A 96008-nucleotide genomic window follows, 5' to 3' on the forward strand; every position below is an offset into this window, starting at 1 on the left:
TACGCCGACCCAGATGAAGGTCCTGGCAGGCGTCAATTCAGGACTGCTCAACAAGCAGATCGCCTTTGACCTCGGCATCGCCGAGGCCACGGTCAAGGCTCACATGACCGCCTTGATGCGCAAGCTCAACGTTCACAACCGCACTCAGGCCGCGATTGCGGCCCAAGCCATGACGCATGGACTGCGATCCGCCGCCCGATAACCTACCCGCAGGCGAAGATATCCGATCTGGCGAGATCTATCCCCTCACCGCGAGCGCCGCCCCGGCAATTTACATGACCGAACGACTACGGTTGGATCGACCTTCCGGCCAACCGTGCGAGGCTGACCCGTGCGGTCGCCCACCGCGCGCTCCCAACTTTCCGTGCGCGCCCGCCCAACCAACGACCTCCCTGTCCAACACCGCGTCGCAATGATACCGCTGTTATACGAGCCGCGCATCGGACGTGCGCGCTCTGGCCGACCACTTCGGCCTGCGGGGGGCGCCATGGTTCTACATGACTTCCGAGTGGGGCTTTTGGCCCTCATAATGATCTCTTCCGCCGGCATTGCGAACGCCCAGGTGCTCTATCGCTTTGCGGAGAAGGGGCTGTTTGACGGCCGCTACGGGCCGGTCAGCCAGGCGCAGGAGAAGGCCAAGGCCGGTTTGGTCGCTTGCGGTCGCGCCGCGACGATCACGGTCGATGGGCAATTTGGTTCTGGTACGCGGACCGCGCTGGCCCGTCTGGCCACCTGCCCCGCCTTCGCCACCGTCCTGGCCGGAGACGCCGATGCGCGGTCTGGCGCGCTGACCCTCCCCTACTGGAACGCCCTGGTCGGTGGCGCGCCACCCAACGTCGATGCGCGCGCCCGCACCTTGATGCTGACCTACGAGGACACCGACTATACCCGGATGGAATGGAACTTCTGCCAGTCCAAGCCACGCTATAATCCGGCGGCTGGCGCCAATCTTTGCTTCTCCAACGACCCGCGATCCTACCTGACCTGGGGGCCAAACGGCGCCACGGGCGGTGGCGGGCGCGAGGTGCAATTGATCTTGCAGGCCGTGGACACCGCGGATCCTGTCGTGCTGGCGTCAAGCTTTGGCGTCGAGGCGGACGCCGTGCGGCGCATGTTCCGCATGCCTGATCGCACCGTCGATCGCACGCTGGAGACCTATCTTTGCGGCGTGTGGGCAGATCCGGCGCGCCGGGCGGCTTGGAAGGCTGGGTTTGACACGATCGGTCGCGTGCCCGCCGTGCGGGCCACCTTCGATGGTCTCTACAAGAGCGCAAGCCTCGATGGCGGCAAGATCCGCACCTTCATGAGCGCCTACGCCGCCAACGGCCGCGTGCCCACGGAGATCGACTACGCCTTCTTCAAGGACCGGTCCGCGCACACCAGCCCCGAACTCGGCCCCATTCGCAACGCGATCGCGACCTTGCTCGCGAGCGATCCCCTGGCTCAGGCGTGGAAGGTTCGGCGCGCCATCGCGCTGAAGGTCCGCCCCAGCGCCCAGAGGGTCGATCGCCTGGGTCGCGACGTCACCTTCTATATCGACGGCGCCACGCTGGGCGGCCTGAGCGCCGAAGAGCGCCAGGCCTGGACTGGCCGGGGTCGACTGCACGCTTCGGATGCGGGGCTGTCCGACGCCCCGTCCTTCGCGACCTTCACGCCCGGTCCTCCCTTGGTCACGACGATCGCCAATCCGGCCAGCCTGACACCAGCCGAGCGCGCGGCTTGCCCCGCTGCTGTTCTCGCCACCCGGCGGCCTTGAGTCTTTTGATCCTAGGTCACGCGGCGCCTCATCCTATATGTCGAATCTCCCCACGACTGGACCCGCCATGGCCACGCCCCTGAAGATCGACTTCGTCTCCGACATATCCTGCCCCTGGTGCATCGTCGGCCTGGGTGGACTGGAGTCCGCGCTCGAGCGGGTCGGCGATCTCGTCGAGGCCGAGATTCACTTTCAGCCGTTCGAACTCAATCCAAACATGCCGCCCGAGGGGCAGAACATCGTCGAGCATGTCGCCGAGAAGTACGGCGCGACCCGTGAGCAATCGGCAGCCAACCGCCAGGCGATCCACGACCGGGCCGCCGCCGTCGGCTTCACCATGGTGACCGATGAGAATAGCCGAATCTACAATACCTTCGACGCCCATCGTCTGCTGTACTGGGCGGGGATCGTCGGCCACCAACCGGCCCTGAAGCGTGCCCTCTTCGACGCCTATTTCACGGACGGTCGAAGCCCTGCCGACCACGAGGTGCTGGTGGCGGCCGCGCTGCAGGTTGGCCTCGACCCGCATGCCGCGCATGAGGTGCTGACCTCGGGCCGCTACGCCCAGGAGGTCCGCGAGGCCGAGCGCGCCTGGCAGGCCGCCGGGATCAGCTCGGTGCCCGCCGTGGTGATCAACGACCGCTACCTGATCTCCGGCGGACAGCCCGCGGACTATTTCGAGCAGGCCTTGCGCCAGATCGCCGCCGAGGCCTAGGACGGCGCGAGCGCCAATTCTGCGTCGGCGACCACATATCGGACATGGCGATAGTCCTGAATGATGGCAATCTGGCCCTCACGCCAAGCTAGCCACATGATGTAGCTGGGCGCTGGCCCCAGGCCGTTCTCGAAAACGGCTACGACCTCGCGGTTCTCCAGGCAGGAACCAGGTGAACCGTTGGGCTCTGGGCGTAGATCGTGAAGAACATCCCCACATCCGCCGCGCCGACACGGAGCGGATGGGCGGACTGACTGAGCCGGACGTCGTCGGCAAGTAGCGCCCGTAGGGCCTCCCAGTTTCGCTGGTTGAACAGCGTCACATAACGCGCGACGGCCGCTGAAGTCGGACGGCTGACGGGCTGGGGCGGCGCCTCGGCGTTGATGGCCTTCAGCCGCGCGCGGCCTCGCGCGCTGCCACCGGTGACCACCACACATTTGTTCTTCAGGCTCATCGTTTGCTCCATCGCTACTGAAGCTAGGACGGATGAGCCTGCGAAAAAGAGCCACGATGAGCACTCCCGCCGCTCTACAGGGCGAGGCTATGCTTGGCTTTGAGCCATTCTCGCGACCTGCGGCTGGACCAGCCGGTCCGCGCCGCGACGGACGCTAGGCGAGCGCGCGCTTGTACAACACCAGAAGTTCGGCCCAAGCCTTCTCGGCGGCCGCTTCGTCATAGACCTGGCTACCCTTGACGGTCCAGCCGTGCGCAGCGCCGGTATAGACCTCGACCTTGGCGGGCCGCTTGGCCGTGTCGAAGGCCGCCTTCAGCTTGTCTTTCACGGTCGGGTCCGACTTGTCGTCGTTGTCAGCCACCGCGATCAGGAATTCGGCGTGAGTCTTGGGGATCAGTAGATGCGGGCTGGTCGGCTGGTCGGTGACCAGACCGCCGCCGTGGAAGCTGGCCACCGCGGCGATGCGACCCGGCGCCGCCGCGGCCGTGCGGAAGGCCAGCGGCCCGCCCATGCAATAGCCCTGCACGCCAATCTTCCTGGCCTTGCTGGTCTGCTTCTGGGCGTCCAGGAAGGACACATAGGCGGCAGCGTCGCGGTCAGTGCCCTCGGGGGTCACGGTGGCGCGCAGCGGGGTCAGCTTGGCCCGGTCCTCGGGATTGGCGAAATTGAACGCGCCCTCGATCACCGGCGCCTTCTTGGCGCGGTAGTAGAGGTTGGGCACCAGCACCACATAGCCGGCCGCCGCCAGCCGGCGGCCCATGTCGCGGAACACCGGCCGCAGGCTCATCACGTCGGGCCACACCAGAACGGCCGGCCAGGCGCCCTTGCCCTTGGGATAGTAAAGGGCGGCGTCGGCCACGCCGTCCGGCGTCTTGATCTGGACGTCCTGCTCGACGACCGTGTCCTGCGCGTGGGCGGCTGTCGCGGCCAGGCCGCCGATCGCAACGGTCATCAGGCCAAAGCCGCGGCGGGAAAGGCGGGGATCGTGCACCAGGCCCTGATGGATATCGTCGTCGCACATGTCGCTTTCCTTCGCTGTCTCAGCCGCCGCGCAAACTCAAGCACCGAGACCTTGATCAATCAATGGGCCTTGCGGCGCGGCACGAGATGCAGCACGCCCACCACGACACTGCCGACGATCGATCCAACCACCGCAGAGCCCGCCGCCATCGCCATCCAACCTGTCACCGCGCCGACCACCGGTGCGGACCCCGCCCAATGCGAGCCCGTTTCGACCAGTTTGGGAATGGCGTGGAGGCCGAAGTGCTCCAGGCCATGGACAATGATCCCGCCGCCGACCCACAGCATGGCCCCTGTCCCGATCACGGTCAGCGCCTCCATGGTCACAGGCATGGCCTTGACCAGCCCGCGTCCGAAGCCGCGCAGCGGGGCCGAAGCCCCCTTGGCCAGATGCAAGCCGATGTCGTCCATCTTCACGATCAACCCGACCACGCCATAGACCACGACGGTCAGCGCGATCCCGATAACCGCCAGCGCGGCGGCCTGGATGGCCAGGGGGCGGTCGGCGACGTCGGCCAAGGCGATGGCCATGATCTCGCCCGACAGGATCAGGTCGGTGCGAATGGCGCCGGCCACCTTCTGGGCCTCGAGCTCGGCGCTGCTCTGGGCCAGTTCCTCGACCTCGTCTCCCGCCTCGTGGTGACCAAAGGACTCGATGATCTTCTCGGTGGCCTCGAAACACAGGTAGGCCCCGCCGCACATCAGGATCGGCGTCACGGCCCAAGGGGCGAAGGCGCTGAGGATCAGCGCACCGGGCAGGAGGAACAGCAGCTTGTTGCGGAACGAGCCCACCGCGATCTTCCAGACGATCGGCAGTTCGCGCTCGGGCGTGAAGCCCATGGCGTAACCCGGCGTCACGGCGGTGTCATCGATCACCACGCCGACCGCCTTGGTTCCCGCCTTGCCGGCGGCGGCGCCGACGTCGTCCAAAGAAGCGGCGGCCAGCTTGGTGATGCCGGCTATGTCGTCGAGCAGGGCGGCGAGGCCGGAGGGCATGGGGATTCTCTGGGCGGCGAGTGGAACGGTCCTTCGCGAATAGACCGGACCACCCGCCGAGGTCGAGCCTGATCAGTCCTTCTTGAGGACGGCGTCGGCCTTCTTGTCGATCTTCGTCGCCTCGGCCTTCGACATTCGGCCCGCCTTCGCGGCCTGGCTGGCGCGAGCCTTGGCGTTGCGGGCGTGGGCCTTGTCCTCGATCGGATAGGCCCGCTTGTCCGGCTCGGCGAACGCCTTGTCGGGAAGCTTGTCACGCTTTTTGGCGTCGAGTTCGGCCATGGGGGTCAGTCTTTGGGATGGGCGAGCCCGAGCGACTCGACCGGCGCGTCGTCGTCGCTGTCGCCGCCGTCGGGCGTGACAATCTCGGCGGGCTCGTCCTGGCGGGCTAGGTCGCGCGCGCCGACTCCGCCGCCCTGCTGGATGTTGCGGTTGGCTTCGACCGTCGAGGGATCGTAGCTGTCGTCGGCGTCGTCGCCGTTGGTCACGTCAAGATCGGCCATGAGAAGTCTCCACTCGTGTTCAGAGCCAACGATCGGACGCCGCGAGACGTTCCGCATGGCCCGTTCAGATTCCCTGCGGCGACCCGCAGAATAAAATCAGCCCCTGTGACAGTTGCGATCCCATCGTGACGCTCCAGATAAGCTGGACGCCGACGCGGTCGTTGGCGACCCCTTCAGGGACTGCTTCCATGCCCACACTGTTCGACCCGCTTCGCCTCGGCGACCTCGACCTGCCCAATCGTATCGTGATGGCCCCGCTCACCCGGCTAAGGGCCGGCGACAGCCAGATCCCCAACACCCTGATGGCTGAATATTACGCCCAGCGCGCCTCCGCCGGCCTGCTGATCAGCGAGGGCGTGCCGGTTTCGCCCCAAGGCGTTGGCTACCAAGGCGTGCCCGGCATCTGGTCCAAGGAACAGGTTGAGGGCTGGAAGCTGATCACCAAGGCCGTGCATGACAAGGGTGGTCGGATCTTCATGCAGATTTGGCACGTCGGCCGGGTCTCCGATCCCTCGTTCCACGACGGCGCCGCGCCGGTCGGCCCTAGCGCCCTGCCCGCCAACGGTCATGTCAGCCTACTGCGCCCCGAGCGTCCCTATCCCACGCCGCGCGCCCTCGAAACCGAGGAAGTCGCCGGCGTGGTCGAGGCCTTCCGCCTCGGCGCCCAGAACGCCAAGGACGCTGGTTTTGACGGCGTGGAACTGCACGGCGCCAATGGCTATCTGCTCGACCAATTCCTGCAGGACGGCTCCAACAAGCGCACCGACCAATACGGCGGCTCGATCGAAAACCGCGCGCGCCTGCTGCTAGACGCCACCGACGCCGCCGTCTCGGTCTTTGGCCCGGGTCGCGTGGGCGTCCACCTGGCCCCTCGCGCCGACGCCCATTCGATGGGCGACAGCGATCTCGCCGCTACATTCGGTTACATCGCCACCGAACTGGGCAAGCGCGGCATCGCCTTCCTCTGCGCCCGCGAATATTCGGGCCCAGACAGCCTGGGCGTAGATCTGCGGGCCAAGTTCGGCGGCGTCTATATCGCCAACGAGCAGTTCACCGCCGAGACCGCCCAGACGGCTCTGGATACCGGCGCGGCCGACGCCGTGGCCTTCGGCAAGGCCTATATCGCCAATCCGGACCTGGTCGAGCGCCTCAAGGCCGGCGCCGCGCTCAATGCGCCGGACCCTACGACCTTCTATGGCCCTGGCGCCAAGGGGTACACCGACTACCCGGCCCTGACGGCTCGCGAGACGGTGGCGGCGGAGTAGCGACAAGCGCTCCGAAGATTTCCGACTGAGTCCGTATCCGCTGTGCCATTTGCCGCGTTGGGCCTTCACCGCGCGGCGCACAGCGGATACAGGCTTAACCATGAGTGAGTCCAACGATCATTGGAAGACCGTCCTGCAACGGGGCGGAGCGGCGCTGGCTTTCAAGATCATCGACCCCGCCAGCGCCAAGCCGACCATGATCGCCGAGCCGGCGCCGCAGAAACGCGCCCTTCCCGTCATGGTCTATTACGCCGTGGCCGCGTCGGCGGTGGTCGATAGCTGGGTCGCCGGAGGTGACGGTCAGGTACTGATCGACCGCCCGGCCATCCTCGCCCGCCAGCGCCTGCTGAACGCCAAGGCCGCTGAACCGCCTGGCAGCACGCCGTCACCATTCTCGACCGGCTATGCGACGACCTACAAGCTGGAACTGGCGCGCTTGGCCTGGCTGGCGATCATCGACGATCCTGCTCAGCGACTGGAAGCCCTGGCCGCGACGTTCGCGCCGCCAGAATTGCGCACCAAACTCGTTTAAGCCGCCTACCAAGCCCCGGTATTAGGCATCGAGGCCCAGGGTTCGACGGCATCCAGATTGCCATCCTGCAGCAGCTCCACCGAGATATTGTCGGGCGAGCGGACGAAAGCCATGTGGCCGTCACGCGGCGGACGGTTGATCGTCACGCCCATGTCCATCAGCCGCTGGCAAGTTTCGTAGATGTCATCGACGCGGTAGGCCAGGTGGCCGAAATTGCGGCCGCCGTCATAATCTTCGGGATCCCAATTATAGGTCAACTCGACCAGAGGCGCGCGGCGCTCCTTGGCCAGTTCGACGTCCTCAGGCGCGACGAGGAACACCAGGGTAAAGCGGCCCTTGTCATTCTCCATCCGGTACATTTCGGTCAGGCCCAGGCCGTCGACATAGAAGCGCAGCGAGGCGTCGAGGTCTTTCACGCGGACCATGGTGTGAAGATAGCGCAAGGGCGGCTCCTAAGCTCGAATGGGGCTAAGTTTGAGACTACAGCGGGCGGCGCCGGTCTCGCACCCCACAATTGTGACCCGTTAGAGCTCCCGACCTGACTGCGTCAGGTCGGGAGCTCTAACCTTTTGTTTTGACGCATTTTTCTTCACGCGAACCGAAACCGCTTCGCTCGAAAAATGCTCTAGCCCGCCGTCGAGGCTGTGTCGCCCTGCAGGACACGTTGGGCGCGCTCCACGGCCTCCAGCAGGCTGGCCAGCGCCAAGCTCTCCGGGCTGTCGGCGCGATAAATTTCGCGCAGGGCGGGCACGCGATCCTGACACGCGGCCATGGCGTCGAGAGCCCGATCGATCTTGCGCGTCAGCATCACAGTAACCGCCATTTTTGTTCTACATTCGTTCTAGCTTGGCGGCCGGCCGAGTCAATGACGCGGCTACTCCGCCGCAACCGGTTTCTCTCGGGTCTGCCTGCGCCACAACGCCGCGTATTCGCCGCCAGCGTCTAGCAGAGTTGCGTGCGCGCCGCGCTCGACCACCCTGCCTCGGCGTAGGACGATGATCTCGTCGGCGTCGGCGATGGTTGATAGGCGGTGGGCCACCACCAAGGTCGTGCGCCCGGCCCTGGCTTTGCGAAGCGTGGCCTGAATCGCCGCCTCGGTGCGGCTGTCCAGGGCGCTGGTCGCCTCATCGAGGATCAATACCCGCGGGTCGGCCAGCAGGGCCCGGGCGATCCCGACCCGCTGCCGCTCGCCGCCCGACAGCTTCAGGCCGCGCTCGCCGACCTTGGTCTCCATGCCTTCGGGTAGACCTCGAATGAACTCGCCCAGCTCGGCCGCCTCGGCGGCGGCCCAGACGTCGGCCTCAGACGCCTCGGGACGGGCAAAGGCGATGTTGGCCATCAGGGTGTCGTTGAACAGGGCCACATCCTGCGGCACCAGGGCGACGGCGCGGCGCAGGGAGGTTTGTTTCAGCGCTTTCAAGTCATGGCCATCCAGGGTGACGCGCCCAGCCTGGGGGTCGATCATCCGCAGGGCCAGACGCACCATGGTGGTCTTGCCTGCCCCCGATGGACCGACGATAGCCACCGTCGTGCCGGGTTCGGCGGCGAAGGTCACGGTCTGCAGCCCCTCGGAGCGCTGTCCATGGCGGAAGGACACGCCTTCGAAGGCCACCGCCCCGCCCCGTCTGTCGGCGGGCGGCGGCAGGTCGATGGCGTCGGCGGCATCGGCCACGTCCGGCTGGGCGCGGCGCAGCTCGAGCATGGCTTCCATATCAATGAACGACTGGCGGATCTCGCGGTAGGCGAAACCCAGGATGTTCAGCGGGCCATACAGATTGACCAGGATCAGCACTGCGGCTGTGACGTCGCCCGGGCCGATGTCGCCATGTGCGGCCTCGCTGCCAGCCAGGATGGCCATGACGCCCAGACCCAGGCTCATCACCGCCGACTGGATGACGTTCAGCAGGGTCAGCGAGTTGGTCGCCTTGATATTGGCCTCGCCGTAGGTGCGCAGGGCGTTGTCATAGCCGGCCACCGCCCGGTCCTCAGCCCCGAAGGCCTTGACCGTCTCGTAGTTCAGCAAGGCGTCGACAGCCCGGCCGGCGGCCTCGGCGTCGGCCTCGTTCATCACGCGGCGATGACCGATGCGCCAGTCGGAGATCGAGAAGGTGATCACGCCATAGATCACCACAGTGACCACCGCCGTCAGGGCGAAGCGCCAGTCATAGGCCTTGGCCAGCACGACGGCAGCCATGATCAGTTCGACGGCGGTGGGCGCGATGTTGAACACCAGGCCGCGCAGCAGGAAGTCCATCGACCGCGCCCCGCGATCGATCACCCGCGACAGCGAGCCCGTGCGCTTGGTCTGGTGGAAGTCGATCGACAGCGACAGGGCGTGGGCGAAGGTCTCGACCGCCGCCCGAGTCTGGGCCGCCTGGGCGACTGGCGTGAACACTGCATCACGGGCCTGGGGCGCGGCGGCGGCGATGAACCGGATCAAGGCCCAGCCGCCAGCCAGGCCCGCGAAGGCGAAGCTGACCTGCGCGGCGGCGGTCTTGCCCTGGCTCAGCTCATTGACGGCCTTGCCCAGCAGCAAGGGGGCGATCACGCCCAGGAACTTGCCGACGAAAGTGAAGGCCAGGGCGACGGACACGCGCCAGCGCAGCCCAGGCGCCTCGGAGCGCATGACGAGGCGGGCGAGGTCGGTGAGGGCCTTCCAGCCGTTGGGCTTGACGTCCGGGGCCGAGACCGCGCCAGAGACGGCCGCGCCGCCGCGCGCCATGCCTCTCACTGGGCGCCTTCTAGCAATTGCGTGGTCTGCACGCCGCCGCCCGGCGTGATCCAATCGACACGCCAGCCTCGCGGCGTGAGGGTCGACCGCACGGGACCGCCCGACGGCGGCTGGGGTGGGCTCACCTCGAGCACGATCTGTTGCTCCCCCCCCTCGCCGGCGACCTGAATCGTACGGGCGCCAGCCCCCAAGGCCTGGTTGAGCGATAGGGCGAACCGGCCTGCCTCGTCAGCCTTGCCCTCACCACGCGTGGTGCGATCAACGCGGACGCCCAGCCCTGCGCCGGGCATGGCGACACCGGAGATCACGCCTCCGCCGCTGCGGTCGTAGTCGACGGCCAGAATGCGTGGCGACGGCGAGGTCTGGGCCAGGACCTCCGCCCCCGCCCCGGCCCGCAGCAGCACGGCCAAGCCGCCGGGGGTCACCATCAGATAGCCCTGGGCCTGCACTGTGCGCCCCTGCAGGGTCATCGACAGGCCGTAGAGCCTAGGCTCTGCGGCCTGAGGGGCCAGCAAGCGCCAATGGCCGGCCTCGTCAGCCTGACCCAACAGGGCTTCACCAGTCGGCGCGCCCAGCCGTACGCTGGACCCTGGGGCCGCCTGACCCGACAGCACCACGCCGTCGGCCTGACGGGCCGCAGAAAGAACCTCCGGCGGCTTGAGATAGTCGGCCTGGGGCGAGGCTTGCTCGGCGTCAGTCGCGGCCGGAGCGTGCCGCCAGCCTTCGCCGCCATCACAGGCTCCCAAAGCCAGGGCCGCGGCCACAGCCAGGAGCATGGCCGACTTGAAACCGATCTTCCGAATCCTGATCATGGCGTATCCAACGACCGACGACGCCCCGCCGGCCAATTTCCTGGGTGTTCACGTGCGGCGCGCCGCGCTTGTCCACAAGAACCGGCCCGCTGTTTATTTTTCCTGGAGTGGACGACGATGCCCGACCTGTCCAGCGAGCAAACCAGCCCCGGCGCCAGCGCGCTGACGTCCGTCTGCGTCTACTGCGGGTCGTCGAACACGGCCGATCCCGCTTTTCTGAACGCGGCCTTCGAAATTGGCGGCGATTTCGCCAAGGCCGGGCTGAAGCTGGTCTATGGCGGCGGCGGCGTGGGCCTGATGGGCGCCACGGCGCGCGGGGCTCATGCTGCGGGGGGCAAGGTCCTTGGCATCATCCCGGACTTTCTGCGCGGCCGTGAGCAGCCGTTCGACGACGTCGAGACCGTGATCGTCACCTCGATGCACGAGCGCAAGATGATGATGTTCGAGCGTTCCGACGCCTTCGTGGTGCTGCCCGGCGGGATCGGCACGCTGGAGGAAATCATCGAGCTCCTGTCATGGCGACGGCTAGACCTGCACGCCAAGCCGATTATGTTTCACAACCCACGCGGCTTCTGGGACCCCTTGTTCGCCCTGCTACAGCACACCATCGACGAGGGTTTGACCCCGCCCAGCCTGGCCGATTGCTGGCGGTCCGTTGAAAAGGCCAGCGATATAACGCCAACCCTACTGGCCTGGAGCTTGGAAACCAGGCAAACAAACGCTTCGGACACGCTCCGCTTCTTGACTTAGTAGCGAAAAGAAACGAACCTGAGATGGGCCGACCTCCCCTTGTCGGCCCGGGGATATAGGAAACCATCATGCGTCTTTTTGTCGCCGCGCTTGTCGCGGCTTCCGCCATGTCGTCCGCCGCCTTGGCGGCCGAGGGAGCGGTCCTCAAGCTCAAGGCCCCATCCAAGGCTCCGACCTTGATCCTGGACGGCGCCGCCTGGCGCTGCACCGGTGACGTCTGCGCCGCGCCCGCAGTCAAGTCGCTTCCGATCGGTCGCGCCTGCCGCAAGGTCGCGGCGGAACTTGGCGCGATCACGACCTTCAACTATCGCGGCGAAGAGCTGGACGCCGCCGGCCTCGCCGACTGCAACACGGCCGCCAAGTCCTAGGATTTGGACATTGACGACAGGAAGGGGCGGCCCGCACGGCGGACCGCCCCTTTTTTTTCCTATTTCCGCTCCGACGCCTTTGACGGCTGAGCCGTCGGCTTGAGCGCGGGTCTCCCGCCGACGAGCATCCCGCCCAGCAGGGCGAAGGACAGCATGGCGTGGTTCATCTTCGATACGTTCATGGCGGCGTCTCCCAGACTTCGCTTGAAAAACAAGACAGGCCGTTGGACCAGGAGACGCGCGCGGCTCACAGGGGCTTGCCCCCTCCCAGTCGTCAGCGCGTCATCGTCAAGCATGCCCCAGACTGGCCGAGACGCAAGAAAAATCGTCCGAACCCTGATGAATTCCGCCTACGGACGATGGGCGTTTTCCTTGTTCAAGCAAGGCCTTGCGTCGCAAAGAAAAACCGCCCGCGACGGCATGTCGCGGGCGGTTTCGGCTTCAATCGACAGTTGTCCGTGAACGGCGGTCAGGCCGCCTTGCCGAACGACAGTGATTCATAGCGCTTCAGGTGGTGATCGACCGAGCCGAACAGGCCCTCGATGATCGAGGCGCGCTTGAAATAGTGGCCGATGGCCAGCTCGTCGGTCATGCCCATGCCGCCGTGGATCTGGATGGCGTTCTGGCCGACGAACTTGCAGGCCCGGCCGATCCGGACCTTGGCGGCCGAGACGGCCTTGGCCCGCTCGTCGTCGCCTTCGTCCAGCTTGATGGTGGCCATATAGGTCATCGAAACGGCCTGCTCGACCTCGATGAACATGTCGACCATGCGGTGTTGAAGCACCTGGAAGTTGCTGATCGCGGTGCCGAACTGCTTGCGCTGCTTGGCGTAGTCCAGCGTACCCTCGTGCAGCTTGCGCAGCAGGCCCACGGCCTCGGCGCCGACAGCGGCCGTGGCCTCGTCCAGCACCTTGTTGACGAGCGGAAGGCCGTTACCCTCTTCACCGATCAAGGCGTCCGCGGGGATCGAGACATTCTCGAAGAACACTTCGGAGGCGCGGCCGCCGTCCACCGTCGGATAGTCGCGTGTGACGATGCCCGGCAGGGTCTTGTCGACCAGGAACACCGACACGCCGCCGGTGTCGCGCTGGCCGCCGCCGGTGCGGGCGGTGACCAACAGGTGGCTGGCGAATGGCGCGCCCACCACCACGGCCTTGTGGCCGTTCAGCACATAGCCCGCGCCGTCCTTCTTGGCCGTAGTCTTGAGGTCCTGCCAGGTGTAGCGCCCCTGCGGCTCGGCATAGGCGAAGGCAATGGTCGTCGTGCCGGCGATGATGCCTTCGATGACACTGGTCGCGCCGGCATATCCCGAGTGCTTCATGAAGCCGCCGCCGATCACCACCGTGCCCACATAGGGCTCGATGACCAGGGCTTTGCCGAACTCTTCCATGATGATCATGTTGTCGATGGCGCCCCCACCCAGGCCGCCCAGCTCTTCGCTGAACGAGGCGCCCAAGATGCCCAGTTCCTCGGCGAAGGCCTGCCAGTAGTCGGCGCGCCAGCCGCTCTCCGAGGCCACGATCTTGCGGCGGGTCTCGAAGTTGTACTTGTCCTGCAGGAAGCTCGCGACGGTGTCGCGGACCATCGACTGCTCTTCGGTGAAGTTGAAGTCCATCCCTGGGTTTCCTCTGAAGACTATTCGTCTACGATCTGTTCGTTTCTGAGCACCGCTTCCAGATGGTATTTCAGACCATCTGGCTCAACGGCTTCGACTATTAGGAAGACGTCGGCATCCTTAAACGGAAGGATCACGCGTCCAGGCGTCTTCGCCAGGAAGCCGATCCTCGGCGAGGGTTCCCCATTCGCGGAAAATTGGGTCGCCTCGAACCGCGACGGGCCCTGCTCATCGCCGAGATAGCGGACATCGCCGCGCCAACCGGCTTGAGCGCCCTCGCCTGAGCTCCAGAGAACATCTCCAGGGCGGCCGAGGAAGGTCACGAGCACCGGCGTTTGACCAGGGGCCAGCCGTGTATGGGTCACGACGCCAGGGCCGATCGCCCTCGCGGCGGCTTCCAGAACCTCGCCCCCAATGGCGTCGCGAGCCGCTCCGAACGGAGCGACCGCGATCATGGCGGCCAGGACCGGCCCATGCGGGTTCATCGACCTGTTCCGCGCCGGCCGCCTTAGAGTCCCAGCACCATCTTGGCGATGATGTTGCGTTGGATTTCGTTGGAGCCACCGTAGATCGACGTCTTGCGGACGTTGAAATAGGTCGGGGCGGCGCGATGAGCGAAGTCCGGGCCGATCGGATGGGCGTTGTCGCCGTCCTTCGGGAAGCCGCGGAAATAGGGCGCGCTGTAATGGCCGGCCGCTTCAAGCACCAGCTCGGTGATCCGTTGCTGAATCTCGGTCCCCTTGATCTTCAGCACCGAGGACTCCGGACCTGGGCCCTTGCCAGCCGCTTCACCGGCCAGGGTGCGCAACTCGGTATATTCCAGGGCCGTCAGGTCGATCTCCAGGTCGGCGACCTTGCGCTTGAACGCCGGGTCGGTCAGCAGTGGCAGGCCGTCATCGCCCAGTTCAGTCTGAGCCAACTGGCGAATTCGCTCGATGCCGCGCTTGGAGCGCGCCACGCCGGCAATGCCAGAACGCTCGTGGGCCAGCAGGAACTTGGCGCAGGTCCAGCCCTTGTTCTCGTCGAAAATGCGGTTTTCGACCGGCACCTTGACGTTCTCGAGCCAGACCTCGTTGACCTCGTGCTCGCCGCCCAGGGTAATGATCGGACGGACGGTCACGCCCGGCGACTTCATGTCGATCAGCAGGAACGAGATGCCCTCCTGGATCTTGGCCACCGGGTCGGTGCGGACAAGGCAGAAGATCCAGTCGCCGTGCTGGGCCAGGGTGGTCCAGGTCTTCTGGCCGTTGACCAGGTAGTATTCCTTGCCGTCGTCGCCAGTGAAACGCTCGGCCTTGGTCTTCAGGCTGGCCAGATCCGAACCCGCGCCCGGCTCCGAATAGCCTTGAGCCCACCAGATGTCGCCCGACAGGGTCGGCGGCAGAAAGCGTTCCTGCTGCTCGGGGGTGGCGAAGGTGTAGATCACCGGGCCGACCATGTTGATTCCGAACGGCAGGATCGGCACGCAGTCGGCGCGAGCGGTCTCTTCCGACCAGATGTATCGCTGCACCGAGGTCCAGCCCGGGCCGCCGAATTTTTCCGGCCAGGCCGGGGCGACCCAGCCTTTCTTGGCCAGGATGCGGTGCCACGAGAGAAAATCGTCTTTGGCCATCTCTTCGCCCTCCTCCTGCTTCTCGCGCAGGCCAGCGGGGTAGTTCTCGGCGATGAACGCCCGGACTTCGTCGCGGAAGGCGACGTCTTCAGGCGAGAAATCGAGGTTCATGGCGGGCTCCCGGGAAATCGGCCTCTCAAGGGGCCGTCTTGACTGTCGGGAGTCACAATAGGGTTCGAACGCGCGTTTGGAAAGATGACCTTAGCGTCAACGTAAACAACGATCAGTTTTGAGCGGAAATGGCTACCGGACCTCGCAGGCCAGCCGCACCAAGGCCAGGGCGGTGACACCGCCGACCCCCTCCTCCTCGACGATGTCCAGGTCGATCAGGGGCCGCTTGTCCAAGACCTGGAGCAGCCGCGCATGGCCCTTTGCCGTCCCGACGTGGGCGGCCTGGCAGTGGGCGATCAACGCCGGATCGATCATATGCAACACGGCGGCCGCGGCGCAGGCGGCGTAACCATCGAGCAGAACCGGAATCTTCTGCACCCGGGCCGCCAGGATCGCGCCGACCAGGGCGGCGGTCTCGCGTCCACCGAGCTGACGCAGGACTTGCAGAGGATCGGACAGATCGTCCTCAGCGGCGGCGCGGGCCACGGCGGCGGCCACCGGCTCGGGCGCCTCGGTCCAGTCGGCGGCGTCTCCGCCGAACAGGGCCAAGGCGATAGTCGCGGCGGTACGCACGGTCTCGGCGGCGATGACGCCTGGGATCAGCAGATCTGGCTGCTTGGCCAGGGCCTCCATACCGAACGCCATCGTCGCGGCGCACTCCTTCTCGCTCATCGAGGCTTTTGAGGCCGCATCTGGCGTCGGACGATCGACGGCCAGGTCGAAGGCTTCCAGTCCCGCCCCCTGAGCGCCAGCGATACGGCATACATTGGCCCCGCCCGAGGCCACGGCCTCCAGGCGAGCTCGGGCGTAACCCCTCGGCCCCACGCCCTGAACCGCGCCGGCATACAGGGCGACCACGGGACGCAGCACGACAGGCGGCGTCTTGCCGGTCCAGGCCGTCAGCCAGGTCGAGAGCTCGGCCAGGCGATCGCCGCCGGGGGGAGCGCAGGCGATTGGCGCGGACGGCGCGTCGGCCGCCAGCTTGCGGATGTCGTCGAATGGAGAAGTGGTCATGGGCGCGGACTTAAGCCAGCCCGCGCCCGATGCAAGGGCGTTCGCCGGGTCGCCTCTTGCGCCGACCGGCAGGAGGGGCGAACTTTGACCATGACCTTGGCCGCTCCATCCTCTCCACCCCGCCCCATCGCGACACCCTGCGTGAAGGTGTGCGCGGTGGACGGGCGGACCGGGGTCTGCCTGGGATGCAGACGAACCCTTCCGGAGATCGCCGGGTGGGCGCGCCTGAGCGACGAGGAGCGGGCGGCGATCATGACCGCCCTGCCCCTGCGCCCTGACCCCGTGGCCAGCCTGACGGCCGACCTGGGTTCGCCTTGAACGTCCTAGTTCGCGGCGGAGGCGTTGAGCCAGGCCGAGCAGGCGCCCGAGCGTTCAGCCAGCAATTTTTCCTTCTTGGAGCCTTGGGCCTTGTCGCCTTCCTTCTGGGCGGCGGTGATCTTGTTGCCGGCCGAGACGCGAACCGGCAGTTCGCGAGCGCTGCCTTCCTGCTTCAGGAAGGTGTCGATGTTGCTGGTGTCCAACTTGCCGAGCCCTTCCGACGCGGCCAGGCCGCGGCAGCGAGCGGCTTGCAGGAATTCATAGTTGCTGGTTCCGGCCTGGGCGGCGCCCGCCAGAGCGGAAACGACGACGGTCGCGACGATGATCTTATGCATGGCGGTGTTCCTCGATAAACATTTACTTGCCGCGAGGCATTTGCCGCGAATTGCGCAAGAACTTAAGTTAAATCGAAGTCATATTGCACATTACCTAAGTGTAATCTCACACAACAACAGTATTACGGTTTTTTAACTTGCAGTAAGATTATTGTTTAATTAACTACAATGGGTCGCGTATCTGTCGATTCACGGGTTGAAAACCCATTCGCGACTATTCTCCCCTCAACGGCCGTAGAAACGGTCAGCAAGCCTGTATGGCGGGGTGACTTCGATGCTCAAGTTCGTGACCATCGCGATCGTAGGCGCGCTCTCTGCGGTCGGGGCGGCGAAAGCCGTCGTATCGCTGGATGATCTGCGCCAGCCGGACCTGCGCGGCTCGGCCCCTGCTACCGCCTCCATCGACGACGGCGCGGCCCAGATCGTCAAGGGTCCAGACGGCCACTTCTGGGCCGAGGCCAAGGTCGATGGCCGCGCTATTCGCTTCCTGATCGACACGGGCGCCACCACGGTCGCCCTGAGCCAGACCGACGCCCAGCGCCTGGGCATCGACGTCCGCAAGCTCGATTATCGTTACACGGTGATGACCGCGTCCGGCCAAGCCCGGGCCGCTTCGGTCAAGCTGGCCAGCGTGGCGGTGGCCGGCGCGCAGGTTCACGACGTCGACGCCATGGTCATCGAGCACGGCCTGGACACGTCGCTGCTGGGCATGAGCTATCTGGGCCGCCTCTCCAGTTTCCAAGCCACGCCGCGCGCGCTGGTCCTGCGGTCGTAGGGCTTAGCTCGCGATCCTCTCGGCGAAGCGCGCCTCGCGGGCGTCCATCGCCTGGCGGACAGCGGCCGCCGCCCGATCGACGACGTTCAGCCCCGCGTCGGGGCCGACCCCCTCGACCGTGAGTATCCGGCGCCAGGCCCGCGCGCCCGGCAGGCCGTGGAACAGACCCAGCATGTGCCGGCTCATGGCCGCCAAATGCACGCCCGTCGCCAATTGCTTGGCCATATAAGGTTTGTAAAGCTCGACGGCCTCGAAGGCGTCGATAACTCGCCCTTCGCCGAACACCCGCCGGTCGACCTGACCCAACAGGCCCGGCTCGTGATAGGCCGCGCGGCCCAGCATCACCCCGTCCACGAGCTCAAGCTGCGCCAATGCAACATCCACATCGGGGACCCCGCCATTGATGATGATCGTGAGGTCCGGGCGCTGGGCCTTCAGGCGATGGACCAATGGATAGTCCAAAGGCGGTACGTCGCGGTTTTCCTTGGGTGACAGCCCCTTCAACCAGGCTTTGCGAGCATGGACCACGAAGGTCGAAACGCCAGCCTTCGCCGACAAATCGACAAGTTCGAACAGGCTCTGTTCCGGATCCTGGTCATCGACGCCGATCCGACACTTGACCGTCACCGGCACGGACACCGCCGCCGCCATCGCCGCCATGCAGTCGGCCACCAGCGCCGGCTCGCGCATCAGGCAAGCGCCGAACCGGCCACTCTGCACGCGGTCAGATGGGCAGCCTACATTCAAATTGATCTCGTCATAGCCGAAGTCCTCGCCAATCTTGGCCGCGGCCGCCAGGTCGGCGGGGTCGGAACCACCCAACTGCAGGGCCACCGGATGCTGGCCATCGTCGAAGCCGAGGAGCTTTTCGCGATCGCCGTTCAGCACGGCGCCGCTGGTGACCATTTCCGAATAGAGCAGCATCCGGCGAGACAGCACGCGATGCAACGACCGACAGTGACGGTCGCTCCAGTCCATCATAGGCGCACAAGAGAATCTATGTGATTGAAATTGCTGCATTTTTAACGTACATTCAAAGAGTTAGATAGGCGGCGTGTACACCTAAAATACGCTGAAACACGCCACTTTTCGCCACGGTACGACGCCTCACTGTACACAGGGAGTACACGAAAATTGGCCACGTTCGTGAAGCTCCCGTCCGGGTCCTGGCGCGCCGTTGTCCGCCGCAAGGGGCGCTATATAAGCGAGACCTTCCACCGGCGCGAGGACGCGCGGCGTTGGGCCACGGCGGCCGAGAGCACCATCGATCGGGGCGGCAAGCCCAAGTCCACCCGTATCGCGGACAAGCGGACCCTGGTTGACCTGATCGATCTGCATATCGAAGACCTCAAGTCGGTCGGCAAGAAGATCGGTCGAACCAAGCTCGACATGCTTAAGATGTTGAAGGCCGATCCGGTCGGGAAGTCGAAGTTCGCCGAACTGGACCGCCTTCCGCTCATCGCTTTTGGCAAGCGCCGCGCCAAGGGCGGCGCGGGTCCCGTGACGGTGGGCATGTATATCGGCACGATCAAGACCGTCCTGATCAGCGTCGCTGCGCTACATGACATTGAGACCAAGCCCGACCAGGTGGATGTGGCGCGTGTCGCCCTCACCCACCTCGGCCTGATCGGCAAGAGCAACGAGCGTGATCGACGTCCCACCGACGAGGAACTCGAGCGGCTGTTCCTCTACTTCGACACCATGAACCGCCTGAGCTTGCCGATGTCGCGGATCATGAAGTTCGCCATCGCCACAGCCATGCGCCAAGACGAGATCTGTCGCATCGTTTGGGACGACTATCTGGCCCGCACAAAGATGCTGATCATTCGGGACCGAAAGGACCCTCGAAACAAGGCCGGCAACGACCAGAGGATCCCACTCCTGGCCGCGTCTGGTTTCGACGCGGTGGCCTTGATCGAGGTGCAGCGCGAGCTTCGGCGCAACGCCGAACAACGCATCTTCCCGTATAACGGCAAGTCGATCAGCGCCGCCTTCACACGGGCCTGCGCCAAGCTGGCGATCAACGACCTCCGCTTCCACGATCTCCGCCACGAGGGCACCAGCCGTTTGTTCGAGCTGGGCCTGCGCATCGAACAGGCCGCTCTGGTCAGCGGCCACAAGGATTGGAAGATGCTCAAGCGCTACACCCACCTCCGCCCGGAATCGATTCACGACGTCCTAGCTGGCAGAACGGCGGCCTGATCCCCACTCGACTGTCGCATCGCGGGCGGCGGTCTGACGACAGGCGAGCCTAGCGCTTCCGCAAGCCGACCTTGCCGTATCCGCCGGCGATAACCCGCCATTGTGGTCTCAGGTCTCTCCGGCGACGCGCGAACACACGCGGGCGGTGATGATCTCGAGAATCCTGGCCGCAGCCCGGTCCAGCGCGGCAGGATCCAGCCGATCGAGAGCGAGGCTGGCTAAGATTGCGTGTTGGGACTTTCGACGCTCTTGCGCATAGGCCAGATCATAATGGGCGGCCATCAAGGCTTCGGCGAGATCCGCCAGGGCTCCCGCCTCGACCATCTCGCGCCAAGCCGCGAGCCGCTTCTGGCTGGGATGGATCGGCAGGCGCTCGAGGATCGCCAACAGCGCCTCGCGCTGGTGGCCGATATCGCCATAGGCCTCGACCAGGTAGCGCGCCCGTTCCGGCAGGGGCGCGGTGACCTCGATCCGCGGCGCCCGGCGCATCGCCTCCCATAGCATCGGCGGCACGACGCGGTTGCCGATCTTGCTGGACTCGGCCTCCACGACCACCGGCCGCGCTGGATCGAGCCCGTCGAGCGCCGCGATCAGTTGGCTCTCGAACAGCTTCTGACCCGGTTGCGGCTGGCCGGCCACCGCCCCGAACAGCGAGCCGCGATGACAGGCCAGGCCTTCCAAGTCGATGGTCTGCACGCCAAGGCGGGCCAGATCGTTGAGGATCGCCGTCTTGGCCGAGCCGGTGTCACCGTCCAGCAGGACCAGGTCCAGATCGCAGGGCGCGTCATAGAGTCTGGCCTGCACCCAGCGACGATAGGTCTTGTAGCCGCCCTCCAGCACCGCCGTCCGCCAGCCAACCCGCTGAAGGATGGTGGCCATGGCGTTGGACCGCTGCCCACCGCGCCAGCAATAGACCAGGGGTTTGAAGTCCTCGGGTCGGTCGGCGAGACTGGTCTCCAGGTGATGGGCGATGTTGCGCGCCACATGGGCCGCGCCGATCCGGTTGGCGCGCAGCCGCGATTTTTGGACGTAGATCGTTCCGACCTCTGCGCGCTGGGCGTCGTCGAGCACCGGCAGGTTGATCGCCCCGGGCAGATGGTCCTGGGCGAACTCGCCGGGACTGCGCACATCGATGATCTGGTCATAGGCCGCGAGCGCGGCGGGATCGGCGGATTTCAGGACCTGAAGCGGCTTCATGTCCGCCTGAGGGTCCGCCACGGGTCGATCATCATCCTGTCGGGTCTCGTCATCATCGCTTTTCTCAGCGGCGACTATGCGCGACGCGCCGGGGAATCGTAAGGTCCCCGCGAGAAGACTCGCCCGGATCGTGGTGGCGATGTTGCAGGAGCCGTCCGCTTGCCCGATCCCGTTCGACTGACCTCCCTGGCCCACGGCGGCGGCTGCGGCTGCAAGCTGTCGCCCGCCGTGCTGCGCGAGATTCTGGCCCAATCGCCGGCCGCCGGCCTGTTTCCCAACCTGATGGTGGGAACCGAAACCTCGGACGACGCCGCGGTCTGGCGGCTGAACGACCAGCAGGCCCTGGTCGCCACCACCGACTTCTTCATGCCCGTCGTCGACGATCCCCATGACTTTGGGCGCATCGCCGCGACCAACGCGCTATCGGACGTCTATGCGATGGGGGCGACGCCGATCTTCGCCCTGGCAATCGTCGGCATGCCCATCGACAAGCTGCCGTTGGAGACCATCGGCGCGATCCTGGCCGGCGGGGCCTCGGTCTGCGCGGCGGCCGGCGTACCGATCGCCGGCGGCCACTCCATCGACAGCGTCGAGCCGATCTACGGCCTGGTCGCCCTGGGTCTGGTCCATCCCGACCGCGTGCTGTCCAACCGCGGCGCGCGGGCCGGCGACGTTCTGATCCTGACCAAGGCCTTGGGCGTCGGCGTGCTGAGCGCGGCGTTCAAGCAGCAGCGCCTGTCGGCCGAGGGCTACGCGGCCCTGATCGCCACCACCACCCAGTTGAACACCGTCGGCTCGGTGCTGGGGGAGATCGCCGGGGTCCATGCCGTTACCGATGTGACCGGGTTTGGCCTGCTGGGCCATCTACTCGAGATGTGCCGCGGCGCTGGGCTCGCCGCCGAACTCGACGCCGACGCGCCGGTCCTGCTTCCCGAGGTCGCGGCCCTGGCCCAGGCGGGGGTCCGCACAGGAGCCGCCGTTCGCAACTGGGCCAGCTATGGCGCGGCAGTCCAGATTCCCCCCGCCGCGCCGGACTGGCGGCGGGATTTGCTCGCCGATCCGCAGACTAGCGGCGGCCTGCTGATCGCGGTCGCCCCCGAGGACGCCGACGCCGTTCTACGCACGGTCGTGGACGCGGGTTTCAACGCCGCCAGGGTGGTCGGGCGGATGACGGCTGGACCGCCGGAGGTGAGGGTCGACGCCTTCCTCACCTGAGGGGGCCGAAACCCCGCCCTCGCCTTTTCTTGTCCCTATCCTCTCCCTTGGTGCATCCCGGCAGCAGCAGGGCCGCGCCGGCGGCGAGACCGACGGTGGCAGCGAAGGCGGCGCGGCGGGACGGCGAACGAGTTGGGGAAGGTGTGGCTGGTCTCATCGCGCGCTTGTCCTGTAAGGTGCGCGAGGGGGCTCGAACGGCTTGAACAAGCCGTGACAAGGGTCTCGACCGCGCCTATTACGGCCCTCGTTATCGATATCCGATTTCGTGGATCTGTCAACGGAATGACCTTGCGTGCTGGAACACCACGATCTCCTCGCCGGCCTGATCCGGCTGCACGTCTTGCATCACGCCGCCGACGGCGAGATCTACGGGCAATGGATGATCGAGGAGCTTGGCCACCACGGCTACAAGCTCAGCCCCGGCACGCTCTACCCGATGCTGCACGGCATGGAACGCAAGGGCTACCTGGCCTCGCGCAAGGAACAGATCGGCAAGACCTTCCGGCGGCTCTATCGGGCCACGCCCTTGGGCTTGGAGGCGCTCGCCATCGCCAAGCTGCGCGTGCGCGAACTGGTGCGCGAGGTCCACGACCAGGCCCCGGCCTGACGGCGGAAGGCCGGGCATGACGACGGCGGAGCCCGTGGCGTCGCCCGCGCCGCGACGATCGGCCTTCGAGGTCCTGGCGGTGTCGCTGGGCCTGGGCCTGACCTCGTTCGGCGGACCGATCGCCCACCTGGCCTATTTCGAACGCGCCTATGTCCAGCGCCGCCAATGGCTGTCGGCCGACGAGTATGCGGGCCTGGTGGCGCTGTGCCAGATGTTGCCCGGCCCGGCCAGCAGCCAGGTCGGCGCCCTGATCAGCCTAAAGCGGGCCGGCTGGCTGGGCGCCCTGGCCGCCTGGATCGGCTTCACCCTGCCCTCGGCCCTGGCGCTCTACCTGTTCGCCCTGGTCGCCCCCGCCCTGAAGGATCCGCTGACGCTGGCGGGATTGCATGGCCTCAAGCTCGTGGCTGTCGCTGTCGTCGCCCAGGCGGTGTGGAGCATGGCCCGCAAGCTCTGCCCGGACCTGCCGCGCGCCGGCCTGGCCCTGGTCGCCGCCGCCCTTCTGCTGGTGGTCGGCGGCGCGGCGCTGCAACTGGTCGCCCTGGCGCTGGGAGCCATCGGCGGCGTGATCCTCTGCCGCGGTGTGGACCTGCCGCCGTCGCCGCCGGCCCTGCCCGTGCGCCGGCGCGTCGGCGTCGCCGCCTTCGCGGTCTTCATCGCGCTGCTCGTCGGCCTGCCCTGGCTGGGCAGCCTCGCCCCGGGTTCGACGACGGACCTGATGGGGGTGTTCTATCGCGCCGGCGCCCTGGTGTTCGGCGGCGGCCACGTGGTCCTGCCGCTGCTGCACGACAGCCTCGTTCCGCAAGGCTGGCTGAGCGAGGACAGGTTCCTGGCCGGCTATGGCGCGACCCAGGCCGTCCCGGGCCCGCTGTTCACCTTCGCCACCTATCTCGGCGCGGCGGCCGGGTCCCCGCACGGCGCCATGACGACCGCCCTCTGGGCCCTGGTCGCCACCGTCTTCATCTTCCTCCCGGGCATGCTGCTCGTACTGGCGGGCGTGCCGCTGTGGAGCTGGACCAGCCGACACCCGGCGGCCAAGGGAGGATTGGCCGGGGTCAACGCCGCCGTGGTCGGCGTGCTGGCGGCGGCGCTCTATGACCCCATCTGGACGAGCGCCATCCGCGACGGACGCGACGTCGCCATCGCGGCGACCGGGTTCCTGCTCCTGGAGCGCTGGAAGGCGCCGCCGCTGGCCGTCGTGATCTTGTGCGTCGCCGGCGCCATGCTCATCAAGATGACGACCTAGCCGGCCGGCGAGAGACCCATCGCACCAACCTGCCCGTCACTCCTTGGGCGCGGCCATCGGCCGGGCCGAAACGGCCGCGGCCCTCACTGCCTGATGTTGCGCTGGTGGAAGCGGCACCAGTCCGCGCTGCTGGAGGTATCCGCCGCGCCCCACCGCCGAATCCGACACGAACTCGGCGATGAAGGCTTCAATCCGGGCGTATCGCCGAGATTGGCCGTCTTGACGTAGATGTAGAGGGCCCGCGACAGCGGATAGCTGCCGTTGGTGATCGTCTGCGGGGTCGGCTTGACGCCGTTGATGCTAGCCGCCTTGATCAGATGGTCGTTCTGAGCCAGGAACGAGTAGCCAAAGACGCCCAGCACGCCAGGGCGGCGCTCGATGGTCTCGACGATGTCGTTGTCGTTTTCGCCGGCGTCGGTCCAGGCTCCGTCCGGCCGGGGCGGATCGACCTTGGCCCGGAAAGCGGCCGGATCCTTCGCCCGTAGCGCCTGCCCGGCCGGCAGCTTCCCTGCCCCCGCCTCGATGGCCAGTTCGACGAAGGCGTCGCGCGTCCCTGAGCCGGGCGGCGGTCCATAGACGCGGATCGGCGCGCCGGCAGGCTTGGCGACACCTCCTTCCAGGTCTGGAAGGGATTGGCGACGAACTGGCCGCCGCGAAGGCTGTTGGCGGCCAGGCCAAGATAGAGTTGCTCGACGGTGAAGCCATAGTCCGGGGCCTTGTCGTCAACCGCGACCACCACGCCGTCGAAACCGATCTTCAGCTTGACGACGCCGGTGACCCCGTTGGCGTTGCAGGCTTCGAACTCCGCCTTCTTCATCGGTCGCGACGCGTTGGCGATGTCGGGGAAGCGCTCGCCCGTTCCGCCGCAGAACGACTTGAAGCCGCCGCCGGTGCCGGTGCTCTCGATCTTGGCGATCTTGCCGCCGGTCTTGCGCGTGGTGTTCTCGGCGACGCGGAGCGCGAACGGATGGACTGTCGACGAGCCCGTCGCCCAGACGAAGTCTCGCGCGGCCTGGGCGCTCGAAGCGCCGGAGAGCAGCGCCACGCCCGCAACGACACCGATCAGACTCTTCATGGCTATCTTCCCTTGCGATGCGCCGCACTGCGGCGGCTTCCTCATCTTCGAGACCTGCCCTAAGGGCGTGCTTCATCAGAATCGAAGTTCGATATCGAATGTCGATTTCAATAGCAGCGGCATGTGTCAGAGATGCGAAGCTGAAGTTGGGCGTTGCGCCGCGCCGGCCTGCTCGCGGGAATTTGATCACGTGATCGCCAAGAGCCTCACCGGCGGGCTAAACGGTCCGACGACGCGTCGGATAGGATCGCCAATGACCAAGACCGCCTTCCTCTACATCGCCGCCGCCGTGGCCGAGATCGCCGGCTGCTTCAGCTTCTGGGCTTGGCTGCGGGAGGGGAAGTCGATCTGGTGGCTGGCGCCGGGCATGGCGTGCCTGGCCCTGTTCGCCTGGCTGCTGACCCAGGTCGACAGCAGCGCCGCGGGCCGCGCCTACGCCGCCTATGGCGGGGTCTATATCTGCGCGTCCCTGGCCTGGCTGTGGTCAGTGGAAGGCCTGCGTCCGGATCGCTGGGACGCGATCGGAGCGCTGATCTGCCTGGTCGGCGCCGGCGTCATCCTGCTGGGGCCGCGCGGCGCGTGAAGCAATTGCGCGGCTGGTCGCGCCTAGAGTTTGGTTATGAACACCGGATTGGAATAGAATCAGAGGTCGGCCCAGGGGTCTTCGCCAGCGACGTCCGCGACCGGCTCCAACTCATCGGTGCTGGTTCCGCGGACCCGCAGGTACAGGCTGGCGTCGAGGCGCGGCAGGGTGTGGGTCACGACGATATATTCCCCATCCCGCACCCAGGTCTCTGGCGTGAACCGCTGCTCGACGCGTGTGGTCGGGTTGGTGTCGGCTGAACGGTCCGCCGCCGGCCCGGTGACCCGGCCCACGATCAGGTCGATGCGCCTGACCTCGGGCCGCCGGCCGGCATGGTTGGCGCCGGCTGGATCGCGCACACGGATCTTGACCTCGACCGCTTCACCGGGCTTGCCGCGGACTTCGCCGCCAATCATCGCCTCGTGGCCGCCGATCGTCCTCACCGTCAAGTCAAGCTCGGAGATCAGGTCGCCGGTCGTGACGAACACGCGGCCGCCGCGAAGACCCTCCAGGATGTCGGCGTGATCGCGCGTCGCGAGCACATAGGTCTTCGAGTATTCGCCTGGCCAGAAATCATCGCCGCCGTCGCGCCAGTTGTGGTGGGAATCCGAGGTGGAGGTGATCCAACAGCCACGCCCCTCGCCCAACATCGCGTCCCAGAACCCGCCCAGTCGGGCGGTCATCTGATCGAAACCGCCAAGCGTCGGGGATTTGCCGTAGCCACCCCTGACGCCTAGCCGATTGCTGGACCCGTCAGCGCGAAGGGCGGACGCCTGGTGCCCCGGCGCGCCCTCCATGCCGATGGCGACATTGGGCGCCGTGTCGTTCCAGTTTCGAAACTCCTGGGGCGTGTAGGCGCCCCAGGCGCCGACGCCGGTGGCCGAACGAGACGGGTGGTTGGCGATGACGATCGGCGGCGACTTCAGCGCCTTCATGTGCGTCAAGGCGTCGATCATCCTTGGCTCGGTGTCCCGGGAGGGATCGCGCGGCCAGGTATCCCGCTTGGAGAAGCCATGCTCGATGCCGTGGAGCGCCTCGCGCTCGTCACGCGTGTTGGGCACGATGAGGCTGCTGTGATCGCCGGCCGGGGTGTCAAATTCCATGCCGTAGAACTGCAAGACCTCCGGCACCAGCAGGCGCGAGCGCATCAGCTCAGGATAGGCCAGATCATGATCGATCTTGGAATGGTTGGGGCCGCCGTGATCGGTCGAGACCATCCAGGCCAGACCGTGGGTCTTGGCCATCTCGGCGTTTGTCGGGATGGGATAGCGACCATCAGCGCCGAGCACCGAGGTCGGCGGCTGGGCTGGATCGGCGGCGTTCTCGGTGTAGTCGGCGCTGAACTGGCTATGGATGTGGTGATCGCCCGCCAGCCAGCGTCGCTCGCCCGACGCCGGCGTCGCGATCGACGCCGAAGGATGCGCGCGATGGACGGCAGGGGGCGAACGGCGATGCCCCGGCTGGTGGCCAAAGGCGGGGGCGGCGATCATCGCGATGCCTACCGCCGCCGAGCTCACCTTCAACCAGTTCTTCAAGGGATCTCTCCGAGGTCGGGAAAAAGCAGCGATGGAATCGCGATCAACGTCGAGCGGTCGGCGGCCGATACCCCCATTGGATGACAAGTCGTCGGGCGGCGCGACTAGGCTACCCCGCGGGTTCGCCGAGGCTTTCAAGGACGTGACATTCGGCGACCTGACCCAGGCAACCCGCATGGGCGAGACGGTGGAGTTCGCGCCTTAGCGTCTGCAGCTGGGCGATCTTCTCATCGACGGCGGCGAGTTGTTGCGCCGCCAGCTGGTTGGCCTGTTCACAGGAGCGATCGGGATGGTCGGAAAGCTCAAGCAGCGAACGGATCGCTTCCACGGGGAAGCCCAGTTGGCGCGCGTGCCGGATGAAGGTGAGCCGTCGAACGGCGTCGGCGTCATACTGCCGCCGGGCGCTCGATGTCCGCGACGGTTCGGGCAGCAGACCGATCTGCTCGTAGAAGCGGATGGTCGGGACCTTAACGCCCGTGAGGGCGGCGAGTTGGCCGATCGCGCGCGGCGCATCCGGCGAGGATCTGAGATTTTCCATCGTGGGCGCATGATAGACCCTTGCTCCTCTAGTCACTAGAGGAAGCAGAGTGTCCTCCTGATTCAAGGGACGCCATGACCGTAGAGACCGACACCAAACCCTGCGCGACCAGTTGCTGCGGCCAGTCCGTCGTCTTCGACGGCGCCTCGCCCGCCTATCGCCGCATCCTGATGGCGGTGATCGCCATCAACGTGGCGGCCTTCATCGCTGTCGCGTTTGGCAGCCTGGCGCAGGGGTCCGCGGCCCTGGCGGCCAACGCCCTGGACTTCCTGGCCGATAGCGCCACCTACGCCATCAGCCTCTGGGTCATCGGCCGGTCGGCGCGAACCCGCGCCGGCGCCGCGCTGCTCAAGGGCGCCAGCCTCGCCGTCGTTGCGGCCGCGGTCCTGAGCTTCGCGATCTGGCGGGCGATGACCGGCGCGCCGCCGCAGGGCAATGTCATCACTGGCCTTGGCGTCCTGGGCTTTCTGGCCAACCTCCTGGCCGCCCTGCTGCTGGTGCGGTTTCGCGATGGCGACGCCAATGTGCGATCCGTCTGGCTCTGCACCCGCAACGACCTGATCGAAAGCCTTGCCGTGGTTGTCGCGGGAGGGTTGGTCTGGTTGACCGGATCGCGCTGGCCCGATCTGATCACCGGTGTCTTCCTGGCTGGGGTCTTCCTGCAATCGGCCTATGTCATCGTGCGCCAGTCGCAGGCTGAACTCAGGGCCGCGGCGTGAGGCGCCCACCGGGCTCGCGGAGGATCGACCACGCGAATGCGACCTTGCGCGTCTTGCATCAGGAACGCTCCGGGCGCATCACCGTCGGCATGGGCTTGGCGCTGTTTCGGCAAACGAGCGGGTGGGTCGCCATGCTGTGCGTGGCGATCGCGCTGTCGCTCGCCGGTCAGACGGCGGCGCAGGCCTTCGAGATGGCCGACCACGCCGGACATCATGCGACCCAGGCCGCCGGCGATGTCGGGGATGACCATCACCATTGCGACGACCCGGCGATCGACGATCCCGCCAGCCCCGCCGATCCCGCTGGCGAGCCGCATCAGCACCACGTGGATCACCACGCCGTTGGCCTGGGCGTTGATCTGGCCATGCCCCTCGCGGCCCCCGCCCACCGCCAGAGCGTCGCGCCGGCGCGGAGCGTTCATCATGCGGGCCTGGCCGGTTGCGGCCTGAAGCGTCCGCCAAAGGCCTGATCCAGACCTCGACCTGTCTGTAGCCGCGCCGGCCGTTCGGCCGCGCTGATCCCTGCCTTGGAGATTTCCCATGCCCCCGACCTCGCCGGGCCGCGCGCCCGCGCGTCGCCTCGCGGCCTACGCGCGCGCGCTCATCATGAGCACGGCCCTGATCGTCGCCACGCCCGCCTTCACCCAAACGTCGTCCGCGCCTCTGTCGCTGGACGAGGCGCTGCGGCGAACCCTTTCGGCCGACCCGTCGCTGGCCGGCGTCAAGGCCCGCCTCGACGCCTCGAAAGCCAATGTCCGCCAGGCCAATGTCCGGCCCAATCCCAGCCTTGGAATGGAGGTCGAGAACTTCACCGGCAGCGGGCCGTTCTCGACGTTGGGCCGCACCGAAGCCACGCTGTCCTACCAGCAGACCTATGAGCGTGGCGGCAAGCGCCAAGCGCGCACCGCCCTGGCGCAGCGCGAGATCGGCCTGGTGGAAGCCCGTGCCCAGGTCCGGCGCCTCGACCTGGCCAAGGCCGTGCAACTGGCCTTCGTCGATGTCCTGGCCGCGCAGGCCGAGGTCGCCGTGGCTGAAGAGCGCCTGGCCGTGGCCCTGCGCGCCGAGCGGGAAGTCAGCCGCCGCGTGGCCGGCGCGCGTGACCCGCTGTTCGCCGGGGCCCGCGCCGAGGCCGAACTGGCCCAGGCCAGGGTCAGCCTGGATCGGGCCCAGACCAACGGGCGCGACGCGCGCGCTGCCCTGGCCGCCTATTGGAGCGGCTCGGCCGAGTTCTCGGTCCCGGAAGACCTGTTCGAAGACACCCGCCGCCCAGAGGGCGCGACCGCCGCGGTCGATACGCCAGACCTGAAGCTGCTGGCCGTCGAGCAGGACGTCGCCGCCGCCCGCATCGCCGTCGAGCAGACCCGGGCCGTGCAGGACCCCACCGTCAGCCTCGGCGTCCGCCACCTTCAGGACGAAGGCGCGGTGGCCCTGGTGGTCGGCGCGAGCATCCCCTTGGGCCGCTACGACACCAACCGCGGCGCCATCGACCGGGCCCGTGCCGAACGGGCGGTGATCGCGGCCGATCTGGGCGCCTTCCAGATCGAACGCGAGCGCGAGATCGCCCGCCTGATCGCTCGCCGCGCGGCCGCCGCCGCCGAGGTCAAGCGGACCGACGCGGAGGTGCTGCCCAATGCCGAGCGCGCCGTGACCCTGGTTCGCGACGGCTTCAATCGCGGCGGCTTCAGCTATCTCGACGTCATCGCCGCCCAACGCGCCCTGATCGACGCCAGGACCCGCCGGGTCGAGATCCTCAAATCCTTCCATCAAGACGGGGCGGCCCTGGATCGCCTGACCGGCGCGCACGCGATGCTCGCCCGCACGGAGCTTCAACCATGAACCCGACCCTGACCCGCCGCCCCCTGTGGGCGCTGCTTCTCGGCACGGCCGCCCTGGGCCTGACCGCCTGCGGGGCCGGCGACAAGGCCGCCAAGCCCGATGACCATGGCGAGGCCGAAGCCGAGTTCGAGCGCGGCCCCCACAACGGCCGCCTGCTGCGCGACGGCGACTTCAGCCTGGAGGTGACGGTCTTCGAGACCGGCGTCGAGCCGGAGTTCCGCTTCTATCCCTACCGCAAGGACAAGCCGATCGATCCGCGACAGGTGACCGTTGAGGTGGCCCTGACCAGGCTTGGCGGCCAAGTGGATCGCTTCACCTTCAATCCGCGGGAAGACTATCTGCGCGGCGCGGGCGTGGTGGCCGAGCCGCACTCGTTCGACGTGGCGGTCAGCGCCGGCGAGGGCGGTAGGACGCACGCCTGGCGCTATGCCTCCTATGAGGGCCGCACGACCATGACCGCCCAGGCCGCCCAGGCCGGCGGCGTCAAGATCGAGACGGCCGGCCCCATGGCGATCGGCGAGACCGTGACGCTCAACGGTCGGATCGAAGTAACGCCGGAAGGCAAGGGCGAGGTCCGCGCCTGGTATCCCGGCCGGATCATGAGCCTGCGCGGCGAGTTGGGCCAGATGGTCCGCAAGGGCCAGATCGTGGCCCGCGTCGAGTCGTCTGAGAGCCTGCAGACCTATTCGATCCCGGCCCCGATCTCGGGCCAGATCATCGAGAAGAACAGCAATGTCGGCGACGTGGCCCATGACCGGCCGATCTTCGTGATCGCCGATCCGACCAAGCTTCACGCCGAGCTGTTCGTCTATCCGCGCGACTCCGAGCGGGTCCGGGTCGGCCAGAGCGTCGAGGTGCGCAGCCTGTCGGGGACCGACCGCATCCTGGCCACGGTGGAGTCGATCCTGCCCTCGGCCGACATGGCCAGCCAAACCCAGCTGGCCCACGTCCATCTGCCCGATGGGGCCGGCCCCGCCTGGCGGCCGGGCCTGGGCGTCGAGGGCGCCGTCACCGTCGGCTCGCGACCGGCGGCCCTGGCGGTGCGGACCAAGGCCATCCAGCGCTTCCGGGACTTCGAGGTAGTGTTCGCCAAGGTCGGCGACACCTACGAGGTGCGGATGCTGGAGCTTGGCGTCCGCACGCCCGAATGGACGCAAGTCCTGGGCGGCCTGGAGCCTGGAACCCAGTACGTCACCGACGGCGCCTTCCTCATTCGCGCGGACATCGAGAAGTCCGGCGCGAGCCACGATCATTAGGGGCGCGTCATGCTGAACCGCATCATCGCCGCCTCGATCGTCCATCGCTGGGCGGTCATGGCTTTCGTCGTCGTACTGGCGGGCTTGGGGATCTGGAGTTTCCAGCGCCTGCCGATCGACGCCACCCCCGACATCACCAACGTCCAAGTCCAGATCAACACCGAGGCCGCAGGCTACTCGCCGCTCGAATCCGAACAACGGGTCACCTTCCCGGTCGAGACGGTCATCGCCGGGGTTCCGGGCCTGGAATACACCCGCTCGATCTCGCGCTATGGCCTCAGCCAGGTCACCGCCGTGTTCCGCGACGGGACCGACATCTACTTCGCCCGCCAGCTGATCAACGAGCGCCTGCAGACCGTTCGCGGCCAGCTGCCCAAGGGCGTCGAACCCGAGCTTGGCCCGATCGCAACGGGGCTGGGCGAGATCTTCATGTACACGGTCGAGGCCAGCCCGGGGGCCCGCAAGCCCGGTGGCGAGGCCTACAGCCCCGAGGACCTGCGCACCCTGCAGGACTGGGTGGTCCGGCCACAGCTGCGCAACACGCCGGGCGTCACCGAGGTCAACACCATCGGCGGCTATGTCCGCCAGTACCATGTCACCCCCTGGCCGCAGCGGCTGGCGGCCTATGGCGTGACGATGGACGAGGTGATCGCCGCACTTGAGAACAACAACGCCAATGTCGGCGCCGGCTATGTCGAGCGCTACGGCGAACAATATCTGGTCCGCACGCCGGGCCAGGCCGCCGGCATCGCGGACCTAAATCGCATCGTGGTCGCCAATCGCGGCGGCGCGCCGATCCGCATCGCCGATATCGCCGACGTGGTGATGGGCGAGGAGCTGCGCACCGGCGCGGCCACCGAGAACGGCCGCGAGGTCGTGCTGGGCACGGTGATGATGCTGGTCGGCGAGAACAGCCGCACGGTGTCGCGCGCCGTGGCCGCCAAGCTGGAGGTCGCCGCCAAGGCCCTGCCGGCCGGGGTCACCGCCAAGCCGATCTACGACCGCACCGACCTCGTCGATCGCACCATCGCCACGGTCGAGACCAACCTGGTCGAAGGCGCCCTGCTGGTGATCGTCGTGCTGTTCCTGCTGCTCGGAAACATCCGCGCCGCCCTGATCACCGCAGCGGTCATCCCCCTGGCCATGCTGATGACCATCACCGGCATGGTGCAGACCAAAACCTCGGGCAATCTGATGAGCCTGGGGGCGCTGGACTTTGGCCTGATCGTCGACGGCGCGGTGATCATCGTCGAGAACTGCCTGAGGCGGTTTGGCATGGCCCAGCACCAGCTGGGCCGGCTGCTGTCACGGCAGGAGCGCTTCGACCTGGCCGCGGAGGCCACCGGCGAGGTCATCAAGCCGTCCTTGTTCGGCGTGCTGATCATCACCCTGGTCTATGTGCCGATCTTCGCCCTGACCGGGGTCGAGGGGAAGATGTTCCACCCGATGGCCATCACGGTCGTCATCGCCCTGACCTCGGCCCTGCTGCTGTCCCTGACCTTCGTCCCCGCCGCCGTCGCGCTGTTCGTGACCGGCAGGGTCGAGGAGAAGGAGAGCAAGCTGATGGGCCTGGCCCGGCGCGCCTATGAGCCAGCCCTGGCCACGGCCTTGCGGTTCAAGACCGCCTTCGTGGCCGGGGCGATCGTCCTGGTGCTGATCGCCGGCCTGGCCGCCTCGCGCATGGGCTCGGAGTTCATTCCCAGTCTCGACGAAGGCGACATCGCCCTGCACGCCCTGCGCATTCCTGGGACCAGCCTGACCCAGGCGGTGAAGATGCAGACGGCTTTGGAGGCGCGGATCAAGCAATTCCCCGAGGTCGACAAGGTCGTGGCCAAGATGGGCACCGCCGAGGTGGCCACCGATCCGATGCCGCCCAGCGTCGCCGACACCTTCGTGCTGCTGAAGGATCGCAAGGACTGGCCCGATCCGCGCAAGCCCAAGGCCCAGCTGGTCGCCGAACTGCAGGAGGCCGTCGAGACCGTGCCGGGTAATAATTACGAGTTCACTCAGCCGATCCAGATGCGCTTCAACGAGCTGATCTCCGGGGTGCGCTCGGACGTGGCGATCAATGTCTATGGCGACGACCTCGACGTCCTGCTGCAAACCGGCAAGGCCATCGAGGAGGTGGTCGGCAAAATCGAGGGCGCCCAGGACGTCAAGGTCGAGCAGACCACCGGCTTGCCGGTGCTGCAGATCACCCCCGACCGCGACGCCCTGGCGCGGTTTGGCCTCAACATCGCCGATGTCCAGGACGTGGTCTCCGCCTCGATCGGCGGCGCGACCGCGGGCCAGATCTTCGAGGGTGACCGGCGCTTCGACATCGTCGTGCGCCTGCCGGAGGTGCTGCGACGAGACGTCGACGAGATCGGTCGGCTGCAGATCCCCCTGCCCGCTTCCGACGGCGCGCGGGGCTTCGTGCCCCTGGCCGACGTCGCCAAGGTCGAGGTGGTGATCGGTCCCAACCAGATCGGCCGCAGCGATGGCAAGCGCAAGGTCGTGGTCACGGCCAATATCCGCGGCCGCGACCTCGGCTCGTTCGTCACCGCCCTGCGGAAGGCGGTCGATGATCGAGTCGAGGTTCCGACCGGCTATTGGGTCGACTATGGCGGCACCTTCGAGCAACTGACCTCGGCCGCGCGCCGCCTGCAACTGGTCGTGCCGGCCGCCCTGTTGGTGATCTTCGGCTTGCTGTTCCTGCTCTTTCGCTCCTGGAAGGACGCCGGGGTGGTGTTCTCCGGCGTGCCCCTGGCCCTGACCGGCGGGGTCGCGGCCTTGATGATGCGGGGTCTGCCGCTGTCGATCTCGGCGGCGGTCGGGTTCATCGCCTTGTCGGGCGTCGCGGTGCTGAACGGCGTGGTGATGGTCACCTTCATTCGGAGCCTGCTCGACGAAGGCCGAAATCTCGAGGACGCGATCCGCGAAGGCGCCCTTGGGCGTCTTCGCCCCGTGCTGATGACCGCCCTGGTCGCCAGCCTCGGCTTCGTGCCGATGGCGTTCAATGTCGGGGCCGGCTCGGAGGTGCAGCGTCCGCTGGCCACCGTGGTGATCGGCGGCATCGTCTCCTCGACGATCCTGACCCTGCTGGTGCTGCCGGCGCTCTATGCCCTGGCCTCTCGGCGGCGCAAGCCCGGGGAGGTCGCGGCCTGATCCTCCTGAGGAGCGCTCCCGCCCGCCGGCCCCTGGCCGAACGGCGGGAGCGTCTCCATCTTCGGCAGTAGGGATCAGCCCGACGACGCCTCAAGGATACAGGATGCCGGACCGCGCCGAGCACTGGGAAACCCTCTACGTCACCAAGCACGCCGACACCGTCAGCTGGTATCAACTCGCGCCCGCGCCTTCGCTGGACGCCCAGGCGCGGATCACGCCCGCCAAATCCACAGGATTGATTGATGTCGGCGGTGGCGCCTCCAACCTCGTCGACGCCCTGCTCGAACGCGGCTGGCGTGACCTGGCCGTGCTCGACATCGCCCAACCGGCCCTGGACGTGGCGCGAGCCCGACTTGGGGAAAGGGCTGACGATGTCGAATGGATCGCTACGGACATCACGACCTGGCGGCCAGGGCGCCGCTACGCGATCTGGCATGACCGGGCGGTGTTCCATTTCTTGACGTAAGCCGCAGACCGGGCCGGTCACCGCCCAGCGCTGGAACAGGGCCTGGCGCCCGGCGGCGCGCTGTTGATGGCCACCTTCGCCCTGGGCGGCCCCGAACGCTGCAGCGGCCTGTCGATCGTCCAATACGGCCCCGAAAGCCTGGCGGCCGAACTGGGCGAGGCCTTCAGCCTGCAAGACAGCTGGCGCGAGGACCACGTCACGCCGGGCGGCGGCGTGCAGGCCTTCAACCGGTGCCTGTTTCGCAAGACGGGCTGAACGGCCGGCCGGTCGTCATCCCCTGAAAGCCGTTGGACGCTATCCCCTCCAGGAGGATAGGTTCTAGCCATGGTCCACGTCGTCCACGAACCCCACCCCGAGATCGTCAACCGCCTCAAGCGCGCCGAAGGGCATTTGCGCAAGACGATCGCCATGATCGAAGCGGGCCGCACCTGCCTGGACCTCGCCCAACAGCTTCACGCCATCGAAAAGGCGGTCGCCGCCGCCAAGAAGACCCTGATCCGCGACCATATCGATCACTGCTTGGCCCACGCGGCCGAGGACGATCCCAAGGGCGCGGCGCTGGGCGGTCCGCGCACCGTGAACCTGCACAGCTATTGGGGCAGTGTCGTGGTCGATGGCCTGGGGCCGGACGCCGAGACGATCGCAAAGGCGCTCAGCGCCCAGATCACCCCGGCGCAACGCAAGGCCTGGGCCAAGGACGGGCCCAAGGCCTGGGCGCTGGAAAGCTATGCGGTGGCCAAGGCGAGCGCCTACACCCTGGGCTCGGCGCCGGGCTGCGCTTCGGACACCGCGCCGATCGCGCTGCCCGACGGCTACGAGGCCAAGGCGCGGGCCGCCGCCGCGCTGCAACTCCAACGGGCCGGGGTGCGACTGGCCTATGAGCTCAATCGCGCCCTCGGCTAGGTGGGTGAAACCACGACGTCAGCGGTTCCAGAACACATGGACCTCGTCATGGGCGGTCTTGATCGTGAAGATGTCGCCATTGAGCTCAGCGTCGCGGCCCATGGCCTCCCAATCGATGTAGTAGCGCAAGCGCTCGGGGATGACCGTGGCCTCCTCGGTCACCTCCTGGATACAGTCGGCAAGGCTGTCGAAGACGCCGTGATAGTCCTCGACCAGGGCCGTTTGCGCCGCCTCCAGGTCGTCGCCGAAATGCTCCAGCACCAAGGCGCCCAAGCCGCCGTACACACGCAGGAAGGCGGCGATCTCAACCACCTTGTCGATCCCGGCATATTCGGCGATCTCGACCCCGCCAAAACCCTCATGGTCGTGAATGGCGTACTCCTCGGCGCCGGGCATGGGCGAGGCCTTCAGCATGGCGTTGATGGCGTCGCGAACCGTGTCGGCGTCGTCCTCGACATCAATCCAGACGCCATGCAGGCGCCCGTTGTTGTAGGCGGCCAGACAAGCGATATAGATCCGAGGCTCAAGTTTTTCAGTGACTTCTCCCATCTTCCTCATCCTCAAAGCAGGGGTTCAACATGAACCCTTGCCCGTCGGCGAGGCCGGGTGTGCAAGCGGAGGGGCGGCTTCGCGGGGACCCGGCTGGCAGGCCGGCAAAGCCGGCCGAAGCTGGGCGGAAGACGATCCGAAGCGCGCCGGGGGCGGCGCCCCAAGCCAAGCGCCCGCAGACGCGGGCGAAAAGAACCTGCTAGATCATCATGCCCAAGGGACCTGAACTGCCGGGCCTTGCTAACCTGATCGCTTGAACCTCACGCGGTCCTTGCCGACCAGAAGGAAGGCGTCATAGCCGGCCTCGCGCCAAGCCTTCCGCTGGACATGGGCCGTGTCGGGGTCGGTCACGTTCGCCCACCATTGCGGCCGAGTGGCGCTCTTGGGGACCATGACGCCAAGGATGCGCTCGATCTCGGGGAAGGTTAGTTCGAACTCGGCGTGCCGTTGGCGACGCAAATGTCCGCACAGGGGATCGTACTTGGCCATCCAACCAGCATGACGGAACGATCCGGACCCGTCCAATCCGCCGTAATACAGCTTCATTGGAGAACGGGCTTGAAATGGAGCATCGCAAGCCGTTCTTCCGCTGAACCGCCGCCCTGTGATCGCGCGGCCCTTTCCGAGCTGAAACCGACGGAGCTGACACTTGACCTCTATCCCCGAAGCTCGAACCCCCAATCTGGTCGATCTCCATGTCGGCGGTCGCGTTCGCATGCGCCGCAAGATGCTCGGCGTCAGCCAGGAACATCTTGCCGACGCGCTCAAGCTGACCTTTCAGCAAGTCCAGAAGTACGAGCGCGGCGCCAATCGGGTCAGCGCATCGAAGCTGTACGAGATCGCCAAGACGCTCCAGGTCCCGGTGTCATATTTCTTCGACGGCCTTGCCGATCCTGTCACCGATGAGAGCGACGATGTCGGCGAGGCGGCCAATCGGGTCATCACGGACTTTCTGAATACGCCCGAGGGCCTGGAACTGGCGGCGATCTTCCCGAAAATTGGAAAGGGTCGTGTCCGCCGCCAGATCCTGGATCTGGTTCGCGCCATGGCGGACGACGATGGTCAGCAGAAGTCGTCGTAGGGATTAGCGAGGCTTGGCGGTCAGTCAGGCGTGTTGCCGGGGCGACGATGGCAAGGGGTGCATCAACGGCCCGATGAAGAGATTGCATCCCGCAGGACCCCATCCTGGGCTGTCCGATGAGGATGACAGTACGTTCCCGGCTGCACCCAGTGCTCTCGACCAACCACCTACTCTCCCGCCGGTTCGATAGAGGCATGCGTAACGTCGCCGAAAACGCCGGATTGATCGGTCGCCCAACCAGATTCCGCCGCATCCCCCTGCCGATCATGGCTTTCCGACCCGCCTTCCACGAACAAACCCCCGGTCCGTCTCAATGAACCGCGACAGCATCGGCCCGATCAGCTTGGCCGGCTCGACGGCCTTGCCGCCGGTCTCCGCGCCCAAGGCCTGGCCATAGGCCACCAGGTCCCGGTGCAAGACGGCCGGCAGGTCCAAGGTGACCTTGACCGGGGTGTCGTCCTCGATCGGTCCCAACTTCAACTTGGTCATGGGCGGCGTCCTTCGTCATAGGGCTCAAGCACAAGATCCCGGGTCAACAGCACGCGCAGCGGCGCGCCGGGCCGAATGGTCAGGGTCGGGGCGCGAGCCAGACTGGAGCCGGCCATCTGGCGGCCGACATCGCCCGCCGCGTCCGAGGCGCCCCGGCGCACCGCTCGCGCCAGATCGGACTCGTCCGACGCGCCCGCCTCGGCTCCGACCGCGAGCAAGGTGCTCAAGGCCGCCGCCGCCAGAACCTCCCGGCCATTGCGATCGACGCCGTCCTGCAGTCCGGTCATGCCCAGCACATCGGCCGCCGGCAGCGCCCCCTGGGCCTGCCGCAGTCGTGCCCGCGACAGGTCCAGCTTGACCATAGTAAAAACTAACCTATTGGCAGATATGAGTTTTCATGGGTTGTGCGAGCCGAAGGAGCACCATAATCAGCCCTATTAACCGTCACCGCTATCATAGGGTGACAAAGCGCGTTTCCCCCGGCAGGCTTGGCTCTCTTTTGATTCCCAGCAGATGAGCTGACTTATGAACGTTTCGGATCTGATCGACGCCACCGTGGCCGCCGACGACAAGCTGACCAAGGCCCAAGCCAAGGCCATCATCGACGGCGTCTTTAAGTCGCTAACCGATGCGGCCGTGAAGGGCGAAGAAGTTTCAATCCCGGGCTTTGGAAAATTCAAGGTGCAGGCCAAGCCGGCCCGCACCGGCCGCAACCCCTCGACGGGCGCGGCGATCGAAATCGCCGCCAGCAAGAAGGTCGCGTTCACGCCGGCCAAGCAGCTGAAAGACGCCGTCAACGCCTAATTCCACGGCGAGCGGTCGGTCTCCTGCCCAGGGCGCCCGACCGCTCATCCTGGCCCGCCGTCCGCCAGAGACAATACCGGACCGCGCGCCCGCGTCCGATGAAGGGGTACGCCCCCACGTCTGACAGTAGCCTCCTGAATGCTTAAGGCGTTCCGACGACGTTTCGGGGCTCGCCCGCCGCGAACGCTTCGATATTGCTCAGTGTGATTTCCATGATCCGCCGCACCGCCTCGTCGGTGTCATAAGCGATGTGCGGCGTCACGATGACATTGGAAAATTTCAGAAGGGCGTGATTGGCCACCAAGGTCCGCATCCCGTCCGCCCCAAGGCCTGAGCCGGCCCGGAAGATATTGGCCTCGTCACGCAGCCAGGGCTCTTCGCTCAGCACGTCCAGCGCCGCCCCGGCCAGCCGTCCCTCGGTCAGGGCGTGGATCAGAGCCTCGACATTGACCACCCCGCCGCGCGCGGTGTTGACCAGCACCGCGCTCGGCTTCATCCGCGCCAGCGCCTCCGCCCCAATCAGGTCGCGCGTGCCCTCGCCGCCCGGAATGTGGAGAGTGAGGACATCGCAGGTGGCGAGGAGTTCGGGCAGCGCCACGTAGCGCATCCCCAGCGTCGCCTCCAGGCCGGGATCCGGATAGGCGTCGAAGGCGATTACGGTCATGCAGAACCCCTTGGCGATCTGGATCACCCGTCGGCCGATCCGGCCGGTCCCGACCACCCCGAGAGTCTTGCCGGCCAGGTCGAAACCGCGCAGTCCCGTCTGGCTGAAGTCACCACGCCGGGTTCGCGCTACCGCTTCCGCCACCTTGCGGGCCAAGGCCAGCAACAGGCCGAAGGTATGCTCGGCCACAGTGGGGTCGCCATAGTCGGGAACGTTGCAGACAACGATCCCAGCCGCACGGCAGTAGTCCAGGTCAATATGGTCGTAACCGGTGGAGCGGGTGGCGATCAACTTCAGCTGGCAAAACGGTCGAAGCGCCTCGGCGGTGAGCTTGGAATCAATGAAGGTCGAAAGGACCTCGACCTTCGCCACATCATCCAGCCCCGCGACGTCCAACGGCCCCGACATGCAGCGGACGGAATGGGCGGGCGCCAGCCGCTGGGCCGCGTCGCGTTCCCAGTCCTGGGCCTCGGAGATCAGCACGTCCATCAATCAGCGCTCCCGCGCCTACTGACGCGGAGCGACGAGAGCACGGGCGGGAGCCTGACGCCATTCCGGACCGCCACCTAGGTCAGGAGGAACGGCTCGAGCCGGTTGGTGGAGTCTGGCCAGCGAGGCAGAATGGCGACGTAAACGGTGTAGTCCGCCACGCCGAAGATCAGCGCGCAATCAACGACATCCCCGCCGCCAGGCCCAGGCGTCGAACGATGGGCCAGGACGCCGAGCGATCCAGCGCTGGCCCCGTCGCCTGACACATCAGCGCCCCTATGCAGCAGATGATCGGCCGCCGCACGGACCCGTCCCAGAAGTGCGACGCCTGGGCGCTGATCCAACTCAGGGTCATGGCGGCATAGGCCAACAGCCAGACACCCACCGTGGCGATCAGGATCGTCGGGGTTGGCGTAGGACGGGCGGGGATGTCATCGGCCCATTGTCGCCGCTGACGGCGGCCGCGCAAAGCGTCGTTCGCAGATGTCAGGGGACTGGCAAGACGCCAACGGCGACGGAGCCAACTCGCGATTCTGTGGCGGCCAAGTTGTTAATCGAGGGACTTCATTTCACCGCGATCGGATCACCCGCTTCGACCTTTCGGTCCGATACACTGTGCCGTCCCGGTTCGTGCCGCTCGTGCCCCTGGTGGGCAACGAGGACAGCAGCGGGCTCGTATTTCGAGCCGATATCTTCCATGTCTTCAACTTTCAGGGTGGCGCCGACTACGACGAGTTCGGTTAGACGGCCGGCGGTCATCCCAGCGCCACCTACGGCAAGGTCCGGTCCTATCAGACGCCGCGCTCTCGACGTCTGGGCTTCGGCTGGCAATTCTAAAGCGAACACGGCTGCGGGACCTTCGCGGCCCGGACCACTAATCTCGAAGCAAAGGGCGCCGACTCCGTTGGCGTTCTTTGCGCGTCCGGGCCACAGCCACAGCCACAGCCAAGCGCCGCTCGCGCAAAACGACGTCTTGATATCCATCCACGTTTGGATGACACCGGTTTCCTAGAAGACTCGAAAATGAGCGGAATTCAGGGAGGGCGTCGTGTCCCGGAAAACCAAGATCACCCTCAAGGCCTCGCTGCTGCTGTCTGCGGCCTTGACCGCCAGCGCGGGGTCGGTCCATGCGGCGGAAGCCGGGCCTGGCGGTCTGCTGTTTCATTTGTCGGGCGATAAGGGCCTCACCGCCGATCTCGCCGGCGGTGTCGCGACCCCCAACTTCGCTGACAAGGTCAAGATCAAGGCCGATCCGGTGCGCGGGGCCTATATCGAGGCGGCGGGTGATCAGACACTCAGCTGGATGGCGCCGGGCAATATCTACGCCCAGCGCGGGACCCTGAGCTTCTGGTGGCGCGCCCGCGATCCGGTGGGCACAACGCCCTTTCCGCTGTTTCGGGTAGGCTATGCCGATCACACCAGCTGGGACATGACCTGGCTGCGCATCGACTGGAACGGCAAGGGCTTCGACGCCTTCGTCACCGACGACAACCTCTCCAGGGTACGGGTCAGTACGGTGGCGGTTCCCCCCCGGCCCGACCAGTGGATCCTGGTGACCTTCAGCTGGGACGAAGCCAAGGGAATCGCCCTCTATATCGACGGCAAGAGCGTGGCCTCCAAGGCCCAGGCTGCGGCGCTGGATGCGGGGCTCGATCAGTTCGGACCCCATAGCCGGGTGATCTCGCCTCACCAGGTGCAGAGCGCTTACCAGTTCATCCGCGGCGGCGATGTCGACGACATCCGGGTCTATGACCATGCCTTGGGCGGCGCCGATGTCGCCGGGCTGGCGGCGGGCAGGGATCCGGCGTCGGCGGCCGCGCCGGCCGTGGCTGACGCCAAGACCTGGCTTTACCGCTATGGCTGGGACCGCCCTGGCGCCCTGCCGCCCTATTTGGCCGATCCCGCGACCCGCATCCGCAAGGTCGAGTTCACCGACCAGTTCGACCTGAAGCAACGCATGTCCCAGGGCTCGGACGGCATCGCCGAAACCACCTGGCCAGGGGTCTATAATCGATCCAAGCTTCCGGGCCGCCACGACTATTTCGAGCTCCCCGACTGGAACACCTATGTCGAGGGCGGCAAGGCGATCACCTTCACCCTGCCTCAGGAGCCCTGGAACCGGCTGGAGGTCCAGGGGGCGGCCTATGGCTCACTGACCGCTATCAATGGCGCGGGCGCCGAGACGCTGCTGGCCAAGCGCGCCCAAGGCCCCTTGCGGACCTTCAACAGCTTCGCGGCCTTGACCGGCGGCAAGCTGCGGTTCGACAATACCGTCCAGGAGACCCCGATCCAGGAGTTGGCGGCCTACAATGTCGCCGCCGGGGCCGAGCCGGGCGGTTTCACCCTGAGCTATGTGGTGCGCCCGCAGGCCGACCCGGCCGTCTATCCGAGCCTGGATGATCTCACCGCCTTCGTGAAGGGCCGCTACCCGGCTGGCGAAAGAACCATCCTGGCCGCCCTGCCCGCCTCGGCCCCGGTCAAGCCGGAGGCCGCCGCATCGGCGTCGGCTCTGACCAGCCCCATCCTCCACATCCTGATTCCCGCCGACTTCCGCCTGGGCCGCCCTGGCGGCGCGGTCGGCAAGTTTCAATACGGTTGGCAGGGCCTGGACATGGGCCTGGACGGCGTGGCGCTGGACATCCCGGCCCTCAAGGTCGCGGCCAGTGCAGGCGGACTGGTCCCCCTGAACATCAAGGTCAAGGACCCCCTGTGGCCGGGCCGCGACCTGATCGACATCAATGTCTCGGTCAAGCCGGGCGAGGCGCGCACGATCTTTCTCGATACTCGCGACCGCATGCTACCGGCGGGCGCTAGCCTCTATCTGTCGATCGCCAGCGCCGCGCCCGATTTCGACGCCAGGGCCCTGGACGCCATGGCTGTGCGCCTGAAGTTCAAGCCTGCGGCCGACAGCAAGGCCGAACACGTCGCCGACCGCCTGGCCCAGGCGCGCGACAACCTGGCCTTCCTGGTCGAGGAGCACGACGTCTCCAAGCGCCTGGCCCGCTACGCGCGGCTGGACCTGGAGCTGTCGGACCTGCTGAAGGTCGATCCCACCAACAAGCACGGCCGCGAGATGTGGGCCGAGCTCAATCCCGAGCAACCCGGCGTTCCGGTCACACTGCCGGTCGCGCCGGCCGGAATCCCCAAATGGGCCTTCCTGCAGGTCGAGGATCTGAAGCGCGTTCGCCACTTCATCGAGTGGTGGATCGACAAGCGCCAGGACGCCTTTGGCGACTTCGGCGGCGGCATCTCCGACGACGATGACCTGACCCAGCAATGGCCGCCGCTGGCCCTGATGGGCGACATCCCCGACAAGACCACCGCCTCGCTCAACGCTCTTCTCGACGCGGCCTACCGGAACGACATGCTTCCGCTGGGCTTGTCGAAGATCAAGACCGACGAGCTGCACTCCTACGAGGAGGCCATCAATTTGAAGGCCGAGGCGATGTACACATCGTATGGCGACCCCAAGGTCGTCGAACGCCTGATGGAGACCGCCCGGGCCTATCCGACCATCGCCAAGGCCGGGGCCGATGGTCACACCCACATCATCAGCCGGTTCTTCTCGGCGACCGACGTCTCGACCGACGGCCCATGGGGTTGGTCGCATCCCTATTCCTACCTCATCCTCCACCCGGCGATCGCGCTCGCCGACTTCAACGGCGACCCGACGATGCGCAAGCTAGTCGTCGACCTGGCCGACGGTCACCTGGCGCACGGCAAGCAGGATCCGGACGGGACCTGGCGCTATCCCGAGGAAATCCAGGCCGCCACCGGCGCCTCTCGCGGCGAACTGGCCGGCAAGAGCCGCGGCAATGTCGCGCCCATGCAGATGTTCTGGGCCGCCTGGCGATGGACTGGCGATGACAAGTACTTGCTGCCCCTGAAGGGCGAGATCGCTCGCCAGGCAGGCCGGGGCTTGGACGAGCTCAACAGCGACGTCATCGACATGCTGGGCTTGCGCGCCCAGGCCACGCCGATGATCAAGGCCCAGATCGAGAAGGGAAGCGACGATCCGTTCCTGTTGTATCAGGCTTGGCGTTCGACAGGCGACACCTCCTATCTTGAGCGCGTCTATACGGACGAGATCACCACTGCCGAGCAGCGGATGTGGATGATGACAGACGCCCACTGGTGGAGCGACCGGGTGGAGCTGTTTAGCGACACGCTGCAGCGCTCGCGCCTCGGCGGCATGGCCCTGCGGCGCAACCAGATGGCGCCAGGCCATATCGTTGGCTGGCGGTTCGACACGCCGACAGCGGCCGAAGATGTCGGCATCGTGGTCACCGGCGGACCCAAGGGGTTCAAGATTACCGGCTATAACCTGACCGGGAAGCCGATCCATGCGGTGATGACCGGTTGGGATGTCACCGCTGGTCAGTGGACCTTGGCCCGGTCAGTCGATGGCGCGGCCGCCGAGCCGGCCTCTTCCGTCGCCTTTGAGCGCACCATTGGGCTCGATGTGGTTTTTGCCCCTGGCCAAACCACGACGTTCGACCTTGCCTTGGTAATCCCCGCCGCGCCGGTCATCGACCGGCCCGACCTCGGTGTCGGCCTAGACGACGTCAAGGCCGGCAAGGGCCGGCTCACCGTCACGGTCCACAGCCTGGGCGCCAAGCCCGCGCAGGCCAGCGTCGTGGTGCTGGAGGATGCGACCGGCCGCGAACTGGCGCGCGCCACCGCCCCCGCCCTCTCCGCGCCCCTCGACCTCAAGCCCAAGACCGCCCAGATCATCCTGGCGTCGACGGCCGGCTGGAAGGCGGGCTATCGGGTGCGCATTCTCACCCCGGCCGGCGCGCCGGAAATCACCCAGCTCAACAACACTGTCATCGCCCCTTGATCAAAAATCGGAGACCCGGAGCCTCACCGCTTCGGAGACGTTGCTTGCCCATGGCCGAAACCCTCACCGTTCCCCGCGATCTCGTCGCGCGTCTGCGCGCCCGGCTGCCCGCCGTCACGCGCGAGCACCTGTTCGACTGCTACGCCATATCCGAAACCACCTGGACCAAGCTGCGCGACGGCAAGCCCGTCAAGCGTTCCACGCTCGAGCGCATCCTGCAACGCTATGAAAGGCTGATGGCTCATGCCGCCTAAGGCGTTCGCCGTCGTCCTGGCCGGCGCGCTGGCTGTCGGCTTGACGGCGTCCAACGGTCTGGCCGCCGAAGTCAGCCGCGCGCCTTACGGTGTCACCGCCGCCGGCCTCGCGGTGGAGATCTTCACCCTGAGGAACGACCACGGCATGAGCGTCAAGGTGCTGTCCTATGGCGGAATCATTACTCAGATCAACACACCGGACCGCCAAGGCGTGGTCAAGAACGTGGTGCTGGAGCTGGCCGACCTGAAGGCCTACGAAGCCAAACCCTTCTTCAGCTCGTTGTTGGGCCGCTACGCCAACCGCATTTCCGGCGGCGGCTTCACGCTCGATGGCGTGCGTCACGACTTGCCAAGCGGCCCTGACGGCGTTTCCTCGCACGGCGGCCCGACCAGCATGGCCAAACAGGTGTGGACGGGCGCCCCGTTTCAGCATCATGGCCACGCGGGGGTCACCCTGACCTATGTCGCCACCGACGGCGAAGGCGGCTATCCGGGAACGCTCAAGGTGGCGGTGACCTACACCGTCACCAGCAAGAACGCTCTGCGCATCGACTACCGGGCGACCACCGACAAGCCGACGGTGTTGAACCTTAGCCACCATGTGTATTTCAACTTGGCGGGCGGAGGCACGATCTACGACCAGACCATCCAGGTGTTCGCCAAGGCCTTCACGCCCATCGACGCCCGAAAGCTGGCGGTGGGCACGGTCGCGCCGGTGGCGGGGACGGGGATGGATTTGCGCCAGCCCGGCAAGCTGGGCGCGCGGGTGGCGTCCGACGATCCGCAGATCAAGTTCGCCAATGGCCTGGACAACAACTTCGTCATCGACGGCGGCGGGCGGGGCAGGCTGGTCCCCGCCGTGCGCATGACCGATCCCGCCAGCGGCCGCACTCTGAATCTGCGCACTAGCCAGCCCGGCGTTCAGTTGTTCAGCGCCAACAGCTTCAACGGTTCGCTGGAGACCCCCGACGGTTGTCCCCTGGGAAAGGGCGCGGGCCTGGCGCTGGAAACCCAGCATTTCGCCGATAGCCCGAACCACGCCAACTTCCCCACCACCGTGCTGCGACCGGGCCAGGTGTTCAAGGAAAACGCCGAGTTCCGGTTCGGGGTCATGAAATAGGCTCGCAGTGCAACCCCCGGCGTCCGCCGACGCTACTCATGCTTACAAGGAGATCGTCATGGCCGACCCGAACACCCCAGACACGCTCGCCAGCTTGAACAAGGCGCTGAGCGATCAGCCGAACCCGAACCTCGACGATCAAGGCGACATCGCCGCCGATGACGCCGGAGCCACGGCCTTGGCCGAAAGGGTCACAAAGGACGCGGGCGTGCAGGGTGAGGAACAGCCCGAGACCTAGACGGTCAGGCGTGCGACGGCCTCAAGCCGCCGCGCTCTGCCGGAACTCGCGGGGCGACTGGCCGTACTGATCCCGAAAGGCCCGACTGAAATGGGCCGAGCCGTTGAAGCCCCAGCGGAAGCAGATTTCCGAGATCGACAGCCGGGCGTGCTGCGGGCTGGCCAGGTCGGTGCCGCAGCGCTCGAGCCGCCGCGTGCGCAGATAGTGGCTGAAGGTCTCGTCGGCGCTGGCGAACAGCTTCTGGACATAGCGGGGCGAGACCCCCTCCTCGTCGGCCACGCGGCGAAGCGACAGGTCCGGATCGGGCAACAGGGTCTCTATGGTCTGGCACAAGCGCTGCAGGTGAGCGGTCGGCGCGCCGGATCCCACGCCGTTCCCAAAGGCGTCGGCCTCGGCGCCGCCTTCGACCAGGCAGATGGCCAGAAATTCGGTCAGAGCCAATTCGACCGGCCGAAGCTGATCGATGGTCAGGTCTTCGAGGCCATCGGCCGTCGCGCGCAGCAAACCCGACAGGATGTGAGCCACGCCGGTCGCGCCCTGCAGCCGGCCGACCCGCAGGCTGACTGGAGCGATCAGCCGGTGATCCAGCGCCACGCGCGGCGCGCGGACGAACATCAACCGGCAGCGGGTCTCCAGCCGCAACGCCGCAGCCTGGCCGGTGGGGCCATAGGCGATGTCGCCCGGGACCATGGTCTCGGCCAGATCGTCGGTGACCAGGGTACCCTCGCCGCTCAGCAGCACCGCCAGCCAGACGGCCGCGGGCTGGCCAGTACGCCGGCCCGAGATTGCCTGGGCCCCGGCCTCGACCAGGGCGAATTCCAGGCCCAGGGGCGAGGTCTGGCAGATCACCGAAGCGCTGGCCGGCTCGGCGTCCGACAGACCCTCGATCGGCAGGCCCAGGCGGCTCATCGCCTCTCGCCAGGCCGCGGCCCGTTCGGCGCGGGGGTGGCTATCGGTGCTGAACGACCAGGCCTTCATGGCGCGTCCTTGCCCGTCTTCTTGGGAAAGATGTCGCGCGGGATGCGCACGTGGCAGCCTTGCTTGCCGTCGACCACCTGGGTGACGCCGAAGTCGGACGCTACGCTCATCAGCGAATAGGCGTCGTTTCTGGACAGGCCCACATGGTCGCTGAGCAAGGTCAGCATATTCAACGAAGCGTCACGCATGGCCACATTAAGATCTTCGTGGAAACCATGGACGATCCACCACTTTGGGGTCTCCAGGAGCGGTCCGGGGGATTCGAAATCCTTGCGCAGCACGATCTGCATCAGCACGTTCAGCGAGCTCTCGATCGCCGTGCCGGAAATCTCGCCGTCGCCCTGCGAAACATGGGGGTCGCCGATCGAGAACAGCCCGCCCTCGACCTGGACGGGGTAATACATCGTCGCCCCCGCCCCGATCCGCCAGTTGTCGATATTGCCGCCATGGGCGCCGGGCGGGATGGTGCTCACCCGGCCGTCGACGGCCGGCGCCACCCCGGCGGTGCCCAGGTGCGGCCGAGCCGCCACGCGCACCCCGTTTAGGGCCGGCCGGCGGTCGCATTCCGGGCAGCTGGTGATCGTGCCGGGGATCAGGTACGTGCCCGGAAAGTCGTATGCATAGAGGGCGCTGGCGGTGTTGGTGTTTTGATCGAGCTCATAGATCGTCACCCGCTCCTTCTCGCCGAATTCCTTGTAGAGGTAGCCCCAGTTGGCGGCGAGGTTTGAGCCGTAATTGTTGCGCGGGACCATGCGGAGGTAGCGCACCTCCAGCACATCACCGGGCTTGGCGTCCTCGACATGGATCGGGCCGGTCATGATGTGGACACCGGGATTGCGATCGGCCTCGGGAATCTCGGTGAAGATCCGCGTGACCGCTTCGTCCATCATCAGATGGGGCGCGTCGCCGGCGTGGTGAGTGATCGCCTCGGCGCTGACCAGGTCACCGCTCCTGATGCGCAGGGACGGCGCGATCGACGGATCGAAATAGCCCCAATGTACGCTCGAAGGCGTGGCGAGCAGCGTGTGCAGCGCCCCGGGCAGGACATCGGGGCGGGACTGACCGGGTTCGCAGATGAAGGGCATCGGGATATCTCCGGTCCTAGGCGGCGGGCGCCAGCGTGACCGAGGTCATGCTCAGCGAGCCATGCTCGATGTGGTCGGGGGCGAAGGTGGCGGTGTCGCCCGGCAGGCGCGCGCCCAGCACGTAGAGCAGCGGCCAGTAGTGGTCGGGGCTGGGCACGGACTTGGCCGCGTCCTGGCCCTGGGAGTCGTAGTTCACCGCCCGCTCGGGCGCGTCGTCGGCGACGGACTGCTTGATGTAGTCGTTGAACCGCCGCGACCAGTCATAGGGCGCGCAGTGGCGGTCGCCCCAGTTCATGGCCGGCAGGTTGTGAACGATATTGCCCGTGCCGATGATCAGCACGCCCTCGTCGCGCAGGGGGGCGAGGCGCTTGGCCAGCTCGAAGTGCCATTCCGGCGGCTTGCTGGCGTCCATGCTGAGCTGCACCACGGGCACGTCGGCGTCCGGGTAGACCTTGCTCAGCACCGACCATGTGCCGTGGTCCAGGCCCCAGGCCTGCTGATCCAGCACCACCGGCTGCGGGGCCAGAAGCTGCGCCACCCGCGCCGCCAGGTCCGGCGAACCCGGAGCCGGATACTGCACGTCAAACAAGGCCTTAGGAAAGGAAGCTCCGAAATCGTGGATGGTGCGCGGGGCGGTCATGCCCGTGACGCCGACACCTTGAGTCAGCCAATGGGCTGAGATGCAGAGGACAGCCTTGGGCTTGCCGAACGCCTCGCCCATGGCCTTCCAGGCCTGGGTAGTGTCGTTGGTCTCAAGCGCGATCATCGGGCTGCCGTGACCGAAGAACACGACGGGCATCCGGCTCATGCGGCCACCTCCGGCTGGGCGGCTCGCATCGCGGCCCAGGCCTTCTGGTAGCGGGGCGTCAGCCAGCGATTGAACTGCACCTGGGCGCCCTCCTGCCAGCTGTAGCGGCCCCGCACCGCGAACCGCGAGCGCAGGCCCTGCTGGACGAGGGCGTCGACATGCATGTCCTGGGCGATGATCTTCCCCGCCGAGGTCATGATCATCTCCAGCCGCTCCGCGAAGCCGGGACTCTCCATTGCGCCGGGAGCCACAAGGATGCCGGTGTCCTGCTCCATGGTCTCTGGACCGGTAGGCCGCAGGATCAGGTAGATGACCATGTCGCTGGTCATCACCAGCGACAGGGTGGGCGGAACGTTGGCGAAGGTGGCGCGGTTGCGGTCCTCGTCGGTCAGCTTGGGGAAGACCGGCAGCACCGCCTTCTGGGTCGGGTTGAAGCTGGCGTCGGCATGGGTGGTGCCGTTGTAACGCAGGAAGCCGGCGTCGCCCTCACCCGCTTCCGGAAAGCTGCACAGCTCGCTGGGAATGAAGTCGTGCAGCGGGCCGCGATGCAGCTTGTTGGCGTGGTACCCGTCGTTGTTGTTCTCGAACATCACCTTCCAGTTCCAGGCGAACTGGCCGGTCATCGGCGGGGTCAGGCCCTCGGCGTTGGCGAGATCAAAATTGGCGATTGCTGTCTCGACGGCGGTCAGACGCGGGGCCAGCGCCGGCGCTTCAGCGTCGAAATTAATGAAGATGAAGCCCAGCCAGATCTCGACCTTGAAGGTCGGCAACTGCACCGACCCCTTATCGAAATCGCAGGTGCGCTCCATAGCCGGGGCGTTCACCAGCTCGCCGTTCAGCGAATAGACCCAGTGATGATAGGGGCAGACGAAACCGCGGGTATTGCCCCGGCCTTCGGCCACCAGCATGGCGCGGTGCTGGCACACGGCCGACATCGCCCTGATCTCATCGGAGCGGTTGCGGGTCACGATGATCGGCTCGCCGATAATCGTGGTCGTGAAGTAGTCGCCCTGCGCCTTGACCCAGTCGACCCGGCCCACGCACAGCCATTCGTGATTGAACAACGCGTCCTTTTCGAACTCATAGAAGGCGGCGTCGGTATAGCAGGCCGGCGGCAGGGTCTCGGCCGAACCAACGTCGAGCATCGAACGCGACAGGCCGTTGAAAAAGCCGTCGTCCAGGTGTGTGGAGGCGGGCGGACTGGTGCCCATGATGCAAGCGCTCCCTTCGAGAGATTGTTACGAAGGCTAGGCCCGGCGCGCCCCAGGGTCTTGCACCAGCGCGCACGATAACTTGGCCGTCGCCTGACGCGCGGGCGGGTTCGCCGTCTTCCGGAGCGGAAATGAGCAAAACACGCGCAGCTTTCAGCGAAGAGAAATTGCCTGAGCGCGCACGGAAAGGGATCGGGCGCACTCAGGCAAGACGCGCCCTAGGACGACGCCTAGTGTCTGATCACGACACCCGCTCTAAGGATCGCCCCGTGGACATGACGCTCGCCGACGACCTCGTCTTTTCGGAACTGAAGCCTGGGTTTGGGGCCCAGATCCTCGGCGTCGACTTACCCACGGCCACGGACGAGAAGATCGACGCGGTGGTCGCCGCCTTCCACCGCCACGGCGCCATCGTGCTGCGCGATCAGACGATGACGCCAGACGATCTGATGCGATTCATCGGCCGGTTCGGCGAGGCCGAAGACCATACTCAGACCCGGTTCACCCTGCCCGGCTATCCGAAGATCTTCATCCTCAGCAACCGGCTCGTCGACGGCCAGCCGATCGGCGCCCACAATGACGGCGTCGGCTGGCACACCGACTACAGCTACAAGCCCGAGCCGGTGATGCTGACCATGCTGTATGCGGTGGAAGTGCCCGACGAAGGTTCCGACACCCTGCTAGCCGATGGCTGCGCGGCCTGGAACGCGCTGTCGGCGGAGAAGCAGGCCGAGCTGCTGCCGCTGAGCCTGCACCACAGCTACAAGCACTTCATGGCCACCCGGCAGTTTGGCCAGCAGCAGACCTTGTCGCAGGAGCTTGAGGCGGCCAATCCCGACGTCGAGCACCCGCTGATCCGCACCCACCCCGCCGACGGCCGCAAGGCGCTGTGGCCGTCGACCGGAACCGTCACCGAGGTTATCGGCAAACCCGGTTCCGAGGGCCTGGCCCTTATCGACGAGTTGGTGGAGTTCATGACCGGCGACGACTTTGTCTACCGCCACAAGTGGCGGGCTGGCGACCTATTGATGTGGGACAACCGCTGCACCCTGCATACCGGCACGCTCTATGACGACACCCAGTACTTCCGGACCATGCACCGCCTGTGGGTGAAGGGCGACAAGCCAGTCTAGGCTCCAGATCACTTTCGGATTCAACTAAAAATCCGCTTCCCCGGCGAAGGCCGGGGCCCAGATGAAACCCACGAGCCGCTCTGGGTGAACCTGCGTCCCGACCTTGGCCGGGAAGACGGATGCGAGTGATGCTTGATTGGAACGACACATGACCAAAACCTGGTTGATCACCGGCGTCTCCGGAGGCCTCGGGCGCGAGATCGCCCTGGCGGCGCTGGCGCGCGGCGACACCGTGGTCGGCACGGTGCGCAAGGCCAGGGACGCCGACGCTTTCGAGCTGCTGGGCGGCCACGCCCTGGTGCTCGACGTCACCGACGAGGCCGCCGTGAAGGCCGGCGTCGCGCAAGCTGCGGCGCTCACGGGCCAGATCGACATCCTGGTCAACAACGCCGGCTACGGCCTGGTCGGGGCGGTGGAAGAGGCCTCGCTGGACGAGGTTCGCGCCCAGTTTGAAACCAACCTCATCGGGCCCTTGGCGATGCTGAAGGCCGTGCTACCGGCCATGCGGGCCCGTCGCGCAGGGCGGATTATCAACATCACCTCTGTGTCAGGGCTGGCGGTCTGGGCCGGCACTGGCGTCTATTGCGCCAGCAAGTGGGCGCTGGAGGGCCTGACCCAGACCCTGGCCGCCGAGGTTTCCGAGTTGGGGATCAAGGTCACCAACGTCGCCCCGGGCGGCCTGCGCACTCGCTTCTCGACGGGCTCCAAGGCGATCGTCGCGATCAAGCTCGCCGACTATGACGGCCTGGCCCGCGACGCCGAGCGGATCATGGCCGACCATGCCGGCCACGAACCGGGCGACCCGGCCAAGGCGGCCCAGGCCGTCCTGACCATCGCCGACGCCGACGCTCCGCCCCTGCACTTGCTGCTGGGCGGGGATGCGCTGACCTATGCCGGCTACGCCGCCGCCGACCTGCAGGCCGATATCGACGCCTGGAAAAACCTCACCCTGTCGATCGGCTTTGACGACGCCCCCGCCTGACGGAACCGACCATGACCAATACCCTGATCTTCGTCGACCTTGCCTCCGAAGACCCCGACGCCGCTGGCAAGTTCTACGCCGAGGTGTTCGGCTGGGAGAACGACGCCCGGCCCCAGGGCGAATACCACCGCATGGTGCCCGGCGGCTTCTTCAAGAAGCCCGATGGGACCGACAGCGAGATCGGCAACCTGCACCTGGGAATCTTCAAGTCCGCCAACGCCCGGCCCCATCCCGAGCCCGCAGGCGTCGCGCCGCGCCACCTGGCGACCGACGGCCGCAAGCCGCGCATCTGGGTGCTGATCGGCGACGACGACACGCCCGAGCGCATCCTCGACACCGCCGTCAAGCTGGGCGCGACCGAGCTGTGGCGCGACCACTACTGGTCGGAGTTCAACGGCTACAACCACGCCTTCCGCGACCCTTGGGGCAACGAGATCCTGCTGTGGGGCAAGGCGGGTCCCAGCCCGGTCATCCCGGAAAGCGTCACGCGGGAATAAGGGTCACGGCTCCAAATCGGCTTCGAACAAGCCCTCGATTTCCTGCGCGCCGTGAACGACCCGAACGATCTGGGCGCCGTCGCCTCGAAGGCGGTAGAGGGCGAGATAGCCGCCAATCACGAGCATGCGGGCGTCCGGAGCGATCTCCGGGCGCGCGGGACCTAGACGAGGATGGTCGCCCAGGGCGTTGCATCGATCGACGATCCTATCGATCAGCAGGTCGGCGGCCGCCGGACTGTCCAGAGCAATCTGCAACCAGATGTCGTCGAGATCGATCTTGGCCCGATGTGTCTGCGTGACCCGCCCCATGGCTAGGCCTTGCGAACTTCCAGCGTCGCCAAGCGCGCGCGGCCGCGTTGCTTGATGTCCTCAGCGTGGAGCGCCGCATCCTCGTTACCGTCAACACCTTCCACCCAAAGGCGGCGCAGACCCTCGACAGCCGCCGCACGGCTCTGGCGAACCTGTTTCCAGGCGCGCAGGGCGTCGCGGATCACTTCGCTGGTCGAGGCATATTCGCCGGTGGAGACCGCCTGCCGAATATCGGCTGTCAGCTCGGGCGTCAGAGCGATGCTGAGCTTTTCGACAGCGGCCATCTGGCGCTCCCATTTTGGTACGACCCAGTCGTACCACAGGCAGGCCTACGCGTCATCGCGATCTTTCAGAACGGCTTGTCGCCCGCCACCGTCACCCGGTACCCCGTGCGCGTATCCGGAAAATAGTCCCAGATCGCCTGGTGCCAAGTGCAGCGATTGTCCCAGAAGGCCACCGAGTTCTTCTTCCAACGGAAGCGCACCTGGAAGTCGGGGTTGCCGGCGTGCTGGTACAGATAGGCCAGGATCGCGGTGCTCTCGGCCTTGGGCAGGCCTATGATCTTGGTCGTGTAGGATGGATTGACGAACAGGCTCTTGCGACCGCTCACCGGGTGGGTGCGCACGATCGGGTGCACCGAGCAATTATATTTGCGGTCGATGTCCGGGAAGATCGCCTTGTAGACCAGATTGGCGTCGTGCTCGGCCGACAGCCCTTCCAGATAGGCCTTCATCTTGTCCGACAGGGTCTCATAGGCCGCGTACATGCTGGCGAAACAGGTGTCGCCGCCTTCGTCGGGCAGGACCTTGATATGCAAGATGCTGCCTAACGGTGGTTCGGGGTCGCAGGTCAGGTCGGAATGCCAGCTCTCGCCAGCCACGAATTTGGAATCAGCGTCAGCGTGGATGGCGACGATCTCGGGGTGGTCGGGCAGGCCCGGCACGCCCGAATGGATGGCCAGGTTTCCGAACTTGCGGCCGAACGCCTTGTGGGCCTCGTGATCCATCTCCTGGTCACGAAAGAAGATCACCTGATACTGGGTCAGGGCCTGGTGCACCTCCTCGAACTGGCGGTTCGACAGGGGTTGGCTGAGGTCGACGCCGAAGATTTCCGCGCCGATCCGGCGGGTCATCGGCTTCACGTCGAGGACGTCGTAGGTCATGAGCCGGGCTCCCTAAGCGTTAAGAAAGCCGCCGCGCACATAGACGAGCGGGGCCTTGGTTTCGTCGGCTATGACGCGCAGGACGCGGCCGACCAGGATTACGTGATCACCGCCGTCATGGGCGTCGTGCAGATCGCATTCGATGACCGCCGCGCAGCCGGCCAGCACCGGCGCGCCGCAGACCCCCGCCTCGACAGCGGTCAGGGCAAAGCGGTCGTCGCAGCCGAACTTGGCGAAGGCGTAGGCCAAAGGCCCCTGGTCGGCGGCTAGGATGTTGACGCAGAACACCTCCGTCGCGCTGACCGCCGCCAGGGTGCGGCTGTCGCGCTTCAGACAGACCAGCACCAGGGGCGGGTTCAGCGACAGGGCGCTGAAGGCGCTGACCGTGGTGCCGACCAGCCGCTCGTCCTGGCAGGTGGTGACCACCGTCACCCCGGCCGCGAAACTGCCCATCGCCTTGCGGAAATCGGCGAGTTCCGGCGGCGGGATCTCTTGCAAGGCGCCCTTTTTCCTCAAGACGCCCATCAGTCGTTTCCGAACGGGTTGTCGGGATAGACCGCCGAGGCCGGACGCTTCGCGCCCTCAGCGGGGCTGGCCCGGCCGCACACCGCCAGAGCGGTCAGGGCATAGACCAAAGCGCTGTCGACCAGATCCTGCGGCGTCGGCCGCCAGCGGCGAAAGCCCGTGGTGATGGCCGGAATGCGGTGCATGTTGAAGACGTTGTGATCGCGCCACATGCTCGAATAGACCGGATTGGCCAGGGCGACAGGATGGCCGAGGCTGAGCTTGGTGGCGTCGTCCACGGCGGCGACCAGGGGCGCCACCTCGCGGGCGTCGGCCTCGAATCCGTGGCGCACGACCACCGGCTCGATGTCGATGCGGCCCAGGCCGTTGTCGCGGACCATGGCCTCCAGCGAATGCTGGATGTCGGCCACGCGCTGCTTCGGGTTCAAACCCACCTCCAGATAGAGGTTCACCAGCTCGGTGCCTGCCCCGAAGGCGAACGGGATGCCGCCGCGGATCGCCGCGATCTGCGACTTGGGATTGGCCACGCCGCCGGGGCTGACATACTGGCTCGCCCTCTCCCATTCGCCGCTCCAGGCGTGGATGGCGTCGGTCAGCTTGCCGATCTTGTAGATCGGGTTGGGGTGCTGGGCCGAGGTCTCCGGATGGTCGAGCAGCGGGGTGAAGACGCCGTCGCCCCAGACCTGGAACCGGAAGACGGCATAGCCGCAACCCACCCAGGTCAGGCCAAAGTCGCAGCCCTCGGCGGCGATGGCGTAGTCGGGGGCGACGCCCCCGTGGTGGAACAGGTAGTGGGCCCCGATGTCCTTGCCCATATAGGCGACACCGCGGTGCTCCTCGATCGGCTCGGGGCCGATCTCGCCGGGACAGGCCGTAAGATAAAGTTTGCCGGCCAGCTCGTAGCCGGCGGTCTTCAGCGCCTTGGCGGCGATCATGAAGCAGCTCATCGGGCCGCGGTCATTGGCGATCGGGTATCCATAGAGCTTGCCGTCCTCCAGCCAGCACTTTTCCCATTCGGGATTGGCCAGGGTCTCGGGGCTGTACTTGTAGGCGTCCAGATCGGGGTTCCAGGTCGGCGCCTCGGTGTCGAGGTGGGCGGTAAACAGCAGGTTCTTGCCCCCCACGGTATTGGGACCCTTGCCGCCATACGTGCCGATGATGTTGGGCCGCTCCGGCGTGGCCCCGACCTTGCGCGGCGAAAAGCCCTCGCGCGCCATCCAGTCGTAGACGTAGTTGGCGACCTCCAGCTCCTTGCCCGACGGCGCGGGAATGTTGCCCAGGGTCAGGGCCAACTCGACGATCTCGTCCTGGCTGATCGCGGCGGCGATCGCGACGCGGTCGGCTTCGGTGACTTGGTAGGGCGCGCTGGCGCCCATCTGCGAAAATCCGTCAGCCATGCTCAAGCAGCCCCTTTCCAGGCGAGCTCGATCGCCGCCGTATCGGTCAGGATCGCGCTGTTCAGCTCCATCACCTTCAACGACGCCTCATGGATGTCCGCCTCGTAGGCGGCGCAGGCGTCGGTGGCGACGAAGACGTGGTAGTCGAGGCTGAAGGCGTCGCGCACGGTGCTGTCGATGCAGCACTCGGTGGTCAGGCCGGCCACCACCAACGTATCAACATCAAGCTTGGTCAGCTGGACGTCGAGATCTGTGCCGGCGAAGCCGCTGTATCGGGTCTTGGGCACCACCAATTCGCCCGGCAGCGGCTTGGGACCGTAGAACTCCGACCCCACCTCGCCGGCCCGGCAAAGGGCCGCGTCGATGTTCGGATCGCCCCCGCGCCGGCGCATGCGCTCGTTCCAGGCGGCGGAGTCGGTCTCCGGCGTGGTGTGCAGGCCGATGAACACCACCGGCACGCCGGCCGCGCGGGCGTCAGTCGCCAGCTTCTCGGCGGCCGCCAAGGCGGGCTCTACCACGCTCATGTCAATGAAGCCGCCCAGCGCGCCCTCGGGCGAGGCGAAGTCCACCTGCATGTCGATGATCAGCACCGCCGTGCGGCCCGGGGCGATCCAGCCCGCCAGGTCGTCGCCTTCTTTCGCGTTGGGCGTCTCGGTCACGGCGCTCACGGCGTTCACGAATACACCGACCGCAGGCTCGGTAGGATGTCGGCGCCGAACATCGTCAGGCCCTCGACATAGTCGGGGAAGATCAGCATCAGCCCGTCGAGCTCGCAGTAGGTAACAAACTCCTCGACCTGTGCCGCGCAGGAGGCCGGCGTGCCGACCACGGTCTGGGTCATGAAAGCGCCCTGCTGGGCGGCCACCGAATCCAGCTTCTCGGCCGGCACGCCCCAACTGGCCAGCATGGCCAGGATCGCGCCCAAGTCGGCGCCGTCCTTGTAGTGGTCGACCAGGCCTTGCGCCTTGGCGTCGGTTTCGCCGTGGACGATGGTGCACATGGCGTAGGTCTTGATGGTCTTGCCCATCTCTTCGGCCGCCCGCTTGGCGCGCAGCGAGGCGTCGCGGCGCTCGTCGGGCGTGCGGCCGCCGATGAAGCAGGCGTCGGCCTCGCGCACCGAGAACTGGAAGCCCCGATCGGACATGCCTGCGCAGATGATCTCCGGGCGCGGCTTGGACAGCGGCTTGGGCTTGGACTGGCAGTCCTTCATCGTGAAGAATTTGCCGGCGAAATCGACGCTGTCCTCGGCCCACAGGCGCTTAACCACCGTGGTCCATTCCTCGGTCAGGGCGTAGCGGTCGTCGTGGGACAGGCTATCGTCCCAAGCGCCCATCTGGTCGAACTCGCCCTTGTAGGCGCCCGCCACGATGTTGAGGCCCGCCCGGCCGCCGCTGATGTGATCGAGGGTCGCGATCATCTTGGCTGCGACCGCCGGGTTCTGCAGCAGCGGATGGATGGTGGCCCAGATGCGGACGTTCTTGGTGGCCTCGGCGATGCCGGCCATCATGGTGACGGACTCCAGGGCCGTGCCCCAATGGTCGGTCTCGCCGCCAAAGCCGCGGAACTTGCCCATCGACATCACGAAGTCCATGCCGACCTGATCGGCGGTCACCGCTGCGGCCTTGTTCTGCTGGTAGAGGCCGTCGAGGGTCGGCGTGGTCTTGGAGATGATCCAGCCGCCATTGGCGACCGGCAGGAAGACCCCGAAGTCCTTGTGCTTGGATGGGCTGTGGAACATGGGTTCCTCCTTAGGCGGCGTCTTGAAGCATACTGGGGACCGGTTCGGCGACCAGCTCTTGGGCGATGGCCTTGCGCGGTGGCCGCATGAACAGCGCCGCGATGAAGATTACGCCGATTATCGCCGCGCACACCTGGAAGGTTGGGACGAAGCTGCCCAGGCGGTCGCGCATCACGCCGCCGACCACCGGCCCCAGGGCGGAGACCGCGCCGATCAGGCAGACTAGGGAGAAGATCTCCAGGTTGTTCTTGCGACCATAATAGTTGAGCAGAAGGATGCTGACCGCCAGCACCGTCAGGCCAAACCCGACCCCAACCCCGACGGCGAACAGCATCATCAGCGGCCAGGTGGTGGCGTGGGCCAGGGCCAGCAGGCCGACGGCCATCATCCCTTGGGCGCCGGCCAGCAGCCAGCGCGGATCGACCCGGTCGCCCAGCAAGCCGCCGCCCATCCGGGCCACCACCTGCATCAGGGATTCCAGGCTGATGGCGGCCACCGCCACGGCCGAGACCACGCCCAGTTCGCTGAAATGGGTCGGCGCCAGGCTGACGGCGGTCACCCCACCCAGCAGGTGGGCGAAATAGGCGGCCAGGATCACGTAGAACTGCGGTGTGGCGATCGCCTCCTTCACCGACCAGTCCGTGGCGGTGCGGTAGACCTTGGCGTTGACGGGGGCGGCCTGGATGTCTTCGGCCACGGCCTTGTCGGTGACGACCGCCGCGGCCTCGAGCCAGGCCTGGCCACCGACCAAGGCCGCGCACAGGGCGCCGACCACCACCGAAGCGACGGCCTGGGCCCACCAGTAGGGACGCCAGCCGCCATGGGCCAGGTTCATGCCTTCCACCGCCATCCAAGGGCCGACGACGCCGCCCAGCGAACCGATGGTGAAATAGATTCCGAATGGCAGGGCGCGCTTCTTGAACAGCATCGACAGCACGTGGGTACCGGGGATCAGGGCCATCATCTGGTAGCCCACGCCCAACAGCGCCGTGCCGACAAGATAAACGGTCAGGCCCGGTGAGGCGGCGAGGCAGGCAAATCCCGCCACCATTACCGCCGAGCCGGCGATGATGGTGCCACGCACCCCGATCTTGCGGATCAGCATGGCCGGCAGCTTGGACGAGGCCCCGCAGAACGCGCCGAGGAAGGTGAATCCCAGGAAGGCGGGACCAAAGCCCCAGCCCTGCTCCTTGATCATCGCCGGCAGCACGACCCCCAGCGACGAAAAGGTCGAGGCGGTGATCAGGAACAGCAGCAGGCTCAGCGCGCCGAGCAGCAGCCAGGACCTCCACGGGATCGTCGTCGACATGGGCGTGCGAGCCTCCATGCTTAAGCGAGTCCCCGCCGCCCGATCGAGGCGGCGGGGAAAGTGGGAACTAGAACTTGCGGGCCAGGGTCACGCGCCACTCTCGGCCCTTGCTGGGCAGCGCGCCGAGGTTGGCGTAGCTGTCGGCGTCGGGCGTGAAGTAGAGCTTGTCGAACAGGTTATCGATGTTGCCTGTCACCGTGTACGGACCATATTCGTAATAGGCCGAGGCGCTGGCGACGTAATAGGCCGGATAGGTCACGGCGTTCCGCACTGTGCCGGCCGTCTTGGTCACATGGGTGACGCCCAACGTGCCGCCGACCTTGCCCCAGTCGTAGTCGTCGCTGGTATAGGCGCCGTACAGGCTGACCACCGATTTCGGGATCAGGGTGTAGTCATAGTCCCCGCCCCGGCCGGGCAGACCGCTCGGCCCGCCAAAGCTCCAGACCACATAGGTACCGCCGAACGCCTGCGACCCTGGGACACCGGCGGTATAGGCCGGGATATACTGGAACGAGGTGTCCGGCCCCTTTACCGTGGTGTGCTGGCTGTTGCCCGAGAAGGTGAAGCTGAAGTTCTCGCTGGCCAGCCAGCGGACTTCCAGCTCGACGCCCTTGGCGCGGGTGCCGGTCGGAGTGCCGCTGATGCCGGTCAGTTGGGTGCGGTTCTGGCGATAGCCGGCCAGCGACCCGACCAGGGTGCCCTGGAACCACTGGAACTTCACGCCGGCCTCGGCGAGGTCGCTATCCGACAGCCAGGCGTCGCTGGGATCGGCCACCAGGCTTGCGGCCACGTCGCCCGCCTGGCTCATCTCCAGGGCCGAGGCCTTGGCGTAGGTGATGTAGGGCATCAGGCCGGCCGGCAGCTTGTAGGTGGCGCTGGCGGTATAGGTGCCCTTGCCCTTGCTGGCCTTCTGCTCGCCCGACGCCTGGTAGCTAAGCACGCCAGTGTCGTGCGAGGTGACGTCGTAGTCGTCATAGCGACCACCCAGCATCAGGTTCAGCTTGTCGCCGATCAGGATGTCGGTGGTGAAGAACACGCCCTGCTGGGTCCAGTCGGTCTTGTTGTCGTTCTCCCAGGCCAAGCCCAGCACGCCCGCGCCGGTCTCGGTGGTGAACGGGCTGTCGATGATGTCGGCGGCCGTGGCGCCGTGGGCGATGTCGCGACGATCGAGGGCGATCACGCCGCTGTTGTAGCTCTCGCGCCGACGGCCCGAGAAGTCGCGGTATGAGGCGCCGATGAACGACTTGGCCTTCACCAGGCCGTCCATGAAGTCGTTGGCGAAGTTGTAGGTCAGGCGAGCTTCCCAGACCTGGCTGTCGACCCAGGAAGGGTAGCCATAGGAAACGAAGCGTTTGTTCTCTTGGTCGTCATAGAACAGCTGCGCCTTGATCGCGCTGGTCGGCGATAGGTCCTTGGCGAGGTCGAAATATAGGGTGTTGGTGTCAGTCTTCGAAAAGTCAGCCGGGCTGATATAGACCGTGCGCGGTGACAGCTTGGTCGTGCCCAGGCCGGTGTCCAGGATATGCGCGGCGTTGGTGTTATAGAAGTTGTAATAGGGGATGTAGAGCGGGTTGAAGGTGGGGTCGTAATAGTAGGGGTTGGCGCTGTTGCAGCTGATTTCGTTCAGGGTCATTCGGCCGTTGCCGTCGCTATCCTTCAGCGTGGTGTCGCGGCCCGTCGTGTAGGTCTGATTGTTGATCAGGTTCTGGGTCAGGCGGTTCCAGCCAGCGGTCTGCACGTCGCCGTCGGAATGGTACTTCATGCCGCCAAAGGCCGTGCTCCAGCCGTTACCCAGCTCGAAGTCGGCCGAGATTTCGCCGGTCTGGCGGCGCGGATAGATGCCCTTGTAGAAGCTGTGGCTGTCCTCGACCTCGCCATAAGCATAGACGCCGCCGGTCACCGGGCCGAAGTTCACCGGCAGGCCAAGCTGGGCGGTGGCGTTCTTCTTGTTGTACGAGCCGTAGGTCGCCGTGACCTCGGCGGTCGGTTCGCTCAGATAGCCGCCCTCATTCTTCCCGGACTTTGGGATGAAGTTGAGCATGCCGCCCACCTTGCCCGAGCCATAGATCGGGGTGGGCGGACCGCGGACGATCTGGATCTGGTCGGCCGCGCCGATCGGTGTCGAATAGGTGCCGCGGTTTTCGATGCGCTTGAAGCCGCGGAAATAGTTCTCGGCCAGAGTGCCGCGGATGTTGAGTGCGCCCGGCACGCCGTAGAAGCTGGCGGTGTAGGCGCCGGGCGAGACCTTGGTCAGGCCGTCGATGGTCTGGATGCCATAGCGCTGCAGCGTGGTGTCGCTGACGAAGCTGGCCGAGCGCGGGGTCTCCAGCAACGGCTTGTCCAGACCAAAGACCGTATTGTTGGGTCTGGTTTCCAGCAGACCGGCCTTGTCGCGCGCCTTGACGATGATCTCATCGACCGAGGTCGAGGGATCAGCCGGAGCGGTGTCCGCTGCGAAGGCATGGCTCGACGCGGCCACGGTCGAGAGGGCGAGCAGCACAGCGGCGGAAGATCCCGCCATCAAAAGCCGTTGGTTCGACATGACGTCCTCGTTCAAGGCGGTCGCGCCCATCACCCGCGGTGATATCCCCAGGACGACGCCTCTTGAGACCCAGCATCATCCCTCCTCGCCGTTCTGGCCGGATCGTCCTCTGACATTTTGAAGGAAATGTCCTTGTCGCTCGGTTCTTGCCCAGTCGATGGGGTGTTGCGCACGGCGAAGGTCAAGATACTTGATCCTCCGCGCACAAGGGGCCGCCAAAAGCGATCGCTGACTTACCCGCTTTAGCAAGAGGGCGATGTCGCCGCACACGGAACGTTCGGCCGACAATGATGCGTGGCGCCACACCGTCGCGAAACTTTGACAAAAATAGACGGCACTTGATCGTCACGGCCGCGTTCTGGTTAAGACGGGGTGTGTGGTTCGCCGCCAAGTTCTTCAGACCCCAAGCAACAGGATCTCGCCCATGAAAACCCTGCTCGGCGCCACTGCGGCGCTCGCCTTGCTCACTGGGGCGACAAGCGCCCACGCCGCTCGCGACTATGTCTGGGCCGCCGGCTCATCGACCGTGTTCCCGTTCTCCACCCGCACCGCCGAGAACTTCGCCAAGAAGACCGGCAAAAAAGCGCCCAAGGTCGAAAGCCTGGGCACCGGCGGCGGCATCAAGATGTTCTGCGGCGGCATGGGCGAAAAGTTCCCCGACATCGCCAACGCCTCGCGCCCGATGAAGAAGTCCGAATTCGCCGCCTGCAAGGCCGCCGGCGTCAACAACATCGTCGAGCTCAAGATCGGTTTCGACGGCATCGTCGTGGCCATGGACAAGCAAGCCCCCGACTACAATTTCAAGGTCGAGCACCTGTATCTGGGCCTGGCCCAAAACGCCCTGCGCGGCGGCCAATTCGTGGCCAATCCCTACAAGTCCTGGAAAGACATCGGCGCGGGCCTGCCGGCCAACCGCATCTTGGTCTACGGCCCGCCGCCCACCTCGGGCACCCGCGACGCCTTCGTGGAACTAGCCATCGAAAACGGCGCCAAGGCGTTCCCGACCGCCAAGAAACTGCATGACGCCGACGAAAAGGCCTTCAAGGCCAAGGTCGACCCGCTGCGCACCGACGGCCCCTGGGTGGATGCCGGCGAGAACGACAACGCCATTGTCGGCACCATCGAGAAGACCCCGGGCGCGCTAGGCGTCTTCGGCTACAGCTTCCTCGAAGAAAACGCCAACCGCATCAAGGCCGCCAGCGTCAACGGCGTGAAGCCCTCGGCACAGACGATCGCCAGCGGCCAGTACCCGCTGGCGCGCTCGCTCTACGTCTACGTCAAGAAGGACCAGGTGGGCGTGACCCCAGGCCTGAAGGAATTCATCGCTGAATTGGTCTCCGACTCCGCCAGTGGCCGGGGCGGCTACCTGCAGGGCCGCGGTCTGATCCCCCTACCCCCGGCCCAGCACGAAGCCCAGAAAGCCGCCGCCGGCAAGCTGACGCCGATGGCCGCGCCGAGGTCGTAAGGCTTTCGTTCAAGAACACGGAAACGGCCCCGGAGCGATCCGGGGCCGTTTTTCATTGCGCATGACCAGCGCGAATTAGTTCGTAGGCTGCTCGGAAGGCGCCCGCGACGTCATACCTGCGGCGGCGGCGTCATCAGCCATCTGGGCGTCGACCGGGGCGGCGGGAAGACCGGCGGTCGCCTGGGCCGGAACGGTCGCCACCGGCGGCGGCTCAGCGTGCGGAGCGGTGGTCACCGGCAGGGGGCGAGCGGCCGCTGCAGCAGCATCGCCGGCCTCCGTGCGGATTTCGGTCGGCCCATCTTCATAGCCGCCATCCATATTCATGGAACTGGCCATCAGCAGTACGCCGGCCGTGGCCACGGCCCCGACCAAGGCTCCCAGAAGAATCCATCCGAACGGGTTGCTCTTGCGTTCGGTCTTGGCCATCCGGGTCTTTCCTCTGATCTGCGGCCCCGCCTAGGAGCCGACCCAACGCCGGACAGGTCCGACGTCGAGGTGGACGAATTTACTGTCGGGGTAATAACCCACACCGCCCCGTCCGAGATCCAAGGCCGCGGCCCGAACGCGATCCAAAGCGACGTCCTCCAGATAGATATCAATCGCCTTGCCGTCCATGTGCAGGCTGCGTTTGGCGACCTCACCGCTGCGTTCATGCAACATGGCGTTGGTCTTGGGGGACCGGTAACCCGAGATGACCTGGTAGTGGGCCTTGGTATTGGTCTTCTGGGCGACATCGGCCAGGGTGTCGAACAGGCGGGGGTTCATCGGGTGGACGTCGCCGGTGCGATAGTCGCGCAGCACCTTGTCCAGGGCCTCGACGGCGTCGGGCACGTACTCGCCCTTTTCGAAATAGACCGCCTCGAGTTTTTCCTCAGTGTGAATGTTGCGCAACTTCAGCCAGCGTTGCGCATTTGAAGGAGGACCATAGGACGCGGCCGGAGCCGGCGCGACGTCAGCCAGACCCTCGGGCGGCAAGCCCTCGGACATTTGCGACTGGCGCATCAGCAAGTCGCCGATCAAATCAGCGGCAGAAAGTTTGGCTTGGGCGAACGCCGCCATTGGCCCGACCGCGCTCGCGCCGAGCACACCGAAACCAAGCCCCAAAAGCTTGCGTCGATCGATCATGGTACGCTTCCCCGGACTGACCCTGCGAGATTGCCGGAAGGCTGGATCCCCGCACTTGGCGATCCTCAAGCAGACATTAGAACGCACGAGTCCTTTCGGAACTGAAAAGGCTCGTGACGGGGAAGAGGCCCTAAGCGCGCCCTGGGGTCAAGCTGAGCCGGTTCCGGATGCGGCAATACGCTGCACCAGCACCCTATCCCAGCCATAGGGATCATCGCGGAAGTTTACTTGCCCGTCTGGCGTCACATAGGCCGTCCAGTAGAGCAGAAATACGGCGATTGGTTGAGCTAGGGGCGCGCGGACGGTCTTGCCGGCCGCGATAGTCGCGTCGACCACCTCAGGACTCCAGGCCGGATCACTGCCCAGCAGCTGTTTGGCCAGAGGGATCGGCTTCTCCAGACGCACGCACCCGTGGCTGGCCAAACGGCTGAAGCTTGAGAACCGCGCGCGGCTGGGGGTGTCGTGCAGGTAGACGCCGTAAGGGTTGGCGAAGTCGAATTTTACCAGGCCCAAAGCCGCCTTGGGGCCGGCCTTCTGCTGCAGGCGCGAGCCGCCGTCGCCGGTGGGAATGACAATGAAGTCGTTGTTGGCGAAATAGCTCGGGTTGGCCCGCTGCTTGGGCCATAGCTCCTTAGTGGCGATCGAGGACGGCACGTTCCAGGGCGGGTTCAGCACGATGGAGGTGACGGTCGAGGACAGCATTGGCGTCTCGTCGCCTGGACGGCCGGTCACCGCGCGCATGGTCAGGGTCGGGGCGTCGTCATGGAAGACGCTCATCACCGCAGCTGCGATATTGACCTGGATCCGGTCGGCCGGCAGTTGCTGCGGCAGCCAGCGCCAGCGTTCCATATTGGCCAGGATCTGATCGATCCGGCGCTCAACGGGTAGGTTCAGCGCCGCCAGCGTTGCAGGGCCGAGGCCGCCATCGGGGTTGAGGCCAAAGCGCTTCTGGGCGCGCATCAGCGCCTGTTGCAAAGCCTCGTCGAACACCGGGGCCGAGTCGACGGCTATGGTCGAGTCTTCAACGGCCAGCCGGGCCTCCAGCGCGGCGATGCGCGGATCGTTGGTCGCCCCCAGCTTCAGCGGCGCGCCCCCGGGAACCATCCCCCAACCGCCTCGCATGGCGATCTCGCGATAGGTCACCAGGCCTTTACGCAGGGTCTGATAGCCAGTGTAGGGCGGCGGCAGGCCATCGAGCCACGGACCCAGGCGATCCTGCGCGGCGGCCAGGACGAAGTCCGCACCGGGATCGTACGGCAAGGGACGCAGGCCCCAGTTATTCAGGAACGCCTCGGGCGCCAACCGGCCGGAGTGCACGGCGCGGGCATAGCGCAGGGTCAGAGCGATCAACTGGGTCTGGCCGACCTGGCGCGTGCCGGTATCCCGCGCGCCCAGCATCGGCACGATGGAGTCCGACGAGAAGGCGGTGGGTTCGAAACCATGGCTTGGCGCCTGGGCCAGGGTCCGCACCAGCATATCGGCTTGATCGGGCCGTAAGACCACGCTGGTCGGAACAGGCGCGAAGCTCAACGGCTGTGGCGGCCCTAGAACGAGCGGCGCGTTCTGAACCTGGGCGCCGACCGCGCCAAGCGTCATGAAGGAAAGCGCGCCGCCAAGCAGTGCGTCACGTTTGGTCCAGGTCTTGATCACCGTCAAAAGGTCTCGCCGCACGCTCGTACGCGGCCAGTCCGCGTACACTCAAATGGCCGTCACGTCGCTCGCGCGTCAACGCAAGTAGCGCGGAAGGCGAACGGTTCAAACCGCTTAAGGTTCTTTATTTTCGTTGCGGAACCTAACGGCCACACTGGCGGTTTCTTCCGGCGTCGGGGCGCGCGAACGCGCCCTTCGAGTTTCAGGACTTCAACCCATGAAGATCGCCCAGGTGCCCCCCCTGTACGAAGCTGTTCCGCCGCGCTTCTATGGCGGCACGGAACGCGTCGTGGCGCATCTGACCGACGCCCTGGTCGATCTGGGCCACGAGGTCACCCTGTTCGCCTCCAGCGACGCCAAGACCAAGGCAGAATTGGTGGCCGTGCGCGATCAGGCCATCCGCCTCGACCCCGCGCCGCTGAAGTCAGATCTGGCCGCCCACATGTCCATGCTGGCGGAGGTCAAGCGCCAGGCGCACCGCTTCGACGTCATCCACTTCCACACCGACATGGTGCAGTTCCCGATGTTCGAGGAGATGGCGGCCAAGACCCTGACCACCCTGCACGGCCGCCTGGATCTGAAGGATCTGCCTGGCGTCTATCGCCGCTGGACCCAATATCCGCTGATCTCCATCTCCGACGACCAGCGCCGCCCGCTGCCCTTTGCGAATTGGGCCGGGACGGTGCTGCACGGCATGGCCGCCGAGGTCTACGACTTCAACGCTAAGCCTGACGGCTACCTGGCGTTCCTCGGGCGCATTTCGCCCGAGAAGGGTCCCGACCGCGCCATCGCCATCGCCAAGCGCCTCGGCAAGAAACTGAAGATCGCCGCCAAGATCGACGCGGCCGATCGCGCCTATTTCCACGCCGAAATCGAGCACCTGCTCGATGATCCGCTGATCGAGTTCGTGGGAGAGATCGGCGATCATCAAAAATCGGAATTCCTCGGCAAGGCTGACGCTTTGCTGTTCCCCATCGCCTGGCCCGAACCCTTCGGCCTGGTGATGATCGAGGCCATGGCCTGCGGCACCCCAGTCATCGCCTACGACTGCGGCTCGGTTCCAGAGGTGATCGAGAATGGCCGGACCGGTTTCATCGTCACAGATGAGGACGGTGCCGTTGAAGCCGTGCGACGCGTGGGTGAAATCGATCGTTTCGGCGTTCGCCAGCGCTTTGAAGAGCGGTTCTCGGCCATCGCGATGGCGAACCGCTATCTGGACATCTACGATCATCTCGAAAAAGCGACCGCGCCGAAGCGCCTGACGCTGGCTCAAAGCGCCTGAGCATCGCGGCTCCGGGAACGCCCCGTCCGCGACACGATCAGGTTTTAGGACTCGCCAACCCGCCCGCCGCATCATCGCGGCGCGGCGGGCTTTCGAGGGACCTCAGCGCAAGAGGCCAAGTTCATGGATGATATGACGCCGGACGCCCCCACGGGCTCGGTTGAACAGGGCGAGACGGGCGAACCCCGGTCGCCCTCCAACCTTTTCGCCTTAAAGGACAAGGACACCTTCTTGGTGGCCGACGCCTTCGGCGACGTTATGGGCGCGGCCGACGGACTCTTTCATGACGACACGCGCCTGCTGTCCAAGCTGCGCCTGCTGCTGGGCAACCGTTCGCCGGCCCTGCTGAGCGCGTCCGTTTCGCAGGACAATGTGTTCTTCACCTCGCACTCGACCAACGAGCCCCTGCCCGCCTTGGGCGGCGCGGCGGCGCCGCATGGCGCCATCCATGTCGAGCGCAAGCGGTTCCTGTGGGACCAACGGCTCTATGAGCGCCTGCGCTTCGTCAACTACAGCCGCGACATGGTGATCCTGCCCGTCGGCCTCGAGTACGACGCCGACTTCCACGACATGTTCGAAGTGCGCGGGTCCAAGCGCCCCGCGGGCCGTGGCCGCGTTTTGCCAGCGGAGATGGACGGGCGCAGCGTCACCTACGCTTATGATGGGCTGGACGGGGTGCGTCGCACCAGCGTGGTTTCATTTTCCGATCCGCCGGGCCGCCTGGGTCCGCAACGCGCCGACTTCATGTTCATGCTGACGCCGGAAACCCATTTCGATCTCCATATCGAGGTCGGGGTGAAGCCGGACCACCCGCCGACCCGCGAGCGTTGGCGCGACGCCGCCGCTCGGGCCCGGGTCGATATGCGCAAGCGCCGGCGGCGGGGGGCGCGGCTGCACAGCTCGGGCCGGCTCTTCAACGACTGGCTGGAAAAGTCTCGGGCGGATCTGGCCCTGTTGACCACCGAGTTCGCGACCGGCCCCTATCCCTATGCCGGCATTCCCTGGTTCTCGACGCCGTTCGGCCGCGACGCAATCATCACCGCCTGGCAGGTGCTGTGGATCGAGCCGGGCCTGGCCAAGGGCGTGTTGGGCTATCTGGCCGAACACCAGGCCTTGGAGGTCAGCGCCTTCCGCGACAGCGCACCGGGCAAGATAATGCACGAGACCCGCAAGGGCGAGATGACCGCGCTCGGCGAGTTGCCGTTCGGCCGCTATTACGGCGGGGTCGACACCACGCCGCTGTTCGTGGCCCTGGCCTGCGCCTATGCCGAACGTACGGGCGACCTGACCTTCATCGAGAATTTGTGGACGCCACTGACGGCGGCCATCGCCTGGATCGAGCACTTCGGCGACAGCGACGGCGACGGCCTGATCGACTACGCCAGGGGCCTGGACTCCGGTCTGTCCAACCAGAACTGGAAGGACAGCGAGGACAGCGTCTTCCACGAGGACGGCAAATTTCCCGACGGCCCGATCGCCGTCGTCGAGGTCCAGGGCTACGCCTTCGCCGCTTTCAAGGGCATGGCGGACTTGGCCGAGCGGCGCGGCGATCCGCAGAACGCCGAACGTTGGCGAGCCAAGGCCGAGCATCTGCGCCAACAGGTCGAGGACAAGTTCTGGATGGAGGACAAGGGCTTCTACGCCATGGCCATCGACGGTCACGGCAAGCCCTGCCGGGTCAAGGGCTCCAACCCCGGCCACCTGCTGTTCTGCGGCCTGCCCTCGCCCGACCGCGCCAAGAAGGTGGCCGACACTCTGCTGTCGGCGGCCTTCCACAACGGTTTCGGCGTGCGGACCCTGGCCCAAGGCGAACCGCGATTTAACCCGATGAGCTACCACAACGGTTCGGTCTGGCCGCACGATACCGCGATTTGCGCCATGGGCCTGGCGCGCTACGGCCATCGCGACGGGGTGGTGCAGATGACCTCGGGCCTGTTCGAAACAGCAGCCCACTATGAAATGCGGCTGCCCGAGCTGTTCTGCGGTTTCCCACGCCAGCCGGGCGAGCCGCCCGTGGCCTATCCGGTGGCCTGCCTGCCCCAGGCTTGGGCGGCTGGCTCGGCCTTCATGATGCTGCAGGCGTGCCTGGGGATCACCGTAGACGGCTGGAAAAATGAGGTGCACCTCACCGATCCGCGCCTGCCCATCGGCATCGATCACCTGACCATCGGCGGCCTTGGCGTCGGCGACGCCCTGACCGATATCAGTTTCGAACACAACGGACCGCGCGTCGCGGCCCATGTCGGCAAGGGTTCGACCGTACCACTGCTCATCCGGCGATGACCCGAAGTCAGTATCCTCCGGAAAAAGCCGGGTGCAGGAAAGCCCGCGAGAGACTCCTGACGAGTCTGGGTCCCGACCATTTTCGTCGGGAAAACGGAAACAAGAAACCAGCATAACGAGGCCCCCATGCCCCAAACCCTCGACCTTTTCCCGATCGGCAACTGCGCGGTCAACGCCCTGATCGACCGCGGCGGCCGCTTCGTCTGGACCTGCATGCCGCGCGTCGATTCCGATCCGGTGTTCAGTAGCCTGCTGGGCGGTCTGGAGCCTGAAGATCCCGCCGCGCAGGGGACGTGGGAGGTCGCGGTCGAGGGCAAGCAAACCATCGACCAGGCCTATCTGCGCAACACCCCGATCCTGCGCACGGTGATCACCGACGCCGACGGCGCCAGCCTGGAGATCCTCGACTTCGCACCCCGTTATCGCCAATTCGGTCGAATCTTCCGCCCTACCGCGTTCATCCGTCTGGTCCGGCCAATCAGTGGCGTCTGCCGCATTACTTTGCGGGCCCGCCCGACCGCCGAGTGGGGCGCCAAGCTCGCCGAGCATACGAACGGCTCCAACCACATTCGCTACCTCGGCTCGGACATGACCCTGCGTCTGACCACCGACGCGCCGGTGTCGCACATTCTGGAAGAGCGCACCTTCCGTCTGGAACAGCCGATCGCCATGTTCCTGGGCGCTGACGAGGGGTTCAACGCCGATATCGGGGCCACCTGCACCCGCATGCTGCAACAGACCGAAGAATATTGGCTGGAATGGGTGCGTGGCCTCGCCGTGCCGCTCGACTACCAGAGCGCGGTGATCCGCGCGGCCATCACCTTGAAGCTCTGCACCCACGAGGAGACCGGCGCGATCGTCGCGGCCATGACCACCTCGATCCCCGAACATGCCAACAGTGGTCGCAATTGGGACTACCGCTACTGCTGGATGCGCGACGCCTATTACGTGGTTCAGGCCCTGAACCGCCTGGGCGCGGTCGACATTCTGGAGAACTATCTGGGCTATCTGCGCAACATCGTAGACCGCGCCGACGGCGGCCATATCCAGCCGCTGTTCGGCGTGGGCTTCGAGCCGCAACTGACCGAGCGCTTCGCCCCCGACCTGCCCGGCTATCGCGGCATGGGGCCGGTGCGCATCGGCAACCAGGCCTTCGAGCACCAGCAGCACGACGTCTATGGCCAGATCATCCTGTCCTCCACCCAGGCCTTCTTCGACGAGCGCCTTTTGCGACCCGGAACGGTCGAGGACTTCAAGAACCTGGAGCCGGTGGGCGAACGGGCTTTCCAGCTTCACGACCAGCCGGACGCCAGCCTGTGGGAGTTCCGCGGCCGGGCCAATGTCCACACCTATTCGGCGGTGATGTGCTGGGCGGCCTGCGACAGGCTGGGCAACGCCGCCGCCAAGCTCGGCCTGGCCGACCGGGCCGACTTCTGGAATGCCCGCGCCGCCCAGGTCCGCGCCACCATCGACAAACGCGCCTGGAATGAGGAACTCGGTCGCTTCGCCGCCACCTTCGAGGGCGACGAACTGGACGCCAGCCTGCTGCAGTTGGTAGATCTGCGCTTTCTCGAGGCCAATGACCCGCGCAATGTCGCCACCGTCGAGGCCGTCGAGGCGGGCCTGCGCAAGGGCTCCTACCTGCTGCGCTACGCCATCCCCGACGACTTCGGCGCCCCGCAGACTGCGTTCAACATCTGCACCTTCTGGCTGGTCGAGGCCCTGTATCTGGCCGGTCGCATCGAGGAGGCGCGGGCGCTGTTCGAGGAGATGCTGGCGCGCCGCACCACCGCCGGCCTGCTGTCGGAGGACATCGGCTTCGCGGACGGCGAGCTGTGGGGCAACTATCCGCAAACCTACAGCTTGGTCGGCCTGATCAACTGCGCGGTGCTGCTAAGCCGGCCTTGGACGTCGGTGCGGTGAGAGGCAAGACCGCTCGAAAATTAGCGGTCGCTAGCGCCATCTTGCCGTCAGAAAAATATGGCTATCTTGATAGCCATACGGAGGTCCCATGAGCACCTGCAGCCTAGCGGACGCCAAGAATGGCGCCCTCCAAGTGGATGTGGACGGCCTGGGTGTTGCGGCCGTCGATCGAGGCCGGACTGCGATGCCTCTCGGTCCACTCGGTCCCAATCATCACCAAGCTGTCGCCGAATTTCATCTCCGAATAGGCGAGGTCGCCCTCGGCGTCCTCAATCAGCGTCACCAGGTCGGAGCCGAACGCCGCCTCCAGGAATTTGAGCGCGGAATTGGGATCTCGATAGCACAGGGCCGAGGTGAGACCGTTGCGGATCAGGCGAGGCTCCATTGCGAATATCCGCAATATTTAACAGATATCGCAACTATGTGAGTAAGGGGGTTTATCGACAGGTCGGCTGGCGCGCCTAGAGCATTTACCGACCTGACTGCGTCAGGCCGTGAGCTCTAATATTTTGTTTTGACGCATTTTTCTTCACGCGAACCGGAACCACTTCGCTCGAAAAATGCTCTAGCGCAGCGCCGGCCCGATCGGCAAGATCCGCCCATCGCCCTTCTCGCCCCGAACGCCGATCAAGCGCGTCAGCAACGGATAGACAGCGACATTGTCGAACACCGGCAGGACAACGCCGGGCCGAAAGGCTGGGCCGTGGGCGACGAACACCGCGCGCATGTCGGAGTCGGCAGGATCGTAACCATGCGCGCCGCCGTCGCGCGGATGCTCATCCCAGCGTTTCTTGATCGAGGTCGCGGTGGTGAAGTACCAGCCCTTTTCGGCCAGGCAGACGATCGGTTGAACACGGGGATTGGCGCCGTAACCAAAACGGGCCGGGATCTTGGCCTTCTCCCAGCAGGTCAGGTGGGGGATGGGCTTGAGCAGCGCCGCGCGCACCTCGGCCTCGTGCCCGACCAGCGGCCGAACGCCGACGACCGATCCCGTGCCGACCAGGCGCACCTTGGGGGGATCAACGATCGTCGCCAGATCAATCAACTTGCTCAGCGGTTGGGGCGCCATGCCGTGGTCGGCGACGACGACGATATTGGTGGTGTCGTAGAGTCCCCTCACCTTCAGGCCCGCCACCAGGCGCGCCACGGCCGTGTCCACCTCGACGATCGCGGTGTTCACCTCCGGCGAGACTGGGCCGTAATGGTGGCCCTGGGTATCGACGACATCGAAATAGAGGGTGGTGAAGCCCAGCTCGGGTGCGTCGGAATCGATCCAGGACAGCAGGGTGTCGACCCTGTCGTTCGAGGCGAGCTTCTCGTCGAACACCTGCCAGCGGCTGGGCCGAACGCCCTCGATCTCCGACTCCGAGCCAGGCCAGAACAGCGTGCCAGCGTGAACGCCCTGGCGTTCGGCGGTCACCCAGAGCGGCGTTGCCTGGCTCCACCAACGCCCGTCACTGACCGCCTGGTGGTTCGACATCTTGAAGGCGACGCCGGGAATTTCGGCGTCCTCCATGGTGTTGTCGACCACGCCATTGTGGTCCGGGCGCTTGCCGGTGATCAGGGTGTAGTGGTTCGGATAGGTCAGGCTGGGAAACGACGGCCGCATCGCGCCGCGCACGCCGTCGGCGGCCAGGGCGCTCAGGGTCGGGGTCTCGCCCCGGTCCAGATAGTCGGGCCGAAAGCCGTCGAGTGACACCAGGATGGTCAGGGCTGACTTGGGTGGCGACGGCGCGGACGTCGCGCATGCGCCCAGCGTCAGCGCCAGAACCAGGGCGAACCAACGACGAGCAGCGAACATCAAGCGCCTCCAACTCAAGCCCCTTGGTCTATAGCTCAGTCATGTGACGGCGCTACGCATGACCGCGACTTAACTTGGCGGGCCCGCTTCGCCCGGCCATAGTCCCCGCGTGTCGCAGGGAGTCGCCGCCATGACCAACGCCGAAATCGGCTGTCCATGAGTTTCGCCCTGGAGGCCGAGGGCCTGACCAAGACCTATGGCGCGGTGCGCGCCCTGGACGGGCTGTCGCTGAGCATCCCGGCCGGGGGCGTGTTCGGCGTGCTGGGTCCCAACGGCGCGGGCAAGAGCACCTTGTTTCGCATCGCCTTGGGCCTGGTGCGACCCACCAGTGGCTCGGCGAAGCTGTTCGGCGCCAGCGCCGGCGGCACGGCCTCGCTGCGCCGGGTCGGCGCGATGATCGAGACCCCGCGCTATCCGCCCTATCTGACCGCCCGCGACACCCTCAAGATGCTGGCGCTGGAAAGCGGCGCGGCGGGCGCCGACATCGAGTATTGGCTTGAGCGGGTGGGCCTAGGCGGCGCGGCCGACCGCAAGACCGGCGGCTTCTCGGTCGGCATGAAGCAGCGGCTGGGCCTGGCGGCGGCCTTCTTCACCCGCCCTGAACTCGTGATCCTGGACGAGCCGACCAGCGGCATGGACCCTGCCGGCATCCAGGAGATCCGGGCCCTGATCCGCGATCTGGCCGACAGGGAGGGCGTGACCATTATACTGGCCAGCCACCAGTTGGACGAGGTGCGCCGGGTCTGTGACCGGGTGGCGATCCTGTCCAAGGGTAGGCTGGCCTCGGAGGGCTCGGTCGAAAGCCTAACGGGCGGCCGCGCGCGGCTGCGGCTATCGGTGACGCCGATCGACAAGGCCTTGGCCGTGCTCGGCGATCGTGGCGCGCCCGACGGTTCCGACGCCGTGTTGGCCGACCTGCCCCGCGCCGAGACCCCCGCCCTGATCCGCGCCCTGGTCGAGGCCGGCGTCGAGATCACCGAGGCCCGCTGGCGCGAGGCCGATCTGGAGAGCGCCTATCTGGGCGCGCTGGAAGACTCTGACCTCAAGACCGGGAACGCCGCCGATGCTCGCTGACGCCATCGCCGCCGAGCGTTTCCGGCTGATCCGCGACCGAACCGGCGTGTTCTGGGGCTTCCTGTTCGTGCCCCTGGCTTCGCTGTTGTTTAGCCTGGCCACCGACATCTTCGTGCGCGCCGCTTTCCCTGGCGCGACCACCGACCTGGCCAACCGGACCCTGGGCGCGGTGGCGGGCGCGGCGGGGCCCGTCACCGCCCTATTCCTGCTGATCGGCGCGGCGGCCATCGTCGCCGGCGACTATCGCTGGGAGACCTGGCGCCTGGTGACCCCGCGCAACGGCCGCCTCAACCTGCTGACCGCCAAGTTGATCGTCTTCGCCGAAGCCGCCGCCTGGAGCTTGCTGCTCACCGCAGTCGTGGCCGTTCTGGCTGGAGTGTTCAGCAGCGCGGTCAACGCCGCGCCGCTGGTCGGCCCGCCGGCAGGCTCAAACGTCCTGGGCCAGTTCGCAGGCGTGTTCCTGATCACGTGGCTGCAAATGATCCTGGTCGGCGCCTTGGCGGCCATGATCGGCGTGGTGACGCGTTCGACCATGGGCGCGGTCGTGGCGGGCCTGGTGGTGGTGGTGGTCCAGTCCACCCTGGCGACCATGGCTCAGGAAACCACTTGGAAGACCCTGGCGATCCCAGCCTACGCCGCTCGCACCCTGAAGACCTTTGTCGCCGCTCCGGCAGGTATGCGGCCCGAGGCTGGTCCGGCGGGTTTGGGACTGTTGCTGCTGCTGGTCTGGCTGGTGATCTTGGCTGGCGCCGCCGTGATGCTGTTCAAGTGGCAGGATCTGACGAAGGAATAGCAATGGTGCTTGGACGCATCTCGGTTATCGCGCGGTGGCAGCAGGCCCTGGTTGTCGCTGGGTGTGGCCTATGGCTCTCGGCCTGCGCAACGCCGAAAGCGTCCGTAACGCTTTCTGTCGAGGATCAGCGCACGGCCGACCGGATCGCGCTCGGTCAGGAAGTAGCGGCGCTGGAGAAGCAGGGCATCGACAGCCCGCTGATCCTCGCGGGTCCAGCCGCGCGACAGCCGGCGCGCCCCGCGCGGCTTCCACGCCAGCGTTCAGGGCCAGCAGGCTGGTCTCGAAAGCGATCTCGTCCATGACGCCCAGAATCTCCGAAACCTTGGCCGACTAGGTTTCGATCTGAACCAGGGCCTCGGCGGCCCGGCCGACGACCTGGCTGGAGCGGTGGGCCACGGACCGGCTGTCGATCACCGCCGCATTGGCCTCGTTGGCCCCCTCGGCGGTGCGCTTGACGCTGGCGCTGACCTCGCCCAGGGCCGAGGCCGTCTCGGCCAGGCTGGCGGCCTGCCGCTCTGTGCGCGCCGACAGGTTCTCGATGGCGTCGCTAATTTCGCCCACTCCAGACCGCTGCACGCTGGCCACACCGATCACCTCGCCCAACGCCCCCTCCAGAGTCGCCATCGCCCGGTTGAAATCGCCGCGTAGACCTTCATAGGCTTGCGGGAACGCGGTCTGCAGCCGCGCCGTCAGGTCGCCGGCCGAGAGCCGGGCCACGGCAGCGCCCAAGGCTTCGACGACCTGAAGGCGGCCTGCTTCCTCGGCCTGACGTTCGGCGTCGCGCTGGGCCTTGGTGGACTGGGTTTGCGCCTGTTCGGCGGCGATTCGCGCTTCGGCGGCCTGGCGTTCGACGATCGCCTCGCGGAACACCGCCACCGAGGTGGCCATACCGCCGATCTCGTCGCCCCGTCCCGCGAACGGCACGGCGCTTTCATAGTCCCCGGCCGCCAGCCGGACCACGAAGCCGGTCATGGCCTCGATGGGTTGGACAATGCGGCGGCTCATAAGTGCGACGCCGCCGCCGACCCCGGCCAGCACCAACACGCCGGCCCCGCCCAGCAGCATGAAGGCCAGACGGGTCTGGCGAGCGGCGGCCGCTCGACGGCCTGAGCGTCTCGATTGGCCATCACCACGACCTTGGCGATCACGGCCCGATGGGCCTCGTAGGCGGCGTCGGCGCGGGCCAGGCCCTGGCGGGCGCAGTCCAGGTCGCCGGACCGCACGGCCGGCAGGATCTCCTGGTCGATCACGCGCCAGAAGTCGGCGGCGGGGGCGGCGGACTGGTTGACCAGCATGTCGCGCATGTCCGCGTCGATCGACGCTTTCGTCCAGTAATCGCGGCGGCTGCCGTAATCCTTGCGCAGTTCGCCAGCTTGTCGGTGGCTGCCTGCACGGTCTCGGAATGGGCCACCAGCTTGGTCGCCACTAGAGCATTTTTCGAGCGAAGCGGTTCCGGTTCGCGTGAAGAAAAATGCGTCAAAACAGAAGATTAGAGCTCACGGCCTGACGCAGTCAGGTCCGGAAATGCTCTAGGTCGGCCTCGACAACATAGAGCGGCGGCGGCAAGATGTCGGCGACGATGTCCTTGTTGTTGACGATCTGCTTGAACAAGGACCCGCCGACCCGCAGGCCCTCGATCGCGAACAGGGCGACGCCGCCCGCCAGGCCTACGCCGAAAGCCAATGCGCAGCCAAAAGCTCGCATGCACCGGAGATTTTCATCCCCTACCTTCCCCAGATCACCCCGGCGAAGGTTGCTCCAGCCAAGTGAATAAAATCTCAACCACGACGCTAAGCGTGCAGGGCCAAACGTCGCGTTGAAGCGGGGAGGATACGAAAAAGGCCCTGGATCGCTCCGGGGCCTTTTCCGTCCAGCTCGCGCTGGAATTTAGTCGTCGGAGTCGTTGGAGAACACCGGGCCGGAGTCCTTGCCCTTGGCCGAGACGTCGCGGTCGACGAATTCGATGACGGCCAGCGGCGCGTTGTCGCCGTAGCGGAAGCCGGCCCTCAGGACGCGGATATAGCCGCCCTGGCGTTCCTGGTAACGCGGGCCGATGGCGGCGAACAGCTTGTGGACCTGCTCGACGTCGCGAACGATGCTGATGGCCTGACGACGGGCGTGCAGGTCGCCGCGCTTGGCCAGGGTGACCAGCTTTTCGACGAAGGGACGCAGTTCCTTGGCCTTGGGCAGGGTGGTGACGATCTGCTCGTGCTTGATCAGCGAGGCCGACATGTTGGCGAACATGGCGGTGCGGTGAGCGGACGTACGACCGAGCTTACGGTGAGCCTTACCGTGACGCATTGTAGTGTCTCCTGGGCCGTGGCCCGCTGTTGCGCATCAAGAGCGCTGATTGTCACCAATCCCAGCTGTGTCCCTGCCAGGGTCAGAACGAAGCGCCGGGACCCTCCACCGCTGTTGCGGCTTCAAAAGGCCCAGGCCGCCCGCCATCCCGAAAGGATGACGAGCGGCCCGGATTAGGCGCGATACGCGTACTTGGTCTTAGATCTGGTCTTCGAACTTCTTGGCCAGGTCTTCGATGTTTTCGGGCGGCCAGTTTGGCACGTCCATGCCCAGGTGCAGACCCATGCCGGCCAGCACTTCCTTGATTTCGTTCAAGGACTTGCGGCCGAAGTTCGGGGTGCGGAGCATCTCGGCTTCGGTCTTCTGGATCAGGTCGCCGATGTAGACGATGTTGTCGTTCTTCAGGCAGTTGGCCGAACGAACCGACAGTTCCAGCTCATCGACCTTCTTCAGGAGCGCCGGGTTAAACGGCAGTTCCGGCTTGGCCTCGTCGGCGGTCTTGGCCTTGGGCTCTTCGAAGGTGATGAAGATCTGCAGCTGGTCTTGCAGGATGCGGGCGGCGTAGGCCACCGCGTCCACCGGCGTAACGGCGCCGTTGGTTTCCACTTCCAGGATCAGCTTGTCATAGTCGAGCGACTGGCCTTGACGGGTGGGCTCGACACGGTAGGCGACGCGCTTGACCGGCGAGTACAGGGCGTCGACGGCGATCAGGCCGATCGGCGCATCTTCCGGACGGTTCTTCTCGGCGGGGACATAGCCCTTGCCGGTGTTGACCGTGAACTCCATGCGTACCGAAGCGCCGTCGTCCAGAGTGCAGAGGACGTGGTCGGGGTTCAGAATTTCGATGTCCGAAGGCGTTTCGATTTGACCAGCGGTCACCGGGCCGGGGCCGGTGGCGCGCAGCGTCATGCGCTTCGGGCCCTCGGCGTGCATGCGCACGGCCAGTTGCTTGATGTTCAGAACGATATCGACGACGTCCTCGCGGACGCCTTCGAGCGAGGAGAATTCGTGCACGACACCATCAATCTGAATGGCGGTGACGGCGGCGCCCTGCAGCGAGGAGAGCAGGACACGGCGGAGAGCGTTGCCGAGCGTCACGCCAAAGCCGCGTTCGAGCGGCTCAGCCACGATACGAGCCTTGCGGGTCGCGTCGGCGCCAGTCTCGATTTGCGGCTTCTCAGGACGGATCAGCTCGTTCCAGTTTCTTTCGATCACGTGGTCGATCCCTTGAACGCGGCTCGCCGGCCGCGAATCTCGCAGCCGGCGATGGAGAATAGGATAGTAAAAATACTAGACGCGTCGACGCTTGGGCGGACGGCAGCCGTTGTGCGGAATCGGCGTCACGTCGCGGATCGTCGTAATGGTCATGCCGGCGGCCTGAAGGGCGCGCAGGGCGGACTCACGGCCCGAACCCGGACCCGACACGTTGACCTCGAGGGTCTTCACACCGTGTTCAGCGGCCTTCTTGCCAGCGTCTTCCGCAGCCATTTGAGCGGCATACGGGGTCGACTTGCGCGAGCCCTTGAAGCCCATCGCGCCGGCGCTCGACCAGGAAATAGTGTTTCCCTGAGCGTCGGTGATGGTGATCATGGTGTTGTTGAACGAGGCGTTCACGTGCGCCACGCCCGAGGTGATGTTCTTGCGTTCGCGCTTTTTAACGCGTGCCGGTTCCTTGGCCATCGTTCAGGCTGCCTTACTTCTTCTTGCCGGCGATCGGCTTGGCCGGGCCCTTGCGGGTGCGGGCATTGGTGTGGGTGCGCTGACCGCGGACCGGCAGGCCCTTACGGTGACGCAGGCCGCGATAGCAGGCCAGGTCCATCAAGCGCTTGATGTTCATCGAATTTTCGCGGCGCAGGTCGCCTTCGACGGTGAAGTCCTTGTCGATCGTTTCACGGATCGAAAGCACTTCGGCGTCGGTCAGCTGGTTGACCCGGCGGGCGTCATCGATGCCCACCTTCGTGACGATGTCACGAGCGGACTTCTGGCCAATGCCATGAATATACTGAAGCGCGATCAAAACGCGCTTGTTCGTCGGAATGTTGACGCCTGCAATACGGGCCACGTCTAATGTTCTCCTAGTCACGCACTAAAGACGCGAACGGCGCGCCCGGCCCGGTCTTACGACCCAGTCCGGCGCGCACAGATCGCGCCCTTTCGCGGAAGCGCCCCGTTATAGGGATAGTTGCGCATCCGTCAATGGCGGAATCCGATCGAATGAAAGGATTCCAACGAAGTCTTAAGCCACGACCGAAAGCGCGGCGTCGATGGAGCCGGCGACCGTTTCCACGGAAGCCATGCCATCCAGTTCCGTGAGCTTTCCTTGCTCGCGATAGTAGGGAAGTAGCGGCGCAGTCTGGGCGTTGTAGGCCGCCAGGCGCGTCACAAACACTTCCGGATTGTCATCGGGGCGACTCTGCTCGGCGAATCGCTTGCTGATCCGCGCGATGAGCGCCGGCTCGTCTACCTTGAGTCGGAGAACGGAGTCGATCTTCTGGCCCCGCTTGGCCAGCATGGCGTCCAGAGCCTGCGCCTGAGGCACGGTGCGGGGGAAACCGTCGAAGATGGCGCCACCGGCGGCTTCCGCCTCTGGCAGGCGCTGCTCGATCAGGGCAATCACGATGTCGTCGGGAACCAGGGCGCCCCGGGCCAGTACGTCCTTGACCGCCAGGCCCAGCTCCGAGCCCGAGGCGATGGCGGCGCGCAGCATGTCGCCGGTTGAGAGCTGAACCATGCCACGCTCCTCGACCAAGCGCTTGGCCTGTGTGCCCTTCCCCGCCGCAGGCGGCCCGAACAGGATCAAGTTCATCAATGCATTTCCCGCGTGTCCACGAGTCTGCCGCCCGTGTCCGTCAGACCTAGAGTGGGTTCAGCAAAAACGGAAGCCGGTTTGTGACAAACCGGCTTCCGCCTTCTGGCCTTCCGTCGCGTCGGCCCCGTTTTAGGGGTGGGGCTTAGCGCCCCTTGCCGCCGCGCAACTTCGACTTCTTGATCAGACCTTCGTACTGGTGGGCCAGCAGATGCGACTGAATCTGGGCGACCGTGTCCATGGTCACGGTCACGACGATCAGGATCGAGGTGCCGCCCAGGGTGAACTTGGTCGGGCCCATGCTGTTCATCATCAGCTCCGGCAGCACGCAGACGGCGGTGATGTAGGCCGCGCCGATCACGGTCAGGCGGGTCAGGACGTAGTCCAGATATTCCGCCGTGCGCTTGCCTGGACGGATGCCCGGCATGAAGCCGCCGTACTTGCGCAGGTTCTCGGCCGTCTCCTCGGGGTTGAACACCACGGAGGTGTAGAAGAACGAGAAGAAGATGATCAGGGTGGCGTAGAGCACCATGAATAGCGGCTGGCCGTGCTGCAGGGCGCCGACCGCGGTCGGCAGCCACTGGGCCCAGCTCGGCAGGTTGGCGGTGGCCAGGAAGCCCATGGCCGTGGTCGGCAGCAGCAACAGGCTGGAGGCGAAGATCGGCGGGATCACCCCGGCGGTGTTCAGCTTCAGCGGGATAAACGAGGTGTCGCCACCGATCATCCGGTTACCCTGCTGACGCTTGGGGTAATGGATCAGGATCCGGCGCTGAGAGCGTTCGACGAAGACGATGAAGAAGATCACCGCCACGGCCAGGATGGCGACGGCGAGCAAGGCGAAGCCCGACATCGACCCGGTCTGAACCTGGGTGAACATCTGGATCACGGCGCGCGGCAGGGCCGAGACAATGCCAGTGAAAATGATCAGCGAGACGCCGTTGCCGACGCCGCGGCTGGTGATCTGCTCGCCCAGCCACATCAGGAACAGAGTGCCGCCGGTCAGGGCGACAACGGTGGAGACGACGAAGAACGCCGGGGCGATGCCGCCCACCACCATGCCAGCCTGGCTCTGCAAGCCGATAGCGATCGAGAACGACTGCACCACGGCCAGCACGACCGCCAGGTAGCGAGTGTACTGGTTGAGGGTCTTGCGGCCGGCTTCGCCGCCTTCCTTTTTCAGCTTTTCCCACGGCGGGTACACCGAGCCCATCAGCTGCACGATGATCGAGGCGCTGATGTAGGGCATAACATTCAGCGAGAACACGGCCATGCGCTGAACCGCGCCGCCCGAGAACATGTTGAACATCCCCAAGATGCCCTTCGACTGGCCGGCGAAAGCCGCGGCGAAGGCTTCCGGATTGATCCCCGGGATCGGCACATAGGTGCCGAGCCGATAGACGATCAAGGCGATGAGCGTGAACCAGATGCGCTTGTGAAGTTCGGTGGCCTTCTGGAAGGACCCGAAGTTCATGTTGGCTGCGAGTTGTTCGGCGGCCGAGGCCATTCATATCCCCACGTCGAGAGCGCGCGCCGCTTCCGCGGTCATGTGCGCTCCAAGCATAATTCAGAGCCGGACAGCGGATCGGAATGAATCATTCGATCCGGGCCAAACCCAAGTACGGAGCCGTACATAGGTGAGGCTCGCCGTGATGTCACGGCGAGCCTCGTTATTCTGTCATCCCGATGGGAAACCGAGGAAATTATGCAAGGCGTCCGCCCTGCCCTCCCCGCGATCCCAGGCGCCCGGAAAGGACGTCCAGGATGACCATACGGTTCTAGGCCTCGGCTTGAACCTTGACCTTCTTGGTCACGGTCACCGAACCGCCAGCGGCTTCGACGGCCTTGATGGCCGCTTCGGTCGCCGAATAGACGGTCAGCTTGAGGGCGGTCTTGATCTCGCCCTTGCCCAGCAACTTCACGCCGTCCAGTTCGCGACGGATCACGCCGGCCGCGACCAGTTCAGCGACGCCAAGCTCGGCGCCGGCCTTAAACTTGCCAGCTTCCACGGCCTGTTCCAGGCGCCACAGGTTCACTTCGGCGAAGTCGAGGCGGAAAGGGTTGTTGAAGCCGCGCTTAGGCATACGCATGTGCAGCGGCATCTGGCCGCCTTCGAAGCCGGCGATGGCGACGCCCGAGCGGGCCTTCTGGCCCTTGACGCCGCGACCGGCGGTCTTGCCCTTGCCCGAACCCGGGCCGCGGCCGACGCGCATGCGGCCCTTGGTCGAACCTGGGGCCGGAGCCAGTTCATTAAGCTTGGTCATGTGTGCCTCTCCTTGGAGATCTGCGCCCGGCCAGCGGCCGGACTCGGCTTTCAAACGATAGAATCTTCAAACGAAAACCACCCCGGCTTTCACCGGGGTGGCGATTTCGACGTCTCGTAGCAGAACTACTCGACGATTTCCAGCAGGTGCGCGACCTTGCGGATCATGCCGCGAACCGAAGGGGTGTCTTCCAACTCGGACTCGCGTCCCAGCTTGTTGAGACCCAAGCCGGTCAGCGTGGCGCGCTGAACGGCGTTGCGACGGATCGGGCTGCCGGTTTGGCGAACCTTGACGGTTTTTGCTTCAGCCATGTCTTAGCCCTCGATGGCGTCCGGAGCCGAGGCTCCGTCGGCGCGGCGGCCGAGAATGTCGCCAACCTTCTTGCCGCGCTTGGCGGCGATCTGGCGAGGCGACGATTGAACCTTCAGGGCCTCGAACGTGGCGCGAACCATGTTGTACGGGTTGCTGGAACCCGTCGACTTGGCCACGACGTCCTGGACGCCCAGGGTCTCGAGAACCGCGCGCATCGGACCACCGGCGATGACGCCCGTGCCGGGAGGGGCGGCGCGCATCATGATCTTGCCAGCGCCCCAACGGCCGTAGCCGTCGTGGTGCAGGGTGCGCGATTCCCGCAGGGGAACGCGAACCATGGTCTTCTTGGCTTCCTCGGTCGCCTTGCGGATGGCTTCCGGCACTTCACGCGCCTTGCCATGACCGAACCCGACGCGACCCTTTTGGTCGCCAACGACCATAAGAGCAGCGAAGCTGAAGCGACGGCCGCCCTTAACGGTGGCGGCGACGCGGTTGATGTGGACGAGCTTTTCGACGATGTCGCTGTCGGCCCGCTCTTCCGGGGCGTTGCGGTCGCGACGGCCACGATTGGGGCCGCCGTCTCCACGCTGTTGATCACCACGAGCCATGCTGTGATTTCCCTTAGAAATTCAGGCCGGCTTCGCGCGCGGCGTCGGCCAGGGCTTTCACCCGACCGTGGAATATATAGCCGCCGCGATCGAAGACGACGTCCTTGACGCCTTTTTCGATGGCGCGTTCGGCGACGAGCTTGCCGACCAGGGCGGCCGCGTCCCTGTCCGCCCCCTTGGTCGCGGCTTCCCCCTCGAGGGTGGAAGCCGAGGCCAAGGTCACGCCGCGTTCATCATCGATGACCTGGGCGTAGATGTTCTTGGACGAACGGAAGACCGACAGACGCGGTCGACCATTGGACAGGGCCTTGAGGCGGGTGCGGGTGCGTTGGGCACGACGCACGGCGGATTCGCGAGGTGAGAGCGCCATGGCTTACTTCTTCTTGCCTTCCTTGCGGCGAACCTTTTCGCCAGCATACCGCACGCCTTTACCCTTGTAGGGCTCGGGCGGACGAATGCGGCGAATTTTCGCGGCAATCTCGCCGACCGCCTGCTTGTCAGCGCCGGCGATCTTGATTTCGGTCTGCTTGGGCACCGCGAAGGTGACGCCAGCCGGAGGCTCGACGTTCACATCGTGGGAGAAACCGAGCTGGATGGAGAGCGCGTCGCCCTTCATCGCGGCGCGGTAACCAACGCCCACCAGTTCGAGGGTTTCCTCGAAGCCAGTGGTGACGCCCTGCACCATGTTGGCGACCAGCGTGCGGGACAGACCCCACATCGACTTGGCGCGCTTGCTGTCATCGCGGGCCACCAGCAGAAGGTCGGAACCTTCCTGGCTGATGGTGATCTCTTCCGCGATGGTCCAGGAGAGCTGACCCTTGGGGCCCTTGACCGTGACGGTCTGCCCGTCGAGCGTGATATTCACGCCCGAGGGGACCGCGACGGCTTTCTTACCGATCCGTGACATGTTTTTTCCCTCCCGCGCCTAGTAGACGCGGCAGAGGACTTCGCCACCGACATTAGCGTCGCGGGCGGCGGAGTCCGACATGACGCCTTTCGGCGTCGAAAGGATCGAGATACCAAGGCCGTTCTTGATCGGCTTCAGGTCCTTGATCGACGAATAGACGCGGCGGCCCGGCTTGGACACGCGTGCGATTTCGGCGATCACGGGCTCACCGTCAAAATACTTGAGCTCGATCTCGAATTCGGGGAACGCGCCGGGCTTTTCCACGAGCGAATAACCGCGGATGTAGCCTTCGTCGGCCAGCACGTCCAGGACGCGGGCGCGCAGCTTCGAAGCTGGCGTCGCGACCTTGGCGCGCTTGCGCGTGGCGGCGTTCTTGATGCGAGCGATCATATCGCTCAGGGGATCGTTCATCGACATCTGATCGTCCTCACCAGCTCGACTTGACGAGGCCGGGGATCTGGCCCGACGAGCCAAGCTCGCGGAGCGCAATCCGGCTCATCTTCAGCTTGCGATAATAGGCGCGCGGGCGGCCCGTCACTTCGCATCGGTTACGAATGCGAACGGCGGACGAGCTGCGCGGAAGCTTCGCGAGCTTCAGGCGGGCTTCGAAGCGTTCTTCGAGCGGCAGGCTTTCGTCATTGGCGATCGCCTTCAGCGCGACGCGCTTGCTGGCATACTGCTTGACGAGGGCCTTGACCGCGAGGTTGCGATTTACAGCGCTTTTCTTTGCCATGGTGCTTTTCCCTGCCCGCTCTTAATTCGTGAACGGGAACTGGAATTCCTTCAGGAGAGCCTTGGCTTCCTGATCGGTCTTCGCAGTGGTGCAGACGATGATGTCCATGCCCCAGATCTGTTCAATCTGGTCATAGTTGATTTCCGGGAACACCAGGTGCTCCTTCAGGCCCATGGCGTAGTTGCCACGACCGTCGAAGCTCTTGCCGTTCAGACCGCGGAAGTCCTTCACGCGCGGCAGCGCGATCGTGACCAGACGGTCGAGGAACTCGTACATCTTGTCCTTGCGGAGGGTCACCTTCGCGCCGACCACCATGCCTTCGCGCAGCTTGAAGCCGGCGATCGACTTGCGGGCCTTCGTGGGGACCGGCTTCTGGCCAGCGATGGCCATCAGATCCTTCAGCGCGGTCTGGGCCTTCTTGGAGTCGGCCACAGCTTCGCCGATGCCCATGTTCAGGACGATCTTGTCCAGCTTGGGGATCTGCATTTCGTTGGTGTACGCGAACTGTTCCTTCAAAGCGGCGCGGATGCGCGCGCGATATTCGGACTTCAGCCGCGGCTCGTAAGCTTGATCAACCATTGATCACCTCGCCCGTGGTCTTGGCGAAACGCACCTTCTTGTCGCCTTCAACCTTGAAGCCGACGCGGGTGGGTTTGCCGTTGGAATCCACGATGGCGACGTTCGAGACGTGCAGCGCGGCTTCCTTGCTCTTGATGCCGCCTTGCGGATCGGCTTGGGTGGCCTTGGTGTGGCGTTGAACGAGGTTCACGCCTTGCACCAGGACCCGGTTCGCCTTGACGATGACCTGGGTCACAGCGCCTTGCTTGCCCTTGTCCTTGCCGGCCAGGACAACAACGCGGTCGCCCTTTTTGATCTTGGCAGCCATTACAGCACCTCGGGGGCGAGGGAGATGATCTTCATGTGGTTCTTCGCGCGCAGTTCACGAGGAACCGGGCCGAAAATCCGCGTGCCGACCGGCTCGCTCTGCTTGTTGACGATGACCGCGGCGTTCTTGTCAAAACGGATCAGCGACCCGTCCTTACGCTTCATGCCTTGGTTGACCCGAACGACGACGGCGCGAAGCACGTCACCCTTCTTCACGCGGCCACGAGGAATGGCTTCCTTCACGGACACGACGATCACGTCACCGACGCTGGCGTAGCGGCGACCCGCCCCACCCAGCACCTTGATGCACATGACCCGGCGAGCGCCGGAGTTGTCGGCGACTTCCAGGTTAGTTTGCATCTGGATCATGGTTCAAACCTTCCAGATTAAGCCGAGACCTTGGGAAGGACTTCCCAGGTCTTCAGCTTGGACTTCGGAGCACATTCGACGATGCGGGCGACTTCACCAGCCTTGTACGAGTTGCTCTCATCATGTGCGTGGTACTTCTTGGACCGACGCACGATCTTCTTCAGCAGCGGGTGAACGATGGTCCGTTCAACCTTGACCACTACGGTCTTGTCGCCCTTATCGGAGACGACAACCCCTTCGAGGATACGCTTGGGCATATCGTTCTCCTTAAGCCGCGGCCTTGGCGCGCAGCACGGTCTTGATGCGGGCGATATCCTTGCGGATCTCGCCAACGCGGTGGGTCTTTTCCACCTGACCGGTCGCGGCCTGAAAGCGCAGGTTGAACTGCTCCTTCTTGAGGCTGAGCAGCTGCTCGGCGAGTTGGTCAGGCGTCATGCCCCGGATATCAGCAATCTTGGTCATGCCGCTTCGGCCTCCAGAGCCGCACCAGCGTCGATGCGGGTGACGACACGGGTACGGATCGGCAGCTTGGCCGCGCCGAGGCGCAGCGCTTCGCGGGCGACATCGTCCGGCACGCCGTCGATTTCGAACATGATGCGACCCGGAGCCACGCGAGCGGCCCAGTGGTCGACGGCGCCCTTGCCCTTACCCATCCGGACTTCGGCCGGCTTGCCGGTGACCGGCACGTCGGGGAAGATACGGATCCAGACACGGCCTTGACGCTTCATCTGGCGAGTGATCGCGCGGCGAGCCGCTTCGATCTGACGCGCCGTGATGCGCTCCGGCTCAACGGCCTTGAGGCCGTAGGAGCCGAAATTCAGCAGGGTGCCGCCCTTCGAAGTGCCGTGGATACGGCCCTTGAACTGCTTGCGGAACTTGGTTTTTTTCGGTGACAGCATAGCGCTCTATCCTTAGCCCCGATCGCGACGGCCGCGATCACCCCGGTCGGGACGATCGCCGCGCTCGCGTCCGCCACCTTCGCCGGCCGGGCCGGATTCAGTGGCGAGACGCTTGTCGAGCGCCATCGGGTCGTGGTCCAGCACTTCGCCTTTGAAGATCCAGGTCTTCACGCCGATGATGCCGTAGGTGGTCTTGGCTTCCGCGAAACCGTAGTCGATGTCGGCGCGCAGGGTGTGGAGCGGCACGCGACCTTCGCGATACCATTCCATCCGCGCGATTTCAGCGCCGCCGAGGCGACCCGACACGTTGATGCGGATGCCCTTGGCGCCAAGACGAACGGCCGATTGGATCGACCGCTTCATGGCGCGACGGAAGGCGATACGGCGCTCAAGCTGCTGGGCGATGGACTCGGCCACCAGCTGGGCGTCGGTTTCGGGCTTGCGGATCTCGACGATGTTCAGGTGAACCTCGCCTTCGGTCATCACCGACAGGTCCTTGCGGAGCTTGTCGATGTCGGCGCCCTTCTTGCCGATGATCACGCCGGGACGCGCCGCATAGATCGTGACGCGGCACTTCTTGTGCGGACGCTCGATGATGATGCGCGACACGCCGGCCAGATACAGGCGCTTCTTCAGCATCGTGCGGACCGCGAGGTCCTGATGAAGAAGCTTGCCGTACTGGGCGCCGTCGGCGAACCAACGGCTGTCCCAGGTACGATTGATGCCGAGCCGCAGCCCGACTGGATTGACTTTCTGACCCATTAGGCGGCCTCACCCAGTTCGCGGACCACGATGGTGATCTCGGAGAACGGCTTTTCAACGCGCGTCGCACGGCCGCGGGCGCGGGGCGAGAAGCGCTTCATAACCAGATTCTTGCCCACATAGGCCTCGGCGACGACCAGCGAGTCGATGTCGAGGTTGTGGTTGTTCTCGGCGTTGGAAATGGCCGAGTACAGCGCCTTGCGGACATCCTGAGCGATACGCTTGTGGCTGAATTCGAGCTCGTTCAGAGCGCGCTGGACGTTCAGACCACGAATGGACTGGGCGACCAGGTTCAGCTTGCGAGCGCTGGTGCGCAGGGTACGAACCTTGCACATCGCCTCGTTGGCCGGCAGGCGGCGAGCTTGTTTAGCTTGGCTCATGGCCTACTTCCTCTTCGCCTTCTTGTCGGCGGCGTGGCCGGGGAAGCTGCGGGTGGGTGCGAACTCACCGAACTTCATGCCGACCATGTCTTCCGACACGGAGACGGGGATGTGCTTGTGACCGTTGTGCACGCCAAACACCAGGCCGACGAACTGCGGCATGATGGTCGAGCGACGCGACCAGGTCTTGATCACATCCTTGCGGCCCGACGCCAGGGCGACATCGGCTTTCTTCAGGAGGTACCCGTCGACAAACGGGCCTTTCCAGACGGAGCGGGTCATGGCTTAGCGGCCCTTTTTCGCTTTGTGGCGCGAACGGATGATATATTTGTCCGTGGCCTTGTTGACGCGGGTCTTGGCGCCCTTGGTCGGCTTACCGGCCGGGGTCACCGGGTTACGACCGCCGGAGGTACGGCCTTCGCCGCCGCCGTGGGGGTGATCGACCGGGTTCATGGCGACGCCACGAACGTGAGGACGACGGCCCATGTGGCGAACGCGACCGGCCTTGCCGAGGTTCTGGTTCGAGTGGTCCGGGTTCGACACGGCGCCCACGGTGGCCAGGCAGGTGTCGAGCACCATGCGCAGCTCGCCCGAGTTCAGACGGATCTGGGCGTAACCGGCGTCACGACCGACCAGCTGGGCATAGGCGCCAGCCGAACGCGCGATCTGGCCACCCTTGGCGGGCTTGAGCTCGACATTGTGGATGATCGTGCCGATCGGCATCGTCCGCAGCGGCGAGCTGTTACCCGGCTTCACGTCGACCTTGTCGGCGGTGACGACTTCGTCACCGGCCTTGAGGCGCTGCGGGGCCAGGATGTAGGAGAGCTCACCATCTTCCTGATACTTGATCAGGGCGATGAAGGCGGTGCGGTTCGGATCATATTCAAGGCGAACGACGGTGGCCGTGCCTTGCTTGCGACGCTTGAAGTCGACCAGACGGTAAAGACGCTTGGCGCCGCCGCCGCGGAAGCGAACCGCGATGCGGCCATTGCCGCCACGGCCGCCCGACTTGGTCAGACCTTCAACCAGCTTCTTTTCCGGGCGGCCCTTGTGGAGCTCGCTGCGGTCGATCAGCACCAGGCCGCGTTGGCCCGGGCTAGTCGGATTATAATGCTTCAAGGCCATCTGGTTAGAGCCCCGTCGTGATGTCGATCGACTGGCCTTCGGCCAGGGTCACGATGGCTTTTTTGACATCGGAACGGCGTCCGATGATGCCGCGGAAGCGCTTGGTCTTGCCCTTGGTGACCATGGTGTTGACCTTGGTGACCTTGACCTTGAACAGCTCTTCGACTGCGGCGGCGATTTCGTCCTTCGACGCATCGGCGGACACCCGGAAGACAACCTTGTTCTGCTCGCTGAGCAGGGTGGCCTTCTCGGTGATCACCGGCGACAGGATCGTGTCGTAGTGGCGGGCGGTAGCGGCCATTACGCGGCTTCCTTCTCAGCGAAGCGCGCCGAGATCGCTTCCACCGCGTCCTTGGTGAGGACCAGGGTATGGCGACGCAGCACGTCATAGACGTTCAGGCCGGCGTTCGGCAGCACGTCGATGTTCGGAATGTTGCGGGCGGCGAGCTTGAAGTTACCGTCCACTTCCGGACCCGCGATGACCAGGGCGTTCTTCAGGCCCATCTTGTCGAAGTTGGCGCGCAGGGCGGCCGTCTTCGGATCGGTCAGAGCCACGTTATCCAGCACGATGATCGAGCCGGCCTTGGCCTTTGACGACAGAGCGTGGCGCAGAGCCATGGCGCGGATCTTCTTGGGAAGATCGAACGCGTGACTGCGCACGACGGGGCCGTGAGCCTTGGCGCCGCCGACGAATTGAGCCGCACGGCGCGAACCGTGACGAGCCGAGCCGGTGCCCTTTTGCTTGTACATCTTCTTGCCCGTACGAGAGACCTCGTTACGAACCTGAATCTTGTGGTTCCCGGAGCGGCGCTTGGCCAGCTGCCAGGTGACGACGCGTTGCAGGATGTCACTGCGGATGTCGGCGATGCCAAAGATGGCGTCGTCGAGATCAACGGAGCCAGCGCTGCCGCCGTCCAGATTGATGACGTCGAGTTTCATTAGCCTTCGCCCTCTTCGGTCGTCGCCGCGGAGGTTTCTTCAGCGGGGGTTTCAGCAGCGGCCTCGGCCGGAGCTGCGCCAGCCGAACGGAAGGCGCCCGGACGCGGCAGATCGGCCGGAGCGGCCTTCTTGATCGCGTCGCGAACCTTGACGTACGAGCCTTCCGAGCCAGGGACGGCGCCCTTGACCAGGATAAGGCCGCGCTCAACGTCCACTTTCCAGACGGTGACGTTCAGGGTGGTGACGGTTTCCTGACCCAGGTGACCGGCCATCTTCTTGCCCTTGAACGTACGACCCGGATCCTGGCGTTGGCCAGTCGAGCCGTGCGAACGGTGCGAGACCGAGACGCCGTGGGTAGCGCGCAGACCGCCGAAGTTCCAACGCTTCATGGCGCCGGCGAAACCCTTACCGACGGTGACGCCTTGGATATCGACCTTCTGGCCAGCGACGTAGTGGTCGGCGGTGAATTCCGCGCCCACTTCGATCAGGGCGGCTTCATCAACGCGGAATTCGGCGACGACCCGCTTGGGCTCGACCGAGTTCTTGGCGAAGTGACCGCGCATGGCGTTCGGGGTGTTCTTCGGCTTCCTGGCGCCGGCGCCGAGTTGCAGGGCGGTGTAACCGTCCTTCTCGACCGTGCGCTGGGCCGTCACCTGGCAGCCGTCCAGCGAAAGGACGGTGACGGGGATGTGCTGTCCGGCTTCGTCAAAGAACCGGGTCATGCCCAGCTTCTTGGCGAGAACGCCTGTGCGTTGTGCGGGGAGAGTCATCTGTTCGGCTCTCCTTACAGCTTGATTTCGACGTCGACGCCAGCCGAGAGGTCGAGCTTCATCAGCGCGTCCACGGTCTGCGGAGTCGGATCAACGATGTCGAGGACGCGCTTGTGCGTACGGATCTCGAACTGCTCGCGCGACTTCTTGTCGACGTGCGGCGAGCGGTTGACGGTGAATTTCTCGATAAGCGTGGGCAGGGGGATAGGACCCCGTACCGTCGCACCCGTGCGCTTGGCCGTATTGACGATCTCGCGCGTGGAATGATCCAACACGCGGTGATCGAAGGCCTTGAGCCGGATGCGGATGTTCTGACGATCCATATCGCTCGGTTTCCTAGTGGGCTGCGCCCGCGTCTCGAACCATTTCAAAGACCAACCCGGAACCCCTCCAAAGAGAGAACTCCGCACGCAGCGTCCGCAAAACAAATAGGCCCCGGCGGTCACCCGCTAGGGCCGGTGACTGAAAACTGCGCCCCAAAAGGCGCTGCCCGAAGTCGTTCGCGGACCGCGTTTGAACCCGAAAGTTCACAGCCGATCCAACAGAGTGGGGCTTTTACGTGCCAGAATCGGTTTCGTCAAGCGGTTCGGGGCCGGTTTTGGGCGACGTTGGGGAGACAGGCCAAGGGCCCCTCTCCTCCCCTCATCCCCGGCGAAGGCCGAGACCAAAGCTGAGTTTGATCGCTCGCTCGCAAGAAGGCCAGCGCCACGGCTTGGGTCCCGGATTTCGCCAGGATGGAGGGAGTTTGGGAACGCGAGGCGACAATTAGCGCTGTCGGACGAAACGTGCGTCCTGCTTGAGAAGAGGAGGCATGAACGTGCGCGCTTAGGCGTAGGGTACGCCAGCCCGTCACCGCAAGTGTCACAAAACTGCATCAATTCGCCGCTCACCCACTGGGCGCGGGTTGTGAACCCAGCCAAAGCTCCATAAATCCGCCCCTCCTCGACGGACGGGCGGCCCTCCCCAAAACGACCGCCCGCCGATCGAGGCCACACAGTAAGGGGATTACCCACTATGAAGACCCAACTCTTTGCCGCCGCCGCCGTCCTGGCGCTGGCCGTCTCCGCCCCAGCCTTCGCCCAGAACATCGGCTCGGTCGGCGCCGCCGTGAACTATACCGACATCGACACCGGCTTTGGCGACGCCAACGGCACCTCGGTCAAGGTCGACGGCAACGTCGCCATCCCGACCGGCGCCTGGACCGTGACCCTGAACGGCGCCGTCACGGTCAACGACAACGACATCAGCGACGAGACCGTCGCCTCCACCGCCGCTCACCTGACCACCAAGGTCGGCGACACCGTTCGCGTCGGCGGCTTCGCGGCCCTGTCGCGTCCGTCGAACGACACCCTCTGGGCCGTCGGCGCTGAAGCCAGCAAGTACTTTACCAACGTCACGCTGAACGGCCTCGTCGCCTATGGCCAGTCGAACGACCTGGACGCCGACCTGTACGCCGTGCGCGGTGAAGCCCGCTACTTCGCCTCGGACGACTTCCGTCTGGACGTGGGCGCCGGCTATTCCAAGCTCGACGCCGACGCCGGCTTCAACGCCGACATCTGGGACGTCAATGCCGGCGGGGAATACAAGTTCGCCAACACCGGCTGGTCGACCTTCGGCAAGTACACCCACACCGAATCCGAAGACCTGGCCGACCTGAAGGCAGACGCCGTGAAGGTGGGCTTCCGCTACACCTTCGGCGGCAGCCTGAAGGCCCGCGACGCGGCCGGCGCCGACCTGATCGACGCCGACAGCCTGTTTGGCTTCGGCGTCCGCTAACACGGACACCGTTGGCCACCAGCGGACAAAGGGACGCCCCGGAGCTCAGGCTCCGGGGCGTTTCGCTCTCTCTATATATAGAGCGTCGTCTAGCGACCGATGATCACGTCGCCAGAGCCGGCGACCGACTTGCTGACCGGACCCTCGGCCTTGGCGATGCGCACGTCGCCCGAACCGGCCACCGACACATCGACCTTGCCGGCCACCCCGCCGAAGTCGACGTCGCCCGAGCCCATTATGCTGACATCCACCGACCGCGCGCGGCCGCCCAGGATGGTCACGTCGCCGGAGCCGGCGATGTTGGCGTCGATGGCCCCCGCGACGCTAGCAGTGTTCACCCCGCCCGAGCCGGCGATATTGACCTCCAGATCGCCGCCGATCTCCTGAGTCTTCACGTCGCCCGAGCCGGCGATATTGATCTCGGCCGAGCCGGCGCTACCGGCCTTGGTGTCGCCCGAGCCCGCCTGGCTCAGTTCCAGTTTGCCCTTGACGTTGGCGACCGTCCAATCGCCGCAGCCGGCGTTGGCCAGTTCCAGCTTGTCGGTGCGACCGACGCTGCCGAACACCGCGCCGGCGGCGGCGATCTCGGCGTTCATCGGCGTGCGGATGACGATCTGCGGCATGTCTTCCCACTTCACGTCGCCGACCCCGCGCACGTGGACCGTCAGACTGCCCATCACCGAGTTGCAGCCATTGATGCGGTTCATCCTCAGGCCTCCGTCGACGATGGTCTCCGAGCCGTTCTGGCGAACGGTGAGCGGCAGGTTCTGGTTGGTGGTCAGAAATTCGACCTTCACGTCTCCGCGGGCTTCGGGGATCACCACCACCCGGGCGACGGCGTCTTTGATCTTCACGGACGGGTCGGCTTGGGCGGCTCCGGCAAAGCCAAGAGCAGCGGCGCCGGCGGCCAGGATCAGAAGTGCGCGCATGGAAGTCCCTCGAACGAATGGTTTGTTGAGGGAAAGTTAGCCGGGCCCTTATCGAGAAACGACTTAATTCGAGGTCATGACCCTGATGTCATGATCTTGCCAAGGTCGCCGTCGCGGCGCCAAGCCGCCGAGGTCGCCTTGCAGGTGGGCGCGTCGTCGCGTCCGTCGTCGCCAACGGGACGGCCAGCACGTTGAAGATGACCTCAACGTTCGCCTGACGCACTCTGTCCCCATGGCCACCATCATTGACACCCGCCGCGACCAGATGTTTCCCCGCCTGACGCCGGAGGAGATCGATCGCATCCGCCGGTTCGGCGACCTCGGCATGGTCGGCAAGCTGGATCCGGACCGGATCTACGACGTCGCCGTGGTCGGAGCCGGTCCGACGGGCTTGGCCACCGCAGTGTACGCGGCCTCCGAAGGACTGTCGGTTCTGGTGCTCGACACCCGGGCGTTCGGCGGCCAGGCGGGCGCCTCGGTGTGGATCGAGAACTATCTAGGTTTTCCCACCGGCGTGTCTGGCATGGCCCTGATGGCCTGGGCCTAAAACCAGGCCCAGAAGTTCGGCGCCAATCTGGCGATCCCCGACGAGGTGGCGACGCTCGACTGTGATGGCGAAAGCACCGGCTATCACCTGCAGCTGACCAGCGGCGAGACCACCCAGGCCAAGGCCGTGGTGATCGCCAGCGGCGCGCGTTACCGGCGGCTGGAGGTCGCCAATCTCGACCAGTTCGAGGGCAGCTCAGTGCATTATTGGACCCGCCGCTCGAGGCCAAGCTGTGCGCGGGCCAGGCGGTGGCGCTGGTTGGGGCCGGCAATTCGGCGGGCCAGGCGGCGGTCTATCTGGCCAGCCAGGTCGCCAAGGTACGGACGGTGATGCACGGCGAAAGCCTGCACGCCAGCATGCCGCGCTACCTGATCGACCGCATCGGGAGCTCGCCCAATATCGAGCTGCTGGCCCGCAGAGAGACCATCCAGCTGGATGGTGAGGACGGCCAGCTCAGCGCCGTGCACCGCCGCCACCTGGACACCGGCGAGCAACATTGCAGCCCGATCAGCCATCTCTTCCTGTTCATCAGGGCCCAGCCCAACACCGCCTGGCTGGCCCAGTGCCATGTCGAATTCGACAACCACGGCTTCGTGCGCACGGGTCCGCACCTGTCGCTTGGGACCCCGGTGCTGCAGACCCGCCGCCACGGCGTGTTCGCGATAGGCGACGTGCGGGCGGGATCGCTCAAGCGGGTCGCCGAGGCGATGGGTGAAGGGGCGCAGATGGTGGTGGCGATCCACGCGTATCTGGCGGAGCCGGTGAATGGCGGCCTAGGTCCTCTCCCTTTGGGCTAGCAGGTTCACACATCTCGATTGAGCGAGTGGACGAGCTCTGATTCATTGGGTTCATCTGACGGGAGATGGCGATGGATCTGCTGCTGGGGCGGTTTGGCGAC

Annotated in this window: 115 protein-coding genes and 3 pseudogenes (1 of these 118 cut by a window edge); 40 read left to right on the top strand and 78 right to left on the bottom strand. The window is 65.8% G+C overall.

What is annotated here, in order from left to right; translation table 11 throughout:
• The 3 genes from ACP694_RS08695 to ACP694_RS08705 form a co-directional block, all read left to right on the top strand.
• Positions 1–202, top strand: partial view of a helix-turn-helix domain-containing protein gene (locus tag ACP694_RS08695; RefSeq protein ID WP_426011726.1) — the 3' portion only. Its footprint begins 59 nt before the window's first position; only the last 202 of its 261 coding nucleotides appear in the window; its start codon lies beyond the left edge, outside the window; the stop codon is at positions 200–202.
• 327 nt (positions 203–529) lie between these two features.
• Entirely contained in the window at positions 530–1756 is a 1227-nt protein-coding gene (locus ACP694_RS08700) for a hypothetical protein (protein WP_426011727.1), read from the top strand.
• Between the two features lie 67 nt (positions 1757–1823).
• A complete protein-coding gene (locus ACP694_RS08705) occupies positions 1824–2471 on the top strand; it encodes a DsbA family oxidoreductase (protein WP_426011728.1) in 648 nt (215 codons plus the stop codon).
• Positions 2472–2610: 139 nt separating this feature from the next.
• Here the strand turns inward: ACP694_RS08705 and ACP694_RS08710 are convergent, their stop codons facing one another.
• The 5 genes from ACP694_RS08710 to ACP694_RS08730 form a co-directional block, all read right to left on the bottom strand.
• Positions 2611–2925: a nuclear transport factor 2 family protein gene (locus ACP694_RS08710; RefSeq protein WP_426011729.1), complete on the bottom strand. Its 315-nt coding sequence runs from the start codon at positions 2923–2925 to the stop codon at positions 2611–2613.
• Between the two features lie 154 nt (positions 2926–3079).
• Positions 3080–3946: a dienelactone hydrolase family protein gene (locus ACP694_RS08715; protein WP_426011730.1), complete on the bottom strand. Its 867-nt coding sequence runs from the start codon at positions 3944–3946 to the stop codon at positions 3080–3082.
• Between the two features lie 59 nt (positions 3947–4005).
• Entirely contained in the window at positions 4006–4941 is a 936-nt protein-coding gene (locus tag ACP694_RS08720; RefSeq protein WP_426011731.1) for a DUF808 domain-containing protein, read from the bottom strand.
• Between the two features lie 72 nt (positions 4942–5013).
• Positions 5014–5220 (bottom strand): hypothetical protein, encoded by a 207-nt coding sequence (locus tag ACP694_RS08725; protein WP_426011732.1) that lies wholly within the window; start codon positions 5218–5220, stop codon positions 5014–5016.
• A gap of 5 nt (positions 5221–5225) precedes the next feature.
• Positions 5226–5441, bottom strand: coding sequence for a hypothetical protein (locus ACP694_RS08730; RefSeq protein ID WP_426011733.1), 216 nt, complete (start codon positions 5439–5441; stop codon positions 5226–5228).
• A gap of 188 nt (positions 5442–5629) precedes the next feature.
• Between ACP694_RS08730 and ACP694_RS08735 the strand changes: the two genes are divergently transcribed.
• On the top strand, positions 5630–6706 hold the full coding sequence (locus tag ACP694_RS08735) for an alkene reductase (RefSeq protein WP_426011734.1): 1077 nt from the start codon (positions 5630–5632) through the stop codon (positions 6704–6706).
• A 100-nt stretch (positions 6707–6806) separates the two neighbouring features.
• Positions 6807–7238, top strand: a complete 432-nt coding sequence (locus tag ACP694_RS08740) for a hypothetical protein (RefSeq protein ID WP_426011735.1) — start codon at positions 6807–6809, stop codon at positions 7236–7238.
• A gap of 5 nt (positions 7239–7243) precedes the next feature.
• Here the strand turns inward: ACP694_RS08740 and ACP694_RS08745 are convergent, their stop codons facing one another.
• The 4 genes from ACP694_RS08745 to ACP694_RS08760 all read right to left on the bottom strand — a co-directional run bounded on the left by ACP694_RS08745 (position 7244) and on the right by ACP694_RS08760 (position 10781).
• Positions 7244–7681, bottom strand: a complete 438-nt coding sequence (locus ACP694_RS08745; protein WP_426011736.1) for a VOC family protein — start codon at positions 7679–7681, stop codon at positions 7244–7246.
• A gap of 182 nt (positions 7682–7863) precedes the next feature.
• Positions 7864–8061 (bottom strand): hypothetical protein, encoded by a 198-nt coding sequence (locus ACP694_RS08750; protein ID WP_426011737.1) that lies wholly within the window; start codon positions 8059–8061, stop codon positions 7864–7866.
• Positions 8062–8112: 51 nt separating this feature from the next.
• The gene (locus ACP694_RS08755; protein WP_426011842.1) at positions 8113–10035 is read right to left on the bottom strand and encodes an ABCB family ABC transporter ATP-binding protein/permease; all 1923 of its coding nucleotides are present in this window, start codon (positions 10033–10035) and stop codon (positions 8113–8115) included.
• Complete coding sequence (locus ACP694_RS08760) at positions 9966–10781, bottom strand: hypothetical protein (RefSeq protein ID WP_426011738.1); 816 nt, start codon at positions 10779–10781, stop codon at positions 9966–9968. The genes ACP694_RS08755 and ACP694_RS08760 overlap by 70 nt, the downstream gene beginning before the upstream one ends.
• A gap of 117 nt (positions 10782–10898) precedes the next feature.
• Here ACP694_RS08760 and ACP694_RS08765 point away from each other — a divergent pair, with 117 nt between their 5' ends.
• Complete coding sequence (locus ACP694_RS08765; protein ID WP_426011739.1) at positions 10899–11531, top strand: TIGR00730 family Rossman fold protein; 633 nt, start codon at positions 10899–10901, stop codon at positions 11529–11531.
• 68 nt (positions 11532–11599) lie between these two features.
• Entirely contained in the window at positions 11600–11899 is a 300-nt protein-coding gene (locus tag ACP694_RS08770; protein ID WP_426011740.1) for a CC_3452 family protein, read from the top strand.
• A gap of 59 nt (positions 11900–11958) precedes the next feature.
• Here the strand turns inward: ACP694_RS08770 and ACP694_RS08775 are convergent, their stop codons facing one another.
• The 5 genes from ACP694_RS08775 to ACP694_RS08795 form a co-directional block, all read right to left on the bottom strand.
• Positions 11959–12096, bottom strand: coding sequence for a hypothetical protein (locus ACP694_RS08775; RefSeq protein WP_426011843.1), 138 nt, complete (start codon positions 12094–12096; stop codon positions 11959–11961).
• A 272-nt stretch (positions 12097–12368) separates the two neighbouring features.
• Positions 12369–13514, bottom strand: a complete 1146-nt coding sequence (locus ACP694_RS08780) for an acyl-CoA dehydrogenase family protein (protein WP_426011741.1) — start codon at positions 13512–13514, stop codon at positions 12369–12371.
• Positions 13515–13534: 20 nt separating this feature from the next.
• Positions 13535–13999: a hypothetical protein gene (locus ACP694_RS08785; RefSeq protein ID WP_426011742.1), complete on the bottom strand. Its 465-nt coding sequence runs from the start codon at positions 13997–13999 to the stop codon at positions 13535–13537.
• A gap of 23 nt (positions 14000–14022) precedes the next feature.
• Positions 14023–15237, bottom strand: coding sequence for an acyl-CoA dehydrogenase family protein (locus ACP694_RS08790; RefSeq protein ID WP_426011743.1), 1215 nt, complete (start codon positions 15235–15237; stop codon positions 14023–14025).
• Between the two features lie 132 nt (positions 15238–15369).
• Positions 15370–16251: a nicotinate-nucleotide--dimethylbenzimidazole phosphoribosyltransferase gene (locus ACP694_RS08795; protein ID WP_426011744.1), complete on the bottom strand. Its 882-nt coding sequence runs from the start codon at positions 16249–16251 to the stop codon at positions 15370–15372.
• Positions 16252–16341: 90 nt separating this feature from the next.
• Between ACP694_RS08795 and ACP694_RS08800 the strand changes: the two genes are divergently transcribed.
• Positions 16342–16569 carry a DUF1289 domain-containing protein gene (locus ACP694_RS08800; RefSeq protein ID WP_426011844.1) on the top strand — a complete coding sequence of 76 codons (228 nt, stop codon included), beginning with the start codon at positions 16342–16344 and terminating at the stop codon, positions 16567–16569.
• A 5-nt stretch (positions 16570–16574) separates the two neighbouring features.
• Here ACP694_RS08800 and ACP694_RS08805 read toward each other — a convergent pair whose 3' ends face one another.
• Entirely contained in the window at positions 16575–16904 is a 330-nt protein-coding gene (locus ACP694_RS08805) for a hypothetical protein (protein WP_426011745.1), read from the bottom strand.
• 274 nt (positions 16905–17178) lie between these two features.
• Between ACP694_RS08805 and ACP694_RS08810 the strand changes: the two genes are divergently transcribed.
• A complete protein-coding gene (locus tag ACP694_RS08810; RefSeq protein WP_426011746.1) occupies positions 17179–17679 on the top strand; it encodes a TIGR02281 family clan AA aspartic protease in 501 nt (166 codons plus the stop codon).
• Positions 17680–17682: 3 nt separating this feature from the next.
• Here the strand turns inward: ACP694_RS08810 and dusA are convergent, their stop codons facing one another.
• On the bottom strand, positions 17683–18699 hold the full coding sequence (gene dusA / locus ACP694_RS08815) for a tRNA dihydrouridine(20/20a) synthase DusA (RefSeq protein ID WP_426011747.1): 1017 nt from the start codon (positions 18697–18699) through the stop codon (positions 17683–17685).
• A 126-nt stretch (positions 18700–18825) separates the two neighbouring features.
• Between dusA and ACP694_RS08820 the strand changes: the two genes are divergently transcribed.
• Positions 18826–19881: a site-specific integrase gene (locus ACP694_RS08820; protein WP_426011748.1), complete on the top strand. Its 1056-nt coding sequence runs from the start codon at positions 18826–18828 to the stop codon at positions 19879–19881.
• 108 nt (positions 19882–19989) lie between these two features.
• On the opposite strand, the gene mnmH is transcribed toward ACP694_RS08820, so the two are convergent.
• Entirely contained in the window at positions 19990–21078 is a 1089-nt protein-coding gene (mnmH, locus tag ACP694_RS08825) for a tRNA 2-selenouridine(34) synthase MnmH (protein ID WP_426011749.1), read from the bottom strand.
• 159 nt (positions 21079–21237) lie between these two features.
• Between mnmH and selD the strand changes: the two genes are divergently transcribed.
• From selD to chrA, 3 genes are all read left to right on the top strand, one after another.
• A complete protein-coding gene (gene selD, locus ACP694_RS08830) occupies positions 21238–22293 on the top strand; it encodes a selenide, water dikinase SelD (protein ID WP_426011750.1) in 1056 nt (351 codons plus the stop codon).
• 292 nt (positions 22294–22585) lie between these two features.
• On the top strand, positions 22586–22900 hold the full coding sequence (locus tag ACP694_RS08835; RefSeq protein ID WP_426011751.1) for a PadR family transcriptional regulator: 315 nt from the start codon (positions 22586–22588) through the stop codon (positions 22898–22900).
• A gap of 16 nt (positions 22901–22916) precedes the next feature.
• Positions 22917–24143 (top strand): chromate efflux transporter, encoded by a 1227-nt coding sequence (gene chrA, locus ACP694_RS08840; protein ID WP_426011752.1) that lies wholly within the window; start codon positions 22917–22919, stop codon positions 24141–24143.
• A 36-nt stretch (positions 24144–24179) separates the two neighbouring features.
• On the opposite strand, the pseudogene ACP694_RS08845 reads toward chrA, so the two are convergent.
• Positions 24180–25218 (bottom strand): annotated as a pseudogene (locus ACP694_RS08845) (substrate-binding domain-containing protein).
• A 253-nt stretch (positions 25219–25471) separates the two neighbouring features.
• On the opposite strand from ACP694_RS08845, the gene ACP694_RS08850 reads away from it, so the two are divergent.
• On the top strand, positions 25472–25801 hold the full coding sequence (locus ACP694_RS08850) for a YnfA family protein (protein WP_426011753.1): 330 nt from the start codon (positions 25472–25474) through the stop codon (positions 25799–25801).
• A 59-nt stretch (positions 25802–25860) separates the two neighbouring features.
• Here ACP694_RS08850 and ACP694_RS08855 read toward each other — a convergent pair whose 3' ends face one another.
• Together ACP694_RS08855 and ACP694_RS08860 are read right to left on the bottom strand one after the other, a co-directional pair.
• A complete protein-coding gene (locus ACP694_RS08855; protein ID WP_426011754.1) occupies positions 25861–27336 on the bottom strand; it encodes a phosphoesterase in 1476 nt (491 codons plus the stop codon).
• A 109-nt stretch (positions 27337–27445) separates the two neighbouring features.
• On the bottom strand, positions 27446–27874 hold the full coding sequence (locus ACP694_RS08860) for a MerR family transcriptional regulator (RefSeq protein WP_426011755.1): 429 nt from the start codon (positions 27872–27874) through the stop codon (positions 27446–27448).
• A 74-nt stretch (positions 27875–27948) separates the two neighbouring features.
• On the opposite strand from ACP694_RS08860, the gene ACP694_RS08865 reads away from it, so the two are divergent.
• From ACP694_RS08865 to ACP694_RS08900, 8 genes are all read left to right on the top strand, one after another.
• Complete coding sequence (locus ACP694_RS08865; protein ID WP_426011756.1) at positions 27949–28593, top strand: cation transporter; 645 nt, start codon at positions 27949–27951, stop codon at positions 28591–28593.
• 44 nt (positions 28594–28637) lie between these two features.
• Positions 28638–29063 carry a hypothetical protein gene (locus tag ACP694_RS08870; protein ID WP_426011757.1) on the top strand — a complete coding sequence of 142 codons (426 nt, stop codon included), beginning with the start codon at positions 28638–28640 and terminating at the stop codon, positions 29061–29063.
• A 70-nt stretch (positions 29064–29133) separates the two neighbouring features.
• Positions 29134–30429, top strand: coding sequence for a TolC family protein (locus tag ACP694_RS08875; protein ID WP_426011758.1), 1296 nt, complete (start codon positions 29134–29136; stop codon positions 30427–30429).
• Positions 30426–31685: an efflux RND transporter periplasmic adaptor subunit gene (locus tag ACP694_RS08880; RefSeq protein ID WP_426011759.1), complete on the top strand. Its 1260-nt coding sequence runs from the start codon at positions 30426–30428 to the stop codon at positions 31683–31685. Before ACP694_RS08875 ends, ACP694_RS08880 begins: the two co-directional genes overlap by 4 nt.
• A gap of 9 nt (positions 31686–31694) precedes the next feature.
• The gene (locus tag ACP694_RS08885; RefSeq protein WP_426011760.1) at positions 31695–34832 is read left to right on the top strand and encodes an efflux RND transporter permease subunit; all 3138 of its coding nucleotides are present in this window, start codon (positions 31695–31697) and stop codon (positions 34830–34832) included.
• 103 nt (positions 34833–34935) lie between these two features.
• Entirely contained in the window at positions 34936–35298 is a 363-nt protein-coding gene (locus ACP694_RS08890) for a class I SAM-dependent methyltransferase (protein ID WP_426011761.1), read from the top strand.
• A gap of 66 nt (positions 35299–35364) precedes the next feature.
• Positions 35365–35553 (top strand): hypothetical protein, encoded by a 189-nt coding sequence (locus tag ACP694_RS08895; RefSeq protein WP_426011762.1) that lies wholly within the window; start codon positions 35365–35367, stop codon positions 35551–35553.
• Positions 35554–35622: 69 nt separating this feature from the next.
• On the top strand, positions 35623–36201 hold the full coding sequence (locus ACP694_RS08900) for a S1/P1 nuclease (RefSeq protein ID WP_426011763.1): 579 nt from the start codon (positions 35623–35625) through the stop codon (positions 36199–36201).
• 18 nt (positions 36202–36219) lie between these two features.
• Here ACP694_RS08900 and ACP694_RS08905 read toward each other — a convergent pair whose 3' ends face one another.
• Entirely contained in the window at positions 36220–36750 is a 531-nt protein-coding gene (locus tag ACP694_RS08905; RefSeq protein WP_426011764.1) for an antirestriction protein ArdA, read from the bottom strand.
• A gap of 240 nt (positions 36751–36990) precedes the next feature.
• Positions 36991–37296: a DUF7662 domain-containing protein gene (locus ACP694_RS08910; RefSeq protein WP_426011765.1), complete on the bottom strand. Its 306-nt coding sequence runs from the start codon at positions 37294–37296 to the stop codon at positions 36991–36993.
• Positions 37297–37399: 103 nt separating this feature from the next.
• On the opposite strand from ACP694_RS08910, the gene ACP694_RS08915 reads away from it, so the two are divergent.
• Complete coding sequence (locus tag ACP694_RS08915) at positions 37400–37831, top strand: helix-turn-helix domain-containing protein (RefSeq protein ID WP_426011766.1); 432 nt, start codon at positions 37400–37402, stop codon at positions 37829–37831.
• A 264-nt stretch (positions 37832–38095) separates the two neighbouring features.
• Here ACP694_RS08915 and ACP694_RS08920 read toward each other — a convergent pair whose 3' ends face one another.
• Together ACP694_RS08920 and ACP694_RS08925 are read right to left on the bottom strand one after the other, a co-directional pair.
• Complete coding sequence (locus ACP694_RS08920; RefSeq protein ID WP_426011767.1) at positions 38096–38320, bottom strand: DUF2274 domain-containing protein; 225 nt, start codon at positions 38318–38320, stop codon at positions 38096–38098.
• On the bottom strand, positions 38317–38709 hold the full coding sequence (locus tag ACP694_RS08925; protein ID WP_426011845.1) for a TrbI/VirB10 family protein: 393 nt from the start codon (positions 38707–38709) through the stop codon (positions 38317–38319). The genes ACP694_RS08920 and ACP694_RS08925 overlap by 4 nt, the downstream gene beginning before the upstream one ends.
• Before the next feature lie 136 nt (positions 38710–38845).
• Between ACP694_RS08925 and ACP694_RS08930 the strand changes: the two genes are divergently transcribed.
• Positions 38846–39124, top strand: coding sequence for an HU family DNA-binding protein (locus tag ACP694_RS08930; RefSeq protein ID WP_426011768.1), 279 nt, complete (start codon positions 38846–38848; stop codon positions 39122–39124).
• 142 nt (positions 39125–39266) lie between these two features.
• Here the strand turns inward: ACP694_RS08930 and ACP694_RS08935 are convergent, their stop codons facing one another.
• The 3 genes from ACP694_RS08935 to ACP694_RS08945 form a co-directional block, all read right to left on the bottom strand.
• Complete coding sequence (locus tag ACP694_RS08935) at positions 39267–40277, bottom strand: hydroxyacid dehydrogenase (RefSeq protein WP_426011769.1); 1011 nt, start codon at positions 40275–40277, stop codon at positions 39267–39269.
• Between the two features lie 169 nt (positions 40278–40446).
• Complete coding sequence (locus tag ACP694_RS08940) at positions 40447–40746, bottom strand: hypothetical protein (protein WP_426011770.1); 300 nt, start codon at positions 40744–40746, stop codon at positions 40447–40449.
• Positions 40747–40841: 95 nt separating this feature from the next.
• Complete coding sequence (locus ACP694_RS08945) at positions 40842–41036, bottom strand: hypothetical protein (RefSeq protein WP_426011771.1); 195 nt, start codon at positions 41034–41036, stop codon at positions 40842–40844.
• 289 nt (positions 41037–41325) lie between these two features.
• Between ACP694_RS08945 and ACP694_RS08950 the strand changes: the two genes are divergently transcribed.
• The 4 genes from ACP694_RS08950 to ACP694_RS08965 are packed head-to-tail and all read left to right on the top strand — an operon-like array spanning position 41326 to position 46729.
• The gene (locus ACP694_RS08950; protein WP_426011772.1) at positions 41326–45117 is read left to right on the top strand and encodes a LamG-like jellyroll fold domain-containing protein; all 3792 of its coding nucleotides are present in this window, start codon (positions 41326–41328) and stop codon (positions 45115–45117) included.
• A 50-nt stretch (positions 45118–45167) separates the two neighbouring features.
• Positions 45168–45371 (top strand): hypothetical protein, encoded by a 204-nt coding sequence (locus ACP694_RS08955; RefSeq protein ID WP_426011773.1) that lies wholly within the window; start codon positions 45168–45170, stop codon positions 45369–45371.
• Positions 45361–46491, top strand: a complete 1131-nt coding sequence (locus ACP694_RS08960) for an aldose epimerase family protein (RefSeq protein ID WP_426011774.1) — start codon at positions 45361–45363, stop codon at positions 46489–46491. Before ACP694_RS08955 ends, ACP694_RS08960 begins: the two co-directional genes overlap by 11 nt.
• A 58-nt stretch (positions 46492–46549) precedes the next feature.
• Positions 46550–46729, top strand: coding sequence for a hypothetical protein (locus ACP694_RS08965; protein ID WP_426011775.1), 180 nt, complete (start codon positions 46550–46552; stop codon positions 46727–46729).
• A gap of 21 nt (positions 46730–46750) precedes the next feature.
• On the opposite strand, the gene ACP694_RS08970 is transcribed toward ACP694_RS08965, so the two are convergent.
• The 4 genes from ACP694_RS08970 to ACP694_RS08985 are packed head-to-tail and all read right to left on the bottom strand — an operon-like array spanning position 46751 to position 50811.
• Positions 46751–47707, bottom strand: a complete 957-nt coding sequence (locus ACP694_RS08970) for a helix-turn-helix domain-containing protein (RefSeq protein ID WP_426011776.1) — start codon at positions 47705–47707, stop codon at positions 46751–46753.
• On the bottom strand, positions 47704–48792 hold the full coding sequence (locus tag ACP694_RS08975) for an acetamidase/formamidase family protein (RefSeq protein WP_426011777.1): 1089 nt from the start codon (positions 48790–48792) through the stop codon (positions 47704–47706). The genes ACP694_RS08970 and ACP694_RS08975 overlap by 4 nt, the downstream gene beginning before the upstream one ends.
• 16 nt (positions 48793–48808) lie before the next feature.
• A complete protein-coding gene (ygiD, locus tag ACP694_RS08980) occupies positions 48809–49600 on the bottom strand; it encodes a 4,5-DOPA dioxygenase extradiol (protein WP_426011778.1) in 792 nt (263 codons plus the stop codon).
• Positions 49597–50811 (bottom strand): aromatic ring-hydroxylating oxygenase subunit alpha, encoded by a 1215-nt coding sequence (locus tag ACP694_RS08985; RefSeq protein WP_426011779.1) that lies wholly within the window; start codon positions 50809–50811, stop codon positions 49597–49599. Before ACP694_RS08985 ends, ygiD begins: the two co-directional genes overlap by 4 nt.
• A gap of 275 nt (positions 50812–51086) precedes the next feature.
• On the opposite strand from ACP694_RS08985, the gene ACP694_RS08990 reads away from it, so the two are divergent.
• The 3 genes from ACP694_RS08990 to ACP694_RS09000 all read left to right on the top strand — a co-directional run bounded on the left by ACP694_RS08990 (position 51087) and on the right by ACP694_RS09000 (position 53423).
• Positions 51087–51944, top strand: coding sequence for a TauD/TfdA dioxygenase family protein (locus ACP694_RS08990; RefSeq protein ID WP_426011780.1), 858 nt, complete (start codon positions 51087–51089; stop codon positions 51942–51944).
• A 148-nt stretch (positions 51945–52092) separates the two neighbouring features.
• Positions 52093–52926 carry an oxidoreductase gene (locus tag ACP694_RS08995; RefSeq protein ID WP_426011781.1) on the top strand — a complete coding sequence of 278 codons (834 nt, stop codon included), beginning with the start codon at positions 52093–52095 and terminating at the stop codon, positions 52924–52926.
• Positions 52927–52937: 11 nt separating this feature from the next.
• Positions 52938–53423 (top strand): VOC family protein, encoded by a 486-nt coding sequence (locus tag ACP694_RS09000; RefSeq protein WP_426011782.1) that lies wholly within the window; start codon positions 52938–52940, stop codon positions 53421–53423.
• 3 nt (positions 53424–53426) lie between these two features.
• Here ACP694_RS09000 and ACP694_RS09005 read toward each other — a convergent pair whose 3' ends face one another.
• From ACP694_RS09005 to ACP694_RS09045, 9 genes are all read right to left on the bottom strand, one after another.
• Positions 53427–53732, bottom strand: coding sequence for a type II toxin-antitoxin system RelE/ParE family toxin (locus tag ACP694_RS09005; RefSeq protein ID WP_426011783.1), 306 nt, complete (start codon positions 53730–53732; stop codon positions 53427–53429).
• 2 nt (positions 53733–53734) lie between these two features.
• Positions 53735–54016, bottom strand: a complete 282-nt coding sequence (locus ACP694_RS09010; RefSeq protein ID WP_426011784.1) for a type II toxin-antitoxin system ParD family antitoxin — start codon at positions 54014–54016, stop codon at positions 53735–53737.
• 65 nt (positions 54017–54081) lie between these two features.
• Positions 54082–54894 (bottom strand): TauD/TfdA dioxygenase family protein, encoded by an 813-nt coding sequence (locus ACP694_RS09015; protein WP_426011785.1) that lies wholly within the window; start codon positions 54892–54894, stop codon positions 54082–54084.
• Between the two features lie 12 nt (positions 54895–54906).
• Positions 54907–55419: a flavin reductase family protein gene (locus ACP694_RS09020; RefSeq protein WP_426011786.1), complete on the bottom strand. Its 513-nt coding sequence runs from the start codon at positions 55417–55419 to the stop codon at positions 54907–54909.
• Positions 55419–56816: a peptidase M20 gene (locus tag ACP694_RS09025; protein WP_426011787.1), complete on the bottom strand. Its 1398-nt coding sequence runs from the start codon at positions 56814–56816 to the stop codon at positions 55419–55421. Before ACP694_RS09025 ends, ACP694_RS09020 begins: the two co-directional genes overlap by 1 nt.
• Before the next feature lie 2 nt (positions 56817–56818).
• Complete coding sequence (locus ACP694_RS09030; protein ID WP_426011846.1) at positions 56819–57484, bottom strand: cysteine hydrolase family protein; 666 nt, start codon at positions 57482–57484, stop codon at positions 56819–56821.
• A 5-nt stretch (positions 57485–57489) separates the two neighbouring features.
• Positions 57490–58554 carry an LLM class flavin-dependent oxidoreductase gene (locus ACP694_RS09035; protein WP_426011788.1) on the bottom strand — a complete coding sequence of 355 codons (1065 nt, stop codon included), beginning with the start codon at positions 58552–58554 and terminating at the stop codon, positions 57490–57492.
• A gap of 10 nt (positions 58555–58564) precedes the next feature.
• Complete coding sequence (locus tag ACP694_RS09040; protein WP_426011789.1) at positions 58565–59863, bottom strand: CynX/NimT family MFS transporter; 1299 nt, start codon at positions 59861–59863, stop codon at positions 58565–58567.
• A 67-nt stretch (positions 59864–59930) separates the two neighbouring features.
• Positions 59931–62405: a TonB-dependent siderophore receptor gene (locus ACP694_RS09045; RefSeq protein WP_426011847.1), complete on the bottom strand. Its 2475-nt coding sequence runs from the start codon at positions 62403–62405 to the stop codon at positions 59931–59933.
• 424 nt (positions 62406–62829) lie between these two features.
• Between ACP694_RS09045 and ACP694_RS09050 the strand changes: the two genes are divergently transcribed.
• On the top strand, positions 62830–63870 hold the full coding sequence (locus ACP694_RS09050) for a substrate-binding domain-containing protein (RefSeq protein WP_426011790.1): 1041 nt from the start codon (positions 62830–62832) through the stop codon (positions 63868–63870).
• Positions 63871–63945: 75 nt separating this feature from the next.
• Here the strand turns inward: ACP694_RS09050 and ACP694_RS09055 are convergent, their stop codons facing one another.
• The 3 genes from ACP694_RS09055 to ACP694_RS09065 all read right to left on the bottom strand — a co-directional run bounded on the left by ACP694_RS09055 (position 63946) and on the right by ACP694_RS09065 (position 66591).
• Complete coding sequence (locus tag ACP694_RS09055; protein WP_426011791.1) at positions 63946–64296, bottom strand: hypothetical protein; 351 nt, start codon at positions 64294–64296, stop codon at positions 63946–63948.
• 30 nt (positions 64297–64326) lie between these two features.
• Entirely contained in the window at positions 64327–64995 is a 669-nt protein-coding gene (locus ACP694_RS09060; protein WP_426011792.1) for a DUF882 domain-containing protein, read from the bottom strand.
• Between the two features lie 147 nt (positions 64996–65142).
• On the bottom strand, positions 65143–66591 hold the full coding sequence (locus tag ACP694_RS09065) for a L,D-transpeptidase family protein (RefSeq protein ID WP_426011793.1): 1449 nt from the start codon (positions 66589–66591) through the stop codon (positions 65143–65145).
• 271 nt (positions 66592–66862) lie between these two features.
• Here ACP694_RS09065 and ACP694_RS09070 point away from each other — a divergent pair, with 271 nt between their 5' ends.
• The 3 genes from ACP694_RS09070 (at position 66863) to ACP694_RS09080 (ending at position 72133) form a co-directional block, all read left to right on the top strand.
• Positions 66863–67927: a glycosyltransferase family 4 protein gene (locus ACP694_RS09070; RefSeq protein ID WP_426011794.1), complete on the top strand. Its 1065-nt coding sequence runs from the start codon at positions 66863–66865 to the stop codon at positions 67925–67927.
• A gap of 123 nt (positions 67928–68050) precedes the next feature.
• On the top strand, positions 68051–70210 hold the full coding sequence (locus tag ACP694_RS09075; RefSeq protein ID WP_426011795.1) for a glycogen debranching N-terminal domain-containing protein: 2160 nt from the start codon (positions 68051–68053) through the stop codon (positions 70208–70210).
• 126 nt (positions 70211–70336) lie between these two features.
• On the top strand, positions 70337–72133 hold the full coding sequence (locus ACP694_RS09080; RefSeq protein ID WP_426011796.1) for a glycoside hydrolase family 15 protein: 1797 nt from the start codon (positions 70337–70339) through the stop codon (positions 72131–72133).
• Positions 72134–72236: 103 nt separating this feature from the next.
• On the opposite strand, the gene ACP694_RS09085 is transcribed toward ACP694_RS09080, so the two are convergent.
• Both ACP694_RS09085 and ACP694_RS09090 read right to left on the bottom strand, forming a co-directional pair.
• Complete coding sequence (locus ACP694_RS09085) at positions 72237–72518, bottom strand: hypothetical protein (RefSeq protein ID WP_426011797.1); 282 nt, start codon at positions 72516–72518, stop codon at positions 72237–72239.
• A 180-nt stretch (positions 72519–72698) separates the two neighbouring features.
• Positions 72699–73934, bottom strand: a complete 1236-nt coding sequence (locus tag ACP694_RS09090; RefSeq protein ID WP_426011798.1) for an ectonucleotide pyrophosphatase/phosphodiesterase — start codon at positions 73932–73934, stop codon at positions 72699–72701.
• Between the two features lie 156 nt (positions 73935–74090).
• On the opposite strand from ACP694_RS09090, the gene ACP694_RS09095 reads away from it, so the two are divergent.
• Together ACP694_RS09095 and ACP694_RS09100 are read left to right on the top strand one after the other, a co-directional pair.
• On the top strand, positions 74091–75008 hold the full coding sequence (locus ACP694_RS09095) for an ABC transporter ATP-binding protein (RefSeq protein ID WP_426011799.1): 918 nt from the start codon (positions 74091–74093) through the stop codon (positions 75006–75008).
• On the top strand, positions 74998–75801 hold the full coding sequence (locus ACP694_RS09100) for an ABC transporter permease (protein WP_426011800.1): 804 nt from the start codon (positions 74998–75000) through the stop codon (positions 75799–75801). Before ACP694_RS09095 ends, ACP694_RS09100 begins: the two co-directional genes overlap by 11 nt.
• A 24-nt stretch (positions 75802–75825) precedes the next feature.
• On the opposite strand, the pseudogene ACP694_RS09105 reads toward ACP694_RS09100, so the two are convergent.
• The 32 genes and pseudogenes from ACP694_RS09105 to ACP694_RS09260 form a co-directional block, all read right to left on the bottom strand.
• Positions 75826–76119: pseudogene (locus ACP694_RS09105) on the bottom strand (hypothetical protein); the annotation flags it as partial.
• 12 nt (positions 76120–76131) lie between these two features.
• Positions 76132–76866 carry a HAMP domain-containing protein gene (locus ACP694_RS09110; RefSeq protein WP_426011801.1) on the bottom strand — a complete coding sequence of 245 codons (735 nt, stop codon included), beginning with the start codon at positions 76864–76866 and terminating at the stop codon, positions 76132–76134.
• Positions 76803–77105, bottom strand: a complete 303-nt coding sequence (locus tag ACP694_RS09115; RefSeq protein WP_426011802.1) for a hypothetical protein — start codon at positions 77103–77105, stop codon at positions 76803–76805. Before ACP694_RS09115 ends, ACP694_RS09110 begins: the two co-directional genes overlap by 64 nt.
• 208 nt (positions 77106–77313) lie before the next feature.
• Entirely contained in the window at positions 77314–77505 is a 192-nt protein-coding gene (locus tag ACP694_RS09120) for a hypothetical protein (protein WP_426011803.1), read from the bottom strand.
• Positions 77506–77688: 183 nt separating this feature from the next.
• Positions 77689–78102 carry a 50S ribosomal protein L17 gene (gene rplQ, locus ACP694_RS09125; protein WP_426011804.1) on the bottom strand — a complete coding sequence of 138 codons (414 nt, stop codon included), beginning with the start codon at positions 78100–78102 and terminating at the stop codon, positions 77689–77691.
• A gap of 198 nt (positions 78103–78300) precedes the next feature.
• Positions 78301–79317, bottom strand: a complete 1017-nt coding sequence (locus ACP694_RS09130; RefSeq protein ID WP_426011805.1) for a DNA-directed RNA polymerase subunit alpha — start codon at positions 79315–79317, stop codon at positions 78301–78303.
• Positions 79318–79392: 75 nt separating this feature from the next.
• Positions 79393–79782, bottom strand: coding sequence for a 30S ribosomal protein S11 (rpsK, locus tag ACP694_RS09135; RefSeq protein ID WP_007662706.1), 390 nt, complete (start codon positions 79780–79782; stop codon positions 79393–79395).
• 13 nt (positions 79783–79795) lie between these two features.
• Entirely contained in the window at positions 79796–80164 is a 369-nt protein-coding gene (gene rpsM, locus ACP694_RS09140; protein ID WP_422179256.1) for a 30S ribosomal protein S13, read from the bottom strand.
• A gap of 174 nt (positions 80165–80338) precedes the next feature.
• Positions 80339–80908, bottom strand: coding sequence for an adenylate kinase (locus tag ACP694_RS09145; protein ID WP_426011806.1), 570 nt, complete (start codon positions 80906–80908; stop codon positions 80339–80341).
• A 145-nt stretch (positions 80909–81053) separates the two neighbouring features.
• Complete coding sequence (gene secY, locus ACP694_RS09150; RefSeq protein ID WP_426011807.1) at positions 81054–82412, bottom strand: preprotein translocase subunit SecY; 1359 nt, start codon at positions 82410–82412, stop codon at positions 81054–81056.
• A 271-nt stretch (positions 82413–82683) separates the two neighbouring features.
• Positions 82684–83169: a 50S ribosomal protein L15 gene (rplO, locus tag ACP694_RS09155; protein ID WP_426011808.1), complete on the bottom strand. Its 486-nt coding sequence runs from the start codon at positions 83167–83169 to the stop codon at positions 82684–82686.
• A gap of 125 nt (positions 83170–83294) precedes the next feature.
• Positions 83295–83480: a 50S ribosomal protein L30 gene (gene rpmD / locus ACP694_RS09160; protein ID WP_426011809.1), complete on the bottom strand. Its 186-nt coding sequence runs from the start codon at positions 83478–83480 to the stop codon at positions 83295–83297.
• A 3-nt stretch (positions 83481–83483) separates the two neighbouring features.
• A complete protein-coding gene (gene rpsE / locus ACP694_RS09165) occupies positions 83484–84089 on the bottom strand; it encodes a 30S ribosomal protein S5 (RefSeq protein WP_426011810.1) in 606 nt (201 codons plus the stop codon).
• Between the two features lie 13 nt (positions 84090–84102).
• On the bottom strand, positions 84103–84459 hold the full coding sequence (gene rplR / locus ACP694_RS09170) for a 50S ribosomal protein L18 (RefSeq protein WP_426011811.1): 357 nt from the start codon (positions 84457–84459) through the stop codon (positions 84103–84105).
• A 3-nt stretch (positions 84460–84462) separates the two neighbouring features.
• A complete protein-coding gene (gene rplF / locus ACP694_RS09175; RefSeq protein WP_426011812.1) occupies positions 84463–84996 on the bottom strand; it encodes a 50S ribosomal protein L6 in 534 nt (177 codons plus the stop codon).
• Between the two features lie 18 nt (positions 84997–85014).
• Complete coding sequence (rpsH, locus tag ACP694_RS09180; protein ID WP_012285676.1) at positions 85015–85413, bottom strand: 30S ribosomal protein S8; 399 nt, start codon at positions 85411–85413, stop codon at positions 85015–85017.
• Between the two features lie 10 nt (positions 85414–85423).
• Positions 85424–85729: a 30S ribosomal protein S14 gene (rpsN, locus tag ACP694_RS09185; protein WP_007662736.1), complete on the bottom strand. Its 306-nt coding sequence runs from the start codon at positions 85727–85729 to the stop codon at positions 85424–85426.
• A 21-nt stretch (positions 85730–85750) separates the two neighbouring features.
• Complete coding sequence (gene rplE / locus ACP694_RS09190) at positions 85751–86308, bottom strand: 50S ribosomal protein L5 (RefSeq protein WP_426011813.1); 558 nt, start codon at positions 86306–86308, stop codon at positions 85751–85753.
• Entirely contained in the window at positions 86301–86615 is a 315-nt protein-coding gene (gene rplX / locus ACP694_RS09195; RefSeq protein ID WP_426011814.1) for a 50S ribosomal protein L24, read from the bottom strand. The genes rplE and rplX overlap by 8 nt, the downstream gene beginning before the upstream one ends.
• Entirely contained in the window at positions 86615–86983 is a 369-nt protein-coding gene (gene rplN / locus ACP694_RS09200) for a 50S ribosomal protein L14 (RefSeq protein WP_007662742.1), read from the bottom strand. The genes rplX and rplN overlap by 1 nt, the downstream gene beginning before the upstream one ends.
• Positions 86984–87000: 17 nt before the next feature.
• Complete coding sequence (gene rpsQ / locus ACP694_RS09205) at positions 87001–87240, bottom strand: 30S ribosomal protein S17 (protein WP_426011815.1); 240 nt, start codon at positions 87238–87240, stop codon at positions 87001–87003.
• 10 nt (positions 87241–87250) lie between these two features.
• Positions 87251–87445 (bottom strand): 50S ribosomal protein L29, encoded by a 195-nt coding sequence (gene rpmC, locus ACP694_RS09210; RefSeq protein WP_035049361.1) that lies wholly within the window; start codon positions 87443–87445, stop codon positions 87251–87253.
• On the bottom strand, positions 87442–87882 hold the full coding sequence (gene rplP / locus ACP694_RS09215; protein ID WP_426011816.1) for a 50S ribosomal protein L16: 441 nt from the start codon (positions 87880–87882) through the stop codon (positions 87442–87444). Before rplP ends, rpmC begins: the two co-directional genes overlap by 4 nt.
• A 12-nt stretch (positions 87883–87894) precedes the next feature.
• Positions 87895–88644, bottom strand: coding sequence for a 30S ribosomal protein S3 (gene rpsC / locus ACP694_RS09220; RefSeq protein ID WP_426011817.1), 750 nt, complete (start codon positions 88642–88644; stop codon positions 87895–87897).
• A complete protein-coding gene (gene rplV, locus ACP694_RS09225; RefSeq protein WP_007662752.1) occupies positions 88644–89024 on the bottom strand; it encodes a 50S ribosomal protein L22 in 381 nt (126 codons plus the stop codon). Before rplV ends, rpsC begins: the two co-directional genes overlap by 1 nt.
• A gap of 3 nt (positions 89025–89027) precedes the next feature.
• Positions 89028–89306: a 30S ribosomal protein S19 gene (rpsS, locus tag ACP694_RS09230; RefSeq protein ID WP_007662753.1), complete on the bottom strand. Its 279-nt coding sequence runs from the start codon at positions 89304–89306 to the stop codon at positions 89028–89030.
• Between the two features lie 3 nt (positions 89307–89309).
• Positions 89310–90149, bottom strand: coding sequence for a 50S ribosomal protein L2 (gene rplB / locus ACP694_RS09235; RefSeq protein ID WP_426011818.1), 840 nt, complete (start codon positions 90147–90149; stop codon positions 89310–89312).
• A 4-nt stretch (positions 90150–90153) separates the two neighbouring features.
• Positions 90154–90450 carry a 50S ribosomal protein L23 gene (locus ACP694_RS09240; RefSeq protein WP_419251732.1) on the bottom strand — a complete coding sequence of 99 codons (297 nt, stop codon included), beginning with the start codon at positions 90448–90450 and terminating at the stop codon, positions 90154–90156.
• Positions 90450–91088: a 50S ribosomal protein L4 gene (gene rplD / locus ACP694_RS09245; protein ID WP_426011819.1), complete on the bottom strand. Its 639-nt coding sequence runs from the start codon at positions 91086–91088 to the stop codon at positions 90450–90452. The genes ACP694_RS09240 and rplD overlap by 1 nt, the downstream gene beginning before the upstream one ends.
• Entirely contained in the window at positions 91088–91858 is a 771-nt protein-coding gene (gene rplC / locus ACP694_RS09250) for a 50S ribosomal protein L3 (protein ID WP_426011820.1), read from the bottom strand. Before rplC ends, rplD begins: the two co-directional genes overlap by 1 nt.
• Positions 91859–91872: 14 nt before the next feature.
• A complete protein-coding gene (gene rpsJ / locus ACP694_RS09255) occupies positions 91873–92181 on the bottom strand; it encodes a 30S ribosomal protein S10 (RefSeq protein ID WP_004616952.1) in 309 nt (102 codons plus the stop codon).
• Positions 92182–92194: 13 nt separating this feature from the next.
• A pseudogene (locus tag ACP694_RS09260) lies at positions 92195–92294 on the bottom strand (hypothetical protein); the annotation flags it as partial.
• Between the two features lie 578 nt (positions 92295–92872).
• Between ACP694_RS09260 and ACP694_RS09265 the strand changes: the two are divergent.
• The gene (locus tag ACP694_RS09265; protein WP_426011821.1) at positions 92873–93634 is read left to right on the top strand and encodes a hypothetical protein; all 762 of its coding nucleotides are present in this window, start codon (positions 92873–92875) and stop codon (positions 93632–93634) included.
• A gap of 89 nt (positions 93635–93723) precedes the next feature.
• Here the strand turns inward: ACP694_RS09265 and ACP694_RS09270 are convergent, their stop codons facing one another.
• Positions 93724–94563, bottom strand: a complete 840-nt coding sequence (locus ACP694_RS09270) for a GIN domain-containing protein (protein ID WP_426011822.1) — start codon at positions 94561–94563, stop codon at positions 93724–93726.
• 232 nt (positions 94564–94795) lie between these two features.
• Between ACP694_RS09270 and ACP694_RS09275 the strand changes: the two genes are divergently transcribed.
• Positions 94796–95110, top strand: coding sequence for an NAD(P)/FAD-dependent oxidoreductase (locus tag ACP694_RS09275; RefSeq protein ID WP_426011823.1), 315 nt, complete (start codon positions 94796–94798; stop codon positions 95108–95110).
• A gap of 206 nt (positions 95111–95316) precedes the next feature.
• Positions 95317–95907 (top strand): NAD(P)/FAD-dependent oxidoreductase, encoded by a 591-nt coding sequence (locus ACP694_RS09280; protein ID WP_426011824.1) that lies wholly within the window; start codon positions 95317–95319, stop codon positions 95905–95907.
• The last annotated feature ends 101 nt before the right edge of the window (positions 95908–96008 follow it).

The organism is Caulobacter sp. DWR2-3-1b2 (assembly GCF_049896345.1).
GTDB lineage: Bacteria > Pseudomonadota > Alphaproteobacteria > Caulobacterales > Caulobacteraceae > Caulobacter.

What these genes read in the sequence shown, in the direction of transcription:
- ACP694_RS08735 (WP_426011734.1), top strand. Translation starts at nt 5,630, where the DNA reads ATGCCCACACTGTTCGACCCGCTTCGCCTCGGCGACCTCGACCTGCCC.
- ACP694_RS08725 (WP_426011732.1), bottom strand. Translation starts at nt 5,220, where the DNA reads ATGGCCGAACTCGACGCCAAAAAGCGTGACAAGCTTCCCGACAAGGCG.
- ACP694_RS09020 (WP_426011786.1), bottom strand. Translation starts at nt 55,419, where the DNA reads ATGGGCGTCTTGAGGAAAAAGGGCGCCTTGCAAGAGATCCCGCCGCCG.
- ACP694_RS08800 (WP_426011844.1), top strand. Translation starts at nt 16,342, where the DNA reads ATGACCTTGGCCGCTCCATCCTCTCCACCCCGCCCCATCGCGACACCC.
- ACP694_RS09065 (WP_426011793.1), bottom strand. Translation starts at nt 66,591, where the DNA reads ATGACGCTTGGCGCGGTCGGCGCCCAGGTTCAGAACGCGCCGCTCGTT.
- ygiD (WP_426011778.1), bottom strand. Translation starts at nt 49,600, where the DNA reads ATGAGCCGGATGCCCGTCGTGTTCTTCGGTCACGGCAGCCCGATGATC.
- ACP694_RS09090 (WP_426011798.1), bottom strand. Translation starts at nt 73,934, where the DNA reads ATGTTCGCTGCTCGTCGTTGGTTCGCCCTGGTTCTGGCGCTGACGCTG.
- ACP694_RS08875 (WP_426011758.1), top strand. Translation starts at nt 29,134, where the DNA reads ATGCCCCCGACCTCGCCGGGCCGCGCGCCCGCGCGTCGCCTCGCGGCC.
- ACP694_RS08790 (WP_426011743.1), bottom strand. Translation starts at nt 15,237, where the DNA reads ATGAACCTCGATTTCTCGCCTGAAGACGTCGCCTTCCGCGACGAAGTC.
- ACP694_RS09100 (WP_426011800.1), top strand. Translation starts at nt 74,998, where the DNA reads ATGCTCGCTGACGCCATCGCCGCCGAGCGTTTCCGGCTGATCCGCGAC.
- ACP694_RS08965 (WP_426011775.1), top strand. Translation starts at nt 46,550, where the DNA reads ATGGCCGACCCGAACACCCCAGACACGCTCGCCAGCTTGAACAAGGCG.
- ACP694_RS08715 (WP_426011730.1), bottom strand. Translation starts at nt 3,946, where the DNA reads ATGTGCGACGACGATATCCATCAGGGCCTGGTGCACGATCCCCGCCTT.
- ACP694_RS08765 (WP_426011739.1), top strand. Translation starts at nt 10,899, where the DNA reads ATGCCCGACCTGTCCAGCGAGCAAACCAGCCCCGGCGCCAGCGCGCTG.
- ACP694_RS08860 (WP_426011755.1), bottom strand. Translation starts at nt 27,874, where the DNA reads ATGGAAAATCTCAGATCCTCGCCGGATGCGCCGCGCGCGATCGGCCAA.
- ACP694_RS09010 (WP_426011784.1), bottom strand. Translation starts at nt 54,016, where the DNA reads ATGGCCGCTGTCGAAAAGCTCAGCATCGCTCTGACGCCCGAGCTGACA.
- ACP694_RS08710 (WP_426011729.1), bottom strand. Translation starts at nt 2,925, where the DNA reads ATGAGCCTGAAGAACAAATGTGTGGTGGTCACCGGTGGCAGCGCGCGA.
- rplC (WP_426011820.1), bottom strand. Translation starts at nt 91,858, where the DNA reads ATGACTCTCCCCGCACAACGCACAGGCGTTCTCGCCAAGAAGCTGGGC.
- rpsE (WP_426011810.1), bottom strand. Translation starts at nt 84,089, where the DNA reads ATGGCTCGTGGTGATCAACAGCGTGGAGACGGCGGCCCCAATCGTGGC.
- ACP694_RS08700 (WP_426011727.1), top strand. Translation starts at nt 530, where the DNA reads ATGATCTCTTCCGCCGGCATTGCGAACGCCCAGGTGCTCTATCGCTTT.
- ACP694_RS09265 (WP_426011821.1), top strand. Translation starts at nt 92,873, where the DNA reads ATGAAGACCCAACTCTTTGCCGCCGCCGCCGTCCTGGCGCTGGCCGTC.
- ACP694_RS08720 (WP_426011731.1), bottom strand. Translation starts at nt 4,941, where the DNA reads ATGCCCTCCGGCCTCGCCGCCCTGCTCGACGACATAGCCGGCATCACC.
- ACP694_RS08960 (WP_426011774.1), top strand. Translation starts at nt 45,361, where the DNA reads ATGCCGCCTAAGGCGTTCGCCGTCGTCCTGGCCGGCGCGCTGGCTGTC.
- rpsJ (WP_004616952.1), bottom strand. Translation starts at nt 92,181, where the DNA reads ATGGATCGTCAGAACATCCGCATCCGGCTCAAGGCCTTCGATCACCGC.
- ACP694_RS09005 (WP_426011783.1), bottom strand. Translation starts at nt 53,732, where the DNA reads ATGGGGCGGGTCACGCAGACACATCGGGCCAAGATCGATCTCGACGAC.
- ACP694_RS09085 (WP_426011797.1), bottom strand. Translation starts at nt 72,518, where the DNA reads ATGGAGCCTCGCCTGATCCGCAACGGTCTCACCTCGGCCCTGTGCTAT.
- rplX (WP_426011814.1), bottom strand. Translation starts at nt 86,615, where the DNA reads ATGGCTGCCAAGATCAAAAAGGGCGACCGCGTTGTTGTCCTGGCCGGC.
- ACP694_RS09270 (WP_426011822.1), bottom strand. Translation starts at nt 94,563, where the DNA reads ATGCGCGCACTTCTGATCCTGGCCGCCGGCGCCGCTGCTCTTGGCTTT.
- ACP694_RS09070 (WP_426011794.1), top strand. Translation starts at nt 66,863, where the DNA reads ATGAAGATCGCCCAGGTGCCCCCCCTGTACGAAGCTGTTCCGCCGCGC.
- ACP694_RS08970 (WP_426011776.1), bottom strand. Translation starts at nt 47,707, where the DNA reads ATGAAGGCCTGGTCGTTCAGCACCGATAGCCACCCCCGCGCCGAACGG.
- rplD (WP_426011819.1), bottom strand. Translation starts at nt 91,088, where the DNA reads ATGAAACTCGACGTCATCAATCTGGACGGCGGCAGCGCTGGCTCCGTT.
- rplQ (WP_426011804.1), bottom strand. Translation starts at nt 78,102, where the DNA reads ATGCGTCACGGTAAGGCTCACCGTAAGCTCGGTCGTACGTCCGCTCAC.
- ACP694_RS08780 (WP_426011741.1), bottom strand. Translation starts at nt 13,514, where the DNA reads ATGGACTTCAACTTCACCGAAGAGCAGTCGATGGTCCGCGACACCGTC.
- ACP694_RS08975 (WP_426011777.1), bottom strand. Translation starts at nt 48,792, where the DNA reads ATGCCCTTCATCTGCGAACCCGGTCAGTCCCGCCCCGATGTCCTGCCC.
- ACP694_RS08705 (WP_426011728.1), top strand. Translation starts at nt 1,824, where the DNA reads ATGGCCACGCCCCTGAAGATCGACTTCGTCTCCGACATATCCTGCCCC.
- ACP694_RS08905 (WP_426011764.1), bottom strand. Translation starts at nt 36,750, where the DNA reads ATGGGAGAAGTCACTGAAAAACTTGAGCCTCGGATCTATATCGCTTGT.
- ACP694_RS09055 (WP_426011791.1), bottom strand. Translation starts at nt 64,296, where the DNA reads ATGGCCAAGACCGAACGCAAGAGCAACCCGTTCGGATGGATTCTTCTG.
- rpsC (WP_426011817.1), bottom strand. Translation starts at nt 88,644, where the DNA reads ATGGGTCAGAAAGTCAATCCAGTCGGGCTGCGGCTCGGCATCAATCGT.
- rpsK (WP_007662706.1), bottom strand. Translation starts at nt 79,782, where the DNA reads ATGGCCAAGGAACCGGCACGCGTTAAAAAGCGCGAACGCAAGAACATC.
- ACP694_RS09045 (WP_426011847.1), bottom strand. Translation starts at nt 62,405, where the DNA reads ATGTCGAACCAACGGCTTTTGATGGCGGGATCTTCCGCCGCTGTGCTG.
- mnmH (WP_426011749.1), bottom strand. Translation starts at nt 21,078, where the DNA reads ATGAAGCCGCTTCAGGTCCTGAAATCCGCCGATCCCGCCGCGCTCGCG.
- rpmC (WP_035049361.1), bottom strand. Translation starts at nt 87,445, where the DNA reads ATGACCAAGATTGCTGATATCCGGGGCATGACGCCTGACCAACTCGCC.
- ACP694_RS08945 (WP_426011771.1), bottom strand. Translation starts at nt 41,036, where the DNA reads ATGACCGCCGGCCGTCTAACCGAACTCGTCGTAGTCGGCGCCACCCTG.
- ACP694_RS09145 (WP_426011806.1), bottom strand. Translation starts at nt 80,908, where the DNA reads ATGAACTTGATCCTGTTCGGGCCGCCTGCGGCGGGGAAGGGCACACAG.
- ACP694_RS08935 (WP_426011769.1), bottom strand. Translation starts at nt 40,277, where the DNA reads ATGGACGTGCTGATCTCCGAGGCCCAGGACTGGGAACGCGACGCGGCC.
- dusA (WP_426011747.1), bottom strand. Translation starts at nt 18,699, where the DNA reads ATGCAGCAATTTCAATCACATAGATTCTCTTGTGCGCCTATGATGGAC.
- ACP694_RS08990 (WP_426011780.1), top strand. Translation starts at nt 51,087, where the DNA reads ATGACGCTCGCCGACGACCTCGTCTTTTCGGAACTGAAGCCTGGGTTT.
- secY (WP_426011807.1), bottom strand. Translation starts at nt 82,412, where the DNA reads ATGGCCTCGGCCGCCGAACAACTCGCAGCCAACATGAACTTCGGGTCC.
- rpsS (WP_007662753.1), bottom strand. Translation starts at nt 89,306, where the DNA reads ATGACCCGCTCCGTCTGGAAAGGCCCGTTTGTCGACGGGTACCTCCTG.
- ACP694_RS08785 (WP_426011742.1), bottom strand. Translation starts at nt 13,999, where the DNA reads ATGAACCCGCATGGGCCGGTCCTGGCCGCCATGATCGCGGTCGCTCCG.
- rpsH (WP_012285676.1), bottom strand. Translation starts at nt 85,413, where the DNA reads ATGTCGATGAACGATCCCCTGAGCGATATGATCGCTCGCATCAAGAAC.
- rplF (WP_426011812.1), bottom strand. Translation starts at nt 84,996, where the DNA reads ATGTCACGGATCGGTAAGAAAGCCGTCGCGGTCCCCTCGGGCGTGAAT.
- ACP694_RS08920 (WP_426011767.1), bottom strand. Translation starts at nt 38,320, where the DNA reads ATGACCAAGTTGAAGTTGGGACCGATCGAGGACGACACCCCGGTCAAG.
- ACP694_RS08890 (WP_426011761.1), top strand. Translation starts at nt 34,936, where the DNA reads ATGCCGGACCGCGCCGAGCACTGGGAAACCCTCTACGTCACCAAGCAC.
- ACP694_RS09240 (WP_419251732.1), bottom strand. Translation starts at nt 90,450, where the DNA reads ATGGCCGCTACCGCCCGCCACTACGACACGATCCTGTCGCCGGTGATC.
- ACP694_RS08900 (WP_426011763.1), top strand. Translation starts at nt 35,623, where the DNA reads ATGGTCCACGTCGTCCACGAACCCCACCCCGAGATCGTCAACCGCCTC.
- ACP694_RS09040 (WP_426011789.1), bottom strand. Translation starts at nt 59,863, where the DNA reads ATGTCGACGACGATCCCGTGGAGGTCCTGGCTGCTGCTCGGCGCGCTG.
- rplO (WP_426011808.1), bottom strand. Translation starts at nt 83,169, where the DNA reads ATGACCAAGCTTAATGAACTGGCTCCGGCCCCAGGTTCGACCAAGGGC.
- rplE (WP_426011813.1), bottom strand. Translation starts at nt 86,308, where the DNA reads ATGGTTGATCAAGCTTACGAGCCGCGGCTGAAGTCCGAATATCGCGCG.
- ACP694_RS08930 (WP_426011768.1), top strand. Translation starts at nt 38,846, where the DNA reads ATGAACGTTTCGGATCTGATCGACGCCACCGTGGCCGCCGACGACAAG.
- ACP694_RS08895 (WP_426011762.1), top strand. Translation starts at nt 35,365, where the DNA reads ATGGCCACCTTCGCCCTGGGCGGCCCCGAACGCTGCAGCGGCCTGTCG.
- ACP694_RS08995 (WP_426011781.1), top strand. Translation starts at nt 52,093, where the DNA reads ATGACCAAAACCTGGTTGATCACCGGCGTCTCCGGAGGCCTCGGGCGC.
- ACP694_RS09015 (WP_426011785.1), bottom strand. Translation starts at nt 54,894, where the DNA reads ATGACCTACGACGTCCTCGACGTGAAGCCGATGACCCGCCGGATCGGC.
- ACP694_RS08985 (WP_426011779.1), bottom strand. Translation starts at nt 50,811, where the DNA reads ATGGGCACCAGTCCGCCCGCCTCCACACACCTGGACGACGGCTTTTTC.
- rplN (WP_007662742.1), bottom strand. Translation starts at nt 86,983, where the DNA reads ATGATCCAGATGCAAACTAACCTGGAAGTCGCCGACAACTCCGGCGCT.
- ACP694_RS09095 (WP_426011799.1), top strand. Translation starts at nt 74,091, where the DNA reads ATGAGTTTCGCCCTGGAGGCCGAGGGCCTGACCAAGACCTATGGCGCG.
- ACP694_RS09110 (WP_426011801.1), bottom strand. Translation starts at nt 76,866, where the DNA reads ATGCTGCTGGGCGGGGCCGGCGTGTTGGTGCTGGCCGGGGTCGGCGGC.
- ACP694_RS09000 (WP_426011782.1), top strand. Translation starts at nt 52,938, where the DNA reads ATGACCAATACCCTGATCTTCGTCGACCTTGCCTCCGAAGACCCCGAC.
- ACP694_RS09075 (WP_426011795.1), top strand. Translation starts at nt 68,051, where the DNA reads ATGGATGATATGACGCCGGACGCCCCCACGGGCTCGGTTGAACAGGGC.
- rpmD (WP_426011809.1), bottom strand. Translation starts at nt 83,480, where the DNA reads ATGGCTGAAGCAAAAACCGTCAAGGTTCGCCAAACCGGCAGCCCGATC.
- ACP694_RS09035 (WP_426011788.1), bottom strand. Translation starts at nt 58,554, where the DNA reads ATGTTCCACAGCCCATCCAAGCACAAGGACTTCGGGGTCTTCCTGCCG.
- rpsN (WP_007662736.1), bottom strand. Translation starts at nt 85,729, where the DNA reads ATGGCAAAGAAAAGCGCTGTAAATCGCAACCTCGCGGTCAAGGCCCTC.
- ACP694_RS08885 (WP_426011760.1), top strand. Translation starts at nt 31,695, where the DNA reads ATGCTGAACCGCATCATCGCCGCCTCGATCGTCCATCGCTGGGCGGTC.
- ACP694_RS08750 (WP_426011737.1), bottom strand. Translation starts at nt 8,061, where the DNA reads ATGGCGGTTACTGTGATGCTGACGCGCAAGATCGATCGGGCTCTCGAC.
- ACP694_RS08730 (WP_426011733.1), bottom strand. Translation starts at nt 5,441, where the DNA reads ATGGCCGATCTTGACGTGACCAACGGCGACGACGCCGACGACAGCTAC.
- ACP694_RS08850 (WP_426011753.1), top strand. Translation starts at nt 25,472, where the DNA reads ATGACCAAGACCGCCTTCCTCTACATCGCCGCCGCCGTGGCCGAGATC.
- ACP694_RS08955 (WP_426011773.1), top strand. Translation starts at nt 45,168, where the DNA reads ATGGCCGAAACCCTCACCGTTCCCCGCGATCTCGTCGCGCGTCTGCGC.
- ACP694_RS09025 (WP_426011787.1), bottom strand. Translation starts at nt 56,816, where the DNA reads ATGGCTGACGGATTTTCGCAGATGGGCGCCAGCGCGCCCTACCAAGTC.
- ACP694_RS08740 (WP_426011735.1), top strand. Translation starts at nt 6,807, where the DNA reads ATGAGTGAGTCCAACGATCATTGGAAGACCGTCCTGCAACGGGGCGGA.
- ACP694_RS08760 (WP_426011738.1), bottom strand. Translation starts at nt 10,781, where the DNA reads ATGATCAGGATTCGGAAGATCGGTTTCAAGTCGGCCATGCTCCTGGCT.
- rpsQ (WP_426011815.1), bottom strand. Translation starts at nt 87,240, where the DNA reads ATGCCCAAGCGTATCCTCGAAGGGGTTGTCGTCTCCGATAAGGGCGAC.
- ACP694_RS09080 (WP_426011796.1), top strand. Translation starts at nt 70,337, where the DNA reads ATGCCCCAAACCCTCGACCTTTTCCCGATCGGCAACTGCGCGGTCAAC.
- ACP694_RS09275 (WP_426011823.1), top strand. Translation starts at nt 94,796, where the DNA reads ATGGCCACCATCATTGACACCCGCCGCGACCAGATGTTTCCCCGCCTG.
- ACP694_RS09120 (WP_426011803.1), bottom strand. Translation starts at nt 77,505, where the DNA reads ATGCGAGCTTTTGGCTGCGCATTGGCTTTCGGCGTAGGCCTGGCGGGC.
- ACP694_RS08770 (WP_426011740.1), top strand. Translation starts at nt 11,600, where the DNA reads ATGCGTCTTTTTGTCGCCGCGCTTGTCGCGGCTTCCGCCATGTCGTCC.
- ACP694_RS08880 (WP_426011759.1), top strand. Translation starts at nt 30,426, where the DNA reads ATGAACCCGACCCTGACCCGCCGCCCCCTGTGGGCGCTGCTTCTCGGC.
- ACP694_RS08810 (WP_426011746.1), top strand. Translation starts at nt 17,179, where the DNA reads ATGCTCAAGTTCGTGACCATCGCGATCGTAGGCGCGCTCTCTGCGGTC.
- ACP694_RS08805 (WP_426011745.1), bottom strand. Translation starts at nt 16,904, where the DNA reads ATGCATAAGATCATCGTCGCGACCGTCGTCGTTTCCGCTCTGGCGGGC.
- rplV (WP_007662752.1), bottom strand. Translation starts at nt 89,024, where the DNA reads ATGAGCCAAGCTAAACAAGCTCGCCGCCTGCCGGCCAACGAGGCGATG.
- ACP694_RS08795 (WP_426011744.1), bottom strand. Translation starts at nt 16,251, where the DNA reads ATGACCACTTCTCCATTCGACGACATCCGCAAGCTGGCGGCCGACGCG.
- ACP694_RS08865 (WP_426011756.1), top strand. Translation starts at nt 27,949, where the DNA reads ATGACCGTAGAGACCGACACCAAACCCTGCGCGACCAGTTGCTGCGGC.
- chrA (WP_426011752.1), top strand. Translation starts at nt 22,917, where the DNA reads ATGACGACGGCGGAGCCCGTGGCGTCGCCCGCGCCGCGACGATCGGCC.
- rplB (WP_426011818.1), bottom strand. Translation starts at nt 90,149, where the DNA reads ATGGCCTTGAAGCATTATAATCCGACTAGCCCGGGCCAACGCGGCCTG.
- ACP694_RS09060 (WP_426011792.1), bottom strand. Translation starts at nt 64,995, where the DNA reads ATGATCGATCGACGCAAGCTTTTGGGGCTTGGTTTCGGTGTGCTCGGC.
- rplP (WP_426011816.1), bottom strand. Translation starts at nt 87,882, where the DNA reads ATGCTGTCACCGAAAAAAACCAAGTTCCGCAAGCAGTTCAAGGGCCGT.
- ACP694_RS09115 (WP_426011802.1), bottom strand. Translation starts at nt 77,105, where the DNA reads ATGCGCGACATGCTGGTCAACCAGTCCGCCGCCCCCGCCGCCGACTTC.
- rplR (WP_426011811.1), bottom strand. Translation starts at nt 84,459, where the DNA reads ATGGCGCTCTCACCTCGCGAATCCGCCGTGCGTCGTGCCCAACGCACC.
- ACP694_RS09050 (WP_426011790.1), top strand. Translation starts at nt 62,830, where the DNA reads ATGAAAACCCTGCTCGGCGCCACTGCGGCGCTCGCCTTGCTCACTGGG.
- ACP694_RS08910 (WP_426011765.1), bottom strand. Translation starts at nt 37,296, where the DNA reads ATGAAGCTGTATTACGGCGGATTGGACGGGTCCGGATCGTTCCGTCAT.